The organism is Rhizobium sp. S152 (genome assembly GCF_030380735.1).
In the GTDB taxonomy this organism is placed as follows: domain Bacteria; phylum Pseudomonadota; class Alphaproteobacteria; order Rhizobiales; family Rhizobiaceae; genus Rhizobium.
Window position 1 is genome coordinate 415763 of record NZ_JAUDRZ010000025.1, and the last position, 114659, is coordinate 530421.

Annotated in this window: 107 protein-coding genes, 1 pseudogene, 1 riboswitch and 1 other annotated feature (1 of these 110 cut by a window edge); of the genes and pseudogenes, 36 read left to right on the top strand and 72 right to left on the bottom strand. The window is 61.1% G+C overall.

Going from position 1 to position 114659, the window contains the following annotated elements; all coding sequences use genetic code 11:
• The 4 genes from QTL95_RS28950 to QTL95_RS18625 all read right to left on the bottom strand — a co-directional run.
• On the bottom strand, window positions 1-102 hold a 102-nt coding region (locus tag QTL95_RS28950), incomplete at its 3' end, for an NAD-binding protein (protein ID WP_442981319.1).
• A gap of 152 nt (window positions 103-254) precedes the next feature.
• Window positions 255-2222 (bottom strand): Fe(3+)-hydroxamate ABC transporter permease FhuB, encoded by a 1968-nt coding sequence (gene fhuB, locus QTL95_RS18615; protein WP_289721400.1) that lies wholly within the window; start codon window positions 2220-2222, stop codon window positions 255-257.
• Entirely contained in the window at window positions 2219-3124 is a 906-nt protein-coding gene (locus QTL95_RS18620) for an iron-siderophore ABC transporter substrate-binding protein (RefSeq protein WP_442981313.1), read from the bottom strand. Before QTL95_RS18620 ends, fhuB begins: the two co-directional genes overlap by 4 nt.
• Window positions 3125-3148: 24 nt before the next feature.
• Window positions 3149-5260 (bottom strand): TonB-dependent siderophore receptor, encoded by a 2112-nt coding sequence (locus QTL95_RS18625; protein ID WP_289721523.1) that lies wholly within the window; start codon window positions 5258-5260, stop codon window positions 3149-3151.
• 238 nt (window positions 5261-5498) lie between these two features.
• Here QTL95_RS18625 and QTL95_RS18630 point away from each other — a divergent pair, with 238 nt between their 5' ends.
• Window positions 5499-6416: a LysR substrate-binding domain-containing protein gene (locus QTL95_RS18630; protein ID WP_289721401.1), complete on the top strand. Its 918-nt coding sequence runs from the start codon at window positions 5499-5501 to the stop codon at window positions 6414-6416.
• A 24-nt stretch (window positions 6417-6440) separates the two neighbouring features.
• On the opposite strand, the pseudogene QTL95_RS28955 reads toward QTL95_RS18630, so the two are convergent.
• The 4 genes and pseudogenes from QTL95_RS28955 to msrA (QTL95_RS18645) all read right to left on the bottom strand — a co-directional run.
• Window positions 6441-6836 (bottom strand): annotated as a pseudogene (locus QTL95_RS28955) (DUF6314 family protein); the annotation flags it as partial.
• 12 nt (window positions 6837-6848) lie between these two features.
• Complete coding sequence (msrA, locus tag QTL95_RS18635) at window positions 6849-7376, bottom strand: peptide-methionine (S)-S-oxide reductase MsrA (protein WP_289721402.1); 528 nt, start codon at window positions 7374-7376, stop codon at window positions 6849-6851.
• Entirely contained in the window at window positions 7373-7822 is a 450-nt protein-coding gene (msrB, locus tag QTL95_RS18640) for a peptide-methionine (R)-S-oxide reductase MsrB (protein ID WP_289721403.1), read from the bottom strand. Before msrB ends, msrA (QTL95_RS18635) begins: the two co-directional genes overlap by 4 nt.
• A 31-nt stretch (window positions 7823-7853) precedes the next feature.
• Window positions 7854-8588: a peptide-methionine (S)-S-oxide reductase MsrA gene (msrA, locus tag QTL95_RS18645; protein WP_289721404.1), complete on the bottom strand. Its 735-nt coding sequence runs from the start codon at window positions 8586-8588 to the stop codon at window positions 7854-7856.
• A 162-nt stretch (window positions 8589-8750) separates the two neighbouring features.
• Window positions 8751-8806: a sequence feature (sul1 is cis-regulatory element that is thought to sense ions involved in sulfur or methionine metabolism; They are found in Alphaproteobacteria), on the top strand.
• 72 nt (window positions 8807-8878) lie between these two features.
• On the opposite strand from msrA (QTL95_RS18645), the gene QTL95_RS18650 reads away from it, so the two are divergent.
• Window positions 8879-10339, top strand: coding sequence for a SulP family inorganic anion transporter (locus QTL95_RS18650; RefSeq protein WP_289721405.1), 1461 nt, complete (start codon window positions 8879-8881; stop codon window positions 10337-10339).
• Between the two features lie 90 nt (window positions 10340-10429).
• On the opposite strand, the gene QTL95_RS18655 is transcribed toward QTL95_RS18650, so the two are convergent.
• The gene (locus tag QTL95_RS18655) at window positions 10430-12628 is read right to left on the bottom strand and encodes a TonB-dependent siderophore receptor (protein WP_289721406.1); all 2199 of its coding nucleotides are present in this window, start codon (window positions 12626-12628) and stop codon (window positions 10430-10432) included.
• A 172-nt stretch (window positions 12629-12800) separates the two neighbouring features.
• A complete protein-coding gene (locus QTL95_RS18660; protein WP_289721407.1) occupies window positions 12801-13685 on the bottom strand; it encodes a helix-turn-helix domain-containing protein in 885 nt (294 codons plus the stop codon).
• A gap of 191 nt (window positions 13686-13876) precedes the next feature.
• Between QTL95_RS18660 and QTL95_RS18665 the strand changes: the two genes are divergently transcribed.
• Window positions 13877-14656 carry an ABC transporter ATP-binding protein gene (locus QTL95_RS18665; protein WP_289721408.1) on the top strand — a complete coding sequence of 260 codons (780 nt, stop codon included), beginning with the start codon at window positions 13877-13879 and terminating at the stop codon, window positions 14654-14656.
• Window positions 14657-14713: 57 nt separating this feature from the next.
• On the opposite strand, the gene QTL95_RS18670 is transcribed toward QTL95_RS18665, so the two are convergent.
• From QTL95_RS18670 to QTL95_RS18680, 3 genes are all read right to left on the bottom strand, one after another.
• Complete coding sequence (locus QTL95_RS18670) at window positions 14714-15865, bottom strand: glycosyltransferase (protein ID WP_289721409.1); 1152 nt, start codon at window positions 15863-15865, stop codon at window positions 14714-14716.
• A 299-nt stretch (window positions 15866-16164) separates the two neighbouring features.
• The gene (locus QTL95_RS18675; protein WP_289721410.1) at window positions 16165-16638 is read right to left on the bottom strand and encodes a MarR family winged helix-turn-helix transcriptional regulator; all 474 of its coding nucleotides are present in this window, start codon (window positions 16636-16638) and stop codon (window positions 16165-16167) included.
• Between the two features lie 119 nt (window positions 16639-16757).
• Window positions 16758-17240, bottom strand: coding sequence for an Lrp/AsnC family transcriptional regulator (locus tag QTL95_RS18680; RefSeq protein WP_289721411.1), 483 nt, complete (start codon window positions 17238-17240; stop codon window positions 16758-16760).
• A 62-nt stretch (window positions 17241-17302) separates the two neighbouring features.
• On the opposite strand from QTL95_RS18680, the gene QTL95_RS18685 reads away from it, so the two are divergent.
• Window positions 17303-18826, top strand: a complete 1524-nt coding sequence (locus tag QTL95_RS18685; RefSeq protein WP_289721412.1) for an aminotransferase class V-fold PLP-dependent enzyme — start codon at window positions 17303-17305, stop codon at window positions 18824-18826.
• A 172-nt stretch (window positions 18827-18998) separates the two neighbouring features.
• On the opposite strand, the gene QTL95_RS18690 is transcribed toward QTL95_RS18685, so the two are convergent.
• Complete coding sequence (locus tag QTL95_RS18690) at window positions 18999-19712, bottom strand: hypothetical protein (protein ID WP_442981323.1); 714 nt, start codon at window positions 19710-19712, stop codon at window positions 18999-19001.
• A 148-nt stretch (window positions 19713-19860) separates the two neighbouring features.
• Between QTL95_RS18690 and QTL95_RS18695 the strand changes: the two genes are divergently transcribed.
• Window positions 19861-20103, top strand: a complete 243-nt coding sequence (locus tag QTL95_RS18695; RefSeq protein ID WP_289721413.1) for a DUF6790 family protein — start codon at window positions 19861-19863, stop codon at window positions 20101-20103.
• Between the two features lie 25 nt (window positions 20104-20128).
• On the opposite strand, the gene QTL95_RS18700 is transcribed toward QTL95_RS18695, so the two are convergent.
• The 7 genes from QTL95_RS18700 to QTL95_RS18730 all read right to left on the bottom strand — a co-directional run bounded on the left by QTL95_RS18700 (window position 20129) and on the right by QTL95_RS18730 (window position 27179).
• Complete coding sequence (locus QTL95_RS18700) at window positions 20129-20842, bottom strand: DUF481 domain-containing protein (protein WP_289721414.1); 714 nt, start codon at window positions 20840-20842, stop codon at window positions 20129-20131.
• Window positions 20843-21114: 272 nt separating this feature from the next.
• Window positions 21115-21792: a YoaK family protein gene (locus QTL95_RS18705; RefSeq protein ID WP_289721415.1), complete on the bottom strand. Its 678-nt coding sequence runs from the start codon at window positions 21790-21792 to the stop codon at window positions 21115-21117.
• 79 nt (window positions 21793-21871) lie between these two features.
• Complete coding sequence (locus QTL95_RS18710) at window positions 21872-22708, bottom strand: alpha/beta fold hydrolase (protein ID WP_336622291.1); 837 nt, start codon at window positions 22706-22708, stop codon at window positions 21872-21874.
• Between the two features lie 378 nt (window positions 22709-23086).
• The gene (locus tag QTL95_RS18715) at window positions 23087-24964 is read right to left on the bottom strand and encodes an amidohydrolase (protein WP_289721417.1); all 1878 of its coding nucleotides are present in this window, start codon (window positions 24962-24964) and stop codon (window positions 23087-23089) included.
• Between the two features lie 99 nt (window positions 24965-25063).
• Window positions 25064-25351, bottom strand: a complete 288-nt coding sequence (locus tag QTL95_RS18720) for a XapX domain-containing protein (RefSeq protein ID WP_289721418.1) — start codon at window positions 25349-25351, stop codon at window positions 25064-25066.
• A 69-nt stretch (window positions 25352-25420) separates the two neighbouring features.
• Window positions 25421-26110, bottom strand: a complete 690-nt coding sequence (locus QTL95_RS18725; RefSeq protein ID WP_289721419.1) for a hydrolase — start codon at window positions 26108-26110, stop codon at window positions 25421-25423.
• A gap of 136 nt (window positions 26111-26246) precedes the next feature.
• On the bottom strand, window positions 26247-27179 hold the full coding sequence (locus QTL95_RS18730; RefSeq protein ID WP_289721420.1) for a VOC family protein: 933 nt from the start codon (window positions 27177-27179) through the stop codon (window positions 26247-26249).
• Between the two features lie 120 nt (window positions 27180-27299).
• Between QTL95_RS18730 and QTL95_RS18735 the strand changes: the two genes are divergently transcribed.
• Window positions 27300-28199 (top strand): LysR family transcriptional regulator, encoded by a 900-nt coding sequence (locus QTL95_RS18735; protein ID WP_289721421.1) that lies wholly within the window; start codon window positions 27300-27302, stop codon window positions 28197-28199.
• A 387-nt stretch (window positions 28200-28586) separates the two neighbouring features.
• Here the strand turns inward: QTL95_RS18735 and QTL95_RS18740 are convergent, their stop codons facing one another.
• From QTL95_RS18740 to QTL95_RS18770, 7 genes are all read right to left on the bottom strand, one after another.
• Window positions 28587-29996, bottom strand: a complete 1410-nt coding sequence (locus QTL95_RS18740) for a beta strand repeat-containing protein (RefSeq protein WP_289721422.1) — start codon at window positions 29994-29996, stop codon at window positions 28587-28589.
• 169 nt (window positions 29997-30165) lie between these two features.
• Window positions 30166-30528 (bottom strand): monovalent cation/H(+) antiporter subunit G, encoded by a 363-nt coding sequence (mnhG, locus tag QTL95_RS18745; RefSeq protein WP_289721423.1) that lies wholly within the window; start codon window positions 30526-30528, stop codon window positions 30166-30168.
• On the bottom strand, window positions 30525-30806 hold the full coding sequence (locus QTL95_RS18750; RefSeq protein ID WP_289721424.1) for a K+/H+ antiporter subunit F: 282 nt from the start codon (window positions 30804-30806) through the stop codon (window positions 30525-30527). The genes mnhG and QTL95_RS18750 overlap by 4 nt, the downstream gene beginning before the upstream one ends.
• Window positions 30803-31279: a Na+/H+ antiporter subunit E gene (locus tag QTL95_RS18755; RefSeq protein ID WP_289721425.1), complete on the bottom strand. Its 477-nt coding sequence runs from the start codon at window positions 31277-31279 to the stop codon at window positions 30803-30805. Before QTL95_RS18755 ends, QTL95_RS18750 begins: the two co-directional genes overlap by 4 nt.
• Window positions 31279-32898 carry a monovalent cation/H+ antiporter subunit D gene (locus QTL95_RS18760; protein WP_289721426.1) on the bottom strand — a complete coding sequence of 540 codons (1620 nt, stop codon included), beginning with the start codon at window positions 32896-32898 and terminating at the stop codon, window positions 31279-31281. The genes QTL95_RS18755 and QTL95_RS18760 overlap by 1 nt, the downstream gene beginning before the upstream one ends.
• Complete coding sequence (locus QTL95_RS18765) at window positions 32895-33230, bottom strand: Na+/H+ antiporter subunit C (protein WP_289721427.1); 336 nt, start codon at window positions 33228-33230, stop codon at window positions 32895-32897. The genes QTL95_RS18760 and QTL95_RS18765 overlap by 4 nt, the downstream gene beginning before the upstream one ends.
• Window positions 33230-36151, bottom strand: coding sequence for a monovalent cation/H+ antiporter subunit A (locus QTL95_RS18770; RefSeq protein WP_442981320.1), 2922 nt, complete (start codon window positions 36149-36151; stop codon window positions 33230-33232). The genes QTL95_RS18765 and QTL95_RS18770 overlap by 1 nt, the downstream gene beginning before the upstream one ends.
• Before the next feature lie 127 nt (window positions 36152-36278).
• Between QTL95_RS18770 and QTL95_RS18775 the strand changes: the two genes are divergently transcribed.
• The 5 genes from QTL95_RS18775 to copC all read left to right on the top strand — a co-directional run bounded on the left by QTL95_RS18775 (window position 36279) and on the right by copC (window position 39551).
• On the top strand, window positions 36279-36545 hold the full coding sequence (locus QTL95_RS18775; RefSeq protein WP_289721429.1) for a helix-turn-helix transcriptional regulator: 267 nt from the start codon (window positions 36279-36281) through the stop codon (window positions 36543-36545).
• A 107-nt stretch (window positions 36546-36652) separates the two neighbouring features.
• A complete protein-coding gene (locus QTL95_RS18780; protein WP_289721430.1) occupies window positions 36653-37063 on the top strand; it encodes a hypothetical protein in 411 nt (136 codons plus the stop codon).
• Between the two features lie 78 nt (window positions 37064-37141).
• Window positions 37142-38515 (top strand): PepSY-associated TM helix domain-containing protein, encoded by a 1374-nt coding sequence (locus tag QTL95_RS18785; protein WP_289721431.1) that lies wholly within the window; start codon window positions 37142-37144, stop codon window positions 38513-38515.
• Between the two features lie 11 nt (window positions 38516-38526).
• A complete protein-coding gene (locus QTL95_RS18790; protein WP_289721432.1) occupies window positions 38527-39066 on the top strand; it encodes a copper uptake system-associated protein in 540 nt (179 codons plus the stop codon).
• 119 nt (window positions 39067-39185) lie between these two features.
• Window positions 39186-39551, top strand: coding sequence for a copper homeostasis periplasmic binding protein CopC (copC, locus tag QTL95_RS18795; protein ID WP_289721433.1), 366 nt, complete (start codon window positions 39186-39188; stop codon window positions 39549-39551).
• Between the two features lie 43 nt (window positions 39552-39594).
• Here the strand turns inward: copC and derI are convergent, their stop codons facing one another.
• The 7 genes from derI to QTL95_RS18830 all read right to left on the bottom strand — a co-directional run bounded on the left by derI (window position 39595) and on the right by QTL95_RS18830 (window position 46766).
• Window positions 39595-40050, bottom strand: a complete 456-nt coding sequence (gene derI, locus QTL95_RS18800) for a D-erythrulose-4-phosphate isomerase (protein WP_037185543.1) — start codon at window positions 40048-40050, stop codon at window positions 39595-39597.
• An 11-nt stretch (window positions 40051-40061) separates the two neighbouring features.
• On the bottom strand, window positions 40062-40832 hold the full coding sequence (locus tag QTL95_RS18805) for a triose-phosphate isomerase (protein ID WP_289721434.1): 771 nt from the start codon (window positions 40830-40832) through the stop codon (window positions 40062-40064).
• Window positions 40829-41605 (bottom strand): DeoR/GlpR family DNA-binding transcription regulator, encoded by a 777-nt coding sequence (locus QTL95_RS18810; RefSeq protein WP_289721435.1) that lies wholly within the window; start codon window positions 41603-41605, stop codon window positions 40829-40831. The genes QTL95_RS18805 and QTL95_RS18810 overlap by 4 nt, the downstream gene beginning before the upstream one ends.
• A 96-nt stretch (window positions 41606-41701) precedes the next feature.
• Window positions 41702-42637 (bottom strand): sugar-binding transcriptional regulator, encoded by a 936-nt coding sequence (locus tag QTL95_RS18815; protein ID WP_289721436.1) that lies wholly within the window; start codon window positions 42635-42637, stop codon window positions 41702-41704.
• 67 nt (window positions 42638-42704) lie between these two features.
• Window positions 42705-43637 carry a sugar phosphate isomerase/epimerase family protein gene (locus QTL95_RS18820; protein WP_289721437.1) on the bottom strand — a complete coding sequence of 311 codons (933 nt, stop codon included), beginning with the start codon at window positions 43635-43637 and terminating at the stop codon, window positions 42705-42707.
• 10 nt (window positions 43638-43647) lie between these two features.
• Window positions 43648-45159, bottom strand: coding sequence for a glycerol-3-phosphate dehydrogenase (locus QTL95_RS18825; RefSeq protein WP_289721438.1), 1512 nt, complete (start codon window positions 45157-45159; stop codon window positions 43648-43650).
• 35 nt (window positions 45160-45194) lie between these two features.
• The gene (locus tag QTL95_RS18830; RefSeq protein WP_289721439.1) at window positions 45195-46766 is read right to left on the bottom strand and encodes an FGGY-family carbohydrate kinase; all 1572 of its coding nucleotides are present in this window, start codon (window positions 46764-46766) and stop codon (window positions 45195-45197) included.
• 798 nt (window positions 46767-47564) lie between these two features.
• Here QTL95_RS18830 and QTL95_RS18835 point away from each other — a divergent pair.
• The 8 genes from QTL95_RS18835 to QTL95_RS18870 all read left to right on the top strand — a co-directional run bounded on the left by QTL95_RS18835 (window position 47565) and on the right by QTL95_RS18870 (window position 57371).
• Window positions 47565-48221, top strand: coding sequence for a DUF2291 domain-containing protein (locus QTL95_RS18835; protein WP_289721440.1), 657 nt, complete (start codon window positions 47565-47567; stop codon window positions 48219-48221).
• A complete protein-coding gene (locus QTL95_RS18840) occupies window positions 48218-49762 on the top strand; it encodes a sugar ABC transporter ATP-binding protein (protein ID WP_289721441.1) in 1545 nt (514 codons plus the stop codon). The genes QTL95_RS18835 and QTL95_RS18840 overlap by 4 nt, the downstream gene beginning before the upstream one ends.
• Before the next feature lie 22 nt (window positions 49763-49784).
• Window positions 49785-50837 (top strand): ABC transporter permease, encoded by a 1053-nt coding sequence (locus QTL95_RS18845; RefSeq protein ID WP_289721442.1) that lies wholly within the window; start codon window positions 49785-49787, stop codon window positions 50835-50837.
• Window positions 50838-50933: 96 nt separating this feature from the next.
• A complete protein-coding gene (locus QTL95_RS18850; RefSeq protein ID WP_289721443.1) occupies window positions 50934-51881 on the top strand; it encodes a D-ribose ABC transporter substrate-binding protein in 948 nt (315 codons plus the stop codon).
• Between the two features lie 121 nt (window positions 51882-52002).
• Window positions 52003-52842: a DeoR/GlpR family DNA-binding transcription regulator gene (locus QTL95_RS18855; RefSeq protein ID WP_289721444.1), complete on the top strand. Its 840-nt coding sequence runs from the start codon at window positions 52003-52005 to the stop codon at window positions 52840-52842.
• Window positions 52843-52877: 35 nt separating this feature from the next.
• The gene (locus QTL95_RS18860; protein WP_289721445.1) at window positions 52878-54416 is read left to right on the top strand and encodes an FGGY-family carbohydrate kinase; all 1539 of its coding nucleotides are present in this window, start codon (window positions 52878-52880) and stop codon (window positions 54414-54416) included.
• Window positions 54417-54428: 12 nt separating this feature from the next.
• Window positions 54429-56165, top strand: a complete 1737-nt coding sequence (locus tag QTL95_RS18865) for a glycerol-3-phosphate dehydrogenase/oxidase (protein ID WP_289721446.1) — start codon at window positions 54429-54431, stop codon at window positions 56163-56165.
• A gap of 147 nt (window positions 56166-56312) precedes the next feature.
• A complete protein-coding gene (locus QTL95_RS18870) occupies window positions 56313-57371 on the top strand; it encodes a YihY/virulence factor BrkB family protein (protein ID WP_289721447.1) in 1059 nt (352 codons plus the stop codon).
• 8 nt (window positions 57372-57379) lie between these two features.
• Here QTL95_RS18870 and tehA read toward each other — a convergent pair whose 3' ends face one another.
• From tehA to QTL95_RS18905, 7 genes are all read right to left on the bottom strand, one after another.
• Entirely contained in the window at window positions 57380-58405 is a 1026-nt protein-coding gene (gene tehA / locus QTL95_RS18875; protein ID WP_289721448.1) for a dicarboxylate transporter/tellurite-resistance protein TehA, read from the bottom strand.
• Between the two features lie 110 nt (window positions 58406-58515).
• The gene (locus QTL95_RS18880; protein WP_289721449.1) at window positions 58516-59718 is read right to left on the bottom strand and encodes an MFS transporter; all 1203 of its coding nucleotides are present in this window, start codon (window positions 59716-59718) and stop codon (window positions 58516-58518) included.
• A gap of 107 nt (window positions 59719-59825) precedes the next feature.
• Entirely contained in the window at window positions 59826-61262 is a 1437-nt protein-coding gene (locus QTL95_RS18885) for a M81 family metallopeptidase (protein ID WP_289721450.1), read from the bottom strand.
• A 10-nt stretch (window positions 61263-61272) separates the two neighbouring features.
• Window positions 61273-63192 carry a beta-N-acetylhexosaminidase gene (locus QTL95_RS18890; protein ID WP_289721451.1) on the bottom strand — a complete coding sequence of 640 codons (1920 nt, stop codon included), beginning with the start codon at window positions 63190-63192 and terminating at the stop codon, window positions 61273-61275.
• A gap of 25 nt (window positions 63193-63217) precedes the next feature.
• Entirely contained in the window at window positions 63218-63994 is a 777-nt protein-coding gene (locus QTL95_RS18895; RefSeq protein ID WP_289721452.1) for an SDR family oxidoreductase, read from the bottom strand.
• 33 nt (window positions 63995-64027) lie between these two features.
• Entirely contained in the window at window positions 64028-64891 is an 864-nt protein-coding gene (locus tag QTL95_RS18900) for a MurR/RpiR family transcriptional regulator (RefSeq protein ID WP_289721453.1), read from the bottom strand.
• A gap of 26 nt (window positions 64892-64917) precedes the next feature.
• Complete coding sequence (locus QTL95_RS18905) at window positions 64918-65304, bottom strand: RidA family protein (RefSeq protein WP_289721454.1); 387 nt, start codon at window positions 65302-65304, stop codon at window positions 64918-64920.
• Between the two features lie 112 nt (window positions 65305-65416).
• Between QTL95_RS18905 and QTL95_RS18910 the strand changes: the two genes are divergently transcribed.
• The 4 genes from QTL95_RS18910 (at window position 65417) to QTL95_RS18925 (ending at window position 68936) form a co-directional block, all read left to right on the top strand.
• A complete protein-coding gene (locus QTL95_RS18910) occupies window positions 65417-65902 on the top strand; it encodes a hypothetical protein (RefSeq protein WP_289721455.1) in 486 nt (161 codons plus the stop codon).
• A gap of 20 nt (window positions 65903-65922) precedes the next feature.
• Complete coding sequence (locus tag QTL95_RS18915) at window positions 65923-67398, top strand: M81 family metallopeptidase (RefSeq protein WP_289721456.1); 1476 nt, start codon at window positions 65923-65925, stop codon at window positions 67396-67398.
• Window position 67399: 1 nt separating this feature from the next.
• The gene (locus QTL95_RS18920; protein ID WP_289721457.1) at window positions 67400-68500 is read left to right on the top strand and encodes a D-TA family PLP-dependent enzyme; all 1101 of its coding nucleotides are present in this window, start codon (window positions 67400-67402) and stop codon (window positions 68498-68500) included.
• A 133-nt stretch (window positions 68501-68633) separates the two neighbouring features.
• On the top strand, window positions 68634-68936 hold the full coding sequence (locus QTL95_RS18925; protein ID WP_289721458.1) for a hypothetical protein: 303 nt from the start codon (window positions 68634-68636) through the stop codon (window positions 68934-68936).
• A 1-nt stretch (window position 68937) separates the two neighbouring features.
• Here QTL95_RS18925 and QTL95_RS18930 read toward each other — a convergent pair whose 3' ends face one another.
• The 9 genes from QTL95_RS18930 to QTL95_RS18970 form a co-directional block, all read right to left on the bottom strand.
• Window positions 68938-70074: an ABC transporter ATP-binding protein gene (locus QTL95_RS18930; RefSeq protein ID WP_289721459.1), complete on the bottom strand. Its 1137-nt coding sequence runs from the start codon at window positions 70072-70074 to the stop codon at window positions 68938-68940.
• Window positions 70075-70161: 87 nt separating this feature from the next.
• Entirely contained in the window at window positions 70162-71391 is a 1230-nt protein-coding gene (locus QTL95_RS18935) for an ABC transporter substrate-binding protein (protein ID WP_112535163.1), read from the bottom strand.
• Window positions 71392-71423: 32 nt separating this feature from the next.
• Window positions 71424-72281: a carbohydrate ABC transporter permease gene (locus QTL95_RS18940; protein ID WP_289721460.1), complete on the bottom strand. Its 858-nt coding sequence runs from the start codon at window positions 72279-72281 to the stop codon at window positions 71424-71426.
• Entirely contained in the window at window positions 72278-73162 is an 885-nt protein-coding gene (locus tag QTL95_RS18945) for a carbohydrate ABC transporter permease (RefSeq protein ID WP_289721461.1), read from the bottom strand. The genes QTL95_RS18940 and QTL95_RS18945 overlap by 4 nt, the downstream gene beginning before the upstream one ends.
• Before the next feature lie 13 nt (window positions 73163-73175).
• The gene (locus QTL95_RS18950) at window positions 73176-74333 is read right to left on the bottom strand and encodes a Gfo/Idh/MocA family protein (protein WP_289721462.1); all 1158 of its coding nucleotides are present in this window, start codon (window positions 74331-74333) and stop codon (window positions 73176-73178) included.
• A gap of 203 nt (window positions 74334-74536) precedes the next feature.
• A complete protein-coding gene (gene scpA, locus QTL95_RS18955; protein WP_289721463.1) occupies window positions 74537-76675 on the bottom strand; it encodes a methylmalonyl-CoA mutase in 2139 nt (712 codons plus the stop codon).
• Window positions 76676-76781: 106 nt separating this feature from the next.
• A complete protein-coding gene (msuE, locus tag QTL95_RS18960) occupies window positions 76782-77342 on the bottom strand; it encodes an FMN reductase (protein ID WP_289721464.1) in 561 nt (186 codons plus the stop codon).
• A gap of 126 nt (window positions 77343-77468) precedes the next feature.
• Entirely contained in the window at window positions 77469-78494 is a 1026-nt protein-coding gene (locus QTL95_RS18965) for a hydroxyacid dehydrogenase (RefSeq protein ID WP_289721465.1), read from the bottom strand.
• Between the two features lie 69 nt (window positions 78495-78563).
• Complete coding sequence (locus QTL95_RS18970) at window positions 78564-79019, bottom strand: Lrp/AsnC family transcriptional regulator (protein ID WP_289721466.1); 456 nt, start codon at window positions 79017-79019, stop codon at window positions 78564-78566.
• A 166-nt stretch (window positions 79020-79185) separates the two neighbouring features.
• On the opposite strand from QTL95_RS18970, the gene alr reads away from it, so the two are divergent.
• Window positions 79186-80304 carry an alanine racemase gene (gene alr / locus QTL95_RS18975; RefSeq protein WP_289721467.1) on the top strand — a complete coding sequence of 373 codons (1119 nt, stop codon included), beginning with the start codon at window positions 79186-79188 and terminating at the stop codon, window positions 80302-80304.
• Window positions 80305-80332: 28 nt separating this feature from the next.
• Complete coding sequence (locus QTL95_RS18980; protein ID WP_289721468.1) at window positions 80333-81589, top strand: D-amino acid dehydrogenase; 1257 nt, start codon at window positions 80333-80335, stop codon at window positions 81587-81589.
• A 74-nt stretch (window positions 81590-81663) separates the two neighbouring features.
• Here the strand turns inward: QTL95_RS18980 and QTL95_RS18985 are convergent, their stop codons facing one another.
• From QTL95_RS18985 to QTL95_RS18995, 3 genes are read right to left on the bottom strand one after another with little or no spacing between them, the layout of a single operon-like run.
• A complete protein-coding gene (locus tag QTL95_RS18985) occupies window positions 81664-82305 on the bottom strand; it encodes a ThuA domain-containing protein (protein ID WP_289721469.1) in 642 nt (213 codons plus the stop codon).
• A 16-nt stretch (window positions 82306-82321) separates the two neighbouring features.
• Window positions 82322-83422, bottom strand: coding sequence for a Gfo/Idh/MocA family protein (locus QTL95_RS18990; RefSeq protein ID WP_289721470.1), 1101 nt, complete (start codon window positions 83420-83422; stop codon window positions 82322-82324).
• 33 nt (window positions 83423-83455) lie between these two features.
• Window positions 83456-84655, bottom strand: a complete 1200-nt coding sequence (locus QTL95_RS18995) for an ROK family transcriptional regulator (protein WP_289721471.1) — start codon at window positions 84653-84655, stop codon at window positions 83456-83458.
• A 211-nt stretch (window positions 84656-84866) separates the two neighbouring features.
• Between QTL95_RS18995 and QTL95_RS19000 the strand changes: the two genes are divergently transcribed.
• The 3 genes from QTL95_RS19000 (at window position 84867) to QTL95_RS19010 (ending at window position 88031) form a co-directional block, all read left to right on the top strand.
• Complete coding sequence (locus tag QTL95_RS19000) at window positions 84867-86177, top strand: ABC transporter substrate-binding protein (protein ID WP_289721472.1); 1311 nt, start codon at window positions 84867-84869, stop codon at window positions 86175-86177.
• 107 nt (window positions 86178-86284) lie between these two features.
• Window positions 86285-87190, top strand: coding sequence for a carbohydrate ABC transporter permease (locus QTL95_RS19005; RefSeq protein ID WP_289721525.1), 906 nt, complete (start codon window positions 86285-86287; stop codon window positions 87188-87190).
• Window positions 87183-88031, top strand: coding sequence for a carbohydrate ABC transporter permease (locus QTL95_RS19010; RefSeq protein ID WP_289721473.1), 849 nt, complete (start codon window positions 87183-87185; stop codon window positions 88029-88031). The genes QTL95_RS19005 and QTL95_RS19010 overlap by 8 nt, the downstream gene beginning before the upstream one ends.
• 23 nt (window positions 88032-88054) lie before the next feature.
• Here the strand turns inward: QTL95_RS19010 and QTL95_RS19015 are convergent, their stop codons facing one another.
• The 11 genes from QTL95_RS19015 to QTL95_RS19065 all read right to left on the bottom strand — a co-directional run bounded on the left by QTL95_RS19015 (window position 88055) and on the right by QTL95_RS19065 (window position 97536).
• A complete protein-coding gene (locus QTL95_RS19015; RefSeq protein ID WP_289721474.1) occupies window positions 88055-88819 on the bottom strand; it encodes a 3-oxoacyl-ACP reductase in 765 nt (254 codons plus the stop codon).
• Window positions 88816-89637: a bifunctional hydroxymethylpyrimidine kinase/phosphomethylpyrimidine kinase gene (gene thiD, locus QTL95_RS19020; protein WP_289721475.1), complete on the bottom strand. Its 822-nt coding sequence runs from the start codon at window positions 89635-89637 to the stop codon at window positions 88816-88818. Before thiD ends, QTL95_RS19015 begins: the two co-directional genes overlap by 4 nt.
• A complete protein-coding gene (thiE, locus tag QTL95_RS19025) occupies window positions 89634-90269 on the bottom strand; it encodes a thiamine phosphate synthase (RefSeq protein WP_289721476.1) in 636 nt (211 codons plus the stop codon). The genes thiD and thiE overlap by 4 nt, the downstream gene beginning before the upstream one ends.
• Window positions 90266-91066 carry a hydroxyethylthiazole kinase gene (thiM, locus tag QTL95_RS19030; protein ID WP_289721477.1) on the bottom strand — a complete coding sequence of 267 codons (801 nt, stop codon included), beginning with the start codon at window positions 91064-91066 and terminating at the stop codon, window positions 90266-90268. Before thiM ends, thiE begins: the two co-directional genes overlap by 4 nt.
• 50 nt (window positions 91067-91116) lie before the next feature.
• Window positions 91117-91213: riboswitch (TPP riboswitch) on the bottom strand.
• 55 nt (window positions 91214-91268) lie between these two features.
• Window positions 91269-92243, bottom strand: coding sequence for a sugar kinase (locus QTL95_RS19035; RefSeq protein ID WP_289721478.1), 975 nt, complete (start codon window positions 92241-92243; stop codon window positions 91269-91271).
• Between the two features lie 18 nt (window positions 92244-92261).
• Complete coding sequence (locus tag QTL95_RS19040) at window positions 92262-93077, bottom strand: carbohydrate ABC transporter permease (protein WP_037185405.1); 816 nt, start codon at window positions 93075-93077, stop codon at window positions 92262-92264.
• A complete protein-coding gene (locus QTL95_RS19045; RefSeq protein ID WP_289721479.1) occupies window positions 93077-94018 on the bottom strand; it encodes a carbohydrate ABC transporter permease in 942 nt (313 codons plus the stop codon). Before QTL95_RS19045 ends, QTL95_RS19040 begins: the two co-directional genes overlap by 1 nt.
• Window positions 94018-95346, bottom strand: a complete 1329-nt coding sequence (locus tag QTL95_RS19050; RefSeq protein ID WP_289721480.1) for an ABC transporter substrate-binding protein — start codon at window positions 95344-95346, stop codon at window positions 94018-94020. Before QTL95_RS19050 ends, QTL95_RS19045 begins: the two co-directional genes overlap by 1 nt.
• 54 nt (window positions 95347-95400) lie before the next feature.
• A complete protein-coding gene (locus QTL95_RS19055; RefSeq protein WP_289721481.1) occupies window positions 95401-96078 on the bottom strand; it encodes a GntR family transcriptional regulator in 678 nt (225 codons plus the stop codon).
• A gap of 7 nt (window positions 96079-96085) precedes the next feature.
• Window positions 96086-96970: a dihydrodipicolinate synthase family protein gene (locus QTL95_RS19060; protein ID WP_289721526.1), complete on the bottom strand. Its 885-nt coding sequence runs from the start codon at window positions 96968-96970 to the stop codon at window positions 96086-96088.
• A 122-nt stretch (window positions 96971-97092) separates the two neighbouring features.
• Window positions 97093-97536: an Lrp/AsnC family transcriptional regulator gene (locus QTL95_RS19065; protein WP_442981321.1), complete on the bottom strand. Its 444-nt coding sequence runs from the start codon at window positions 97534-97536 to the stop codon at window positions 97093-97095.
• 180 nt (window positions 97537-97716) lie between these two features.
• On the opposite strand from QTL95_RS19065, the gene putA reads away from it, so the two are divergent.
• Complete coding sequence (gene putA, locus QTL95_RS19070) at window positions 97717-101397, top strand: trifunctional transcriptional regulator/proline dehydrogenase/L-glutamate gamma-semialdehyde dehydrogenase (protein ID WP_289721528.1); 3681 nt, start codon at window positions 97717-97719, stop codon at window positions 101395-101397.
• A 264-nt stretch (window positions 101398-101661) separates the two neighbouring features.
• Here putA and QTL95_RS19075 read toward each other — a convergent pair whose 3' ends face one another.
• The 4 genes from QTL95_RS19075 to repA all read right to left on the bottom strand — a co-directional run bounded on the left by QTL95_RS19075 (window position 101662) and on the right by repA (window position 105720).
• Window positions 101662-101877, bottom strand: coding sequence for a hypothetical protein (locus QTL95_RS19075; protein WP_289721482.1), 216 nt, complete (start codon window positions 101875-101877; stop codon window positions 101662-101664).
• 197 nt (window positions 101878-102074) lie between these two features.
• Entirely contained in the window at window positions 102075-103364 is a 1290-nt protein-coding gene (gene repC, locus QTL95_RS19080) for a plasmid replication protein RepC (RefSeq protein ID WP_289721483.1), read from the bottom strand.
• Window positions 103365-103521: 157 nt separating this feature from the next.
• Window positions 103522-104520: a plasmid partitioning protein RepB gene (gene repB, locus QTL95_RS19085; RefSeq protein ID WP_289721484.1), complete on the bottom strand. Its 999-nt coding sequence runs from the start codon at window positions 104518-104520 to the stop codon at window positions 103522-103524.
• Between the two features lie 3 nt (window positions 104521-104523).
• Window positions 104524-105720, bottom strand: a complete 1197-nt coding sequence (gene repA, locus QTL95_RS19090) for a plasmid partitioning protein RepA (RefSeq protein WP_442981314.1) — start codon at window positions 105718-105720, stop codon at window positions 104524-104526.
• A 1156-nt stretch (window positions 105721-106876) separates the two neighbouring features.
• Here repA and QTL95_RS19095 point away from each other — a divergent pair.
• Together QTL95_RS19095 and QTL95_RS19100 are read left to right on the top strand one after the other, a co-directional pair.
• On the top strand, window positions 106877-107104 hold the full coding sequence (locus QTL95_RS19095; RefSeq protein WP_289721530.1) for a tautomerase family protein: 228 nt from the start codon (window positions 106877-106879) through the stop codon (window positions 107102-107104).
• Window positions 107101-107364, top strand: a complete 264-nt coding sequence (locus QTL95_RS19100) for a YciI family protein (RefSeq protein ID WP_289721485.1) — start codon at window positions 107101-107103, stop codon at window positions 107362-107364. The genes QTL95_RS19095 and QTL95_RS19100 overlap by 4 nt, the downstream gene beginning before the upstream one ends.
• Before the next feature lie 14 nt (window positions 107365-107378).
• On the opposite strand, the gene QTL95_RS28960 is transcribed toward QTL95_RS19100, so the two are convergent.
• Genes QTL95_RS28960 through QTL95_RS19110 form a run of 3 tightly spaced genes read right to left on the bottom strand, consistent with a single transcriptional unit; the run spans window position 107379 to window position 108942 of the window.
• Window positions 107379-107666: an FCD domain-containing protein gene (locus tag QTL95_RS28960; RefSeq protein WP_442981322.1), complete on the bottom strand. Its 288-nt coding sequence runs from the start codon at window positions 107664-107666 to the stop codon at window positions 107379-107381.
• A complete protein-coding gene (locus tag QTL95_RS19105) occupies window positions 107642-107911 on the bottom strand; it encodes a GntR family transcriptional regulator (protein ID WP_289721486.1) in 270 nt (89 codons plus the stop codon). Before QTL95_RS19105 ends, QTL95_RS28960 begins: the two co-directional genes overlap by 25 nt.
• Window positions 107911-108942 carry a LacI family DNA-binding transcriptional regulator gene (locus tag QTL95_RS19110; protein ID WP_289721487.1) on the bottom strand — a complete coding sequence of 344 codons (1032 nt, stop codon included), beginning with the start codon at window positions 108940-108942 and terminating at the stop codon, window positions 107911-107913. Before QTL95_RS19110 ends, QTL95_RS19105 begins: the two co-directional genes overlap by 1 nt.
• Before the next feature lie 243 nt (window positions 108943-109185).
• On the opposite strand from QTL95_RS19110, the gene QTL95_RS19115 reads away from it, so the two are divergent.
• The 5 genes in view from QTL95_RS19115 to QTL95_RS19135 are tightly spaced (at most 59 nt apart) and all read left to right on the top strand, a layout consistent with a single transcriptional unit that may run on beyond the window.
• Complete coding sequence (locus tag QTL95_RS19115; protein ID WP_289721488.1) at window positions 109186-110160, top strand: Bug family tripartite tricarboxylate transporter substrate binding protein; 975 nt, start codon at window positions 109186-109188, stop codon at window positions 110158-110160.
• Between the two features lie 59 nt (window positions 110161-110219).
• Window positions 110220-110693 (top strand): tripartite tricarboxylate transporter TctB family protein, encoded by a 474-nt coding sequence (locus tag QTL95_RS19120; RefSeq protein ID WP_289721489.1) that lies wholly within the window; start codon window positions 110220-110222, stop codon window positions 110691-110693.
• Window positions 110694-110729: 36 nt separating this feature from the next.
• Window positions 110730-112229, top strand: coding sequence for a tripartite tricarboxylate transporter permease (locus QTL95_RS19125; protein ID WP_289721490.1), 1500 nt, complete (start codon window positions 110730-110732; stop codon window positions 112227-112229).
• Window positions 112230-112273: 44 nt separating this feature from the next.
• Window positions 112274-114013, top strand: coding sequence for an L-arabinonate dehydratase (gene araD, locus QTL95_RS19130; protein ID WP_289721491.1), 1740 nt, complete (start codon window positions 112274-112276; stop codon window positions 114011-114013).
• A gap of 17 nt (window positions 114014-114030) precedes the next feature.
• Window positions 114031-114659, top strand: partial view of a dihydrodipicolinate synthase family protein gene (locus tag QTL95_RS19135; protein WP_289721492.1) — the 5' portion only. 274 nt of this gene lie beyond the right edge of the window; 629 of the gene's 903 nt are visible here — the first part of the coding sequence; its start codon is at window positions 114031-114033; its stop codon lies off the right edge, out of view.

Genomic DNA, 114659 nt, shown 5'->3' on the forward strand with positions numbered 1-114659 from the left:
TGCTGCCGACTTGTCGACGCAGGTGACGTGATGGCCGAAATCGGCAAGGCAGGCCCCCGAGACCAGACCGACATAGCCCGAGCCAATCATCACAATACGCATGGATCCATTCCCTGAAACGACAATCGCAGCACCGCCGGACGGCCATGCTGCGACCCGTGTTAAAGCCCAAGGTCTACAAGTTCAAGACAGGAGAGGCTTCCTGCGTCCCGACCAGCGGCCCCGTTAAAAGACAGCGAAAACCTGATCTGTCGCTACTGCCGCTTGCCGATCAGCCAGACGAGATAGGGCGCGCCGACAAGTGCGGCAAAAAGCCCAAGCGGCAATTCGTAGGGGAAAGTCACGGTTCTGGCGCCGAGATCGGCGATCGTCATCAGCACGGCGCCGAGCAGGAAGGATGCGGCGATGTGGTCGCGCGCACGCCAGAAACCCGCCCTCGCCGCGATATGCGGCGCCATCAGCCCGACGAAGCTCAGCGGCCCGACGAGAAGCGAGGCCGCCCCTGTGGCAACGCCGGCGATCAGGATCAGGATGATGCGAGCCCTGCGCACCGGCAAGCCGAGCGCGATCGGGAGGGATTGGCCGAAGGGTAGGATCATCAGCCATCGCGTGCAGACCAGGCTGATAGCCAGCGAAAGCACCGCCATTATCGCCAGGACCGATGCCGACATGGCCGTGGAGGTCGAAGCCGAGCCACCCAGCCAGGCGAGAATCTGCCACGAGCGTTGATCGCCGACGGCAAGCAGGGCTGCGAGGATGGCCGAGCTCAGCGAGCTCACGGCAATGCCCGCCAGAAGCAACCGTTCAGGCGGCAAATGCCGCTTGCTGGCGAAAGCCAGCACCACGAGCATGACGCAGATGGCGCCGCCGCCGGCGCCGACAAGCAGTTCCAGCGGTCCAGCGGCCGGCACGAGGCTGATCGCCACGGCGAAACCGACGCCCGAGCCGCCGCTTACCCCGATAACCTCGGGGCTCGCCATCGGGTTTCCCGTCAGGCGTTGAAGAATTGCGCCGGAGACGGCAAGCAGTGCGCCGGCCGAGGCGGCGGCGAGCAGTCTGGGCCAGCGCAGCGGCAGGACATCGCCGATATCCGCGCCTGAAAGCAGGAACCATCCATCGGTCGAACGGCCAAGTGTGGCCGCCAACGCGAGGATGACGATGAAAACGATGCCGAGCACGAGCAGGCCCGACACGCCACGCTTGCGCCCCGGATCGGCCGAGGCCGATTGAAGCGATTCAGGATGGCGCACGCGCGGCAGCAGCCACAACAAGAGGGGGCCGCCGACCAATGCCGTAACGGCGCCGGTCGGGAAGGTCTCGCTGGTGGCTGCGGCAAACAGTTGCACGAGACTGTCGCAGAGCCATAGAAGCAGGGCACCGGCGATCGGCGCGGCAAGCAGGATCGAGCCGGGGCGGCGGGCGCCGAAGCCGCGCGCGATCGCCGGCGCTGCCAGGCCGATGAAGCTGACGAGGCCCACGGCGGCAGCAACCGCTGCCGCAAGGCCGACCGCCACCACGCCGACCGCAACCCGAATGAAGGTAAGGCCGACGCCGAGCGAGCGGGCGCCGCTGTCGCCCAAGGAGAGAACGATGAGTGGCCGGACAAGAAAGATCGTCAGAATGCCGCCGACCGCCAGCTCCACGGCCAGCGTGCCGGCAACCGACCAGTCCTGCTGGCTGAGCGACCCGCCGTTCCAGGTGACCAGCGACATCAGATACTCGCCCTGCGACAGCGTCAGCGCGGCGGAGAGCGCGCCGGCCGTCATGCCGACCAAAAGGCCGCCGATCACCATCGTCACCGGTTCCAAATCGCGCCGCCAGCCGAGCGCGAAGACCAATATCGCCGCCGCACTGGCGCCGGCCAGCGCCACAAGGCTGCGGTAGCCGTCGAGGAGCGACGGGGAGAACAGCGTGGCCGCGACGATTGCCAGCTGCGCGCCGGCCGAGACGCCCAATGTCGATGGCTCGGCGATCGGATTGCGGAGCAACTGCTGGAACAGCGCGCCGGACAGGCCAAGTGCCGCACCGGCAAGGATCGCCACGAAAGCACGGGGGAAAACCGCATAGGCCAGGATGATCTGGTTCATCGACATGCGCGCGACATCGAACGGCCATGCCGGCCAATCCGCCATCGGCAGGTGCAGCGCCGCGACGTAAAGCGAGAGCGCGGCCATGACGGCGACGCCGGCCAGGGAGAATGTTATGCCCGTTGCCGTTCTCACAGTGCGCCTGCCTGACCAAGAAGACCATCACGCAGCAGGCGCGCGAAGCGCAGCCCGGCCGTGATGCCGCCATAGGGATTGACGTTTCCGATCATGACGACGCGGCCTGCTTTGACCGGTTCCAGCGAACGCCAGATCATGCTGTCGCGCAGCCCGGTACGGGCCTCGACGGGAATGTCGGAGACGACGACGATGCGCGCATCCGGTCGGGCCGCCAGATCCTCGATGGGAACGGGCGCCGCGAAAGTGAAGCGCGACTGGTCTGTCCAGGCATTGGCGAGCCCGAGCCGCGCCAGGATGTCGCCGAACATGCTGTCGGCGCCGAAGGCCCGGAAGTGCCTGGCGTCGCCGATGTTGATGACGTAGGTCGGGCGCACTGCGAAAGGCTGCAACTGCGTGCGCGTGGCTTCAAGCATGGCCGCGGCCTGATCGAGAACCAGCTTCGCCGCATCCGCCCGATCGAGCAGCCGGCCGAGATCGCGGACTGCGGTCAGCGCTTTCTCGAAGGGCGGCTCGCCCTTGACGTAGAAGGGCATGGAAACGACCGGGGCGATGGCTTCCAGAACGGGTTTCTGTCTCGTGTAGAAGGGCGAGCTCAGGATCATGTCCGGCTTCAGCAGGTGCAGCAGCTCGTAGTTCGGCGCGCCGCGAAGGCCGAGGTCGGCGACGCTATCGGGCACTACGGGTTCCCGCGCATCGCTTCTGAACTTGATCAGCTCGGTTGCCGCGATCGGAACCACGCCGAGCGCCATGACGGTTTCCAGCATGGCCCAGTCGATGGCGGCGACACGGCGCGGCGCGGCGGCAAGGGCCGAGCGCGGAAAAACAGAGGCAAGGGCGAGCATCCGCAAAAGATGACGCCGGGCGATGCCCGGCTCCGGTCTGTTGTGCTTCGATGCCACCGCGATCCCTTTGTCTTGCTCGTCCTACCAGGAGAAGCTGAGACGCCCCATAACCGATATTCCGTCGCCATAAAAGCAGCCGAAGGTGCTGCAGGTGGAAAGATATTTCTTGTCCGCCAGGTTGGCGACATTGAGCGAGCCCCGGATGCCATCCTTCTGGTAATGGATGGCGGCGTCGACCAGCGTCACGGGGTCCATGTCGAAGCTGTTCGCGGCATCGCCATAGCGCTGTCCGAGGTAGCGGACGCCGGCACCGACGCCGAAGCCTTCAAGCGCGGTGTCTTCCTTGAAGGTGTAATCGAGCCGAAGGCTGGCGGCGTGTTCCGGCACGTTGTCCAACTGATTTCCGCCGTTCGGACCGCCGATGATGGTCGCGTCGGTAAAGGAATAGGCGGCACGCAGGTCGAGGCCGTCGGCAAGGCTCATGACGCCCTCGAGCTCGAGGCCTTGGACATGCACTTCGCCGATCTGGGCTGGAACAGCGGTGCCACTTGGGCCTGGCACAGTCGTGAGCACATTCTTCTGGCGCAGATCGTAGACCGCGGCCGAGAAGAAGCCGTCCCAGCCTTCGGGTTGGTACTTGACGCCGACTTCGTACTGCTCGCCTGTTGTCGGTACCGTAGGCCCGCTGGTCGCCGTCGGCGCCACGGGCTCGAACGAGGTCGAGTAGCTGATATAAGGCGCGATCCCGTTGTCGAAGACGTAGCTCAGCCCCGCGCGGCCGGTAAGCTTGTGGTCGTTCTGGTCGAGCGACCGCTGAGGCGTGGCAGCGGTAGGTCGGCGGTCGTATGTCGTGCCATCCGTGCGTGCCCAATCCTGGCGCAAACCGAGCGTGGCGCGCCAGTTCTCGTAGCTCAGCTCATCCTGCACATAGATGCCGAGCTGCTGCAGCGTGGTGTCGACGAAGGTATCGGTCGTCGGCGGCTGCGTGAGCACGATCGGAATGCCGTAAACGGGATTGACCGGATCGAGCGGCGTCGCCTGGAAGAACTTGGTGCTCGCATTGTTGTCGAAGTAGCGATAGTCGAGGCCGACGATGACCTTGTGCTGTAGGTCGCCGGTGTCGAATTCGCCGAGAAGATTGTTGTCGATGTTGACGGTGTTCAGGCGCTCGTCCTGGAATGTCGCGTTGCGGCGGATCTGCCCGCCGATAAGGCCGCCGGTGGACGAGGACATGCCGAGCGCCTGGTAATTCCAGTCGAAATTGGAATAGCGGACGTTTTGGCGGAACGTCCAGTCGTTGTCGAAGCGATGCTCGAACTCGTAGCCGAGGTTGGTCAGGTTTCGGTTCGAGTGATCGAAATCCTTGTCGCCGACGAAGAAATCGCGGCCAAGCGGCTTGCCGGTCGCGTTGATGGTGAGCCCCGGCGGCAAGCCGGAGGGCGAGCCCGGATTGTCGTGCTGGAAACTGGTCAGGATGGTGAGCGAAGTATCCTCATCAGGCTTCCATGTGAAAGCAGGCGCGATAAACAGGCGATCATTGTCGAGCTGCTCGACCTGCTGGTTGGCGAGCCTTCCGACACCCGTCAGGCGATAGGCGAAGTCGTCGCTGTCGCCGACCGGGCCGCCGACATCGAAGAAGGTGCCGTAGGTGTCGAAATTACCAACCTGTATGCCGACCTCGCCGAACCGATCGAACGTCGGCCGCTTGCTGATCTGGTTGATCATGCCGCCGGGATTGCCCTGTCCATACATGACGGAGGCCGGCCCCCGCAGGACTTCGACACGCTCCATGCCGTAAAGCTCGAGCGCCGGCGCGCCCGATGTGCGCATGACCTTCAGGCCGTTGAGGAACTGACTCTGGCGACTGTCGAAGCCTCGAATCCTTGGCGAATCGAAGCGCGCGTCGTTGCCGGCCGGCTCGCCGACGACACCAGGCGTGTAACCGAGCGCCTGGCTGAGCGTTCGGGCACCCTGGGCCTTGATCTGATCGGCGGTCATCACGGAGATCGACTGCTGGGTTTCCAGGATCGGCGTTCCGGTTTTCGTCGCGGTCGCGCTCGTCTTCGCGACATAGCCCTTCACCGGCCCCTTGGGGTTCTGTAGCTCGCCACCCTGCACGGTGATCGGCGCGAGGACCGTCGCCGCTCCATTGTCCTGCGCCAGCGTTGTTGTCGACAGGAGCGCCGCCGTCATGCCTGCAAGGGTGAGGGCAAGCGGCACTTGTCCGACTTTAAGAAAACGCACCGAAACTTGCAGCATGGACTGGCCTTATCACGCGAACTGTAATGTTGACTTTTATAGTCACCTATTAACAGCATGGGCTGTGAGGTCCAATAAGCGGGGCCATAAATTTTCATAGGTTTAACTTCTGAAAATTTATGGCTACATAGGCGGCAGTTATTCTTGAACCGATCCTGCGCCGGAGGCCGAATTGTCCGTTCAACGCGCTGCCAGCCTGGAGCTGCGGCATCTGCGCTACTTCGTTGCCCTCGTCGAGGAACGCAACTTCGAGCGCGCGGCGGCGAAGCTCGGTATCGCCCAGCCCGGCCTCAGCCAGCAGATCGCCAATCTCGAAGCGATCGTCGGCACGCCTCTGCTCGACCGGCGCAAGCGCGCCGTGCAACTCACGCCGCCGGGCGAGCTGCTTTTCGAGGAAGCCAGCAAGATTCTCGAACAGACCAACGCGGCGCTCGGTGCCCTGCGCCGCATCGGACGTGGCGAAAGCGGGCGCATCTCGATCGGCTACGTGGCATCAGCCGCCTATTCCGGCATGCTGATCAAGACGATCACAGGCTTCCGGCAATCCCATCCCCATGTCGACCTGCAGCTGGTGGAAATGGAGATGCGGCTGCAAATGCAGCAGATCGCGGAAGGCGCGCTCGACTTCGGCTATATCCGGCCGCCGGTGACAATCCCCGAAGGCATCGCCACGACCGTAGTCTTGAGGGAACCGCTACATGTGGCGCTACCCGAGGTGCACCGGCTGGCATCGAAGAGCCGTGTCGACCTCGCAGAACTCTCGAACGAGACTTTCATCACCCCTCGCCAGCCGTCCGATGTCGGCTTTCACGCCAACACCATAGCCGCATGCAACGAGGCGGGCTTTCAGCCCGACATCAGCCCTCTGGGGCGCGACTTTACGACGATTGCCAGCATGGTGGCGGTGGGGCTGGGCATCGCGCTCGTGCCGAAATCGCTGAACTGCCTGCAACTACCGGCAATTCGCTACATCGCGCTGTTGAACAACCGCGTCACATCCGACTTGGCGATCGCCTACCGGAAGACCGAGACATCGCCCCCCGTTCGCACCTTTATCGCGCATAACATGAAGAAACAGCAGGCCTCCTAAACGGCGACCCGCTTCATAGCGCGCAACGCTGCGATAATTCTTGCGCGGCCCGACGACGACCCAGGTTTCGGCCCAAAGATCGGGACTGCGGAAGATGACGCGGCCGCGATAAAGATCCGCGCCGCAATGATGCACCAGACGCTGCGTCGGCTCCGGCGTCAGGCGCACGAATTCGGAAAGATCGGGAAAGCGGACGACAAGTTCGTTACCGGATGAATCGAAGCGGTAGGTCCGGCTGCTTCTGAGGATCGTATCGCCGCTCGCCAGATCGCCGTGCTCCTCGAACTGCACCGATGTTATAAACGCCTCGCCCTCGAAGCGCATGATCGCCGAATTGAGGCGGTCGATGATCGTCCGCCTCACTCGCCAGGAGCCCTGGAACGCTTTCAGCCTGTCTTCAGCGGTTGCGGCCTGCGGCAACGCCAGTGCGCCTTACGACGCCTGGCGGACCGTATCGGACGCCTGCCGTCTCGGCAGCTTCCAGCCGGGACGAACGAAGTGGCAGGTGTAGCCGTTCGGGATGCGCTCGAGATAGTCCTGATGCTCCGGCTCGGCTTCCCAGAAATCGCTCGCGGGCGTCACCTCGGTCACCACCTTGCCCGGCCACAGGCCGGATGCATCGACATCCGCAATGGTCTCTTCGGCGACGCGCTTCTGCTCGTCGCTGGTGTAGAAGATCGCCGAGCGGTAGCTCGCGCCGAGGTCGTTGCCCTGGCGGTTGAGGGTGCTCGGATCATGGATCTGGAAGAAGAACTCCAAGAGATCGCGATAGCTGATGCGAGAGGGATCGAAGATGATCTCGATCGCCTCCGCATGGTTGCCGTGGTTGCGATAGGTCGCATTGCGCACCTCGCCGCCGGTATAGCCGACGCGGGTCGAGATGACGCCGTCATAGCGACGGATGAGATCCTGCATGCCCCAGAAGCAACCGCCGGCGAGAACTGCCCGTTCCGTTGTCATCGAATTTCCTCCACCTGATCGAGATAGGATCCATAACCCTGCGCCGCCATGTCGTCACGCGCGACGAAGCGCAGGGATGCGGAATTGATGCAATAGCGCAGACCGCCGCGATCGATCGGGCCATCGGGGAACACATGCCCGAGATGGCTGTCGCCGTGGGCCGAGCGCACTTCCGTGCGCACCATGCCATGGGTGCGGTCGTGAAGCTCGTTGATATTGGCGGGCTCGATCGGCTTGGTGAAGCTCGGCCAGCCGCAGCCGGATTCATACTTGTCGGACGAGGCGAACAGCGGCTCGCCCGAAACGATGTCGACGTAGATGCCGGGCTTCTTGTTGTTGAGGTATTCGCCGGTGCCCGGGCGTTCCGTGCCGGACTCTTGCGTGACGCGATACTGTTCCGGCGACAGCTTGGAAATGGCGTCGGGGTTCTTGCTGTAAGACTGCATTTGGTTCTCCTAGCAATGATCTGCCGGTTCGTTACCTGTTCGCGGCAGCCGCGACCAGAACGGGCTTTTCCCTGTAATCGGCAGGAAACATCCGCTTCAGGCTTTCGATCTTGGGCAGGTCGTTGATCACTATATAGGGATAGCTCGGGTTGTTTGTCAGGAAGTCCTGATGATAATTTTCAGCGGGATAGAAGGCCTTGCCGGGTTCTATGCGGGTCGCGATCGCCGCATCGAACACATGCGCCTTGTTCAGCTGATCGATATACGCCTTGGCAAGCCTGGCTTGTTCATCGTTGGCCGGGAAGATCGCAGAGCGATACTGGGTGCCGGTGTCGGGACCCTGCCGGTTCAGTTGCGTCGGATCGTGCGCTACCGAGAAATAGATCTGCAGCAGGTGGCCATAGCTGACCTTCCGGGGGTCGAAGGTCACCTGAACCGACTCGGCATGCCCGGTATCGCCGCCACTCACCGTCTCGTATTGCGCCGTACCCTTTCCACCGCCGGCATATCCCGACTTGGCGCTGATCACGCCTTTTACATGCTGGAAGACACCCTGAACGCCCCAGAAGCAGCCACCGGCGAAGGTAGTGGTCTCGGTCGCCGCGTTGGCATGCTCGTCGAGTGCCGGCGGCGGGATGACACGCGCCTCTTCCGCAAGGGATGGCGTCAATTGCAGCGCCAGTCCGCCTACGAGTGCAACCGCACCGGCACAGAGAGCGGCGCGCAACGGACGGCGGCCGATGATCGAGGCTTTAAGCACACTCATGATGATCTCCGTTCTGAAGAAGCGGGGCGAGTAGGAATGTAGGGAACTGCCCCATGCAAGCAACTACGGAAGGCGAAGGCGCTTTGTTACATGCTGGCAAACAGCTCTTGCGAGATTCGCTGTTGAATATGAAACGAAGCTTTGCTTTAAGGGTTTCATTCGACAGGACCCGGTGAAATTCCGGGTGGCTATTCCGGCCGCCGATCCGCCGGACCACGCAAAACGCTGATGCGACCTCCCCAAACGCCTTCCCAAGCGCGTTTTGCTATGCTTTGCGAGTTTTCAAATTCATGCCGTTTCCATCCATTCCTCGTGACTGGTCGTCCAATCCCGCGCGCGAAATGCTTGCCGGTGCCGTCGCTACCTTCGCGCTGATCCCGGAGGTCATCGCGTTCTCCTTCGTCGCCGGCGTCGATCCTGAAGTCGGCCTCTTCGCCTCCTTCGTCATCGGCATCGTCATTGCCTTCACCGGTGGCCGGCCGGCAATGATTTCGGCGGCGGCCGGATCGGTGGCGCTCGTCGTTGCCCCGCTTGTCCACGCGCATGGCCTGCCCTATCTGCTGGCCGCCGGGCTGCTCGCCGGGGTCATCCAGATCGTCTTCGGGCTTCTGCGCCTCGGCGTGCTGATGCGGTTCGTATCGAAATCGGTTCGCACCGGCTTCGTCAACGCGCTTGCGATCCTGATCTTCTGGGCGCAGATGCCGCATGTGATCGGCGGCGACTGGACCGCCTATGCGGTGCTGGCGGCTGGCCTTGCCATCATCTATCTCGCCCCGCGCATAACAACCGCCGTTCCCTCGCCACTCATCTGCATCCTCATCCTGACGATCGCTGCGGTGACACTGCACCTACCTGTCATGACGGTAGCTGATCTAGGTCGCCTGCCCGATTCGCTTCCGATCTTCGCCTGGCCCGATGTTCCCCTGACGCTCGATACGCTGAAGATCATCGCCGGCCCGGCCTTTGCGATCGCCATGGTCGGCCTGCTGGAATCGATGATGACCGCCAGCGTCGTCGACGATCTCACCGCCACGACAAGTTCCAAGAACCGGGAATGCACCGGCCTTGGCCTCGCAAACGCGGCATCCAGCCTGTTCGGCGGCATCGCCGGCTGCGGCATGATCGGCCAGACCGTCAGCAACGTGAAATATGGCGGCCGCGGGCGTCTCTCGACCCTGTTTGCGGGCGCCTTCCTGTTGATCCTTATGGTGCTGCTGAAGCCCTGGGTTTCGCAGGTTCCGGTGGCAGCGCTGGTGGCGATCATGATCATGGTGTCGATCGACACCTTCGACTGGTCCTCGCTGCGCACGCTCGTCGTCCATCCGAAGATGTCGAGCTTCGTCATGCTGGCCACTGTTATCGTGACAGTCTTCAGCTCGAATCTCGCGCTCGGCGTTACTGTCGGCGTGCTCCTGAGCGGGATCTTCTTCACCTTCAAGGTCGCGCGCCTGATGAAGGTGGAACTGGATAGCACCCCGGAGCGTCTGGTCTACCGCGTGTCCGGCCACGTCTTCTTCGCGTCCGCCGACGCCTTCGTCGAGGCTTTCGATATCGCAAGTGCCGAAGGCATGCAGGTGCGGATCGACGTTTCGCACGCGCATTTCTGGGACATCACCGCCGTCGCGGCGTTGGAGAAGGTCGTCGAGCGCTTCAGGGCGCATGCCGTCGCAACGGACGTGGTCGGCCTCAACGAGGCAAGCTCGACCCTGATCGAGCGTCTCGACAGCGATCTCAAGCTCAAGGAAATCTGAGCTTGGAAAATGCGACGTGGCGAACCATGGTTCGCCACGTCAACGCCGAGCGACTGCGCGCGGGTGTCTTCAAAGCTGGTGGAGATCAGCTCACCACTTCTTGCTGAGCTTGAACGTCACGGTGCGGGCATCGCCATAGCCGCAGACCGTCAGGCCGCCGCAACTCGCGACATATTCCTTGTCGAACAGGTTGGCGACGTTGAGCGAAGCCTGCCAGTTTTCCTTCTCGTACCGAATTGCCGCGTCGAAGACCGTTGCTGCAGGAACCTTGTTCGTATTCTCGTTGTTGGCCCAACTCGTGCCTTGATAACGGACGCCTGCTCCGAAGCTCAGTCCCTCCAAGGCTTCGTTCGTAACGGCGTAGTCGAGCCACAGCGATGCCTGATGCGCTGGAACGATAAAGGGCGTGTTGCCTACCAGTGCCGGGTTCGGATCGTCCGTGATCTCAAGATGGGTGTAGCTGTAGGAACCGAGGACCTTCCAGTTCTGATCGAGGTTGATCTTGGCTTCGAGTTCGAAGCCCTTGGATGTCACTTCGCCCAGCTGTTCGGTCAAATTGAAGTTGGACGGATTGGGGACGGCAGCATTTTCCTTGACGATCTGGAACACCGAGGCTGTCACGGAACCATCGATGAAGGTCGGCTCGTACTTCACACCTGCTTCGACTTGGTAGCCCTCTTCCGGAACGAGAGGCGCAACTTTCGTCGTGTCGACGGGGTCGGTCTGTCGGGTGCCAATTATCGGATTGAAGAACGTCGCGACGCTTGCGTAAGGCGTGATGCCGTTATCGAACTCGTAGGCCAGTCCCGCACGACCGCTCGCAGCATTGTCGTTGGAGTGATAGCTCGCACCGGCAACCGCATCCGACTTCGCATCGACAAAGTCGTACCGACCGTTGAGTGTCAGCAGCCAGCCATCCCCGAAATGGATCTGATCCTGCGCATAAAGGCCGAGCTGCTGCTGCCTGATCTGCGCGTTGGCGTAGACGAAGTTTGCACCTTGCGGCACGCCGTAAACAGGATCGGTGGTGCTAATCGGCGTAGCGCCGCAGCAGGCCTGCCAATCATCGATAAGATAGTACTTGTAATCCAGGCCGAGCATCAGGTTATGCGAGACGCCGCCGAACTCGAACTCATTCTCCGCGCGGTTATCAATGGCAAAGGTGTCCACCTTCGAACGCCCTTCGAAGCCGATACGTGCGAATTGCGTTTGGGTGGCGTCCGTATAGCCGTTTAGGTAAGGCCCCTCCTCGTGCTTGTAGAGATGTCCGTAACGGAAATTCTGCGAGAGCTTCCAGCCATTGTCGAGCTCATGTTCGAACTCATAGCCCAACATCTGCTGCGAGTAGACACCCTTGTCGATATCGGGCTCGCCAAAAAATGCATCGCGCTTGATCTTGCCGAACGAAGCATTCTCCACCGTGCCATAGTAGGGGAAAAAGCCGTTTCCAGTGTGTACCTGGTCGAGCCCACCGGCATAGCCCCACAGCGTCAGGCTGGTGGTATCATCCGGTGAAATCGTCAGCTGCGGCATGATGAAGCCGCGCAGATCGTGGGAGAAATCGGAATAATTATCACCGCCGGCAATCTTGCCGGTAAAGCGGTAGGTCATGGTATCGCTGGAACCGACCTTGTCGGAAATGTCGATGCCGGTAAATGCGTTGCCGTTCGAATTGATGCCGATGTCGGTATAGAACAACGGCTCGTCCGTGGGCCGCTTGCGGACAAGATTGATCACGCCACCGGGATTGGAACCACCCAGCAGCACGGATGCCGGGCCCTTCAGCACTTCCACGCGCTCCAGCATGAACGGATCGATCTGGAAGCCACCGAAACCGTAGCTGAAGAGCGTCAGATTGTCGAAGAAGACGCCTGTCTGCGTGGCGTTGAAGCCACGGATATAAAACCAGTCCGTGTCGGGGTCGTTGCCGTAGGGTTGCGCCATGACGCCGGGGGTATAGAGAAGCGCCTCGTCGACCTTGTTGGTGATGCCGCGATCATCCAGTTCCTGGCGGCCGATGACCGATACCGACTGTGGCACCTCGTTGAGCGGAGTGGCGGTTTTCGATCCGGTCGTGGTCGTCTTGGCGACATAGCCCCTTATGGGGCTCGTACCTGTCGCATCGGGTCCACCATCATCGGTCGCGTTGCCCGCGCCCTGCCCCTGAATGACGACGGGCTTCAGCTCCGTCGCCTCCTGCGCGAATGCCCCGGTCGCAACCAGTGCCGACATCGCAGCGCCGGCCAACAGATCCGTCCTCATGCTAAGACGATTAGCCTTGATGCCCATATTGTATAGTCCCCACTCACAATTGCCGTCGTCACGACGGGACGGTCCATGACCTTCGATAAGATGAGTGATTAACTCAATTTTTAAGCCGAGCCTTGTTTCGATCCCGTCGAAATTGAACGATTTTGGGCAATTTTTTGCGAGGTGGATAAACGCTCGAAACCCGTTGCAATCAGGTCACGCGCGCTTTCTTCCACAGCGCCGGCGTTGTTCCGACATGCTTGCGAAACGCACGCGTGAAATGCGCCTGATCGGAGAAACCGGTTTCCATGGCAACGGCCATCAGCGGCTGCGAACTCTCGATCAGCATCTGCTTGGCCTTGTCCAGCCTTGCGTTCATCTGCCATTGATGCGGGGCAACGCCGGTCGATGCCTTGAATGCGTGGCTGAAATGGGATTGCGACAGGCCCGCCAGTGTTGCCAGTTCCTCCAGGCGGATGTTTCGCAAGCAGTGCTCCTGGATGAATTCCGTCGCCTTGCGCAACTGCCAGGGCGCAAGCTTGCTCCGCTTGCGCGGCTCGGTCTTGGCAAGCTTCATCACGTCGATGATCAGCGACAGCGACAGACCGTCGCCATAGAGATCATGCAGCGGTTCCGGATTGAGGCATTCGGCGGCGATCAGCTTTGCCAGCGCCAGCATACGTTTATCGGCGAAAAGCAGGCGGGGATCCATCAGTCGCGAGGAGTCGAGTTCCTCCATCAGACGGCGCGCCACAAGCTCTGCGTCAAAATGCAGGTCGAGGTGGCGGACATAACGAACGTCAGCCAGATCGACCCAAAGCTCCATTCCTGCGGGAACGTAGGAAATCGGCCGTGCGAGCCGATCCTGTACCGCGCAGCTGCCTTTCGGCCTCAGCTTTACCCGCGATTCGCCCGGCCCCTCCAAATCAAGCAGAATGAAAAGCCTGGGATCAGCGGCCACATAGTGACCGCCGGCATAAGGTGCACATTCCACGTCCCAGACATCGGCGACAATACCGTTCCAGTTCCGGCGATGCATGCCGCCGATCACCGAAAATCCTTCAATGGTATTCTGCATGCGGGGCTGAAACGTCATATGGGTCGCCAATTATACCTTCTCATTTTACTCAACTTTATAGAACGATGCTGGCGAACGCAATGCATGCCATCGACCAGTGCCGCAGATATCCGATATAAGTTGACAAGCCTAGTGAAGTTTTGCAGGAGCAATAGTCCTGCCATCGGCCTGCCAAGTGGAGGCCGATATCCAAGACCGGAGATTGTCTGATGTCCACGCCTTTCTTGTCCATGTCGCAGATCCAATACGGCGTGATCTCGCGCACGATTCTCTCGGGCGTTGATCTGACACTGGAAAAAGGCAAGGTCCATGGCCTTATCGGGCCAAACGGATCGGGCAAGAGCACGCTGCTCAAAGTCATTGCTCGCCAAATTCATCCGAGTTCTGGCAGTCTCACCGTCGCCGGCGAAGATGCTCGCAAGTGGGGAGCACGAGCCTTCGCTCGCCAGGTTGCCTATATGCCGCAATTCACGCCGGCGACAGACGGAATGACCGTTCGAGAACTGGTGGCTCTTGGACGCTTTCCTTGGCACGGTACGCTTGGCCGTTTCGGTAAAGCTGACAGCGATATGGTCGAAGAGGCGATAGACCGCACCGACCTCAGGCCTTTCGCTGACCGCTTGGTAGCGAACATGTCGGGCGGCGAGCGTCAACGCGCCTGGATTGCCATGATGCTGGCCCAAAACGCGCAATGCCTGCTCCTCGACGAGCCGACGTCAGCGCTCGACCTCGCGCATCAGGCTTCGGTCCTGTCTCTCCTCCGCGAACTCAGCCATGAGCGTGGTTTGACGATCGTGGTGGTGCTCCACGACGTCAATCTTGCATCCCGCTACTGCGATGAAATGATCGCCTTGAACAATGGCAAGATCACAGCCCGCGGCACGCCCGCAACCATGATGCAGTCGGAGGTGCTTAAATCGGTTTTTGGCGTGGATATGGGCGTTTTCGCACACCCCGTCAGCCACGAGCCAGTGAGCTATCTGCTTTGACGCGGCCACAACCGGCGATGCACTACCATGGCTACCCCGGGGGTGGAGCTTTCTCACTTACTTGTATTCGATCAGTTTCTGGTTTCGCTTGCGAATATGGTTCACGCAAAACTTTACGATACCCCGGAATTCGGCGAACTTTCCGATAAGATCGAAGATCGAGCTTTGCCAAGCCAACCGCTTGGATATCCCTCCCCGTAACGCCAACCGGACCAGCTGAAATGGATAGAGTGCGAACAGGAGAGCAAGCGCAGGGTGAACAAATAGGGCACCCGAGATCGCCAGGAGCGGCAGGGCGAATGCCCAGAAAATTGAGCGAATGATGCTGCGGCGCCACGGAGAAAGTGCTGATCCGCGATGGATGTAGGACACCTCCGCAAAGGCATAGCCGGTCCGCACGCAGCGTCGCCACCACTGGCCAAAGTGCATCATGTTCGAATCGTGCCGAACCATATCCGCGTCAAGCTGCCAGACCGTTCCGCCAGCTTGGCGCAATCGAACACAAAGCTCAGGCTCTTCGCCGGCAATCAGCGAGCTTCTATAGCCCCCGCAGTGTTGGAACGGCTGCACCCGCATGAGGCTGTTGCCGCCGCAAATCGTGGTCTGCCCGGCCACGCCGCCTTGCCAGTCATTATCGTTCAACGCATTGAAAACCGAGCGCTCGGGAAACCGCTCTCGCAAGTGGCCGCTGACCACAGAGGCATTCCGGTTCGCGGCAAGAAACGCAACTCCAGTCACGATCCAGTTTTCGTCCACCAGGCAATCGCCATCGACAAACTGGACAAAGCATATATCCGGCCAAGCTTCGATCGCCGCCGCAACGCCTTCATTGCGCGCTCGTGCGGCAGTAAAGGGGATCGACATATCAAGCGCCACAACCTTCGCGCCCGCCCTAGCCGCCATCGCCACGCTGTCGTCGGTGGAGCCGGAATCGACATAGACGGTTCGGTGAATAAATGGCCTCAGCGACTGCAGGCAATCAACCAGGCGCTGCCCCTCGTTGCGACCGATAACGACCACGCCGACTTCGCCAGGCGCTTCGACATCCGGAGCGATGATTTCTCCGAGTTGATCCGAGGCGACCTTCCCGGAGGGGGCGGATCGCCTGGCCTTGATAGTAGAGTACCAACGCCTCACGACGGCCACCTCGTCCTTGGATACCGCGCCCGCTTTCTTCAGCGAATGGACGGATGGCCAAAACAAAATCACTGCTTACCTCATCATTGAGATCCTGGCCGATCTGCCGCGGATACTTAATCAGCCACTGACGATACCACGTTTCCGACACACAATAATCGAGAACAAACGAAGGACAACGTTACACAATTCGCAGTATATTTCACTATTCTCGACGCTATATACCAAAACAATATTACAAACCGTCAATGTGAAAACAAGGCGATTTTGATGTTTAGGTAAACGTTAACGATGAGAGAAGTGCTCGAGCCGCCGCGCATATGAGGCGGCGAGGCGAAGTGAAGGCTTCCAGCTGACCGAACGATGTTAGTCTAGGTCTCTCCCACGCGAGGCGAGCGCTGCATCTCCTGAAGTCGGTTATCGATCTTCTTGAAGACCTTCACTAGGCCGAGGATGTCTTGGTCGTCGACATCGGCTAGCACCTTGGCATCAACCGCGTCCCGAGCGTACTGAAGATCACTGAGGACTTTGCGGCCAGCGGTCGTCAGATAAATCTTGCGAGCCCGCCGATCATCGGCATCGGCTGTGCGCTTGATCAGTCCGCGCTCGCTCAAAATGTCCAAGACGCGCACGAGTGTCGATGCATCAATGCCGACTCGAAAGGCAAGCTCCTTCTGGGTGACGCCCTCGCCGTATTCGTTGAGATGCAGAAGCGGTGCCCAAGTCGCATCGGTCAGGCCGAGATCCGAGAGGGCGCAGTCTATAGCGCGCCGCCACGCGCGGGCTAGCAGCGCGAGCTTTATGCCGAGACGCTTGCGTAGCGCTTCCATTTCTTCGCATGACATGCGCGTTCATTCACTCCCGTTCCCCGTCCCAGGGTTCGTCCCCAGATACGAGAACAGCTGTCGCCTATTAAACGAGAAGATGCAATACGCTCTGGTTGTTTGCGGGGCACGCACAGCTTTTATCGCAGCCGAACGATATCGACCGGGCGATTATTGATGATCGCTTCCATCGAAAAAAAGCCGGTGACCGTTGCGAGGTCAAAATTGGTGATCAGCTTCTGGTAGAAAGCATCATAACCGGACATACCCTTGGTCACCACCTTGATCAGATAATCCCAATCTCCGCCAATGCGATAGAAGTCGATGACTTCAGGCAGGCGGCTTACATGCGTGCGGAAGCCGTCACTCCATTCCTTGGAATGGTGACGCGTGCGGATCATCACGAAGACAGTCAGGTCAAGGCCAAGGGCCTGAAGATCGATATCCGTGTGCGACCCGCGAATCAGCCCAAGCGATTGAAGTCGCTGAAGCCGCCGCCAGCAGGCATTTTGCGATAGACCAACCTTCTCGGCCAAATCACGTTGCGACAGGCCGGCATCGAGTTGAACGACCGACAGGATCTTCATATCGAATGCATCTATTTTTGTGAGATCGCCGCTCATTTGACCCGCTTTGTGAGTTTATTCTCAAAATATAGGTGGGTTTTTCGAGTTTTGGCTAGGATATGATCGATGTCAATATCCGAGCCAAGGAGATCATCGTGGATAACGCGCTTGCGTCGGCGAGACAGGTCACATCGCCCCTCGCCCAGTTCCGTCAACACCTGCCGAAAGGCTGCGTTGCCGATCTCGGAAACGGGCTCATCGGATCACACGCGACGATCGCCGGTCCCTATGGCGAGCACCCTCTCGTCTATGCCGATTATGTCGCCTCCGGCAGGGCACTCCGCCAGATCGAAGATTTCGTGCTGGAGGAAGTGCTTCCCTATTACGCCAACAGCCATACCGAGGCCTCGCACTGTGGCGGCTTCATGACGAGGCTGCGCCGAGAAGCACGCGCCGTCATCGCCTCCGCCTGCGGCGCCACAGACAGGCACGCGGTTATCTTCACCGGTTCCGGCGCAACTTCCGCCATCAACCGGCTGGTGAAGCTCTATGGCGTCACCGACGCCGTCGCGGCCGACAAGCATGTGAGAGTGATCATCGGGCCTTACGAACACCATTCCAATATTTTGCCCTGGCGTGAGAGTGGCGCGCAAATCGTGGAAATTCCCGAAGATCCAGATGGAGGCCCCGACCTGCGCGCATTGAAGGCAACGCTCGAGGACGGCTCACCGGATCTCCTCATTTGTACGATGTCCGCCGCATCCAACATAACGGGCATAACAAGCGATATTGCCGCCATCACCCGCATGGCGAACGCGGCCGGCGCGAAAATGATCTGGGACTATGCAGGCGCCGGACCCTATGTCCCTATCTCGATGTCGCCTGCCACCGGTGCCGAGATCGACGCCATCGTCGTGTCGCCGCACAAATTCATCGGCGGACCCGGCGCATCCGGAATTTTGATCCTTCGCCGTGATAGCGTCACGACGCGCGCACCGTCGTGGCCGGGTGGCGGCACCGTGAAGTTTGTCTCGGCGCTGGCGCATGACTACAGCGACAATATCGAAGCGCGCGAGGAAGCCGGGACGCCGAATGTCGTTGGCGATATTCGCGCGGCGCTCGCCTTTATCGTCAAGGACGCGATCGGGTTGGAAACGATGGCCGCTCGCAACCGCGAACTGACGCTGCGCGCGTTCAGCGCCTGGAAAGCTGTGCCACAACTCGAGATCCTCGGCCTTTCCGAGCCCGATCGCTTGCCGATCTTTTCCTTCAGGGTGAAAAACGGAAAGGGCGGCTTTGTTCATCAGCAATTGATTACTCGCATGCTGAGCGACCGGTTCGGCATCCAGGCGCGCGGCGGCTGTGCTTGCGCAGGGCCCTACGTCCACCGACTGCTGTCGATCGACGACGAGCAGTCAGAAGCGATCAGAGAAGCCATTCTCTCCGGCGACGAGCTTCGGAAGCCGGGATTTATCAGGCTGAACTTCAGCGTTCTGCTGACGGATGAAAAGGTGCAGTTCATCCTCGATTCCGTGGCACGGCTGGCAGCCGACGCAACAGATTTCGAAGCTCAATACGACGTTGACCCGAAGCGGGCGATTTTCTTCCCCCGGATGCCGGGAGGCGGGGAGAGCCTATACTGAAGCCTGATGTCATCGGTTTCCGGTATGCGCGGAGCGGCAGCGTCCATATGTCGTCGCCTGCCCCGAATGTGCGCTTGCGTCGTCATCACCAGATGCCGGGATTCGACAGAAGTCGGCCCGGTGGCAACGACGTTGCGGTGTTGCGTGGCGCGTCCTGACGTAGGCGCCGTCCCTACTGCCAGGTGCCGTTGGGAAGGCGGCCATGATACGGCGTGTCGCGGCAATGCCCCCATGGGCCGAGCCAATAGCCGGGAGGGCAAGGATCCGCGGCAATCGGCGGGTAATAGGCAGGCGGATAGTAGGGTGCAACGTAACGCGGCGCCGCCAGGCTTGCTCCGATCGCCGCACCTGAAGCCGCGCCAAGTGCATACCACCCGGCATTGTTCCAGCCGCGCCAGTGGTCGATGAAGACCGCAGCCGGTCCGGTTGTACCCGCGAGATTGCCCTCCAGCACCGTAACATCGAAGGTCAGCGTCGCGCCGTCGAGTTTGGGAGCCCTCAGGGTTACGACCGCATCACTCACATCCGATCCCCCGCCGAGGACCGAAACGGTGGCGTTTGGCGGATCTTTCTCGAAACTGTCAGGTCCGCTGTTCCACTGCTTGACGATCTCGTCGGTCGCAAGATGACCCGCGGCTCGAACGGGCCGGTCGGAGAAAACGATCGCGTTCGCGGAAACGCCAGTGAGAACCAGCTTGTCACCTTCCAGCTTGGCGCCATCAGCGTTCAGCACCAGAAGCGCTGCCGCCGGCGCCTGTTGAGTGACCTGGCCGATCGTCTTTTCGAGCGGAACATGCGGCTTCCTGGCTTCCTGTGCAGCGGCGATGCCACTCATCAAGGTCAGTGAGCCCGCGAGCGCCAATCCAAAAGCATATATGTGTGTCATTGCGATCCTCCTCCAATGTTACATTTCGGCTTCCTTCAAAACGAAAATCAGCCGCCACGTTAAGAAGCGGACTTAGTCAATGCCTGCCTGTGCCTCGGCCATCGACTGCGCGATCAGCGCGACATCTGCCCTGCGGGAGCGCTGCGATATGAAGCCCGACGATCAGACATACTCTTCTTCCTTTTCATTGCAGCTGAGCCCGCGACAACTGCTCAGGCCGCCCTGCGTCGCGGTCGGCCATGTCCGCGAGGCGTTGGTCAGAGCGGACTACTCACCCGACAATTTCGGCCTGCTGCTACTCCTGATGGTCATCAAGATCCCACTCCTCATAGGCTTGCTCTGGGCCGCGCGGCGAGAGATGGCTGGCTACGGTCGGCGCATCTCCGCCTGACACACCGCATTTCGTCGGTCGCGTCCTAGAAACGGAATACGACCCCGACGATCGGCCCATGTTCAACAATATCGTTGGTAAGGCTGCCGTTGGAATAATCGACACCAAGCGCACGGTAGCCAACGACCGCGGAGATGCTGTCTTTGAAATTGTAACCGAGCCCCGCCATGACGTCCCAGTCGATATCCGCGCCACCCGCGCCGATCATGCCCCAACCGGTGAGATAGAACTGTTGGGTAAGTGAATAGACGCCTCTGACGCCGACCACACCGTCGACCCATACGGCATCATCACGCCCGGAAATGCCGCCGAGTGGACCGCCATGAAACGCAATGGTCGTTTCCGTCCACCACAGCTTGGCTCCCGCCGTTACATCGAGACGGCCCCGCTGGTCCTCAAGGACCGTGTAGCCGACACCCAGCATCGTCGTAAATGTCTCTTGCTTGAGACCGACGCTATCGGCAAGGACGCCACGCGGTGTGGCGGAGCCGCTGGTAATGCGCGCATAGGAAATGTCCGTCAGAATGGAGAAATCGCCGTATCTCGCCTCACCGGCGCCGGCGAAGCCGAAGTCGATATCTTTCAGAATATCGCCGAAGCTCTCATCGACATGGACTGTCGGCAATCCGAAGACGCCTGTGTCGCCCGTTATGCCGGAGAGCCAGAGATAGGGAGCGAAGGAAAATGTCCAATGATCCGGCTGCTGTTCGCTCGGCTGCGGCGCCAAGGCTGGCATCATGTCCGAGGCCTGCGTTGACATGGGCGCCGCGAGACCCAGTATGGTTGCGGCGAAAGTTGCAAGCCAGACACCGCGTCTACGGCACCTTGCTGCGCTTTGCATGCACAAAAATATGCTGTTGCTGTTCCTCATTCCGCGCATCCCCCGATACGACTACAGCCCCAACGATATCGATACTCCATGAATAGTTGAATGTCGAATCGATCAATAAACCTACGAGAAGTGGCCGTAGCCGCCGTTTCGCAGGCGGAACGGCGACTGATGAAATGTAGTCAGGCTTCGGATCCTTCCGGGTCGCGGAACAGTTCGAGCGCTGCGACCACCGCAGGGACCACGAAGGCGCCGGCCGGTGCGAGAATGAAACCAAGGGCACCAAGGCCACAGCCGACGGCGAAGGCCACGACGGCAACGATCATTCGCTTGATGCGTGCGGCCGCCGCTTCCGTCTGCTCACCCTTCACGCCGGCAAGCAGGTCGGCGAGATCGAGCATGATCTGGGTGGTCGTTCCCGTCATGAGTGTCGAGGGGGGCGCCTTTGGCAGATGTGCCCGGTGAACAGCGTTCTGAATCGCCATTGCGGAAACGAGGATCATGCCGACGACGCACATGACGAGGCCTTCGCTCGAAACGAACGGACCGTGATAGAGTGCGTAAGCGCCAACTATGGTGAGCAACACGAATTTGGCAAACAACAGCGGCTTCACGACAGGCAGGTTGCGACGCTGCAGGCAAAGCCCGCTCAAACGCGTAAGGAAGACCACCACGCAGAACACGGGAAGTGCCAGAAGCTTCGGAAGGGCACCCGCTGTGCCCAGCGCCACCGTGGAGCCGAAAGTTACGAAGTTGCCGGTCACATGGGCAGTGAAAAGCCCGGAAAGTGCAAGGAAGCCAAGTGTGTCGACGTAGCCGCCGTTGAAGCTCAAGAGAAGCGGGAGCGAGGGAAACTTCATAATATTATCCAATCTGTTTTATGGGGTCGCTGAAGATGCTGGCCCGCCGACGGTTGGTCGGCGGCGGGCCGGGATCGGATCAAGCCTTGGCGAAAGCCAAGAGATCGGCATTGAGCACATCGGCATTGACTGTCAGCATGCCGTGCGAGAAGCCGGGATAGGTCTTCAGCGAACCGTTTTTCAGCAGCTTGGCGGACTTCAGCGCGGAGTCGGCAATCGGCACGATCTGGTCGTCCTCACCGTGAAGGACGAGCGTTGGAACAGTGATCGCCTTCAGGTCTTCGGTCTGGTCCGTTTCAGAGAAGGCCTTGATGCCATCGTAGTGCGCCTTGGCACCGCCCATCATGCCCTGGCGCCACCAATTCTGGATCACGCCTTCTTGAACCTTCGCACCCTCGCGGTTGAAGCCGTAAAACGGACCGGCCGGTACATCGCGAAAGAATTGAGCGCGGTTGGCGGCCAGCGCCGAGCGGAAACCGTCGAATACTTCAATCGGCAGTCCTTCTGGATTGCTCTCCGTCTTCAGCATCAGCGGCGGCACTGCGGAAACCAGAACAGCCTTGGCAACGCGGCCGGAGGGCTGGCCAAACTTCGCGACATAGCGGGCAACCTCGCCTCCGCCGGTGGAATGGCCGATATGGATGACGTTCTTCAGGTCCAGTGCCTCGACGACGGCGAAGGCGTCGGCTGCGTAGTGGTCCATATCGTGACCATCGGCGACCTGCTGAGAACGGCCGTGGCCGCGGCGGTCATGAGCAACGACGCGGTAACCCTTGGAGAGGAAAAACAGCATCTGGGCGTCCCAGTCGTCCGAAGACAGCGGCCAGCCATGGTGGAACATGATCGGCTGAGCGTCCCTGGAGCCCCAGTCCTTGTAGAAGATCTCGGTGCCGTCTTTGGTGGTGATAAAGCCCATGGTCGTATTTCCTTCAGTTGGGTTGGAGATGGGTGCAGCATTTGCTGCGACGTTGAACGTGTTGGGAAGGGTCATTGCGGCGACGACAGTGGCGCCTGCCAGGAGCGCATCGCGGCGGGTGATGGGGAAATTGTGGTTGCTCATGTCTACTCCTGCGATATCCGCCGTCTCGTTTCGAGTGGCGCTGTGTTCGTCTGATGGAGAGATATTGCCCTGAGTTATTGCCCACAACAATTGCATCAATTGTTTCGATTTAATTGCATTTTCCGCAATTATAAGAAACTGCTGCAGACATGATCCGCAAGCATCGAGAGACAACAAAAAAACGGGCAGCGGTAACCGCTGCCCGAGAAAAGCGTTAGTAATGACTTACATAAATCAAACAGCCCAGCAAGAGCAGCCGAGTGCGCCGAAGAATCCCTTGAGATCAGCGATCGGCAGTTTCGAGGTCCACGCGCCGGCGTGATCATGGCCGTGAACGCCGCAATCGCTGGCGCATCCGCAGGATGCGATTGCCGTTCGGCGTAGGGAATTGCGGCCGGCACCTTCAGGTTCGCCCCAAGCCGCGTAGCCGCCGAACTTGCGCACCGGCGACCAGTCGGGCATGGCCGGCGGAATGTTGCTTTCGTCAAGCACCTTGAAATCCCCGGCGCCGTAGACGATCTTGCCGCCAACCATCGTGAGGTCGGACGTCAGGAACGAAATCTCGTCTTCCGCGCAGGCGAAGAAGTCCTTGCTGGGTACGACGAGGTCGGCGAACTGGCCCTTCTCGATCCTGCCCTTCTTGCCTTCCTCGTTGGAGAACCATGTGACCTTTTCGGTCCACATGCGAAGTGCCGTTTCGCGATCGAGGCAGTTGGCGCGCGGATAAAGCTGCATGCCGCCAACGGTCTTCCCGGTCACCATCCAGGAGAGCGAGACCCAAGGATTATAGGACGCAACGCGCGTGGCGTCAGTGCCAGCGGAGACGTTGACGCCCTTTTCGAGCATGCGCTTGATCGGCGGCGTCGCCTCGGCGACGCCATGACCGTAGCGCTCGACGAAGTATTCACCCTGATAGGCCATGCGGTGCTGGGTGGCGATGCCGCCACCAAGCGCCGCGATGCGGTCGATCGAGCGTTCGGAAATGGTCTCGGCGTGGTCGAAGAACCAGTTGAGGCCTTCGAGCGGGATATCCTTGTCGACCTTCTCGAAGACGTCGAGCGCACGCGAGATGGTTTCGTCATAGGTGGCGTGCAGACGCCAGGGCCAGCGATTTTCGGCAAGCACACGTACGACCTCCTCGAGCTCGCCCTCCATTTCCGGCGCCATTTCGGGACGCGGCTGGCGGAAGTCCTCGAAGTCGGCGGCGGAGAACACCAGCATCTCGCCGGCACCGTTGTGGCGGAAGTAGTCGTTGCCCTGCTTGTATTTGACCGACGAGGTCCAGTTGAGGAAGTCTTCCTTTTCCTGTTTCGGCTTCTGCGTGAACAGGTTGTAGGCCAGACGAACCGTCATCTGGTTTTCGTCCGATAGCTTCTGGATGACCTCGTAATCGTCCGGATAATTCTGGAAGCCGCCGCCGGCATCGATGACACCGGTGACGCCGAGGCGATTGAGTTCGCGCATGAAATGCCGCGTCGAATTGACCTGGTAATCGAGGGGCAGCTTCGGTCCCTTGGCGAGCGTCGAATAGAGAATGCCGGCATTCGGCTTGGCGAGCAGCATGCCCGTCGGATTGCCGTTGGCATCTCGCGTGATCTCGCCGCCGGGAGGGTTGGGCGTATCCCTGGTATAGCCGACGGCGCGAAGTGCTGCGCCATTGAGCAGCGCCCGGTCATAGAGGTGCAGGAGGAAGACCGGCGTATCTGGTGCGATCGCGTTGATCTCTTCGATCGTCGGAAGTCGCTTTTCAACGAACTGATGCTCGGTGAAGCCGCCGACGACGCGCACCCATTGCGGTGCCGGCGTGATCGCCACCTGGCGCTTCAGCATGTCCATCGCGTCGGCCAGCGACCGCACGCCGTCCCAGCGCAGTTCCATGTTGAAGTTCAGGCCGCCGCGGACGACGTGGGTGTGGTTGTCGATCAAACCGGGAAGAACCCGCTTGCCTTTGAGATCGATAATCTTCGTATCGGGGCCGGCATGCGCCATGATCTCGCTGTCGTTGCCGACGGCGAGAAATGTTCCGTCCTTGATGGCAACGGCGCTGGCCGTCGGATTGCTGCGATCGAGCGTGGTGAACAGACCGTGGTGGAGGATGAGGTCGGCGAACATGTGATATGCTCCTGGCTTCATTATTGCGATTGAATTCAAAGCTTTGCGCCGGATTGACAGATGCCCTCTCCGCCGCAATGCGAATCTCCCCTTGCGGCGTCAGCTATCAGATTTCAGCTGAGCTTGGCGAGACACGACAACGTCATTGCGGCCTTCCCCTTTCGGCAGATGGCCGAACATGTGGGGCTTGATCTGGCCGATCCAGGAGGTAACCGCCGGCTCCTTGCTCCAAAGGTCCTTCGCGAGAGGAATAATCTGCTCGCCGACCAGAATTCCTAGGAGGCCGATGAGCGCGATGACCGGCGGCGCCGGCGAGCGCACATTGAGGAGGCTATAGACCAGGCCGACAAGCAGTCCGGCGCCGAGTGACATGAGATAGAGCTTCATGACGTGTTTCCTGATGAGAGACGGCTACCGCCCCGACGGCATTTCCATCGAGGCGGTCAGGTGGCAGGATTACTTCGCCGGGTTCGGCCCGATGCGCTTGCCGTGGGCGACACGCTCGGCGGCCGAGTGGACCATGGTGTAGGCATAGTCGATGCCCATGCCATAGGCGCCTGAATGCTCCTTCACCATCGAGGTGACAGCATCATAGGTTTCGCGGCGAGCCCAATCGCGCTGCCACTCGAGCAGGACCTGCTGCCAGGTAACCGGAATGACACCGGCCTGAACCATGCGGTCCATGGCGTATTTGTGTGCGTCCGTGGAAGTGCCGCCGGAGGCGTCGGCAACCATGTAGATCTCATACTCAGGTACATCGTGCATGGCGGAAAGCGCGAAGGTCGTGTTGCAGACCTCCGTCCAGAGACCGGAGACGACGATCTTCTTGCGGCCGTCGGCGGCGTTCTTGGCCAGGACATCCCGTACATTCTGGTCATCCCAGGAGTTCATCGAGGTGCGCTCGAGGATGTCGTTCTCCGGGTAGACGGCCAGCAGTTCCGGGAAGGTGTGGCCGGAGAAGGATTCGGTCTCGACACTCGTGATCGTCGTTGGAATGTTGAAGATCTTGGCGGCCTTGGCGAGACCGACGACGTTGTTCTTCAGCGTCTGGCGGTCGATCGATTGCACGCCGAAGGCCATCTGCGGTTGCTGGTCGATGAAGATAAGCTGGCTGTTTGCCGGGGTGAGAACTTCGAGCTTGGACATTTTATGACTCCTGTTTGACTGATGCCGGCGCGCGGCGGTTGGAAATCGGTAAGCCTTCGGCGGTCGGCTGCCTGCTCAGGCAGCCGCTTGAAGGTGAAATTGATTGTCGATAAGCGAGCTTGGTGGAGGCCGCGGTTTAGGCTGCAAGCGGTACGAGGCCAGACTCGATCTTGTTGCGGAAAGGCTCGTAGCGGCTCGGCAGCTTCAGTGCTTCGCCAAGATGCGCCGTGTCCTCGTCGCGATCGAAGCCCGGTTCGTTGGTGGCAATCTCGAACAGGATGCCGCCGGGAGTGCGGAAGTAGATCGCCCAGAAGTAATCCCTGTCGATGACGGGGGTCACCTGATAGCCGGTATCCATCAGCGCCTTGCGCACCTCCAACTGCTTTTCGCGGTTCTCGACGGCGAAGGCAATGTGATGCACGGAGCCGGCGCCCTGCCGAGCGAACGGCGTCTGCGGAAGAGCGACGAGGTCGATCGTATCGGCGCCGTTGCCCCCCGGAATGATGAAGCGGGTCACGTCACCTTCAGTCTCAGCGCGTTGATATCCCATGAAGCCCAACAGTTCCGCGGTAGATGCCGTATCATGCAAGTTGAAGCGAGCGCCGGCAAAGCCTCGGATCGCGTTGTCGGCGGAAATTCCTGCGGCGATCCACGGCGTGCGTGCGTCATCGGTTGCTTCAACGAGAGCCAGTGCATCACCGTCGGGACCCGTGAAGCGCAGGCGACCGGCACCGAAGACGGCATCCGTCGCGAGACCCCCAACGCCTTGTGCGGTAAGGCGGTCCTTCCAGAAACCAAGTGATCCCTTGGGAATCGAGAACTGGGTTTCGCCAACCTCGCCGACGCCGGGGCGACCGGCCATCATGTGGGAGAAAGGAAAGTATGTCATGACGGTGCCCGGCGTGCCCTGTTCATCGCCATAGTAGAGGTGATAAACGCTTGGGTCGTCGAAGTTGACGGTCTTCTTGACCCGGCGCAGGCCGAGCGTGTCGGTGAAGAATGCGTTGTTCTGCTGCGCGTTCGACGCCATTGAGGTGACGTGGTGCAGTCCCTTGATGTCCTTGATCATGGCCGGTGCCTTTCTTCGTTGGCGTTGTCCGTTTCGTTGAGGACAGTTCTACCGGGGTTGATTACCTCGCGGAATTGCAATATTTTTTTCGAATGAATTGCGATTTTTGAAATAATTGAGATGAATGACTATAAAGTCCTGAAGACCTTCCTGCTCGCCGCCGAGAAGCGCAATTTCGCCCAGGTGGCTCGCGAACTGGACATGACGCCGGCGGCCGTCACCCGCGCGATCGCCGCGCTGGAGGAGGATCTCGGCGTACAGTTGTTTGTGCGCACGACCCGCCAGGTGTCGCTCACGACGGATGGCGCGGTGTTTGCCGCGCAGATCCAGCCGGCCGTGGCAGCACTTGAAAGCGCCCGCCGCGATGTCAGGAATGCGCACAAGGCCGATCAGGGACGCCTGAGGATCAGCGCGCCGACCTGGCTGGGGAAGACCGTGCTGCCTCCGATCCTGTCGGGTTTCCGGCAACTCTATCCGAAGATGTCTTTCGAGATTTCGCTGTCCGACGGGCTAGTGAACATCGTCGATGACGACTACGACCTCGCGATCCGCATCTCTTCGGCGCCCTCGGACAAGTTCACGATCTGGCGCAAGATACGCGCGGTTCCGAGAATCCTGGTGGCGGCACCGGGTAGCCGGTTTACGGAGATGGAGCATCCGAGCGAGCTCACTCCGGACGACTGCCTGGCGTATAGCGGCGAGAGTCGCCGGGAAAACTGGATCTTGTCTGACGGCGGCTCAAGCCTGACAATTACGGCGGGGCGAGCGTTCAGCGCCAACGACGGCGAGGTTCTCGCCGACATGGCGGCCGACGGCGCCGGCGTAGCGCTGCTGCCCGGCTTCAATATCGCCGAGCATATCCATGGTGGGCGTCTCGTGCACATCTTGCGCGGCTGGTCGCCGCCGGAACTCTGGCTGACGCTCTATTACCCACCTTACCAGGCACTGCCGCCGCGCATCGCAACGTTCTCGAAGTTCTTTGAAGAACAATTGCCTGCGCACATGGTCATGCTCGACTAGGGCTGAAGACGTCACCCGCGTGACTGTTGCGGCCGTCATATTGGTGAATCAAAACTGAACTAAACGGCACGGCACGCAGCGCACAGGATCAGAGCATGCCGAGAAGTGGCCGAATGAGTTTATACGGGACGACGCTTTCAGGGTCGTGCATTTTCACGATCAGCGCCGGCGGCGGCAAGCTACGCGGGTGTCCCCGATTTTTGTCGCTCGTCGCCGGCAAGGGCAGTCTCCAGCTTTCGGAACCGTCAAGCGGCCTCTCCGCTGCTATTTCCTTGCACGACCTCGACCGGCGAGGCAGAGCCTCTTTCAAGTGGCTTTGATTGACCGAAGGTGAGCTCGCACGCGAACAGGGCGCCCGTCTCGGCGCCCTGAATGTCATTGAAGCCGTCAACGGGTGGCGATCACCATTTTGCACAGGCTGACCAGGCTGGCCTCGAAACCGCCGGAACTCACAACGTCCTTGCAACGTGTCTTCGCCTTTGCGCGATCCTGGGCGGACATATCGTTGATCATCGCGAGGCTGCGGCCACGATCGACACCTTGGTTGGCATTGCCGGGATTGCTGCCGGTACCAGGAGTTCCCGGATCCACGGTACCCGGTCCAACGGAACCGGTACCCGGAATATCGACGCTGATTTCGGCGAGTGTATTATCACCCGCGCCGACATTGGCCATGGCATCCACGCTCGCGAGGCCCGAGCCGCCAACGTTGGCACCGACATCGGCGCTCACGCCATCAGAACCGCCGACGTTGGCATTGACACCAACGTCGACAAGGCTGCCGCTTGTCGAGCCACCGCTTACGGAACCAGTGGAGCCTCCTCCAACGGCAATATTGGCATTGACGTCGGCGAGCGTGTTATCGCCGGCCCCGACATTGGCCATCGCGTCCACCGTCGCGAGATTTGAACCGCCAACGGTGGCGCCGACATCGGCATTCACGCCGTTCTCTCCGCCAATACTGGCCGTCGTACCGAGATCAACAACTCCCGTCGGATTGCTGGCTGCGGAACCGGCAGAGCCGCCGCCGATAGCAATATTCGCATTGACGTCGGCGAGTGTATTGTCTCCGCCTCCGACATTGACCATGGCATCCACCGTGGCAAGGTTTGAGCCGCCGACGGTCGCGCCAACATCTGCGTTCACGCCGTTCGCGCCGCCGATTGTGGCGTTCGTGCCGAGATCGAGAATACTGTTCGAGCTGCCCGTGCCGGAACCTGCGGAGCCGCCACCGACTGCGAGGTTGGCATTGATATCGGCCAGCGTGTTGTCGCCCGCCCCTACATTTGCAATGGCACCGACTGTCGCGAGGTTAGATCCTCCAACCACCGCGTCCACATCAGCATTGATGCCGTTTGATCCACCGACGGTGGCGGTCGTGCCAACGCCCAGGCCTCCTGTGGTATTACTGCCGCCGACCGATGTAACGCTGTTGATTCCGCCCGAGCCGCCAACCGATGCGTTGACACCGAGGCCCCCGGTCGAGTTTCCGCCGACATCGGCGTTGATGCCGCTGGCGCCGCCGACAGACACATTTGCGAGATTGGAGCCACCACCCACCGTGGCGTTCACGCCATTCGTGCCACCAATAGACACGTTCAGCCCGCCACCACTCCCGTTGACGCTGACACCGTTCGAACCACCAATATCAAATGCGGCGGCTTGCAATGGAATGAGCGCGCAGGCGCAGCTGGCAGCCAACGCGGCGATAGCCGGTTTCAAGTACATCATTTTTTCCTCCGTTATGTCCTGACGGGCTTTTTTGCCCATGGTCAAAAGCGGAAGTGCGCACTTCAAGGCTGTTCCGACGAGACCAAGCGTGGCCTACAACCGTCCAACCATCGTGTAGGGATAAAGTTCCGAAGTCTCAGTAGGTTCCTGAAACCGAAACAGCGCTGACCAAGCTGACTAACGAATGCTTAACGCGTGTTGACGGTTGTATGCCCGAGCGCTCGAATGCCGACGGCTATTCCGCTTCGGTGCCATGCTTTTGCGGCACGTTGGCTTTCTTCTCGACCCTGTCGCGATGCAACGCCGCGCGGGCGAGCATCATCAAAGTCACCGGTGTCGTCACCGTCACGAAAATCCCGATGAGAACTTCATGGATGGCCAGGCGCTGCGATGCGATGGAAAAGAAGATCATCGATCCGAGCATGATGCCGCCGATGCCCCAGCTTGTTCCCAGCGTAGGGGCATGGATACGCTCGTAGAAGGTCGGAAGGCGCAGGAATCCGACGGCGCCGATGAGCGCGAGCAACGCGCCGAGAACGAGAAAGAAGGCAACGATTACCGCCACCCAGACAGGAAGGTCGCTAGCTGAATACATCATTCGATCACCTCGCCGCGCATGAGGAATTTCGCCAGGGCGACGCTCGCGACGAAACCGATCATGCCGATCACCAGTGCGGCTTCGAAATAGACGACGCGCCCGGTTCCGACGCCGAAGGTTACCAGCAGCAGCATCGCGTTGATGTAGAAGGTATCGAGGCCGATGATGCGATCCTGCGCGCGCGGGCCTACGAACATCCGCACCGACACGATCGCCATCGCGGCTATCAGCATGACCTGGGCAATCGATACCGCGGTAAAGAGAATGATCGCGCTCATGCAAAAATCTCCAACAGCAATCGCTCGTATCGGTTCTTGATCATATCACGCCAGACGCCCTCATTGTCGATGTCGAGGACATGCAGAAGCACGGAATGGTCGTTGGAATCATATTCCAGCCAGGCTGATCCCGGTGTGCTGGTCAGGATCACCGCCAGAACAGCCAGCGCGAACTGGCTTCGAATATCCAGGTGGATCGTGAGGAAGCCGGGGCGGTGCCGACGTCTACCGCTGCGAAGGATGATCCAGGCCACGGCGATATTGGATTTCACGATATCGTAGAGAACGATGCCAACGAGCTTCGGCAGAAGATACCATTTCTTGAGGCGCGTGCGTTCGGGCCGCAGCGATGCCATCGCCCAGCTCGCGAATACCGCAACGACAAGGCCCAGCAGCAGATGGCCTGCCGTAAAGCCATTGAGCAGCAGCCACATCAGCAGCAGGCCAAGGGTGAGGATCGGATAGGGCAGCATCAGTGGCTCTCCGCTCCTGATTTGACGCCTTCGATCGGCAACGCGCCCGTAACCGCATCGATATAGAGCGCCGGCTTGCTAAGGGTGCGAATGGTCGTATCCATGTATTGCATGGCGGGACCTGCCTGAACCGTTAGTGCAAGCGTCAGGCCGAGAAGGAAGAGCACGGGGACGATCTCGATGACCAGCACCCGTGGCACCGCTCCCTCGATCGAGCTCCAGAAAGTGCGAATGCCCGCACGCGTCATCGAGATCAGCGCGGCAATGCCGGAAAGGATGACAAGCACGACGAGCGACCAGATTGCCGCGGTCGGCGGCACACCGATCGCACCCGTTCCCATCATCGCCGACAGCATGGCAAACTTGGCAATGAAGCCAGACAGCGGCGGTAGGCCGGACAACAGGATACCGCAAGCAGCGAAGCAGATCCCAAGCACCGCCATCGTGCCCGGCATGGTCACGCCTTCCTCTTCGTTGGCCGGCTCGTCATCGGCATCGCCATAGGCTTCCATGGTCACGGCCAGCACGTTCGCGCCGGCGTCCTGGCCGCGCTCCACCAGCTCGATAAGCATGAAGAAGGCGCTGATCGTCAGCGTCGAGCTGACGAGATAGAGCAGCGCCCCGGAGGATACCGCCCCGTCACTGATACCCAGAACCATCAACAGGGTGCCAGAGGAGACGAGTACCGAAAAGCCCGCCACTCGGCCAAGCGCCTGGGACGCCAGAACGCCGACGATCCCGAAGATCAGCGTCGCAGCGCCGCCATAAAGAAGCACTGGCGCACCGAAGCCTGCCGAAGGGCCTTCGCCGAAAAGAAGCATCGTCAAGCGGAGGATCACATAGATGCCGAGCTTGCTCATGATGGCGAAAATCCCGGCAACGGGCGCGGACGCGGCACTGTAGGCCGTCGGCAGCCAGAAGCAGAGCGGCCACATACCGGCTTTGATCAGGAAGACGATACCGAGAATGCCCGCGCCTGCCTCCATCAGCATGCGTCGGTCGGGCTCGATTTCGGGTATGCGCGCGGCCAGATCCGCCATGTTGAGCGTGCCCGCCGTCCCATAAATGAGGCTGACGCCAATCAGGAACAGAAGCGCCGCGACAAGGTTGACGGCAATGTAGTGCATGCCCGCCTTTACGCGCAGCGGTCCCGATCCATGCAGCAGCAATCCATAGGATGCTGCCAGCATCACCTCGAAGAAGACGAAGAGATTGAACAGATCGCCGGTAAGGAAGGCCCCGTTCACGCCCATCAGCAACAGTTGGAACATGCTGTGAAAATGCGCGCCTACCGCATGCCAGCGTGCGAGCGAGAAAACCAGTGCGGAGACAGCGAGAACCGCTGTCAGCAACAGCATCAGGGCCGACAGGCCGTCGAGCACGAGGACGATCCCGAAGGGTGCCGCCCAATTGCCGACGAGGTAGACACCCTCGAAGCCGTTCGGTCCGCTCTCGATCTGGAAAAGCACGAGCGCGACCAGCGTCAGCAAGACCGCGGCAGCCAGGCTGACCATTGCCTTTGCCACGCGTCGGCGTTCGTCGATCGCGAGAAGGATGGCACAGGCGATCAACGGGATCAGAACCGGCGCAATGATAAGATGATGCGACCAACCGTTCATTTCGGCTCATTTCTCCCATCGACATGGTCGCTTCCGGTGAGCCCGCGAGAGGCTAGAAGCACCACCAGAAACAAGGCCGTGGTCGCGAAGCCGATAACAATAGCCGTCAAGACCAGAGCCTGCGGCACGGGATCGGCCAGCACTGCTGGGTTATCATTGCCGAGAATCGGCGGAACATTTGCCTTCACCCCGCCGACACCGAAAATAAAGAGGTTCACAGCATAGGAGAGCAAGGAAAGGCCAACGATAACCTGATAGGTACGCGGACGCAGGATTAGCCACACGCCGCAGCTTGTCATGATGCCGATGGCGATCGAAAGAACCAGTTCCATCAGCGCTCCTCCGATTTGGCGGCTTCGATCGCCCGCAGACGGTTGATGCGAAGAGACTGGTGCGCCAGCGCCACGAGGATCAGCACGGTCGATCCGACCACCAGCGAGAAAACGCCAAGGTCAAACAATAGCGCCGTGGCTGCCGGCACTTTTCCCACCAGAGGGATGTCGAGATAGCGGGAGTGCGACGTGAGGAACGGATAGCCCATGAACCAGGCGCCAATCCCGGTCAGCACGGCTGTCATCAGGCCTGCCCCCATCCAGCGCAACGGCAGGATACGGATGCGATCCTCGGCCCAGCGCGTGCCTCCTGCCAGATATTGCAGCAAGAACGCGATGGAGAGGGTCAGCCCCGCCGAGAACCCGCCGCCCGGCAAATCATGCCCGCGCATGAAGAGGTAGATCGCGAATGTGATGATAACAGGAAAGAGCCACTGCATGATGACTGACGGAACCAAGAGGTAGTCGCGGACAGTGTCGCCGGCGGAGCGTTCGGGCCGTTCCTCGTCGAAGCGATTTTGAACCCGCTGCTGCTCCGGCATTTCCATGCTGTCGGCGGCCGGCCGGAAACGACGCAACAAGGCGTAGACGGTGAGCGAAACGACCCCAAGCACGGCGATTTCGCCGAGCGTGTCGAAGCCACGGAAATCAACGAGAATGACGTTCACCACGTTCTTTCCGCCGCCGAGCGTATAGGCATGCTCCAGGAAGTAATTGGCGATCGCGTCCGGCACCGGCATCGTCATGACGGAATAGGCGATCGCCGACATGGCAACGCCGCAGATCACCGCGAGCGCGAAATCCCGGAAACGGCGAAAGCGGGCTCTGATGGTCATGGATTCGCTGATGTCTTCCGAACGTTTCGGAAGCCACCGAAGACCAAGCAGGATCAGAACGGTGGTCACGATCTCCACCAGCAACTGGGTGATGGCGAGATCCGGCGCCGAAAGCCAGATGAAAGTGACGCACACGATCAAGCCGACACCACCAAGCATGATCAACGCCGCCAAGCGATGATACTTGGCCATGTAAGCCGTTCCGATTGCAAGCGATGCGCCGATCAGCCACAGCGCCGCAAATACGGGATCCATACCGCCATAAGCGAATGGGCGATGCTCGAAACCGCGCAGATAGAGAGGAAGTACTCCAGCCGCGAGTCCCGCGAGTACGAGCCACCTCAACTGCGGTTGAAGCTTGCGCGTCCCTAGCCGCCGTTCCGCAACACGCGCCCACCGCCAAGACACCTCTACGATGACGCGCTCGAAAATGCGTTGTCCCTTGAGCCTGCGCAACACTGGCGGTCCATCTTCGCAACGGGAGAGATAGTCCTTCAGGATCATATAGATCGCCACGCCGCCGACGAGTGCGATGGCGCTCATGATCAACGGCAGGTTAATTCCATGCCAGATGGAGAGGCTGTACTCGGGCGTATCAGCTCCCAGCACGCTGACGACGGCGCTATGGAGAAATGGGCCGATCGAGAACGCGGGAATGATACCAACAACAAGGCACAGCACCACGAGAAATTCGACCGGAAAGCGCATCCACCGAGGAGGTTCATGCGGATGGGCGATCGGCAAGTCTGTCGGCGGTGGGCCGAAAAACGCCGTGTGGATGAAGCGTAGCGAGTATGCAACGCTGAAGGCGCCGGCAAGGGTGGCGACGTAAGGCAGTATCCTATCGAGGATAGAATCCGCGTGCGTTTCGACCGCTTCTGCGAAAAACATCTCTTTCGACAGGAACCCGTTCAACAACGGCACGCCGGCCATGGCGGCGCTCGCGACGATTGCCAGCGTTGCCGTGAACGGCATGAACCTGAACAATCCGCTCAGTTTGCGCATGTCGCGCGTTCCGGTCTCATGATCGATGATGCCGGCCGCCATGAACAGCGATGCCTTGAAAGTCGCGTGGTTGAGCATGTGGAAGATTGCCGCCACAGTGGCCAACGGGCTGCCTAGGCTGAGCAGCGTCGTGATCAGACCGAGGTGGCTGATGGTGGAATAGGCAAGCAAGCCCTTCAGATCACGTTGGAACATGGCGAAATAAGCGCCGAGCAACAATGTCGTGATGCCTGCCGCTCCGACGAGCCAGAACCACTCGTAGGTGCCCGACAACACAGGCCAGAAACGGACGAGGAGGAACACGCCAGCCTTGACCATCGTGGCCGAGTGCAGGAAAGCCGACACCGGGGTCGGAGCTGCCATCGCATTCGGAAGCCAGAAGTGAAACGGGAATTGCGCGCTCTTCGTCAATGCGCCGAGCAGGATGAAGATCAATGCCGGCAGATAGAGCGAATGACTGCGGATCGCGTCGCCCGACGCAAGGATCTTGTCGAGATCGTAGCTGCCGACGATGTTGCCGAGCAAAATGAGCCCGATCAACAGGCAGAACCCGCCAATACCGGTGATGGTCAGCGCCATTCTGGCGCCATCGCGCGCTGCGGGATTGTTGTGCCAGTAACTGATCAGCAGGAAAGAGAAGATGCTCGTCAGCTCCCAGAACACAGAGAGCAGGATCACATTACCGGAAATGACGATCCCCAGCATCGCCCCCATGAAGGCAAGCAGGAAAGAGAAGAACCTCGGTACCGGATCTTCCTGCGACATGTAGTATCGGGCATAGAGAACGACCAGCAGCCCGATTGACGTGATGAGCATGGCGAAAATCCATGCGAAACCATCAAGCCTCAAGGTGAAGTCGAGCCCGAGCTGGGGCAGCCACGGGAGGTCGAAGCGAATGACCTTTCCGCCCGACACCTGCGGATAGAGGCTGGCTGTCAGCAACAGGGAAAGCAGAATGACCGCGCCGGCCATTCCCGCCGGAAGGCGGCGCGATGCCGTCCTTAGCGACAGCACCGATAGAAGACTGCCGAGAAAAGGCAGAAGCAACAGGAAAACGAGCAAGTGCGGTCCGGCTGTTATCCCAATGCTTTCATCCTTTCAAATCATGGTAGAATGCCACTCGAAGGGGTTCCTGATACCCCATCTAGCAATCTGTCCCATATTGCCCTATATGATACATATCAACCAATATGGGCGACTGTGACAGATGGGTCAAGCTCAAGACTGCAAGATTTTGACACCAGCCCTATGTCGGGCAGCCCGCGCCTTCCTCGACTGGACCCAGGTGGACCTGTCCGAGCGGGCAGGAGTGTCTCGCAGCACTGTCAGAGACTATGAAGGCGGCCGCCACGATGTGCACCGCGCGACCGCTGCTCAGCTCAAACTTGCCCTTGAGACGGGCGGAATCGCCTTTGTAACCGTCGACGACGGAAAGATTGCCGTCTGTCAGCGAGACGACGCTCCGAGCCACTAACGAAACCTCGCCGCACCACGGGCGCCGCATCTCGGGCAACAATGTCGCATTGCAGTTTGCGAGTGACGACTCTATCAACGATCCGCGCCTGAGTGGCGGGGGAAAACATGCAGCGTGGTTTGGACAAACTGGAGCAGTGGCTGGTGCGCATCATTTGCGCCGTCGCGCTTCTGTTCGTCGGCTTTGCCCATCAGGTACCGGCGCTGGCGAGTGATCCAACTGATCCCGCACACTATGCCGCCTATACCCTTCCGGACGGAACACTTCCCTCTCTCTGCATCACCCTTAAGGACGACGACGGGAAGGCGACCCCGGATCACAAAGCATCCGGTCAGGGCTGCGAGGCCTGCCGGATCGGTGCGGCCGTGCTCTTGCCAACGCCGACCGATATCATTGGCACGGCTGTCTCCTTCCTGGCCCAAGCGGCCCCGGCACGCGGCACCGAAGCGTTTCGCCGGCAGATTTATCCGCCGAATACCGGCCCCAGAGCCCCACCTGCCGACCCGATCATCAGTTGAACCGCGCGTCAGCCGTGGCTGAGGCGTGCCTCTTTCTCGGCTGCGTTCTGAGCGCCGTCACGGATTCGGAATTTGATCATGTCTACCATTGCGTCCGCCACACCGGCGGAGAACACCGCATCGGGTGCTTCACTTTACCGCGCCATCTGGCGCTGGCATTTCTTCGCCGGACTTCTGGTTATCCCGTTCATGCTCAATCTGGCGATCACCGGTTCGATCTATCTTTTCAAGGATGAGATCAACGACACCTTCTTTGCCTATCGCTACAACGTCGCTGCAACCGATCAGCCGCTGGCGCCGGAAGCAATCACAGCAATCGCTGCGGCAGCCGTTCCCGGCTCAACCGTCACAACCTATAAGGACCCGGCGACGCCCGAGCGTTCGGCGATCGTGACGGTTTCCGATGACAAGGGCTCCACCCTTGTTTTCGTCAACCCCTATGACGGCAAGGTGCTCGACACCGTCGGCTCGACCGAGGAGTTCAACTATGTCGTCAAGCGCATCCATAGTCTGGCGCTCTTTGGGGACTTGCCGAACAAGCTGATAGAAGTGACCGGCGGCTTCGCCATGGTGCTTGTCGTCACCGGCATCTATCTCTGGTGGCCGCGTCGGCAGACGGGCGGCGTCGTCACGGTTCGTGGCACTCCGGCTCGCCGGGTCTTCTGGCGCGACATGCACGCCGTGACCGGCGCCTTCGCCGGTATCTTGATACTCTTCCTGGCAGTCACTGGCATGCCTTGGTCGGGATATTGGGGATCGAACGTTCAGGCATGGCTCGGCAACCACGGTCTTGGCTACCCCGCCCAACTTTGGGACGACGTACCGAAGTCGCAGAAGGTGGCCCAGGATATCCTGCCGGTGGTGGGATGGACGGTGGAGCAAGCCCCGGTGCCGCTATCGGACATCGCTGCCGCCCAATCGAAAAAGCCGATCGGCTTGAACAAGGCAGTCGAAGTCGCCAAGGCAGCAGGCCTGACACCGGGCTTCGACGTCGCGATTCCCACCGATGAAACCGGCGTCTATTCGGCGGCGATCTATCCCGACGACCTCTCCAGGGAACGGATGATCCATATCGATCAATATTCCGGCAGGCCGCTGGTCGACATCGACTATGATCAGTACCCGGCGTTCGGGAAAGCGATCGAATGGGGCATAAACGTTCACCAAGGCCAGGAATTCGGCCGCGCCAATCAGCTCCTGATGCTCGCCACTTGCCTGACGATCATCCTCTCCTGCGTCACGGGTGTCGTCATGTGGTGGAAACGCCGGCCTGCCGGGCGGCTCGGGGTGCCGCCACAGCCGCCGCAACGGCCGATCTATATAGGCCTCTGGTCAATCGCACTGGTCTTCTCCCTGGCTTTTCCGCTGACCGGTATTGCCATCCTCGCCATGGTTGCGATCGATCAGGCGATTATTCGTACGATCCCACCGCTCCGGCGCGCATTCTCGTGAGGTGGCTGGCGATGAAAAAGGCGATCCAACTCGCAATATGCGCCTCGGCCATGCTGGCGGGCTTCGTTTCGGTAGGAAACGCGCAGACGCACCAGATGAACATGAGCGACAGCTCTATGGCCATGCCGATGGACATGGAGCCGAACGTGCCAGCGGAAGATCCCTTACAGGCGATTCCGGCAACGTTGAAAACGATGTTCGACCGCCCCGACAAGCCGCTGACAGTCGGCCCGGTTGTCGTTCAGGGCAACTGGGCGATCGCGGGCTGGCGACAGGACGAGCGAGGCGGCCGCGCTCTGCTCAAGAGGGGACCGCGCGGATGGCGGCTGCATCTTTGCAGTGGCGACGGGATAAAGGATGCCGCATCGCTGGAAAAGATCGGCCTATCGGCTGACGACGCCAAGGCGCTTTCCGTTTCTCTTCACGACGCGGAAGCCGAGCTCGATGCGGCCACCATCAGCCTGTTCGCGAGCTTTGAAGGCACTGTAGTTATGCGCGAAGAAGCCGAAAGCGAAAACGGCCATGCCGGACACGCTGGTCATGCGCAATGAACAGACACACAGCAAACATCGCGCGACCTGTTCGCGCGCTCTGTCGCTCGCCTTCGATCATTTCCGGCGAGCGATCCCTCGGCACACAACAAAGCTAAAATCAAAAGAGTGAGCTCATCATGAAAAGACTATCACGCATCACATCAGCAGCGCTTGTCATCACCGCATTGGCAGCCGGTCAGGCCTTCGCCCATGCACATCTGAAATCGGCCGTTCCGGCAGACAAGGCGTCAGTATCGGCACCGGCAGAACTCGACCTGACCTTCACCGAGGAACTCAATCTGAAGTTCAGCGGGATCAAGGTATCCGGCCCCGACAAGGCGGACGTAAGCCTTGGCGACGCTTCATTGAAGGATGAAGGGAAGGTTTTGGCGGTTCCCGTTTCCGCAACGCTTGCGCCTGGCGAATACACGGTCGACTGGCACGTTCTCTCGACGGACGGGCACAAGACGAACGGTAGCTACACCTTCACGGTAAAGCCATGATCGAAAAGGTGGCCGGCGCATGCCGGCCACCTGTCTTGCGCTCTTACCGAGCGTTGTACTTCGCGTCGAGCTCGTCCATGGCGGTCACGTTACCGGCCGAGCGACCGTTCTGATCGAAGGTCTGGGCGAGGAACGCGTCGGCGATCGACTTTGCAAGCTCGGGACCGATGACGCGCGCACCCATGGTGATGATCTGCGCGTTGTTGGACAGAGCGGCGCGTTCGGCCGAGTAGGTGTCGTGCGTCTGCGCGGCGCGGATTCCCGGAACCTTGTTGGCCGAGATGCAGACGCCGATGCCGGTGCCGCAGACCAGGATGGCCTTGTCATAGGTGCCATCGATCACGCCGGATGCGACGCGCTCGGAAAGGTTGGCGTAGAAGGGGTCGAGACCGTCATTGGTGCGCGAGACCTCATGCACCTCGAAGCGGTCCTTGAGGTGATCGGCCAATACCTTGGCAAGACCTTCACCGGCACTGTCTCCTGCAATCGCAAGCTTCATCATCGTTCTCCTTAGAGTTTGGCGGCGCATTTCGCCAGGATGTCGAGGTAGCCCTCGACGTTCCAGGCGGAACGGCCGATGAAGAGCCCGTCGATATGAGGGCTCGAAATCAGTTCTTCGCAGTTCTGCGGATTGACCGACCCGCCATAGAGGCAGGGGATCTTGCGGCCGAGTGCGGCTTCCGCGACCGCGATGATTTCCGCCTGGCGCGCATCAGCATAGTCGGCGGTGGCAGGAATGCCGTTTTCGCCGATTGCCCAGACCGGTTCGTAGGCCAGGAGGATTTCCGCCGACTTTTGGGTGTCGGACAGCTTGGAGAGCGCGCCGCGTACCTGCACGGCCAGGATTTCGGCCGCCTTGCCGCTCTCGCGGTCGGCAAGGGTCTCGCCGATGCAGATGAGCGGGATCAGCCCATGGCGCACGGCCGCTTCGGTCTTCAGCCCGACGGTCTCATCCGTCTCGCCGAAAAACTCGCGGCGTTCGGAATGGCCGAGCTCGACGATATCCAGGCCGCAATCCTTCAGCATGACCGGCGAAACCTCGCCCGTCCAGGCGCCCTGATCCGCCCAATGCATGTTCTGCGCACCGACCTTGACCGATGTGTTGGCCAGCATGCGCTTGACTTCACGCACGGCAGTGAAGGGCGGGATGACGAAACGCTGGATGCGCGCGTCGCGGGCCGCATCGGCCGCTTCCAGGCCACGTGCGAAATGCTCGGCTTCCGCGAGCGTCTTGTTCATTTTCCAGCTGGTGCCAATCCAGATGCTTGGTTTATCGGTCATACCCGTTCCTGTGTTGCAGCGACGGTGAGCGCGATGCCCGCCCGGTCGAATTCGTCGAGAACAGCGGCCACCGGCGCGCTGTCAGTGATTACGCTGTCGAAATCCGCAAGGTCCGCCATGACATGCAAAGCGGTCTGCCCGAAACGCTGGTGATTAACCAGCAGGCAAGTTCGTGCAGACGAAGAGATCATTGCCCGCTTGGCGCGGACGACATTGTCATCCATGTGATAGGCCCGACCGGCACTGACCGCCGGCGTCGAAATGAAGGCTATATCCGCTCTGAGGCGCGCCAGCGCCTCTTCGGTCACAACGCCAAGATAGGCGTTGAACTTTGCGGAATAGATGCCGCCAAGCGCGATCAGCGTGATCCCGTGTTCACCCTTCAGCCGCTCCATGATCGCGGCGTTGTTGGTGATGACGGTCAGCGGTCGCTTCTGCAACAGCATCTCACCGAGCACGGCGGCCATGGATCCATCATTGACCATCACGGTCATGCCGGGCTCCACCATGGCAAGCGCCTGCTGTGCCATCGCGACCTTGGCATCCCCGCCCTGGCGTTCACGAATACGGAAGTCGCTTTCGAACTGCATGCCGGCGTCGATCGTCGCCCCGCCGCGTACCTTGCGCAGAACGCCCGCCTGTTCCAGATCGTCGAGATCGCGGTGAATGGTCATTTTGGAAACGCTGAAGCGTTCGGCAAGAGCGTCGACATCGACGGTCTTGTCTTCAACAAGCAGATTGACGATCAGCTGCTGTCGCTCTTCGCGCTTCATGGCCATAACCTTTATCACCGCAAACGTAACATTGATTGCGTGAAAAGCAACATTTTTCTATGTTATTATGTGACATAAATATGTTGCATTGCGGAATTATGTGAGAAGAGTTCGCGCTGTCCGTTCGTCGGTGATCAGCCCATGCAGGCGGCGGCTTCGCAGAATGGCGCGGATGGCCGGCACCTTCGCGTGCCCGCCCGCCAGAGCAACGAGGCGCTCCTTGTGCGTCGTGGGAAAGGATGCCGAAAGCGTGCGTGCCGTCAGCGCCGTATCCAGAATCTGGCCATCGTCATTGAAGAAGTGCCCGAGGATTTCGCCGACACCGCCGGCCGCCGCGATATCGTCGATTTCGCCGGGCTCGACCATGCCAGACAGAACCAGCTGGGCCTCCGCATCGACCGTGCCGAGGCCGACGAGCTTCAGGTCGGCCTCGTTGGCGAGGTCGAACACTTCCTTGACGCCGCGCTGCGCGCGCAGCACCTCGCGATCCTCCGCGGTATTGGCGAAGAAGGGAACGGGCATGACATAGGCATGCGTTCCCGTCTTTTCCGCGATCCGATGCATAACGTCGTAGGGGTTGGCCCCGTAGTTTCTGGTGAGCCCGCCGAGCAGCGATACGAAGCGCAGCTCCCTGGTATTGACACGCGGCATGTATTGCACGGCAGCAGAGAGGGTACGTCCATGCCCCAGGCCGATGACCGCGTGGTCGCCATGCTCTATCTCGCGCTTCAGATAACCGGCACCGGCGTGACCCAGCGCGCGAAGCGGCAAGCCTTCCTCGCCAAGATCCGGCGCGACTTCGCAATATTGCAGGCCGAAGCGCTCGGCTAGGCGCGTTTCCAGCTCGACGCATTCGACGATATCGCCGTCGATCGTGACCTTAACGACACCCTCCGCGACGGCCCGCGCGATCAGGCGATGCGCCTTCACGGACGGAATGCCGAGGCGGCGAGCAACGTCCGACTGTGTCAGCCCGCCCGCATAGTGAAGCCACGCCGCCCGCACGGCGAGCGTATCATCGGCATCCGTCATCACCGCTCCCTTCAGATCATGAACGGCGATTCCGCCGGTCCGCAGCCAGCCGTTGTAGATGGCCGCGTCATATCTTCAAGTCTGCCGAACCCGTATCGATATGCGGCGCCCAGAAGGCGACGCTTTCGGCGATCTGCGAAATGACCTCGCGGTCATTCGGCTCGCGCTCCTTGAAGGAAAGCTCGAGGCAGATTTCGTTGTCTTCCGCCCCGCCCTTCGCGAAAGCCTCCAGCAGCGGCGCAGGTTGGATGCGGCCCTTGGCGTTGAACGCAGCCGTGAACGGCCGGTGGCCGCCCTTGTCCATCAGGCTCTGCTTGATGTGGATGATCGGTGAGACCTTGGGCACTGCGCGAGCCCAGGCATAGGGATCGAAGTCGTCGGGATTGGCCGAAGTGACGTCGCCGTGATCGATATCGGCCATCATCCACATCGGCACGGCCATGTCGGCTGCCGTGAGACGCGACTGCAGCGACAGACAGGCCTCGATCGTTTCGCCGAACTCACGCCCGACGCTCATCGGCTCCCAGAAAATGTAGGAAAGGCCGGCGTCCTTCGCATGCTCGGCGACTTCACTCCAGCAGTCGATGGCGATCTTGATCAGTTCCTCGCGCCGGGCGGCGTCGTCGAAGTCCTTGTAGGTGAAGATCGCGAACTGCGTGCCGACGGAATGCCCCCCGAGATCGGCGGTGATGTCGGCGAATGTCTTGAACCAGTCGACGTAGTAGCGGCGCACATCCGCATCCGGGTGGCCGAAATGGTTCAGCCGCCCGTAAGGCCCCGTCATGCCCGACGTCACGCGAACGCCCGTCCGGTTCAATGCCGCGCTCATCTGGCGCGTCAGCCGGCGAATGACCGGTGCCTGCCAGCTCGGATTGATGAACTCATGCGTCAGCTGCAGGTCGCGGATGCGCAGGTCCCGCGCCACGGTTTCGATGAGGTCGTCGGGATCGGCGAAGCGGTTCACCAGCGGATTGGTGTTCAGCGAAAGCGTCAATGGCATCGATACGTCCTCAGGCGGCGGCAAGACGGGACGAGGCGAACCATTCGGCGAAAGCCGCCCGCTCCGCTTCGCTCAGGTGGAGGTAATGCTTTGTGCGGCGGTAGAGAATGTCTTCGGCCGTCTCCGCCCACTCGCTGGCCACGAGATAGCGCGCCTCGGCCTCGTACAGCTGACCGCCGAAGTAGCGTCCGAGCCCCTGCACATCCGTTGCGCCGGCAACGATGTTCTTCGCGCGGGTGCCGTAGAGCCGTCCGTAGTGATGCACGAGCTTGCGGGGCATCCATGGATAGCTGTCGCGCAAGCTGTTTGCGAATGTCTCGTAATCGGCATTCGGCATGTCCCCGCCCGGCAGCGGAACCTTCTCGGTCCAGTCGCCGCCCATGTTCGGGAAGATGTGCTTCAGGCGCTGCATGCCGCGTTCGGCGAGTTCGCGGAAGGTCGTGATCTTGCCACCGAAGACATTGAGCAGCGGCGCCCCGCCGGTTTCGTCGAGATCGAACACGTAGTCGCGGGTGACGGCGGACGGATTGCCCTTGCCATCATCGAACAGCGGGCGGACGCCGGAGAAGCTGTGCAGCACGTCCTGGCGGCGAAGCTTTTCCTTGAAGTAGCGGTTCACGGCCTTCAGCAGATAGTCGATCTCGGCCTCGTCGGCGGCCACATCCTCGGCCCGGCCTTCATAGGCGATGTCGGTCGTGCCGATCAGCGCCTTGTCGCCCTCGTAGGGATTGATGAAGATGACGCGTTTGTCGTGGTTCTGAACGAGATAGGCGTTCGAACCGGCCCAGAACTTCGGAACGATGATATGGCTGCCCTTGACCAGGCGCACGTTGCGGCTGGAGTTGGAGCCCGCGACGCGATTGATGATATCGCTCACCCATGGACCGGCGCAGTTGACCAGACATTTGGCGCGGAATGTCCGCGTCTCGCCACTGGTGCTGCTTTTCGTGGTGATCAGCCATTGCCCGCCTTCGCGGCGCGCGGAGACCGCCGGCGAGCGGGTCAAGATAAGCGCGCCCTTCTCGGCTGCGCCGACGGCATTCAAGGTTACAAGACGCGCATCGTCGACCCAGCAGTCCGAATATTCGAAACCGCGGGGATATTGATCGAGGATAGGCGTCCCCTCGGGATCGCGCAGCAGGTTGAGTGTACGGGTGCCCGGCAGCTTCTTGCGGCCGCCGAGATGGTCGTACAGAAACAGGCCGAGACGGACCAGCCAGGCAGGACGATCTTCCGGGCTATGCGGCAGCACGAAGCGCATCGGCCAGATGATATGCGGCGCGGCGTTGAGAAGCACCTCGCGCTCGATCAGCGCTTCGCGAACGAGGCGGAACTCGTAATATTCAAGATAGCGCAGACCGCCATGCACCAGCTTGCCGGAGCGTGAGGATGTTCCCTGCGCCAGATCGTCCTTTTCGCAGAGCGCGACTTTGAGGCCGCGGCCGGCCGCGTCGCGGGCGATGCCCGCGCCGTTGATGCCGCCGCCGATGACGAAGAGATCGAGGATTTCGGGTTCAGTCATATCATGCTCCCTCGGATGCGCGTCGCATCCACGAACTAGTTTACCGGCGATGTCGCCGCGGCTTTGGCCATCGTCTCCCAGACAGAGGGCATGGCCTTTCGAATATCGGTGTAGGCGGAGAACAGCAGATCGAAGCGCGCGGCTTCCTCGGCGACCGGCGTTTCCGCCTCGCCGAGCAGAGGCGTCACCCAGTCGGCAATGCAGTCGTCCATCGTGCTGTAGGCGCCGATGGCCACGGCAGCCATCATTGCAGCACCTGCGGCACCGGTTTCCTCGCGGCGCGAGAGCCGGATCGGCGCATTGATCGAGGCCGCAAGCGAGCGACGTAGCGCGGCAGAGCGCACCGCGCCGCCGGTAATCCGCAGCTCTTCCGGCATGTCGCCCATGGCGGCGTAGCAGTCGCGTGTCGCCAGCGCCAGGCCTTCGACCACGGCGCGAACGAGATCCGGATAACCGTGGCGGACAGACAGACCGGAGAAACCGGCGCGCGCCTGCGCATTCACGAAGGGACCGCGTTCGCCTGCCTCCGAGATATAGGGATGATAGACGACGGACCCCGGCTGGCTCTCGGAGAACCAGCGGTCGATACGGGCCACAAGCTCTCCGTGGGTCGTGGGCTTGCCTGCCTCCGCCATCAGATAGGCCGCCATCTCGAGCAGCCAGTCGATATTGATGGTCGAGCCCATGTTGGTCTGAACCTGGGTGACCGTGTCGGGGATCGGCAGGGCAATGACATAACCCGTGCCTTCGTGGTTCAGGTGAACATCCGCGACCGACTTTGCGCGCAGATGCACGCCGGTCGAGCCAATGGTGGAGCAGGCGGCGTTGCGGCCGCCGCTTCGAACGCCGGCGCCAAGCGCCGTCATCACCATATCGACATAGCCAAGGCTGACGGGCGTGCTGGCCAGAAGCCCGCAAGCACTCGCCGCCTCAGCCGTGAGGGGATGGGTAGTCCGGGTGCCGTCGATGATTTCAGGGAGCAGGCCGCGGCGACGGGTCAGCCCCAGCGCCTCGATGGCGACAGGCGAATAACGTCGCGTCCTGAAATCGCCGAAGGTGAAGCTTGCCTCGGAAGGATCCGTTGCGCGCACGCCGGTGAAATTGAGGTAGAGCCAGTCCTTGCAGTGAAGCGCAGTCTCGGCCCGATCGAGAAGTTCGGGCTGCACCCGATCCATATGCGCGAGCTGGGCGCCCTGCTGGCAGGTATTGAGGCCGGTGCCCGTCTGCTCGAAGCGGGCCCTATCGGCCGCGCTGCCGGCAAGTGAAACGACAGTCGGCGCGGCGCGCGCATCAAGCCACAGCCACGCATCGCCGACAGGCTGGTTTCCGGAGCCGACAAGCCAGGTCCCATCGCCCTGCCCGGTTACTGAAATCGCTGCGGTCCGCGACGCGAGATCATCGACCTTTTCTCCGAGACCGCGGATCGCTGCCACGCAATCCTGCCAGGTCTGGCTTAGCGATTGCGTAGCCGAACCATCGCTGCCGCTCGAATATTTGTTGCGAACCGATGCTGCAGCAATCTGATTGCCGGAAAGATCGAAGGCGACTGCCTTGATAACGGACGTTCCCGCATCGATACCGATGATGACCTGGCGGCTGGTATCCATGACAGACTACCCAATCACCGTATCAAGCGTCGCCAACGGCCGAACGCGTGTCGATTTCATCTTTTAATCCTCCCGATCAGCGAATGGCCGATGACGCTCCGGATTCACCGATCGCACAGGCGATGAGCTCGCCAGTCGCAGCGAGCCGGGAATTCGGCATCTTTGGAAACCTCCCACAGGCCTCGTCAAAAACATAACACAGAGATATCATTATTCCAGTAAGATTTTTCTAGCAATGAAATTTTTTTCAGGTAAAATTACGGACATGGGAGACGAGAGCGCTTGGCACGACAGCGACCGCCTCATGCGTCTCCATCGGCAATCCAAAATCGGCGCATTGCAATTTTTCTTTTAAAATCATACTATTAATAGTGTTTATCGCGGCCACTTCTTTTCCGTCTTCGGGCTCGATGAGTAAAGGGCGGCGTCTGCAAATGAAACGTTCTGCAGCATTTCAGGAAGACCCGACATAAAATTCCGACCCATAACCAGTTGACAGATACGAAATTTGATAACATGATTTTTGGCATAAATACCACTTACCTATCATGCAGGCATCCCTGCTGAGAGGAGAATGGGAATCGTATCGCTGGAGGAAATAGGCGACGGTTCTTTACGGAGGAGGTTCGGATGCGCATTTTTCTCGCTTATAACCACGCCGCCGGCACAGATCGGCGCTGCCCGCTTCGGCGCTCCGCCACGGCTTCGAGCACTCGCCGTCTTCGATGACGCCGCGAGGCTTTCGCCGGCACTCTCCTCACTCGACTTAATTCCGACCAGCTACAGGGGTCGTCCACAATGACTACGCAGTCCGCCCACGCAGTATCCGCGCCTGGCAAAGGCAATCTGAAAATCGTCATCGGCGCCGTCGTCGCTGTCGCCGTCATCGGCGCGATCGCCTTCGATACGAAGGTCGTCAAGATCGGCTCCGACGGCGACGTGAGGCAGCAGGCGTTCTCGCCGGAATCCTTCGGCGCCGAGAAGTTCCCAGCCATCCAGGCCGATGTCGTGAAAAGAGCCGTGCCCGCGGCGGAACTGGCAACCGCCATAGCCGCCGACAAGAAGGCGGCGGGCGAGAAATACGGTGTTGCCACCACCACCGGCCCAGTCATTCCGGTAACGCTGACCGGTACCTTCAGCACGCGCAAATCCAATACCAACGAAATGAAGATCGACGGATTGCCTCCCGAGACGGTGGTCCGTGTCCAGACCGGCCCTGCGGTCAACGGCACGGACCTCCGCGATGCCACCGGCACCATCGAATTCGGCCAGTTCACCAACCAGATCCAGTATCAGGACGCGGGTTCGGCCATCAACAACGAGATGAAGAAGACCGTCTTCGGTGGCATCGATCCGGAGCAACTCGACGGCAAGACGGCAACCGTCGTCGGTGTCTTCAAGCTCATCAATCCGAAGAACTGGCTCGTCACTCCCGTCAAGGTCGACGTCAAATGAGCGAGCCGATGCGCACATCCGAAGACCACCGCGGCGAAGTCGTCCTCGCCGCCCGCAACATCGCCAAATCCTACGGCAGCGTGCACGCTCTGAAGGGCGTGAACTTCGACATCCATCGCGGCCAGGTGACGACGCTGTTCGGCGAAAACGGTGCCGGCAAGTCGACGCTGATGAAGATCCTTTCCGGCGTCGTGCAGCCAACCTCGGGTGAAATCGTTCTCGATGGCGAGCCGATCAGCTTCAGCTCGTCCACGCATGCCCGCGAAAACGGCATTTCGATCATCCACCAGGAACTCAGCCTCGCGCCGAACCTCAGCGTGCGCGACAACATCTTCATGGGCCGCGAGATCATCACGGGCGGCATGGTCGATTTCACCGAGGAAGAACGCCAGACGCGTCTTCTGATGGAGGAGTTGGAAGAGGAAATCGATCCGCTGACGAAGGTCGAGGACCTGCGTCTCGGCCAGCAGCAGATCGTCGAGATCGCACGCGCGCTCTCGGTAAACTCGCGCATCCTCATCATGGACGAGCCCACTTCGGCGCTGAGCGCCACCGAAGTCGAAGTGCTGTTCAAGGTCATTCACGATCTTACCAGCCGCGGTGTCTCGATCGTCTATATCTCGCACCACCTCGAAGAGGCGCTGCAGATCACCAATCACGCCGTCGTCCTGCGCGATGGAACGATGACCGCCTATGCCGAGCGCAAGGATATCGATCTCGAGTGGATCGTCCGCAACATGGTGGGCGACAATTTCGATCTCGGCAGCCCGCCTGACGGCTACGAGTTCGGCAAGGCTGCGCTTTCGATCGACGGGTTGACCGTTCCCGGCCCGTCCGGTTCCACCTACAACTCCGTCGACCGCCTGTCGCTTGATGTCCGCGCCGGCGAAGTCGTCTGCATCTACGGCCTGATGGGTGCGGGACGCACCGAACTTCTGGAGTGCGTGGCCGGAAGGCTGCGGTCCAGCGGTGGCGCCATCCGCCTCGAGGGCCGCGACGTCGGCCATCTGAGCATTGCCGGACGCATCGCGAGCGGCCTGGTACTCGTGCCGGAAGATCGCCAGCGTGACGGCCTTGTGCAAACCATGACGGTTGGATCCAACCTCTCGCTTGCCAGCATCGGCGCCTTCACCAAGGGGCTCTTCACATCCAGCCGGCGCGAACGCGCGCTGGTCGATGAATCCATCCGCAAGGTGCACGTCAAGACCGACGGCGGCGAGGCGGCCATCGGCTCGCTGTCGGGCGGCAACCAGCAGAAGGTGGTCATCGGCAAGATGCTGGCAACCGAACCGAAGGTCATCCTCCTCGACGAACCGAGCCGCGGCATCGACATTGGAGCCAAGGCGGAGGTGTTCAAGCTGCTCGCCGAACGCGCGAAACAGGGTCTCGCCGTCATTTACTCGACCTCGGAAGTCAACGAATGCCTGAGTATCGCGCACCGCATCATCGTCATGCACCGCGGCAAGATCACGGCTGAATTCGGTGCCGAAGTCACCAAGGAAAAGATCATGGCTGCCTCCGGCGAAGCCGTGGTGCACTAGCCCGAACTATGGAGCACTGATCATGTCAGTCACAAACATCACGGAAAAGAAGTCAGTGTCGAACGGGCAGAAGCGCAATACCAATATCGTTCGCCTCATCCTTGAAGGTCGCGCATTCTTCGCGCTGATCGTCATCATCGCGGTCTTCTCGTTCCTGTCGCCTTACTACTTCAGCCTGAACAACTTCCTCACCATGGCCTCGCATGTCGCGATCTTCGGCATTCTTGCGATCGGCATGCTCCTGGTCATCCTGAACGGCGGCATCGACCTTTCGGTCGGCTCGACGCTCGGTCTGGCGGGCTGCATCGCGGGCTTCCTGATGCAGGGCGTTACGCTCAATGCCTTTGGCGTCATTCTCTATCCGCCCGTCTGGGCGGTCGTCGTCCTCACCTGTGCTGTCGGCGCCATCGTCGGCGCCGTCAACGGCGTGCTGGTGGCATACTTGAAGGTCCCGGCCTTCGTCGCATCGCTCGGCGTTCTCTACGTCGCCCGCGGCATCGCGCTGCTGATGACCAACGGTCTTACCTACAACAACCTCGGTGGACGCCCCGAGCTCGGCAACACCGGCTTCGACTGGCTCGGTTTCAACCGTCTGGCAGGCATTCCGATCGGCGTCATCGTGCTGGCCGCGCTCGCAATCATCTGCGGCATCGTGCTCAGCCGCACCGCTTTCGGCCGCTGGCTCTACGCATCGGGCGGCAATGAACGCGCCGCCGATCTGTCGGGCGTCCCGGTCAAGCGCGTCAAGGTTATCGTTTATGTTCTCTCGGGTATCTGCGCCGCCATCGCAGGCCTGGTTCTTTCGTCGCAGCTGACATCGGCTGGCCCGACTGCCGGCACGACCTATGAACTGACGGCAATCGCCGCGGTCGTGATCGGCGGCGCCGCGCTGACGGGTGGTCGCGGTACGGTTCGCGGCACGATGCTCGGCGCCTTCGTCATCGGCTTCCTGTCGGACGGTCTCGTCATCATCGGCGTCTCCGCCTACTGGCAGACCGTCTTCACCGGCGCGGTCATCGTGCTCGCCGTCCTCATGAACAGCATCCAATACGGGCGCCGGGCCAAATCGTCCTGACGCTTGCAGCAGAACTTGTCCGCAACGGCAGGCGCCGATTGGGGAAAGCACCGCCGGTCATCGGCAACAACAGAGCTCACAAATGGGAGAGAGACTATGTTTAAGAAGGGCATGCGCATTCTACTGGCCGCAGCGGCTGTAGCACCGATCCTCGTCAGCACCGCATGGGCAGCCGGCCAGATGACGATCATCGTCAACGACCCGTCCAACCCCTACTGGTTGACGGAAGGCAATGTTGCCAAGGCAACGGCTGAAAAGCTCGGCTACACCGCTTCGGTTAGCGCGCACAAGGGCGACACCAACACCGAGAGCAACCTGATCGACACCGCCATCACCAACAAGTCGGTCGCGATCATTCTCGACCCGGCAAACGCCGATGGCTCGGTCGGCGCGGTGAAGAAGGCTGTTGCCGCCGGCATCCCGGTCATTCTCGTCAATGCCGAGATCAACCAGGAAGGCCTCGCCAAGGCGCAGCTCGTCTCCAACAACGCCCAGGGCGCCGCCATCGGTGCTCAGCAGTGGGTCGAAGCCGTCGGCGACAAGGGCAAGTATGCAGAGCTGTTCGGCTCTCCGTCGGACAACAACGCCGCTACGCGCTCGAACGGTTACGAGACGGTTCTGACCCAGTACCCGGATCTGCAGAAGGTCGCCAAGGAAGTCGCCAACTGGGACCGTACGCAGGGCCACAACAAGATGCAGTCCATGCTGCAGGCAAACCCCGATATCATCGGCGTGATCTCCGGCAACGATGAAATGGCTCTCGGCGCCATTGCCGCGCTGAAGGAAGCCGGCAAGCTCGCCAACGTCAAGGTTGGCGGTTTCGACGGTTCGCCGGACGCGGTTGCCGCCATCAAGGCCGGCGAACTGCAGTACACCGTCCTGCAGCCGGTCGCCGTCTTCTCGGAAGAAGCCGTCAAGCAGGCCGACAACGTCATCAAGAACGGCAGCACCGGCGCCAAGAGCGAAAAGCAGCTCTTTGATTGCCTGCTGATCACTAAGGACAATGTCGACAAGTACACGGCTCCCTTCGTCCTGGAGCAATAATAGCCTGGAGGGCGCCCTCGCGGACGCCCTCTTCGACCTTCCAACCGCTTTCCGCCTTCTTTGCCTTGGCATGGCAATCACTATACGAAGCTGGGGTCTTGAATTCAGCGAAGGGTGACCCGTGACACAGAAGAGAGATCAGGGTGATGAACTGTTGGATCAACTGACCAGCGACAGCCGCCAGACGCGCCAGGTTGCGCGCCGCCGCATGATCGCCGAGGCCGTGATGAGCGAAGGTTCGATGCGGATCGAGGATCTCACTGATCGCTTCGGCATCAGCCTGATGACCGCCCACCGCGACGTCGACGAACTCGTCAGCCGCGGCATCTTTCGGAAAACTCGCGGCATCGTCACGGCGGCAGCCACCAACCTGATCGAATCCAGCGACGTCTATCGCTCAAGCCGCCAATCGGCCGAGAAGAAGATCATCGCCGAGGCGGCCATGCAGTTCGTCGAACCGGGTCAGGCAATCTTCTTCGACGATTCCACCACCGTCCTGCAGATGGCGCCGCATCTCTCCTCGAAGGTGCCGATCACGGCCATTACAAATTCGCTGACGTTGATGAATGCCTTGACCGGCATGCACGACGTGACCCTGATCGGGCTCGGCGGCCAGTATTACAACTGGTGCAACGCCTTCATGGGACGCATGACGATCAGCGAAATCAAGGCGCTTCGCGCCGATGTCGCGTTCATTTCGATGTCGGCGATCAACGACGGCATCGTCCTGCATCAATCGCCGGAAACCGTCGATACCAAGCGCGCCATGTTCGACTGTTCGGTCAAGCGGATCCTGCTTTCCGATCATACCAAGTTCGAGCGCCGGGCACTCCACAGCTTCGCGGCGCTCGACGAATTCGACGTCGTCATCGTCGATGACAAAACTCTTCCCGTCCACATCGACCGGATGCGATCGAGAGATATCAATGTTGTCGTAGCCAAGGCCGGCGGCGGACGCTGACCAGACGCGGCACGACAGGAGAAAGGTGAATACGCATGCCGAGTCTTCTCGGAATCGATAGCGGTCTGACCGTGACCAAAGCCGTCATCTTCGATATCGACGGCACACCCATCGCCGTTGCCCGGCGACGCGTCACGCAGATCATACCGAAACCGAGACATGTCGAACGTGACATGCACGAATTGTGGTCGGCAACGGCAGAGGCGATCCGCGAGGCCATCGCGCTCAGCGGCCGTCCGGCAACCGACATCAAGGCAATCGCCGCCACCGCGCACGGCGACGGCATCTACCTTCTCGACAGTGAGCAGCAGCCGCTTGGCCACGGCATCCTGTCGCTCGACAGCCGGGCCGGCACGATCGTCGACCATTGGGCGCGCACCGGCGTTGCCGATGAGGCGATCAAGGTGACCGGCCAGGTTCCTCACGTCTCCGCACCATCAGCACTTCTTGCCTGGATCCGCGACAACGAGCCCGAACGCTTCGCGCGGATCGGCCACATCATGAGCTGCAAGGATTGGCTGCGCTTTTGCCTCACAGGCGTAGTCGGCACCGACCGTACCGAGGCCAGCACCTCTTTTACCGACGTTCAGACGCAGGACTACAGCGAAACGGCATTGCGTCTCTTCGTCCTGCAGGACCTCTCCCCGGCCCTCCCACCCACATCTCGCTCCGACGAGATCATCGGCGGTGTTACAGCCGAGGTCGCGCGCCTCACGGGCCTCGCGGAAGGCACGCCCGTCGCGGCCGGGCTGCATGACGTGACGGCGTCGGCGCTCGGCGCGGGAGGCTATGGCGAGGGCATCGTCGCCGTGATCGCCGGAACCTATTCGATCAACGAGACGCTGTCGGCCGAACCGCGCGTCGATCGCCGCTGGTTCTGCCGCAACGGCATTGCGCCCGGCGTCTGGAACTCGATGTCGATCTCGCCGGCTTCGAGCGCAAACTACGAATGGTTCATCGAGAAGCTGTGCGCCAGCGAGTGGGCCAGCTGCGAGGCAGCAGGCAGCTCGATCCATGCCCTGCTGGCAAAGGAGATCGATGCCGCCTTCGCCCGCCCATCCACGGCGCTTTTCCATCCCTATCTCTTCGGCTCGCCCTATGGCGCCTCGGCAAGCGCAAGCTTCTTCGGGCTCAGCGGCTGGCACGATCGTGGCGACATGCTGCGGGCCGTGCTTGAGGGTATAGCCTTCAACCATCGCATCCATGTGGATGCGCTACGCGAAGGGTTCTCGTTCGGTGAAGCCAGGCTTGCCGGCGGCGTTTCCCGCAATCCGGCTGTGGTTCAGATGTTCGCCGATGTGCTTAACATGCCCGTCACCATCACAGGCACGGATGAGGCAGCGGCCTGGGGAGCGGCCCTTTGCGCCGGTTCGGCGGTCGATATCTACGCTGATCCTCAAAGCGCCGCTGCCGGGCGCAAGCACGGCGCAACCTGCCTGCCGGACCCGGCCCGTAGCGCCGAATACGAAAAGCGCTACCGGGTCTTCCTGGAGATTGCCGAAGCGATGGCGCCGGTCTGGCCGAAGATCACCGGCCTGGCACAGGAAGGCGCGGCCAATGCCGCAGCAATATAGGACGACAGTATCATGACATCAGACACGCTTGAGCGCGGCTCGGACACTCGCGGCAACGATATCGACGTCGTCATCCTCGGAGCCGGCATCAACGGCGCCGGCCTCTTCCGCGATCTTGCCCTGCAGGGCATCAACTGCATGATCATCGACAAGGCGGACTTCGGGTCCGGGACGAGTGCTGCACCGTCACGCCTCATCCATGGCGGCCTGAAGTACCTGGAAACAGGAGAGTTCGGGCTCGTCGCGCAATCGACGCTCGAGCGCAATCTTCTCTTGAAGAACGCGCCGCATTGCGTCGAAGCTTTGCCGACCTTCATCCCGGTGTTCTCCTGGACACGCGGCATAGGAGCGGCGATCCGCACCCTGTTCGGCTCGAAGACGGCACCACGCAGCCGCGGCGCCGTTCTTATCAAGATCGGGCTGGCGCTCTACGATTTTTTCGGCTCGCGCGATCGCGTCATGCCGAAGCACCGGCTGATATTGAAGAGAAAAGCCAAGCGCGAGATGCCGCATGTCACCTCTGCGATCGTCGCGGGCGGCATTTATTACGACGCCAAGATCAGCCGGCCGGAGCGACTGGTCTATGAACTCGTGAGAGACGGGCTGGAAGCGAACCCCGGATGCGGCGCGGAGAATTTCACCAGCCTCGTCTCGCGCTCCGGCGGCGAGCTGCGCTTCCGGCGCGACAACGGCACGGAATTCTCGGTGCGGCCGAAACTTGTCGTCAACGCCGCCGGCCCATGGATCGACCATGTCAATGAAGCGCTCGGCGCACCGTCGCGTCTCATCGGCGGGACGAAGGGCTCCCATATACTGATCGATCACCCCGAGCTGGTGCGCAGTCTGAATGGTCACATGATCTACTTCGAGGCCGATGACGGGCGCATCTGCCTGGTCTATGGCTATCTCGGCCTCGCGCTGGTCGGGTCGACGGATATCCCGAGCAAGGATCCCGACAACGTGAACTGCGAAGATCCCGAGATCGATTATTTCCTGCAGAGCCTTCGTTCGCTGCTGCCAACCTTGCGCTTCGATCGCGACCAGATCGTTTACACCTATAGCGGCATCCGTCCCCTCCCCGCCTCCGACGGTACCGCGCCGGGCCTGATCAGCCGCGACCATTCGGCTCCCGTCATCGAAGCCGGCGGCGATCGACCGTTTGCGATCATGTCGCTGGTGGGCGGCAAGTGGACGACGTTCCGCGGCTTTGCCGAGGAAGTCGCCGACAGCGTTCTGTCCCGTCTCGGACAGCCGCGCCGGCAATCCACGCGCTACCTCGCGATCGGCGGCGGCAGAGGATTTCCAGCGGATGCCTCGACACGCCGGCGGTTCCTCGACAAGCTCGCGACCGGACTGACACCCGCGCGCGCCGAAGAGCTTCTTGCGCGCTATGGAACGACTTCCGAGGCAATCGCAGCCTTTCCCTCGGAACATTCGGATGAAAAGCGGATAGCGGGAACTGCAGACTACAGTTTCAAGGAAATCGACTGGATCGTCCGCAACGAACTTGTCACACGTCTTTCCGATATCGTCCTGCGCCGCACGACGATCGCGATCGAGGGCAAGTTGACACTCGACGGCTTGCGGGACATCGCCGGTATCGCCGCAGTGGCACTTGGCTGGGATGCGGCGCGTCGTGAAGCGGAGATTGACGACGTCGTCTTGCTGCTTCAAAAATTCCACGGTCAGAGACTGACAAGCGGCGTAGCCGAACGCGAGATTGGGAAGAACGCGCTTCCGGGCGGCTGAGCGCCTTCGAATTGCAGCCTCCGCGTGGCGCCCCAACGGCGCCATTCGATACCAGCCGCGCAAAGTCGCACTCCTGTTTTGCATCTTTTTGCTTCAAGCGGCGTTATTGCCAACGAAGTCAATCGGTTGCAACCAGGTGCGCCACCCATGAAAAGTCAGAAAGCAGCTCCACTGATCATTGCCTCGCTGGGATTTCTCGGCCTTATTGCAATCCTGCGAAGTGGCGACAGTCATGCTCGGCTTGCCGAAGCCGCCGGGGACCACGCGCGAGGTAGAGATGCAGCGGTTCCCGAGGCCATTCCAGCAAAAGGGCTTCGCGATGTGCTGTGGCGCGTGGTCCACGAGATATCGAAAGACCGCGTGACGCTGATTGCGGGCGGTGTGACATTCTATCTGTTGCTGGCGCTCTTCCCGGCACTCGCCGCGCTCGTCTCGATATACGGACTGGTTGCCGACCCGGCGACGATGGCCGATCACCTGCGCGAACTGGCTGGCCTGTTGCCGCCGGGTGCCTTCGACCTGATTGCCGACCGAATACAGAAGCTCGTCGAGACCCGCAGTTCAACGCTTGGCATGACGTTCTTCGTCGGTCTCGCGGTCGCACTCTGGAGCAGCCACAGCGCAACACTTGCCATCTTCGACGCCATGAATATCGCATATGAAGAGACGGAGAAGCGCGGATTGATCCGGCTCAATCTACTGGCGCTCTGCTTTACCGTCTGCGCCATGCTGGCGGCAGCCCTGGTGATCGGCCTCGTGGCTGTGATGCCCGTGGCGCTCTCCTTCCTGTGGCTGGATCAGGTAAAGGAACATCTGGCACTCTTCCTGCGCTGGCCGCTGCTTCTCTTGGTTACCGTGGCATCGACCACTGCCGTCTACCGTTTCGGTCCGAGCCGGGAACCTGCCAAGCTTCGCTGGATGACCTGGGGCGCCGTCCTCGTCTCGGTCCTCTGGTTTGCGATGTCGATGGGCTTTTCCTTCTACCTCGACCACTTCGCCAACTACAGCGCGACCTACGGCACTTTGGGCGCGCTGATCGGCTTTTTGGTCTGGGCATGGCTTTCGATCGTCATCCTGATCGTTGGCGGAGAGCTGAACGCGGAGCTCGAGCATCAGACGGCCATGGACACGACGACGGGTTCGCCAAGGCCCATGGGACTGCGGGGCGCTTATGTGGCGGACACGCTCGGGAAGGAAGCGGACTAACTCGTCTGCTATGCGGCTTTCGGAGGGACCACGGCAGCGGGCGCTGGCAGAAGCTTGCCGCGGACCAGAAGTACGATCGTCCCGACGGCAACCCCGATGACGACGATATTGGCGATCGCGAATAACAGCGGCGCCAGCAGCTCCGCAGGACCCGTATCGCCGCGCGCCACCATGCGCGACGCCGCCGTGGACAGCGCGGTGATGCCGAAGGTGAAGGCCCAGTAGGAAGCAGCGAAGGGTTGCTTCGCGATCCAAGGAAGCATGCGGCAGAGAAGCATCGTTTGCAGGATCGCATAGCCCAGCATGGCATGAACAAGCATATCCGGCACACCGCTGGTGACGCTGAGATAGGCGACCGCGCCGACGGCCGGTGGAGCAAGCTGGATGCCGAGCGTGGGCCGCAGCGGCGCGGCAAGCGCCGGCCCCGTCAGCAGCCGGTTCATCAGAACGGATTCGATCGCCAGCCAGGAAAAGAAGCCTGCGCCGAAGGCGAGCTGACCCCAATCCGCATGGCCCATGGCTCCCGCGACGATCGCGGTGACGAAGGAACCGGCAACGGTCGGCAGGTAGAGCACCGCCGTTGTTGTTGCGGGATCACGCTCGCCGCGCCACAGAATTCCCGTGCGCCACAAGGCGAAGAGTACCGTGAAGAGCATGCCTGCTATAAGGAGAAGCGTGGCAGCCTTCCGCGAATAGGGCAGCACCGCGAGTGCGATCAGCATGGTCGACACACCGGCAAGGCCGATGAAACAGCATTGAACAGGATTTTCGGCTTCCGCCAGCGCGGCAGGCCGCGCGACAACCCACTTGGCAGCGTAGAGCACGACGAGAACCAGCCAGACGATAACCGCCAAAGCGTTGATTGCCTCGCCAATCGTCGCCGGCAGCGGCCAAATCGCGGCAGCCGCGCGCCAGCTGTTTCCGAGCCCGGCAAGGCCGAGCACGATGCCGAAAAAGGCTGCCGGAACGGGAGGAACGCGGCTCGCGCGGTTAGGCGGCGCACCTGTGTTGGGCAACGACACATCCACCGCCATCCTGCAACCTCCGCTCCGGCCTCGTACGCGAACGCTGCGGTCGGCAGATGGTCGCGACATTGCTGGAGCGAACCATTGCACCAGGGCGTGCGCGGTGCAAGGGGGGCAACTCAGCGACGGCGCTTGCGCCTGTCGAAAAACAGGAGAAGTCCCAGGCCGACGATACCGGCCGCCGCACCGATCAACGCGGTGCCGGAGTAGCTGCTGAGACCGGTGCCGATGGCAAACAACAAGGCGCTGAGGCCGGCGCCGAGGAAGATGTTGACCGAGATCAGCGCGCTGCCGAGGCCCGGGCGCTCGGCGATCAGGTCCTGAAGGTAGGTGATCGGAATGCTGATCAGCGCTGCAGCGCCGATGCCGCTGATCAGGGTCAGCGCGTAGACGTGCCAGGGCTGCGAGGCGAGGCCGAGCAGGACGAGGTAGACGATATAGATGCTGGTGCCGATGGCGAGCGCGGTGACGTTGCTCATCACCCGCTGCGCGCGGCCCCAGACGACGATGAAGACCACCTCGAGGAAGGCGACGATGCCGACCAGGATGCCAACATCGGCGACCGTACCATGCGCCGCGTCGGTGACGATCAGCGGCAGGATGGCCCCGTTGACGTGTAAGGTACTGCTGATCAGCGCCACCGCAACGACCCGGATGAGCACAGGCGGCGAAACGACCTCTCCCAGGGCCGCAAGGTAGGACAGATGGTGTGTGGCCGCATGGTCGGTGCCGCGCTGGCGCGGCAGATAGGCCGCGATGAGAACGAGACAAATGACGCAGGCTATCCCGGCGAAGAGATAGGCCGGAAGCATGCTTGTCGACCGCGACAGCAGGATGCCGGTGACGCCGGGCACGAGCACCCAGGACAGCGAGATCATGGCGCGGACGCCGGAATTGACGGTCGCGACCTCGTTGCGCGGCATGCCGCGCGTCGCCGCGCGGACATTGGCGAAAAGCAGCGAATTGAGCGAGCCGTAGATTGGCAGCAACAGCAGCGCGCTGACGATGAAGGTAGCCTGCATCGGCAGGATATAGATCGAGCCGTACCCGAGGACACCGAAGACGGCCGCCGACACCATCATCGTGCGGTATTCACCGAGTCGGTCGGCGAGATTGCCGAGCAGGATGCTGACGATGACATTGACTGCGGCGGCGGAGAAGATCAGCACGGAATAAAGGCCATTGCTGAGCCCAAGTTCGCGAATGCCGACGACGGATTGGTAGGGCGAGGTTGCGGCGCCGGCTATGCCGAAGGCGAAGATCGCAAACATGCTGACCCGGATCGTCGGGTCGCGGAAGACATCGGGAAGAAAGCGGCTCATGTCGGATATCGGGGCGGGTGCAAATCACCCGGAGTTTCGGATGACGGCGCCTTAGCAGGTTCGGCGCGCCGCCGAAACCTGCCAAGGCGAAATGTCGCTAAGAGATGTCAATCCTGCCAGCGCGCCGAGAAGCGCGCTTGCGGCTGGTAATAGAAATCGCGGTCGAACGGGAAGGCCGGCCGAGCCCGGCGCTTGCTGACGAGGCTCTTGATATCCTGGTTTACAACGCCCTCGGTCAGCGCCATCAGGTTCGGATTGGCGATCGGCGCAAGCTCCGGCGACAGATAACCGGACTTGACGACGAGCAGCCGTACCGCCTTCGGATCGAGGCCAAGGCGCGTGAAATCGGCGATGTTGTGATAGGGTCGGCGCCGGGCCGCCAGCACGACCGTGATCTCGCTGACCCTGACCACCGCCTCGCGCTCAGCCTCAGCCCCTGGATCAACCAGCGTGACGACTTCGGCCTCCACCTTGGCCGGCTTGCTTGATGGATCGAGCGTGCCGCCGATCGAAAGCGCGATCGTAGCGCCCTTCCCTGCGGCAAAGCAGGCCTCCACCGCCGGTCGATCCGTGATGCCCGCGAGCAATGCTCCTTCGAAGTTTCTGGCGATCAGTGCATTCAGCACATCGGCGCGATCGCCGACGCCACCACCGGTCGGATTGTCGGCGGAATCGGCAAGAATGACGGGTTTTGTCTGGGCCTTCTCGGCAATGTCGAGCATATCAGGCAGAGGACCGGTGACCGGGCCGAAACGGAACTCGTCGCGGGCATCCCAATAGGACCGGGCGATCTCTTCCGCCGTCTTCGCCGCCGCCGTCTTGTGCGACCCGGTGACTACGGCGCAGGCCGTTGCCCGCGGTTCGTCCGCCCAGACATAGCCGATCATCAGGTTGGCATCGAGTATGCCTTCGCGGCGATCGAGATCGGGCAGGACATCGTAGAGGCCCTTGGTCGGCTCGTCCTCCGTCGAGGTGCGCTCGCCGGGCCATAGCACTGGAACCGGCGCCCATGCGACGCCCGGCCGCTTACCCGATTTCAGGGCATCGACCAGCATCGACCAAGCGCGCACCATGGTCTCCCGAACGTCGATATGAGGTGCCGTACGGTAGGCGGCGAAGATATCCAGCTGATCGACGATCCTCTGGGTAACATTCCCGTGCAGGTCATAGCTCGATGCGACGATGCAATCCGGACCGACCACCGCGCGGGCGGCCGAGATCCAATCGCCCTCGGCATCGTCCATGCCCTCGACGTTCATGGCGCCATGCATCGCGAGATAGAGCCCTTCGACGGGCAGTGCCGCCTTGAGGCGATCCAGGAACTCGGCCTTGAATGCTTCGTAGGCGACCCGTGAAACGGGACCGCCGGGCACGGCGCGGGCATGTAGAAGCGGAATGTGTTCGACACCCTCCGCCTCCAGAAAGTTGAAATACTCGGCTTCGAGAAGATCCGCGCCGCGCAGGACGCGAAAATCCTCGACCGCCATCAGCACCGGGGAATAGGTGCTGCATTCCGTGTGAATTCCGCCAACGGCGATGCGCATGGTCAGCACCTCACAGCTTCGGGCTCAGCGGCACGATGGCGCAGAAGCGAAGCCAGTCCTTGGCGGCCTTCGGCGTCCATGCCGCCTCGGCAATAGCCGGCAGGCGGGGGAAGACGAGATGGTTGAAATAGCCGCGCGACAGGAAGTGCTCCGACCAGATGCAGGCCTGCACTCCCTTCATCTTGCTCCTCAGTTCTTCCGGGAAATCGCCTTCGGCCTCATAGCCGTAGGTATGCGCCGGCGGCACGGTTCCCGCCCAGCTTGCGCCCGGCTCCTGGAAGGCTTCGTCCTGTACCATGTCGAGATAATAGGCCTGGCCGGGCGTGATCACGACCTCGTAGCCTTCCCTCGCCAGATCGATGCCGACCTGCGGGTTTTCCCAGGCCATCAGCAGCGTGTCTGCAGCCGCAACACCGCCGCCATGGGCGACCTCGTTCCAGCCGGCCAGCTTGCGGCCGCGCGCCGTGAGCATGTCCTTGACGCGTTTCAGGAAATAGGACTGCAGCGCGAAGGTGCCCTCGATGCCTTCCTGCTCCATCAGCTTCCTGGCGAGCGGCGAGGCGAGCCAGGAGCCGTTCGCCACTTCGTCGCCGCCGATATGGATATAGGAGGACGGGAAAAGCTCGACCATTTCGTCGAAGACCTTCTCCAGGAATTCGTAGGTGAGCGGAATGGCCGGGTTGAGCGCGTTGTTGGGATAGCCTTGAACGGAATGATAGCTTTCCGGCGCTTCCTGACCGTCGGTGAGGTCTGGCAGGGCAGCAAGTGTTGCCGCGTTGTGGCCGGGGATGTCGATCTCGGGAACGACCTCGACGCTCAGCGATGCCGCATGGGCGACAATCTCGCGCACCTCGTCCTGCGAATAGAAGCCGCCGACCGGTTCGGCGCTGTTGCCGAGCTGCGGCAGAAGCGGCTCGTCCGGCCCGCGCAGGACGCCCGTGGTCGTCAGCTGCGGATAGGCCTTGATCTCTAGGCGCCACGCCTCGTCGTCGGTGAGGTGCCAGTGGAAGATGTTGAGCTTGAGCCAGGCCAGGATGTCGATCAGGCGCTTGACGTCGGCGCTCGGGTAGAACTGGCGGGAAACGTCGAGGTGGCAGCCGCGCCAGCCATAGCGCGGCTGGTCGGCAATGGTGCCCGAGATCGGGAAGCGGAAGGTGTTCGGGTTGCTGCGGGCGCCGTGCAGCAGCTGGGCGAGCGATGTAAGGCCGTACTGACGACCGGCGGCATCGGCATGGGAAAGGGTGATCTCGTCGGCGCCGAAGACGAGCTTGTAGCCTTCCGCGGCAAGCGATATATCCTTGACGAAGCGCAGCGCGCGGCCCTGGGGCGATGCAGCCAGGTTGAACGGGGCATGGCCGCTTTCGAAGAGGCGGCGGAAGAGCGAGAGCACCGTGGAGATCGCGCGCAGGTCGTCGGAGGACGAACCTTCGGCCGGATAAAGCACAACCGGAAAACCTTCACCCGGCTTGGCATCGATGGACGCCGGCCAGGGCTGCAGGGCGAAGGGCAGGTCGAGCTTGCCCTCAGGCAGCAGCACAGGCGGCGGCTCGCTGACAGCGTTTTCGAGCAGCAGGTCGGAAACCAGAACCGTGACATGCTTTCCATCGGCGAGAGTCACATAGGCGGACTTGGCACCATCGGTGCAATGCTTGGCCGGCCGGTGCAGGCCGCTGACGGTGAAGGTCCAGTTGTTGCCGGGCTCGATCGCCACGCCTTCAGGCGGCGCGAATTCGTGGAAGTTCGCGTTGCGGCGCAGGAAGACCGCGTTCTCGCAGGCCGCCCGGTCGATCACGCGGGTGAGCGACGTGTAGACGAGCTTGAAGCCTGAAAGCGGCGCGTCGGAGAGATTGAAAAGTGTGAAGGTAAAGCGGCCGTTCGGCCCGCCATCCGGTTGCCAGGTGCTTTCCAGGCGATAGGAAGCCGTTTCCATATCTGTTCCTCTCTTATTATGATTGTCAGTAGTGTTCGGACTGCGAGAACGTGCGCGCGAGCTCCGCCTGGCCGGCGGTTAGGCCGCAATCGACGGGAAGGCAGACGCCCGTGATGGCCGATGCGAGCGGGCCGGCGAGGAAGCCGACGGCATTGGCGACATCCTTGGGATCGACGACGCGCTGCAGCGGATACCAGCGCCGCGCCTCCTCGAAAACATTGGGATTTGCCGCAGCCCGCGCTTCCCAGGCCTGGGTGCGGACGGTGCCGGGGGCGATGGCGTTGGAGCGGATACCGAACTTGCCGTATTCGACGGCGATCAGCTTGGTGAGATGGAGCAGCCCGGCCTTGGCGGCGCTGTAGGCGGGGTGGCCGAAGACATTCATGCCGTTGACCGAGGCGATGTTGATCACCGATCCGCGCGACGCCTTGAGCATGTCCTCGACCGCGCGGAAGCACAGGAACGCCGCTTCCAGATTGAGCGCGTTGTCCATGCGCCAGATCTCCGGCGTGGTGTCGTGCAGGCTGACGGCGCGGGCGGCACCCGCATTGTTGACAAGCGTGGCGACGGTACCGAGCGCCGCGGCGCGGCTAGCCATCTCGGCGACACTTGCGGCATCGGTCACATCGCAGGCGAGAGCGACGAAACGATCCGCCGGGCCGAGTGCCGAAGCCGCCTTTTCCGCGGCGGCGAGATCGATATCGACAAGCAGGACCACATCGTAATCGTCGGCAAGCCGTGCTGCGATGGCGCGGCCGATATCGCCTGCGGCGCCGGTTACGATCGCTACCGATTTCGTCATTCTATGTTCCCTTTATAGTACCGCATGGAATTGTCAGTCCCCGAGCAGCTGGCGGTCGTCGCCATCGCGGTGGGCGACCAGCTGTTGCTTGATGCGGCGCAGCGCTACCGCCGCCTTCGGCTGGATCGCATAGGCGACGAGGCTGGCGAGGATATCGATGGCAGCTATGTAGGCAATGCGGGTCGAGGTCGGCCGGAAGATGTTGTTGCCTTCCTGCAGATCGATCGGAATGACGATTTCCGCCGCCTGCGCGACCGCGCTGCCGCTTTGTGTGAGCGCGATCGTCGTCACCCGTGTCTCGCGCGCCAGCGCGAAGGCGCGGACCAGCTCGTTGTTGCGCCCCGAAAACGACGAGCCGATCAGCACATCCGTCGGCTTGGCGGCGGCCGCCATCATCAGCTGCATGCTGTGGTCGGAAGTGGCGGTGACGTGCAGACCGAAACGGAACAGGCGGTTCTGCAGTTCGCTGGCGACCATCGACGAATTGCCGCCCGACCCGAAGGCATAGATCATGTCGGCGCGCGACAGCCGCTCCGCCGCCAGCTCGATGGCGGCCAGATCGAGCGATCTATGCAGCAGGAACAGCGCATTCTGCGCCTTGGTGACGATATCCTGCGCCACGTCGGCCGGATTGCTGCTCTTAGGCTCAGGCTTGAGATAGCGCATGCCGACATAGGCGGTGCGGGCAAGCTGGACCTTGAAGTCGGCGAAGCTCTCGCAGCCAAGCCTGCGGCAGAAGCGGGTCACCGTCGGCGGCGAGACATCGGCCTTCTCGGCAAGCTCGATGATCGAGGCATTCACAGCGAATTCGAAATCATTCAGAAGGATATCGGCGATGCGGGTTTCCGATGGCGAAAGCCTGGCCTTTTCTTCCTGAAGTGTCGAAAAAATATCCATGCTCAGCCCCCCGCAGATTCGATTGATCAATCATTGGGTTTATAGGCGACGCAGTCGATTTCAACCTTGCAATCGACCATCATCGACGATTGCACGCAGGCGCGCGCCGGCGGGTGCTCGCCGAAATATTCCTGATAGATGCTGTTGAACGTCCAGAAGTCGCGCGGGTCGTCGAGCCAGACGCCGCAGCGAACGACGTGCTCGAGCCCGTAGCCGGCTTCCTCAAGAATGGCGATGACGTTCTGGATGGTCTTGTGCGTCTGCGCGACGATATTGCCGTCGATGATCTCGCCATTTTCCATGGCGACCTGACCCGAGACATAGAGCCAGCCGTCCGCTTCCACGGCGCGTGCGAACGGCAGCGGCTTGCCGCCTGCACCCTTTTGAACCGTACCGTAGCGCTTGATGGACATTGACGGATCCTTGCAAATTATTTTCGTGATAAGTTGACAAGTGACCATAGAAAGCGGAATTTGACCAGCGAAAAACGCCAATCATGAAAAGAATTTCAATACGAGGGAGTTTATGCGCGATCCTTTCCAAAATCCCTTCCCCGCTTCCGACACAGCCAGACACGCTATCTGGGAGATGCTGGTTCCGCGCGATATCGATGCCTTCCTGGCGGCCGACTGGTCGATGGTGGAGCATGATTTCGTAGAGGAAGGCTTCATCGGCATCGACGGGCGTAAGGAAACCAGTCCTGACAAATGGCGCCTCGCGTTCCCGGCTCTTTCCGCCTATCGCGACGAGTGGCTGCGCCAGGCACAGGACTTCGCGACCCAATCCTTCGCCGAAGACACCCGCGCCGCCATCTTCACGACGACCACGCTCGAAGACATCGAGATCGAGGGCGACATGGCGCTGGTGCGCAAGAAGTTCAACGGCGGCATCAAGAAAGCCGATGGCAGCCTTGATGTCATGCAGTGGCAGACACTTTACTACTGCCGCAAGCATGAGGGCCGCTGGAAGATCTGCGGCTTCACAGGCTATCTGCCGAACCCGATGGGCTGATCAACAAGAAGGCCGAACCCTTGCGCATTTTCACGGCGGCGCTCGCAACCGAGACCAATACTTTCTCTCCGATCTGCGTTGACCGACGCGCCTTCGAAGCCTCGCTCTACGCGCCGCCCGGCGAGCATCCCGATACGCCGACGCTCTGCACTGCACCGATCACCGTCGGCCGGCGCGTCTGCGCGGAAAAAGGCTGGGATCTGATCGAGGGCACGGCCACCTGGGCAGACCCGGCAGGCCTCGTCAACCGCTCGACCTATGAGAGCCTGCGCGACGAGGTTTTGACACAGCTGACCGCAGCGATGCCGGTGGATGCCGTCGTGCTCGGGCTTCATGGCGCGATGGTCGCGGCGGGCTATGACGATACGGAAGGCGATATACTGACGCGCGTGCGCGAGATCGTCGGGCCCGACATTCTCGTCTGCGCCGAGCTCGACCCGCACAGCCATCTGACGGTGAAGCGGTTCAAGGCGGCCGATGTCTTCGTCTATTTCAAGGAATTTCCGCATACCGATTTTGTCGATCGCGCCGAGGACCTGTGGCGAATTACGATCGATACGCTGGAGGGCAGGGTCAAGCCCGTCATGTCGGTCTTCGATTGCCGGATGATCGACGTCTACCCGACGTCGCGCGAGCCGATGCGCTCCTTCGTCGACAAGATCATGGGGATCGAGCAATCGGACCCGGATATTCTCTCCATCTCGGTCATTCACGGCTTCATGGCCGGCGACGTGCCCGAAATGGGCACCAAGATGCTTGTTGTTACCAACGGTAAGCCGGACAAGGGCGACGCGATGGCGCGCGAACTTGGCCTTGAGCTGTTCTCCAAGCGCGGCACTTTCATCATGCCGCAGATCGACGAGACGCAGGCGGTCACGCAAGCGATGTCAGCCACCGCATGGCCTGTCGTCATCGCCGACGTATGGGACAACCCGGGCGGCGGTACCGCCGGCGATGCGACCGTGCTGCTTGAGGAACTGCGCGCTCGCGGCGCCAAGGATACCGCGATCGGCACGATCTGGGACCCGATGGCCGTGCAGATCTGCATGGCCGCCGGCGAAGGCGCGGAAATTCCGCTGCGCTTCGGCGCAAAGTCGGCGCCCGGCACCGGCAACCCGGTGGACGGCACCGTGAAAGTGGTAAAGCTGGTCGCCAATGCCGAAATGCGCTTCGGCGAGAGCTTCGCTCCATTCGGCGACGCCGCGCATATCGTGCTCGACGGTATCGACATCATCCTCAACTCGACGCGCGCGCAGAGCTTCGATCCGAGCCTCTTCTCGGTAATGGGAATCGATCCCACATCGAAGAAGATCCTGGTCATCAAGTCGACGAACCATTTCTACGCTTCCTTTTCGAAGATCGCCTCGGAAATCATTTACTGCTCGGCCGGCACGCCTTATCCAAACAATCCGGCCAAGACGGCCTATCGTCATGCGCCGAAGACCATATGGCCGATGATCGCGGATCCCCACGGCACAGAACGCGGAGCAGCGTGACATGCAGAATAATCCTTTTGCCGTCGTGGCCAAGGCCGGCGACAACGTCGCCGATCTCTCGACCCCACGCCCCATCATCGATGAAGATCGCCTGGCGGCGAACATAGCGCGCACGCAAAGCTATATGGACCAACACGGGCTGAACTTCCGCCCGCACATCAAGACGCACAAGATCCCGGCGCTGGCGAGCGCGCAGGTGGCGGCCGGCGCCAAGGGCATCAACTGCCAGAAGATCACCGAGGCCGAGGTTTTCGCAGCCGCAGGTTTCGACGACATCCTCATCACCTTCAACATTCTCGGCCCTGAGAAGCTCGGTCGCCTGGCCGACCTCAACGAGCGTATCGGCGGCCTCAAGGTCGTCGCCGACAGCACGGTGACCATCGACGGCCTCTCGGCGCAGTTTGCCGCCCGCAAGCCGCTGGTCGTGCTGGTGGAGTGCGATACCGGCGGCGGCCGCTGCGGCGTGCAGACGCCGGCAGAGGCGTTTGCGCTCGCCAAGCGTATTCATGACGCAAAGGGACTGACTTTCGGCGGGCTGCTGAACTACCCGAAACCGGGCGCTGCGGCCGAAGTGCAGGCGTTTCTCAGCGAGACGCTGGCGCTGCTGAAGGCAGAGGGCATCGGCTGCCCGATCGTCAGCAATGGTGGCACGCCGAGTCTCTTCGAAGCGCATCTCGTGACCGCCGCGACCGAGCATCGCGCCGGCACCTACATCTACAACGACCGTTCGATGGTACGCGCCGGCCATTGCGGCGAGGACGATTGCGCCATGCACGTGCTGACAACGGTGGTTTCCCGCCCGACCGCCGACCGTGCGGTTATCGACGCCGGCTCCAAGGCACTGACATCCGATCTGCTCGGCTTTTCCGATTATGGCACCGTAATTGGCTATCCCGAAGCGGTGATCACCGGGCTCTCCGAGGAACACGGCGTTATCGATTTCAGCAAGTGCGGCGCCAAGCGCCCCGAGATCGGCGAGAAAATCCGCATCATCCCGAACCACACATGTGTCGTCTCGAACCTTTTCGACACCATGGTTTTCCACCGCGAAGGTCTCGTGACACGTGTCGAGGATGTGGCGGCGCGCGGATTGGTCTGGTAGCCGATCCTCCCCGCCCTCAACTCTTGTTTTCGCTGTCGAAAAAGCTGCTTCTGACGGGGCTTGACGTTACGCGTTTCGGACGCATCTCTTTCGTCAGCAGCGCGCGATGGACGCGCGCAAGGGAGGTGGTTCAATGCGAATTCTGGTAGCAATGGGAATAGCGGCAAGTCTGGCGTTAATCTCGGCAGCCGAGGCGCCGCGCGAATGGCAGGTCGCCGGCGGCGTGAGGGTCGATTCCGATCCCATCCTGCTTGCCCGCTACGATCATGCCCTGCGCTATTGCGAGCCGGAGGCCGAGTATCGCGGCTCCATCAACACCGCCAGCCTGCTCTATGTAACGGCGCTACGCAGTTGTTTGAGCCGCCAGGGTTTCACTGACCGCGGCTCGTTCGCCTATCCGGCGAACAATCTTTTCTGGCACTTCCTCGATCGGTAGATCAGGCCGCCGTCGGCGAGCCGAGCAGATTGAGATCGATATCGGTAAGTTCGACTCGGCGCTCGAAGGCGAGACCCGCATCATCGAAAAGATGGCAGTCGGCGGCATTTATGCCGGCAACCAGCGGCTGCTCAGCGCGGACGCCGGCACGACCCGGCAGCGTCGCGCAGAAATTCTCACCTTCGCCATCCAGCGAAGCATAGGCTACCGTCTGCGCTCCGAGGCGCTCGATGACGGTCGGTGTGACGTTGATCGTGATATCGCCCGACCCGATATGAATATGCTCGGGACGAACGCCGAGCGACAGCGTCGCGCCGACCGCTACATCGCGGGGAACGACGGGAATCGTCAGCTTCTGCCCCTTGTAATCGACGCTCACACCGGCATCGCCGACGCCGGTACAGGTGACGGGCAGGATATTCATCTTCGGATTGCCGATGAAGCCGGCGACGAAGAGATTGGCGGGCTTGTGATAGAGTTCGAGCGGCGCGCCGGTCTGGGCGATATCGCCGGCGTTGAGGACGACAATGCGATCGGCCATCGTCATCGCCTCGACCTGATCGTGCGTGACGTAGATCATGGTCGCTTTCAGCTGACGGTGGAGCTTGGCGAGTTCGATGCGCATGTCGGCGCGCAGGGCCGCGTCAAGGTTCGAAAGCGGCTCGTCGAACAAGAAGATCTTCGGTTCGCGCACAATGGCGCGGCCGATCGCCACGCGCTGGCGCTGCCCGCCCGACAGCATACCGGGCTTCTGCTGCAATCGCTGGTCGAGGTGGAGAATGCGCGCGGCGTTCTCGACCTTGGCCTTCAGCTTTTCTTCTTCCATCTTCTCGACGCGTAGCGGGAAGGCGATGTTCTCGAACACCGTCATGTGCGGATAAAGCGCGTAGGACTGGAACACCATCGCGATGCCGCGCTTGACCGGCGGCAGCTCGTTGACCCTGACCCCATCGATGACGATATCGCCGGCGCTGGTTTCATCAAGGCCCGCGATCATGCGCAGCAGCGTGGACTTGCCACAACCGGAGGGTCCTACGAAGACCACGAATTCCCCGTTCTTAACTTCGAGCTGAACGCTCTTGAGAACCTCGAAGTCGCCGTAGAACTTCTGAACCTTGTTGAGAAAAAGCTGTCCCAAAACCTGTCTCCGGTCGCCGCGTCACCCGGCGCTAATACGTAATAGATAAAGGATCGCGGGTGTTGCGCCCGCGATCCCAACAAAGGCTTACTTGAACGCTTCGATTTCGCCGGCAGCCTTCTTCAGGGCGTCGGCCGGTTCGGCCTTGCCCGTCACGACGGACTGAACCATCTCGATGATCGAGTTCTGGAAACCCTTGTAGTCGGTGAAGAGCGGCTCCGGACCACCGAACTGGATACCGTCGATGAACGGCTTCCACGACGGATCGGCCTTGACGAATTCGTCAACCTTCGCCGACGGACGCAGCGGCGTCAGGCCGGCGCCGCCCTGGAGCTCGTATTCGCCCTGCGGACCCGGAGAGGTGATGTACTTGGCGAATTCGATCGCCTTGTCTTCCACGCCGGAGCCCTTGAAGACGGCAAGGCTGTCGGTGATGAGCAGTGTGCCTTCGCCCTTGGCCGACGGTCCGAGCGGAAGTGCCGCGACACCCCAGTTGATCTTGGTGTCCTTGAGGCGGGCAGCAGCGCCCGAACCGGCCTGGATCATGCCGACCTTGCCATCGAGGAAGATGGCGCGGATTTCGTTCTGTTCGTAGGCGGTGGCGCCTTCGACGGAATAGGGCGTGATGTCCTTGTAGGCCTGGAGCGCAGCCAGAACCTCGGGGCTGTCGATGACGATCTTGTCGCCATCGATGACCTTGCCGTTATTGGTGTAAACCCAATGCATGAACTGGTGCATGGTGTTGTCGAAGGTCTTGGCCGGAAGGCCGTAGCCCGCGATGCCGGTCTTTTCCTTGATCTGCTTGGCGTCGGCGATTTCTTCAGCCCAGGTTGTCGGCGGCTTCTCGGGATCAAGGCCAGCCTGCTTGAAGATATCCTTGTTCCAGTAGAGAGCCTTGGTCGAGAAGGCGACCGGAACGCCCCACTGATTGCCGTCGAAGGTCACGGTATCGACGATGTTCGGATAGTAGCTCTTCTTCTCTTCGTCGGTCATCGGCACCGGAACGATCAGGTCGTTCTGGGCGAATTCCTTGAGCGTGCGCGAGCCTACATAGGCCATGGCGACGGGTGTGCCGGCGGCAGCCAGCGTCGTTGCCTTGTCCTGGCACTGCTCCCAGCCGACGACTTCGGGCTTGACGCTCCAGCCCGGATTCTTGCCTTCCCACTCCTTGATGTACTTCTCATGGATCGGGTCGATCTTGTCGCCGCAGTAAATCCAGCTGATTTCCTGATCGGCGGCCTGGGCGGTCATGGCACCGAGCGCGGTCGAGCCGAGCAAGGCAAGGGCCATGAGCCCGGTCTTGAATTGAATCGTCATTCTTATGCTCCCGTTTTTTCTCTGGTTGTGGCTTACTGTTTCACCGCGCCGGCGGTCAGACCGCTGACGAGATACCTTTGAAGGAAGAAGATAACGATCATGGCGGGTGCGATGCCGACGAAGCTCGCAGCCATGAGTTCGTTCCAGACGACTTCCTGGCGGCCGAAATAGGCGAAGAGCCCGACAGGCAGCGGCGCATATTCGGTCTTGGAGTTGAAGGTCAGCGCAAAGATGAACTGCTGCGCATAGGAGCCGATGAAGGTGGTGATCGCGACCACGGTGATCCCGGGCATGGCGATCGGCAGAATGACGCGGCGCAGCGTGTAGAAATGGCTGGCACCATCGACGAAGGCGGCTTCGTCCAGTTCCCTGGGGATACGCATCATGTAGGTCCGCAGCAGCCAGATCGCCGACGGGATGAGGAAGGCGACGCCCGGCACCATGATCGCAAAATAGGTGTTGAGCAGGCCAAGCGAGCGCATCAGCCTGAAGAGCGGGATGAGAAGCACGGCACCCGAGAACATGTTGACCGCCAGGAACGCGCCGAGCAGCACTCCAGCGCCCTTGAACTCGAAGCGGGCGAAGGCGTAGGCCGCCGGGACCACCAGCACCAGCACAACCGCGGTCACGATGGTCGAGATGAAGAACGAGTTGAAGATGTAGCGGGCGAAGCCGGGAACGCTGACCCACATCGTCCTGTAGGCTTCGAAGGAACCGTTTTCGGGAATGAAGCGGTAGGGCGATGAGAACAGCTGACTGAGCGGCTTCAACGATACCAGGAAACCCTCGACGAACGGCGCCAGCACGAAGGTCAGGAACACCAGGATGCCGGCATAGATGCCGACGATCTCGTACCACTTGTAACGGTTGATCAGTTGCGAGCGGTTCATCGCTTGTCTCCCGAGGCAAGGCGGCTGGTCAGGCGGAAATAGCAGACGCAGAAGATCGACAGGAAGATGCAGATCAGCACGGCGCGTGCGGCACCCTCGCCGTACTTGTTCGACCCGATCGCCGTCTTGTAGGTGTCGATGATCATCGTCGTCGTCTCGCCGCTAGGCCCGCCGCGCGTGAGAATCCAGATGATGTCGAAGGAATTGAAGGTCGAGATGAGCGACAGCATCGACATGGTGATCATCGATGGGACGATCAGCGGCAGGGTGATGCGGCGGAAGCGATAGAAGCGCCCGGCGCCGTCCGTCCAGGCGGCCTCATAGAGATCCTGCGGGATCGCCTGCATGGCGGCGAGCATGTAGAGCGTCACCATGGGAACGCCGATCCACACGTCGGTGATGACGGTCGCCCAGAAGGCGGTCGAGCCCTCGGCCAGGAACGCCACCGGTCCGGAAACCAGCCCGAAGCGCTGCAGCATGCCAGAAATCATGCCGAACTGGCCGTTGTACATCCAGCCCCACATGAAGATGCCGATCGCCATGGGAACGATCCATGGCGGCATGGTCAGCACGCGAAACAGCGCCCTGCCCGGCACCGCCGAGTTCAGCATCGTTGCGCCGAAGACGCCGATGATCATCTTGATCGACACCGAGAAAAACGTCCAGATGAAGGTCCGGATGATGACCTCGGCGAAGGTCGAGTTGAAGATTTTCGCGTAGTTGATCCAGCCGACCCAGTTGGTCGTGCGTTTCAGCGACGCGTCCGTGAAGGACAGGATGAATGTATCGACCAGCGGATAGGCGACGATAACCGTGACATAAAGGACAGCCGGGAGAAGCAGGATCCAGGCGAAGATGACGGTGCTTCTTTGAACACTCATCCTGCCGCCCTCCTCAAGCCGCTCTTGCGTGAAGCGCCTCGTCGAAACGATCCCATAGCGGGCGCAGATCGACGACTGTCTTCTTCATACGGGCCTCATCCATGGAAAGTGCGAGAATGCCGGCTTCGAGCGCGTTGAGCGTCGAAACGGGAAGTTCGGTGCCGTTGCGCACGCTGTCGAGCAGGTCGGCCGCCATCTGTTCGTCGGCGCCGTAGTGCTGCGAAAGCTCGGTCGCTGCGTACTTGTTCTCCACCACCTTCTTGCCGGTCAGCTGCTCGTGGACATCGAGATAGCCGCGCACGAAATCGCCCTCGGCCATGCCGCGCGAGCCCATGATAGCGAAGCGGCGGAACTGGTCGGGCACGTTGAGATTGGTGTGGAAATTCATGCCGACGCCATTGGCGTATTCAACGATGGCGACCTGGTAGTCGATGATGTCCGCATCGCTGTCGAACACCTTGTCGGACCCCATCCAGCCGCTTGGCTTGCGATGGAACATCTCCAGATCGTTGATGCCCTCACGGGCTGGATCGTTAGCCGGCGTAAAGCTCTTGCGGCCGCCGAAGCTTGCAACGCGCTCGGGACGGGCACCGACGACGCCGTTATAGAGGTCGAGGTCGTGGCAGCACTTTTCCAGCATGAAACTGCCGGAATAACGCTCGTAGCGGCGCCAGTCGCGCATGAAGAAGGCGCCATGATAGGGCTCGATATGCTCGGAAGCCTCGATCGAGACGATCTGGCCGAGCTTGCCGGTGGTCTGGATGGCGCGCAGGTCCTTGTAGAGCGGCGAATAGCGCAGCACCAGACCGACCATCAGCCGCTCATGGCCGAACTTCGCCATCAGGTGCGCGAGTTCGATGCTCTCGGCGATCGTGGTGACGATGGGCTTCTCGCAGAACACCTTGAGACCGGCCTCGAGACCGAGCCTGATGTGATCGAGATGCAGGTGATTGGGGGAACCGATCATCAAGAGATCGAGCTTTTCATTGGCAAGCAGCTCTTGCGGCGTGGCGTAGGCCTTGCCGACCGAAATGCCCTTTTCGACAAGTCCGGGAAGGCCCGCGGGATCGGGATCGACGTAGCCCACGAACTCTATGCTCGGGTCGATGGCGCTGAAGACATGTCCAAGATAGCCGAGCCGAAATCCGAGCCCGATAATTCCCACTTTCATGCTATTCCCGTTCCCAATTACGTAATTTATTTTCGTCAGGTTGTGACAAAAATTCGAACGCGTCAACACGAATCCCGCAAAAAGTTCGATGCATGAAATTAATTTTCATGATCGGCTATTTTAGAGCGATCTATGAAAATGATCCTCCGGCCGACGCCGGAACTGGAAACGGCCTCATCGCCGGCAAGCACGACACGGAGCCCCTACTGGTTTCGCCGCTTGCCTTCCAGGAGATCAAGCACCGAGTTGGCGGCGTCGAGCACGTTGGTGCCCGGGCCGAAGACGGCGGCAACGCCGTGATCCATCAGGAACTGATAGTCCTGCCGGGGAATAACCCCGCCGATCACCACGATGATATCCTCGGCACCTTTCGCCTTCAACGCATCGATCAGTTGCGGTGCCAGCGTCTTGTGGCCGGCTGCGAGCGACGACATCCCGACGATCTGGACCTTGTTCGCGACGGCAAGATCCGCTGCTTCGCCAGGGCTTTGAAACAATGGGCCTGCGAGCACGTCGAAGCCGATATCCCCGAAAGCCGAGGCGATGACCTTGGCGCCGCGGTCATGGCCGTCCTGCCCGAGCTTTGCAACCATCACCTTCGGCCGATGCCCGATCGTTTCACTGATCTCAGTCATTCTACGTCGAAGCACGACAAGTTCCGGCTCGTCGCGATAGGCCTCGCCGTAGACATCCTTGACGACTTCGGGCGTCGCGGCATGATCGCCGAAGGCGGCACGCATCGCATCCGATATCTCGCCGACCGTTGCGCGGGCGCGCGCCGCATCCACCGCCGCCGCCAGAAGATTGCCGCGGCCACTTTTCGCCACTTCGGTCAGCGCCGCCAGCGTTCCGCCTACTTCCGTCGCATCCCGGCGACGCCTGGTCTCCTCCAGCCGCCGGATCTGTGCGGCGCGCACTGCGCTGTTGTCGATATCGCGAATGTCGATCGGCTCCTCGTTGTCGAGGCGATATTTGTTAACCCCGACGATGATCTCCTCGGCCTTGTCGACGGCCGCCTGGCGGCGCGTTGCGGCTTCCTCGATCAGCCGCTTCGGCAATCCTTCGTTCACCGCCCTCGTCATCCCGCCAAGCGCCTCGACCTCTTCGATCAACGCCCAGGCCTTGTCAGCGAGTTCCTTGGTCAGGCTCTCGACATAGTAGGAGCCGGCCAGCGGATCGACCACCTTGGTCACGCCGGTCTCGTGCTGGAGGATAAGTTGGGTATTGCGGGCGATGCGTGCCGAAAACTCCGTCGGCAGCGCGATCGCCTCGTCGAACGAATTGGTGTGCAGCGACTGCGTGCCGCCGAGCACCGCGGACATTGCCTCGAAGGCGGTGCGCACGATATTGTTGTACGGATCCTGCTCCTGGAGCGAGACGCCCGATGTCTGGCAATGTGTGCGCAGCATCAGCGAGGACGGCTTTACCGGTTTGAACTCCTGCATGATCCGCGTCCATAGCAAGCGCGCCGCCCTGAGCTTCGCCGCCTCCATGAAGAAATTCATGCCGATCGCGAAGAAAAAGGAAAGGCGGCCGGCGAACGCATCAACATCGAGGCCCTTGGCGATCGCGGCACGGACATATTCGCGGCCGTCGGCAAGCGTGAAAGCCAGCTCCTGCACCAGCGTCGCCCCGGCCTCCTGCATGTGGTAGCCGGAGATGGAGATCGAGTTGAACTTCGGCATCTCCTTCGCCGTGTACTCGATGATATCGGCGACGATCCGCATCGAGGGTTCGGGCGGATAGATATAGGTGTTGCGGACCATGAACTCCTTGAGGATGTCGTTCTGGATGGTCCCGGAGAGTTCGGCGCGCGATACGCCCTGCTCCTCGCCGGCGACGATGAACGACGCAAGGATCGGGATGACCGCGCCGTTCATGGTCATGGAGACGGAGATTTTCTCGAGCGGGATGCCATCGAAGAGGATTTTCATGTCCTCGACGCTGTCGATCGCCACACCGGCCTTGCCGACATCGCCTTCGACACGCGGATGGTCGCTATCGTAGCCACGATGGGTAGCAAGGTCGAATGCGACGGAAACGCCCTGCTGACCCGCGGCGAGCGCCTTGCGATAGAACGCATTGGAGGCCTCCGCGGTCGAGAAGCCGGCATATTGCCGGATCGTCCAGGGCCGCCCCGCGTACATCGTCGCGCGGGGACCGCGCGTGAATGGCGAGATGCCAGGAAGCGAACCGAGATGCGGCAATCCTTCGATATCGTCCTCGGTGTAGACCGGCTTGACGTCGATGCCCTCGGGGGTTTTCCAGACGAGCGTCTCGGCTGGAGCGCGAAGCTCCTTCTCTGCGAGAGCCTGCCAATCTCCAACGGTCTTCTTCGTCATTACGTCCTCCGGCATTCTTATTTGCCGCAGGCTAGCACTTTACAGACGCGGGATGCGAGAGACCCGTTGATGATTTGTCGAGGACGATCGCTCGCCGGGTTTCCCCTCATTCGGCAGCGGCGAGCGCCGGATTGCTGTGACGGAAGAAGGCGGAGAGTTCCCCCACGACCTCGGCGATGCGCGCCGAGAGCGGCTCCGAGACTATCTTGTAATCGGTGAAGTCTCGATCCGAGGCGTAAACAGCGGTCGGCAGCGTGTGCGCCATGAAGAAGCCGAACAACGGACGAAGCTGGTGCTCGACCATCAACGCATGCCGGTCGCCGCCGCCGGTCGCGGAGATGATGATCGGCTTGGCGCGCAGTTCATGCGGATCGATGAGATCGATCAGGTGCTTGAACAGGCCGGGATAGGAGCCCTTGTAGGTCGGCGAGCCGATAATCAGCACGTCGGCATTCACGATTTCATCGACAATGCGTCTAGCAGTTTCATCCAGTTCCCTGCGCCACTGCGCTTGGCCGAGCGAAGGGCCGACATCCGTCAGATCGTAGATCGTGGCGTCGAAGCCGTACCTGTCGGTGGCGCGGCCAGCCAAATCCTCCACCAGCGCACGCGTCTTCGATGGCCGATTGAAACTTCCTGCGAGGCCGACGAGTTTGGGAGCGGACATGCGATACCTTTCCAGCACACGAAATGTTGGAACCAATATTGTCTATCAATATTGTAGATTAAAGAAATGACTGTTCGTGTTTTGCCGTTCCGGTGAAAAATCGCTGTCGTTATAGCGCATGGCGGATCAGGAAACGCTGACAGGCTTTGAGCGAAGCCGGCTTGCCGTTGCCGGGTCGGCGCGGCGGCATAGCTGCGGCGGCAGACCGCGCATGATCAGCTCCGCATCCGCAACGGCCATCGAGCCGAGCGCATAGAACGCATCGCGCGTGCCGCCCGTTCGGTGCGCGGAAAGCAACAGTCCCTCGACCTTGCGAACGGGATCATCCGCGGCGACCGGCTCTTCCGGAAACACGTCGGTCGCGGCGCGGATGTGGCCGGAACGGACCGCCTCGAGCATCGCGGGGAAATCCACCACTGCGGCCCGGCTCATCAACAGGAAGGCGGAGCCCGGCTGCATCAGCGCGAACTCGCGCCGGCCGATAAAGCCTTCGTTTTCGCTGGTAACGCTCGCGAAGACGAAGACGACACGGCTCTCGCTGAAGACTTCGTCCAGAGAGGCGGGCGTGCAGTCGTGCCGCTCGACGATCTCGTTGGGCAGCCAGGGATCGAAAACCCGCACCGTGTTGCGGAACGGACGGATCAGGTCACGAAGCTGGCGACCGAGATCGCCGAAGCCGACAAGGCCGACCGGCGCGCCGGCAAACCGGAAGGTGCCGTCATTGCCGGCAAGACCATATTGCTCGGTGCCGGCTCGGAAAGCCCTGTCCGCCGTCGTCAGTCCGCGCGCGAGATCGAGCGCCATGCCGAGCGCTGCTTCCGCGACCGGAGAGGCGAAGGCGGATGCCGGCGTGATGACCCAGATGCCGCGCTCCACGCAGGCCTGGTAATCGATATTGGGCAGAAAGTTGGACTCGACGTTGATGATCGCCTTGAGCTTCGGTGCACGATCGAGCCTCTCCTTCGGCATATCGGTCTGGCCAAAGATCAGCACCGTATCGGCAAGCAGCGCCTCGACCTGCTCGGCCGGCATCTGCCGATCTTCGCAGACGACGACTTCTCCCAGCTGCTCCAGGCGGTGGCGCACATCCGCCGTCATGATAAGATCGAGCGTCCGCGGCAACGGATCGACGAGAATGATATTCCTGCTCATGTTGTCTCCTCTTCCCGCAGACAACATGGAAATACGACCGCATCTACGCAAGCGTTTTTATGGTGGTCGCTACTTTTGCCGCGTGGAGAGAACGTTGCGGATCGAGAAGCTGGAATTGATCCTTAGCACCCCCGGCATGACCGAAAGAATCTCCTTATGTATCCTTTCGAAGGCACCGGCGCTTTCGACATCCACCCGGAGTAGATAGTCGGACCCACCCGTCATCAGGAAGCATTCACGGATTTCGGGAAACTTGCGAACAGCGGATTCGAAACGGTTGAGATATTCTTCGGTCTGGCGCTCCAAAGTGATCTGGATGATCACGGCGATCGGCTGCTCCCCTGCAGCCATGTCGACCAGTGCCGTGTAGCCGGTAATGATTCCGGCCTTTTCCATCAGCGTGATACGCCGCAGACAGGCTGAAGGAGACAGGCCGACTTCCCTGCCGAGATCGACATTGGAAATACGTGCGTTAAGCCGAAGCTGCCGGATGATCTTCCTGTCGATCGCATCGGTTTCGTACATGTCACTCCTTATGCGAAATGCCCGAGGCCTCAACGCGCACAAAACATTGAAAATATCGAATAAACTTGCTGAAACTAAGCATCGAACGCACGTTTCTGCAAGTGATTGCACGGATAATTCGATGAATCGTGGATAATCTCTTGACATCGCATATCGAGGCACGGCCATGAACAGCAGCTCTATCAATCTCACGCTCGCCAACGATGGCTGCGGAGTGTTGACGATCGATCTCGGCTCCATCGCCGAGAACTATCGCAGGCTGTCGGCCGAGGTCAGCCCCGCCACGGCGGCAGCGGTCGTCAAGGCCGACGCCTATGGTCTGGGCGCCGTCCCTGTCAGCCAGCGGCTCTATCAGGAGGGCTGCCGGTCCTTCTTCGTGGCCCACTTCCTCGAAGCCGTGCAGCTGCGACCGTCGCTGCCTCAGGATGCTTCGATCTACGTGCTGAACGGCCTGCAGCCGGGTCATGAGGAACGCGCCGCGATCCTCGACATCGTGCCGCTTCTGAACGGCATGGAGCAGGTCATGGCGTGGGCGCGAGCTGCCGTGAGCCAGGGACGACGGCTGAAGGCGGCGCTGCAGGTCGACAGCGGCATGTCCCGCCTTGGCCTCTCGGGCGAGGAAATCGCCGGCCTGCTCGCCGAACCTGCCATTATGGCAGGCATCGACCTCTCGCTGCTGGTAAGCCACCTTGCCTGCGCCGACGAACCCGAGAACCCGGCCAATGCGGAACAACTCGAAGCACTGCACGAGGTCTCGAAACGCTTTCCGGACCTGCCGATTTCCTTCGCCAATTCCGGGGGCGTGTTTCTGGGCGGCGCCTTCCACGGCTCACTAGCGCGGCCGGGCATTGCGCTTTACGGCGGCGCGCCGCACGCGGGTGGAGAAAACCCGATGCGGCCGGTCGTGCGGCTGCACATTCCCGTCATTCAGACGCGAACCGTTCCTGCCGGCGCGCGGGTCGGCTATGGCGGTAGGTTGGTGGCCGACCGCACGATGCGGCTCGCAACGCTCGCTGCAGGCTATGCAGACGGCATCCCGCGTAGTCTCGGCGATCGCGGCGCGGTCTATTTTGGCGGCCAGCGTCTGCCGATCGCCGGTCGAGTTTCGATGGACAGTATGACGGTCGACATCAGCGACCTGCCGGAGGGTACGCTTACACTCGGCATGCTGGTCGAAGTGATCGGCGACAACCAGACCTTGGAAGTGATCGCAGACGATGCCGATACCATTTCCTACGAAATTCTGACACGGTTGGGGCGACGCTATCAGCGCCGCTACATCTGATCGGGCCCTTTCTCATTCGGAGTGCATAATGAAGATCACTGTGCTTGGTGCCGGCGTCATCGGCGTAACGACCGCCTACTATCTCGCGAAATCGGGACATGAGGTCACGGTCCTTGAACGACTGGCAAGCCCGGCGCTGGAAACGAGCTTTGCCAATGCCGGCGAGATTTCGCCCGGCTACGCCTCGCCCTGGGCCGCCCCCGGCATTCCGCAGAAGGCCCTGAAGTGGCTCTTCATGAAGCACGCGCCACTGATCATCCGCCCGACGCTCGACGCCGCGACATGGGCGTGGGTCATCGCCATGCTCAGAAACTGCACATCGGCCCGCTACGCGATCAACAAGAGCCGGATGGTTCGGCTCGCCGAATACAGCCGCGACTGCCTTATCGATCTGCGCGCCGAGACCGGCATTGCCTATGACGAGCGCACGCAGGGCACGCTGCAGCTGTTCCGCACGCAGAAGCAGCTGGATTCGATCGCCAAGGACATCGCAGTGCTCGCCGCCGATGGTGTTCCCTTCGAGGTGCTGGATCCCGCTCAATGCGTGGCCGCCGAGCCCGGTCTCGGTCCCGTGCGCCAGAAGATTGTCGGCGGCCTTCGCCTGCCCAACGACGAAACCGGCGACTGCTACAAGTTCACCAACGAGCTGGCCGCGCGGGCCGAAGCGCTGGGTGTGCGCTTCGTCTATGGTGTCGAGGTCAAATCGCTGCGCACCGAAAGCCGGCGCATCGCCGCCGTCGAAACCAGCCAAGGCACCTTCGAGGGCGACGCCGTGATCGCGGCTTTCGGCAGCTTCACGCCAGCGTTGCTGAAGCCGCTCGGCCTGAAGATCCCGATCTATCCGGTCAAGGGCTATTCGATCACCGTTCCGATAGTCGACGAGACAAGGGCGCCCGTTTCGACAATCATGGACGAGACCTTCAAGATCGCCATTACCCGCCTTGGCGATCGCATCCGCGTCGGTGGCATGGCCGAGATCGCCCGCTTCAACAAGGATCTGCCGGAAGCGCGCAAAGCGACGCTGGTGCATTCGGTGGAAGACCTGTTCGGTGGGGCTGGCGACCAGAGCAAGGCGCAATTCTGGTGCGGCCTGCGCCCGATGACGCCGGATGGTACGCCCATCATCGGCAAGACTGTCTACGACAATCTCTACCTGAATTCGGGCCACGGCACACTCGGTTGGACCATGGCCTGCGGATCAGGTCGCCTGCTCGCCGACCTGATCAACCGGGAAAAGCCGGCGATCTCCGCAGATGGCTTCGATATGACCCGCTACGCGGCCTGACCGCATCGGGTGGTGCAGCAATAGAAAACGCCGGCGCGAGAGATCGCGCCGGCGTTTTCCTTATCAGCAATGTCTCAGCGCGCCGCCCAGTTGGCGCCGCGACGAAAGATCGTGCGCATCTCCGGCACCGAGAACTCCTTCGCCTGATGGCCGAGCGAAGAATAGAACACGCGCCCCTTGCCGTATTTCCGCTTCCAGGCAACCGGCATCACCACGCCATCGATCCAATAGGCGTGGTCGCCGGTGAAGGTCGTGGTCGCCAGCACCTCGTTGGAAGGGTCGACGTGCATGTAGTATTGCTCGGAGGTGTAGGGGAAATCGCTGATCCCCTGCATGATCGGGTCATCCGGCCTGGTGATGTTGACCTTATAGTCGATGATATTGCCGGGATGGGCGACCCACTGGCCGCCGACGATGAACTGATACTCCACGCATTCGCGGAAGCTGTCGCCGGCGCCGCCGTGATAGCCGGCAAGCCCGACGCCGCCCTCGATCGCCTCGGCGAGATTCTTGATCTCTTCCTTCTCGATCTTCGACATCGTCACGATCGGCACCACCAGCGAGAGGTCATGCACGGACGGGTCCGCGAAAGCCTCGGTGGTATGCTCGACATAGACCTTGAAACCGTCTTCCTCCAAGATGTCCTTGACGATGGCGGCGCATTCCTGCGGCTCGTGACCGCTCCATCCACCCCAGACAATCAGTGCTTCACGCATAGTCTTCCTCCTGAAATTACTTGGCCAGCCTGCCGTCGACCAGCGATTCCGACAGCGGCGCCGGCCGCTCGGTCTGCGTCGAGATGGCGATTGTTCGCCCCGTCTCCGAGGCCGTGTGGAAGGCCTCCATGATCTCCAGCACGTGCAGCGCCAGGCTGCCGTTAGCCCTGTGCGGCCGGTTGGACCGGATGGCATGTGCGAGATCCGCGACGCCGATCGAGCGGTAGTTGCCGTCGGCGTAGGGCGCCGTCAGCGGCTGCGCCTCAAAGGCGCCGCCCTTCTTCAACAACTCCACCTCGCCGCCGAAATGATTCGGATCCGGCACGATCAACGTGCCCTCGGTGCCGTAGACCTCGAGCGGGACATGCTTGTGGCCGGCGACATCGAAGCTCATGCCGATCTGCACGACCGCACCGTTGACAAAAGCCATCAGGCCGGACACGTGCGTCGGCACATGCACCGGAATGTGCTCGCCGTTGCGTGGCTCGCTGGTGATGATCCGCTCCCTGCGCGGCGTCACGGCGAAGCCCGCGATCTGGGCAACCGGACCGAACAGGTTGACGAGATCGGTGATGTAGTAAGGCCCCATGTCAAGCATCGGACCGCCGCCGACTTCGTAGTAGAAGGCCGGATTGGGATGCCAGCGCTCGTGGCCCGGGCACATGAAGGTGGCGGTGCCGCCCACCGGCTGGCCGATCACGCCCTTGTCGATCAGCGTCCTCGCGGTCTGGTGCCCTCCGCCGAGGAAGGTATCGGGTGCCGCGCCGATGCGCAGGCCCTTGGCCTTGGCGGCCTCCGCCAATTGCTTGCCCTCGGCGAAATTGATGCCGAGCGGCTTTTCCGAATAGGTGTGCTTGCCGGCGGCCAGCGCCTGCAGGCCGACGGCGACGTGCGCCTTCGGGATCGTCAGGTTGACGATGATCTCGATGGACGGATCGGAGAAAAGCGCATCGACGCTCTTTGCAGGCACGTTGAACTCGGCCGCCTTCGCCTGCGCGAGATCGCTGTTGAGATCCGCCACGCCCTTGATATCGAGAATGGGGAACGAGGCCATGGCTTTAAGGTAGGCTCCGGAAATATTGCCGCATCCGATGATGCCTATGCCGACTCGATCCATGATTTCCTCCCAATGGATTCCTGATTGAAAGTGTCAGAGCGCCGGGCCCGTCGTGTTCCAGGGCGACTCGTAGAGTTCGTAGAGGGCGACGGCGGCCGCGCCCTGAGCCCAGAAGTCGTCGGTCGAATCGTCGAAGACGAGTTCCGCCACGCCCTTGAGCGATGGCGGAATAGCCAGCGCATAGGCGTTGCGCAGGCTTTCCAGGAATGGCTCGCCAAGCGCCAGACTGGATCCGACCAGAATGACCCGCGGCGGCGCGAAGATGGTGACGATATTGGCGACCGCGACGCCAACTGCCTCCCCTGCCCGGATCGCGGCGCCGATCAGCGTGCTGTCTTCCGCCTTGATCAGCGTCTGCGCGTGGGTCATGCCGCGGCCGAGACGGATCGCCTCTGCAAAACGTCCGCCGGCCGGCTGCTCACCGAGGATCTCGTTTTCACCCGCCTGGCTTGACAGCCGCACGATGCCGCGCGGCCCCATGCCGAGCACGAGATCGCCGAGATTGTGGCTGAGACCACCAGCGCCGCGAAAGAGCTGGTTGCCGTGAAGCACGCCGAGACCAAGCGTCTGTTCCAGCGAAATGAGTACCATATCCTCGAGATCACGCGCCTTGCCGAACCAGTGATGCGCCAGCGTGATGGCATGGGCATCGCTTTCAACGATGGTCGACGTGTTCAGCCGCGCGGTCATCTCGCCGGCGAAATCGACATTGGTGTCGCGCAGGATCGGGCTGCTACGGATATGCCCCGTCCGGTGCTCGATCACGCCGGGAAGGCTCAGGCAGACGGTGTCGACATCCTCAAGCGACAGGCCGGCGTCCACCACGCAACGCCGCACGCCATCCTCCACGAGATCGGCGATCACGCCGATCGGCTGGCGATCGATACGGATCGGCAGTTCCAGTTTCGACAGCACGTCGCCACGGAAATCGGCAACGACGAAGACAAGTCGGTTGGCGGCGATCTTGGCGCCGACGACGCGCGCCGCATCGGGGTTGAGCTCCAGCATGACACGCGGCCGGCCGCGCGCCGCCTCGTTGCGGATATCGCCTTCATGGCGCGGCAGGATGAGGCCGTCGTCGAGCAGCGACGCGGTGATGGCCGAAACCGTGGTCGTCGACAGCTGCGTACGCTCGCTGATCTCGACACGGGAGATCGGACCGTGCCGGCGGACCGTATCCAGCACGTTCAAGCGATTGATCGCGCGCATCAATTCCGGATCTGCGGTCTTCATGAAATCTTGCGAGGCTCTTATGTGGCGCCCGTCTGGTGGGCGGTTATTTTCATCGGTATGCGAATTAAATAGGGTTCGCTTTCAGCCTCCTGTCAAGCCAAATCTAGCAAATTAGCACTAGGGAGTTGACATTCTGGCAAACCTGCCGATCATTTAATCCGCATAAGGGAAAAATTGTAGAGGACGATTTCACCCTTGAGGAGGAGAACCCATGCTTGATCATAAAAGGGCGACAGCCCTGCTTAGAAGCCGTGCCTTCGCCCGCTCCGCCGCCACCGGATTGGCGCTTTTGATTGCCGCCGGCAGCGCTGCGGCCGATACAACCATCAAGTGGATGCATCTGGAAATCGATCCGACCTATCTCGGCGTCTGGCAGCAGATCGTCAAGAATTACGAGGCTGAGCATCCGGGCACTAAGGTGGAGATGCAGTTTCTCGAAAACGAAGCCTTCAAGGCCAAGCTGCCGACACTGCTGCAATCCGACGATGCACCGGACCTTTTCTACAGCTGGGGCGGCGGCGTCTTGAAGCAACAGCTGGCAACAGGCGCCCTGCTTGATCTCAGCGAGGCAATGAACGCCAAGGATGGCGCGTGGGTCAAGACCTACAACCCCGCCTCCGTCAAGGGCCTGAGCTATGACGGCAAGATCGGCGCTGTCCCCTATGCGGTCGGCACCGTATCCTTCTTCTACAATAAGGAGTTGTTCGCGAAGGCTGGCGTCGATGCGACCACCATCAAGACCTGGGACGATTATCTCGCCGCGGTCAAGAAAATCAAGGACGCCGGCATCGTGCCGATTGCCGGCGGCGGTGGCGAGAAATGGCCGATCCATTTCTATTGGAGCTATCTCGTCATGCGCGACGGCGGCCAGAAGGTCTTCGACGCCGCCAAGAATGGCGAGGGCGAAGGCTTCAACGATCCGGCGATGATCAAGGCGGGCGAGCAACTGGCCGAGCTCGGCAAGCTCGAGCCCTTCCAGCCAGGTTATCTCGGTGCCACATGGCCGCAGACGCTCGGCGTCTTCGGCGACGGGAAGGCGGCGATGATCCTTGGCTTCCAGAACACCGAGGCCAACCAGCGCACCAATGCCGGGGACAAGAAGGGCCTGAACCCGGACAATATCGGCCGCTTCGCCTTCCCGGCGGTTACAGGCGGCGCCGGCGCGGTCACCGACACGCTGGGCGGGCTGAACGGTTGGGCCGTCACCAAGAAGGCGCCACCGGAAACGCTCGACTTCCTCGCCTACCTCACCAACGCCGAGAACGAGCGCACGATGGCCAAGGCCGGGATGATCATTCCGGTGGCTGTCGGCGCCGAAGATGGCGTGACCAACCCGCTGCTGCATGAATCGGCCGAGCAACTGGCGCATTCGACCTGGCACCAGAACTTCTTCGACCAGGATCTCGGCCCATCGGTCGGCCGCGTCGTCAATGACGTCTCCGTCGCGATCGTTTCGGGACAGATGAGTCCCGAGGATGGCGCCCAGCAAATCCAGGACGCTTTCCAGCAGGATCAGTTCTGATCGACGTCGGTGGCGCAGATCGAGAGCTCCGCGCCACTATTTGCCATTGCTATTGCGAATGTGAGGTCATCATGGCCAATGTCAGCGCCGCCCCCGCCATTCGACCAATGCGCGTGCCTGCGACGGCATCCGCCCGGCGCAAGCATCCGGCGGTGTCGGGACGCCTGCCTGTGCTGCTACTGTTCCTACCGCCGGCGCTGCTTCTGTTTTCGATCTTCGTCATCCTGCCGATGGGCGAGGCGGCGTGGTACAGTCTTTACAAATGGGACGGCTACGGCCTGCCGACGCAATATGTCGGCCTTCGCAATTTCGAGCTGCTGTTCAAGAACGGCGCCTTCCTGACGGCGCTGAAGAACAATGCGATGATCATGGTCATCTCGATCGTGATCCAGATCCCGCTGGCGATCTGGCTTGCCATGATGCTCGCGCACCGGCTTGCCGGCGTCGTGCTGTTCCGGCTGATCTTCTTCCTGCCCTATGTGCTAGCCGATGTCGCAGCCGGCCTGATCTGGCGCTTCGTCTATGACGGCGACTACGGCCTCTTCGCATCGATCGCCCACCTGCTCGGCGTGGAAACGCCCTATGTGCTGGCCGACAAGGACCTCGCGATGTACGCGGTGCTTGCCGTGATCGTCTGGAAATATTTCGGCTTCCACATGATGCTGTTCATCGCCGGCCTGCAGTCGCTCGACAAGAGCGTGCTCGAGGCGGCCGAGATCGACGGCGCGAACGGGTGGCAGCGCTTCCGCTACATCACCCTACCGCTGCTCGGCTCGACGGTGCGCCTATCGGTGTTCTTCGCCGTCGTCGGCTCGTTGCAGCTCTTCGACATGATCATGCCGCTCACTGGCGGCGGACCGTTCAACGCGACGCAGACGATGGTCACTTTCCTGTTCAACTTCGGTGTTGCGCGTATGCAGGTGGGGCTCGGCAGCGCTGTCGGCGTCGTCCTGTTCCTGATCTGCGTCACCCTCGCCTTCGGCTACAAACGGATATTCATGCGCCATGACTGATGTGGTTTCATCCGAACGGCTCAGCGCCGGCACGAAAGCCTATCTCTACACCTCGCTGGTGATCATTTCGGCCATCGTGCTCATCCCGCTCGTTACAACCGCGCTCGGCGGCTTCAAGGATCTGGCGGATCTGCGTACCAACCCATTCGGTCTTCCGGTCGAGTGGCATGCGGAGAACTATACCGATATCTTCTTCGGCGACCGCTATTGGCGGCAGATGGTCAACTCGCTGATCATCGCGGCGCTGACCGTGTTTCTCACTGTTTCGGTGTCAGCTATGGCCGCCTTCAGCTTCGCTCATGTCCGGTTCTTCGGCTCCGAGTTGCTGCTGAACTATTTCCTGATCGGGCTAATGTTCCCGGCGGCGACCGCCATCCTTCCGCTCTTCATCCGTATCCGCGATCTCGGCTTGCTCAACAGCTACTGGGGCGTGGTGCTGCCGCAGGTCGCCTTCGGGCTGGGAATGAGCATTCTCCTCTTCAGGAACTATTTCAAGAACCTGCCTGAGGAGCTGTTCCAGGCAGCCGTCGTCGATGGCTGCGGCTACATGCGCTTTTTCTGGCACATCTGCCTGCCGCTTTCACGCCCGATCATTGCGACGGTCAGCATCATCTCCTTCGTGGGCAGCTGGAATAGCTACATCCTCCCGCTCATCATGCTGAACTCCGAGAAGATGTACCCCTGGCCGCTCGGCATCATGGTCTATCGCGGTGAGTTCGGCACCGCCTGGCAGCTGGTGCTCGCCTTCATCACGCTGACAATCATGCCGACGATCATCGTGTTCTTCCTGGCGCAGAAGCATATCATCGCCGGCCTGACGGCAGGCGCCGTCAAGTCGTAGCGTGATCGACGGGCGGCCAAGCCTTAGCCGAATACGAGACCGCCGTCGACGATGAGGTTCTGGCCGGTAACGGCCCGTGCCCAGGGGCTGGCGAAGAAGAGCACGGCACCGGCCGCCTCTTCCGGCGTGGTGACGCGGCGCAGCGGTGTGTTGGCGGCAATCAGGTCGAACACCGCTTCCGGCGTCGCGCGGCTCGCCGCCGTGGTCCGCAGCAGGCCGCCCGAGACCATGTTCACGGTGATGCCATCAGGCCCGAGTTCGGCCGCGGCGGTGCGCGTCAGCGACAGGAGAGCGGCCTTCGCGGCGGTATAGTCGTGATAGGGCACCACGGGATTCTGGAACAGGTTGGTGCCGATCGTCACCACCCGCCCGAAGCCGGATGCCGCCATGCCGGGACGCACCGCCTGGATCAGGTTGAGCGCCCCCTTCAGCGCGGTATCGAGCTGCCCCGTCATATCCTGCCACGAGAGATCACCGAGCTTCGGCCGCGCATCCCCGTTGAAGCTGAAGTCGGTCAGGGCATTATGCACGACCGTTGTCGGCGCGCCGAATGCTTCGGTGACCTCGGCGACCAGCCGGTTGACGGCGTCCGCGTCCCTGATGTCTGCCTGGAAGGCGCGGGTGCGATCGCCGAGCCGCTTAGCCAGCGCCTCGGCCTCCGCTCGGCTGGCGCGATAGTTGATGGCCACCTTCGCTCCCTCACGGGCGAAAGCTTCGGCGATCGCCGCTCCAAGTCCGCGTCCTGCGCCGGTCACGATGACCGTCTGCTTGCTGATGTCGAGTGTCATGCCTGTCGTCCTTCCTGATCGCGCCAAAGCGCATGAAAATGCTGCACGGGCCCGTGGCCGGAGCCGACGTCGAGCGTATCGGCCTGCGCCACCGCCTCGGCGAGGTATGCCTTGGCGTTTGCCACCGCCTGGCTGAGCGGCGCGCCCTTGGCGAGTTCAGCGGCGAGCGCACTCGACAGCGTGCAGCCGGTGCCGTGTGTGTTGGCTGTCGGAATTCTGGCTGCCTCGAACCAGACCGGTCCCTCGGCCGTCACCAGCACGTCGGGGCTTTCGGGACCGGCGAGGTGTCCGCCCTTCACGAGCACTGCCTTGGCTCCAATGGCCCGCAGGCGTTCCCCCTGCTCCGCCATCTGCGCCCTGGTCGTGGCGACCGGCGAGGCAAGCAGTGCTGCGGCCTCTGGAAGGTTCGGGGTTATAAGGGTGGCGAGCGGCAGAAGACGTCGCGTCAAGACCTCGATGGCGACATGATCCAGCAGCTCCGCGCCCCCCTTGGCGACCATGACCGGATCGAGCACGATCGGGATCGCCTGGTGCGCACTGAGGCTGTCGGCAACCGCCACGGCGATCTCGGCATTGGCGATCATGCCGATCTTGACCGCATCCACCCTGACATCGGCGAAGACGGCGCGGATTTGGTCCGCGACGAAAGCGGGCAGGACGAGATGGACGCCCGAGACACCTTGGGTGTTCTGCGCCGTCAGCGCCGTCAATGCCGCCATGCCATAGACGCCGCGCGCCGAAAAGGCTTTCAGATCGGCCTGGATGCCTGCGCCACCAGAGGGATCGGAGCCGGCGATGGAAAGAACGTTGCGGATCATCCTCTGACCTTTCTGATCTGTTCGGCGATGAAGGCGGCCTCCCCGCGCGGATCGGGCCTACCGCAGATAGCCGAGACGACCGCCAGCCCTTCGGCGCCCGCCGCAAGGACGTCGCCGACATTCCCGGCCTTCAGACCGCCGATCGCGACCGACGGGACCGGGCAGATCGAAACCAGCCGCGCCAATCCGTCGAAACCGATGGGTTGCTTGTGATCCTGCTTGGTCGGCGTCGCGAAGACGGGCCCGATGCCGGCGTAATCGACGACATCGGCCTCCACGGCAGCGACCAACTCTTCCGTCTCGACGGAGAGGCCGAGGATCATGGAAGGGCCGATCAGCCGGCGGGCGCTGCGCGCATCCATGTCTTCCTGACCGATGTGCAGTCCGTCGGCGCCGATGGCGATCGCCGCCTCGACGTCATCGTTGACGACGAGCAGGGCGCCGCTGCCCGCCAGCGCCGCCTTCAGCGCGCGGCCGGTTTCTATCATAGAAGCCGTGCCGGCATGCTTGTCGCGCAATTGCACGATGGTCGCGCCACCGGCGACGGCGGCGCGGGCCGTCTCGACCATGCCGGCTTCGGCGCAAAGATCGGGATCGAGGACGAGATAGAGCGAGAGGTCGAAGGTTTTCATGCCGCGCGAATCCTTGCCTGCCGGTCGAGCGACGGGCCATCGAGCGCGGCAAGCGCGTCGAGGAAACGCCAAGCAAAGGAGCCCGGGCCATCCGCCTGGCGCGCCGCGTTCTCGCCCGCGACCGCGAAGGTGGCGAGCGCCGCGACCGTTGCCGCAAGTGGATCGGTCGGACTAACCGCCGCGAAAGCGCCGACTAGGCAGGTGAGCGAGCAGCCGAGCGCGGTGACCGCAGGCATGAAACGCGAGCCACCTTCGATGATGAACGCTCGATCGCCGTCGGTGACGAAATCGATCTCGCCGGTGGCCGCGACAACGGCCCCGTGCGCTTTCGCGACAATGCGGGCCGAAGCCTGCGCCTGTTCGACCGGATCTCGGCTATCGACGCCCTGCCCGCGACTGGTCCCGCCAGCCAGGGCGATGATCTCGGAGGCATTGCCGCGAATGATGGTCGGGCGATGGAGCAGAAGCGCATCGACCGCTTGCCGCCGGAAACTTGTTGCGTAATGCGCCACGGGATCGAGCACCCAGGGTTTTCCAGCCCGGTTGGCCGCATCCGCGGCGCTCACCATGCCCTTCATCCAGCCTGCGGACAGCGTGCCGATGTTGATGGTCAAGGCGCCGGCGATGCATGCGAACTCGCCCGCCTCTTCCTCGGCATGGACCATGGCGGGCGAAGCGCCGGCGGCGAGCAGCACATTGGCCGCGATATTCATCGCCACAAAGTTGGTGATGTTCTGGACGAGCGGCGGATCGGCGCGAAGCGCCGTCAGAAGGATTCCCGGCGAGGTCTCTTGCATGTTGCTCCTTTCGAACGGAGCAAGACGCGGGAGCGGAACGCAAAAGCCTGCGAAGGTCCCGAGCGACTCCCTCCGCCAGCATTATCCGGTTCAGGTTCCAAGGGTACTTCTCAGCCCGCCTTTCGGCGAACGCCCCTGTCTCTCAATGTGTTTCTTGTCGCAGAGAACGGACCTGATGTCACTTCAAAAAAGCGGCAACGCATCATCGGCAGGCGACGACGGTCACTTCGGCGTGCCAGTGCGAAAGGGCCTTTAGCACCGTCGCACGATCCGGGGCGCCGATGCGCCCGCCGAAAACCTGGCACTTCAAGGCGGCCGCCATCGACGACAAGCGCATTGTTTCCTCGATCGGCATTCCCTCGACGACGCCAAGGGCAAAGGCGCCATGAAAGATATCGCCCGCCGCCAACGTATCGACGGCTTTCACCACGGGCGCGGGAAGATGGCGAACGACGTGATCCGCATCGTCGTACCAATAGGAACCCTTCTCGCCGGCGGTGACGCTTATGAAAGCCTGCGGGAATTTCTTCTTCAGCAAGACGACGACTTCGACGAGATCGAGGCTCTCCGCCAGCCGCTCGGCGGCCGGCTGCGAGAAAACGATGTGGCTGGCAGCGGGCGCCAGCATCTCTATAATGCCGTCGGGGGAGACGTCGCCATCGAGAATGGCGGGCTTGCCGGCCGCTCTCGCCGCAAGCAACGTTTTCAGCGCCAGCGCCGGCCAGCGGACGTCCACCAGCACGGCATCGATATCGTCCATGTCGGCCGCCGTTACTGGCCTGACCGTTTCGTGCAGGCGCTGATCGTAGAAAGGGACGATCAGCCGCTCGCCCTCGTCATCGACAAGGATCGTCGAGACCGCCGAGCGCGCACCTTTCGCCCTCACCATGCCCGTCGTGTCTATGCCGCTCTCGCTAAGATCGGCAATGATCCGTTCTCCGATATCGTCGTCACCCACCGCACTCCAAAGGCTGGCGACACCGCCCAGCCGAGCGACCGAAAAGGCGGCGCTGGACGCCATGCCTTCCGCGATCTGCAGCATGTCATAGGGCAGCACCTTGCCCTGGCCAGATGGCATCGCGCGAACGCGAAACAGCGTGTCCAGCACGGCCGCGCCGACACAGAGCACGCAGCGCGCCGGACCCGGCGGGAGACTATAGGCGGAAAGGTCGCTCACGATTGCCGGGTCACCCGATCACTTCACGGCACCTGCCGTCAGGCCCGCCACGATCTGCCTTTGCGCGAAGACCGTCAACACCAGCACCGGCAGCGTCACGATCAGCGCCGCCGCGGCGAGCGGTCCCCAGCTCACCTGCTCGAAGGAGAGCATGTTGTAGACCGCCACTGGCAGCGTGCGCGTCTCGCGGCTGGCAAGCACGATGCCGAAGACGAAGTTGTTCCAGGAAAAGATCACCGACAGGATGAAGGCGACCACGATGCCCGGCCTCGCGATCGGCAGCGCGACAAGGCGGAACACCTGCCAGGGTGTGGCGCCATCGATGCTGGCGGCCTCCTCCAGCTCCATCGGCGTCGTCTCGAAATAGCCGATCATGATCCACACGACGATCGGCACCGTGACGACGAGGTGGATGATGATCTGTGGCATCAGCGTGCCGAGCAGGTTCAGCCACTGGAACAGTAGGAAGAGCGGGATCAGGAAGGAAAGGCCGGGCGTCATGCGGGCGATCATGATGACCATAGCCGACTTCTCGGCCTTCAGCCGTGCGATGCCATAACCCGCGGGAACTCCGATCAAGAGCGCCAGCAGCGTTGCGGAGCCGGTGACCAGCACCGAATTCCAGAGATAGAGGAAGAAGTTGTTCTCCTCGAAAACCTTCAGGTAGTTCGACCAGGCAAAGCGCTCGGGAATGAAGATCGGTGGATAGGCGCCGTTGTCGATCTCGTACTTCAGCGACAGCGAGATCATCCAGAGGAAGAACAGGATGACCGGCGAGATCATCACCAGGGCGACGAACAGCAATCCGATGCGATCGAGTGTCTTGCGCTTCATCAGCGTGCCTCCCCGTCCGACCAGTTCGCACGCGCCCGCACCATCAGGAGTACGAAGGACAAAAGCACGATAAGGATGAAGAAGACCACCGCCATGGCCGAGCCATAGCCGATGTCGTAATAGGAGAAGGCGGTGTTGTAGAGATAGATGTTGATCGTCTCGGACGCCGTGCCGGGTCCGCCCTGGGTCATGGCATAGATGATGTCGAAGCTCTTTACCGCATCGATGCTGCGGATGATGACGGCGATCATCAGGAACGGGGCGATCATCGGCAGCGTCAGGTAGCGGAACTTCTGCCACACATTGGCACCGTCGATCTCGGCGCTCTCATAGGGTTCGCGCGGAACGGCGGCAAGCCCGCCGAGCACGATCAGCATGACAAGCGGCGTCCATTGCCAGGTCTCGACCATGACGAGCGAGGGGATGACGCTGCTCTGGTTGTAGATCCACTCCTGCGGGCCGATGCCGATGAAGGACAGCAGATAGTTAAGCACGCCGAGCTGCGGATGGAACATCATGGTCCAAACGAGTGCGATGGCGACCGGGGTTGCCATCATCGGCATCACGAAGATACCGCGCAGAAGCCCGCGCAGCGGAAACTGCGCATCGAAGATCAGCGCCGCCAGCGTCCCCAGGAACAGCGGCGCCAACACTGAAAGCGACGTGTAGAGCACCGTGTGCCACAGAGAGTCCCAGAAGCGCATGTCGCCGGCGAGACGGACATAATTTTCCAATCCGGCGAAGACCTGCGTCTGGCCGAGCGTCCAGCTGTTCACGCTCATCCAGAGTGTAAACACCCAGGGGAAAACGATCACGGCTGCGATGACGATCAGCGCGGGGATGACGAAAGGCCAGTAGTTGGGAGCAAACCGTCCCGGTTTGCTCCTTCCCTTTGACACGGCCTTGGTCACTGCGGTCGTTTCGATGCTCACCGACGCCATTATCCCTCGCTTCTGGCCAGGACGGGTTCGAACTGGGCCGTTGCCGTTTTCAGCTCGGCCGCCGGATCCGCGCCGCCGATCATGTTGGTGAGACCGACGCCGTAGATATCGCGGAATTCCGTGACCGGAATGATGACCGGCAGGGTGAGCTGCGAGACCTTGCCGGAACCGACGACGGCATCCAGCCACGCGCCTGGCATCTTCACACCTTCACGGACCTTCGCATCCTCGAGGATCGACTGGCGGAACGGAACACCTGCACCGGCCTGCAGCAGGCGGGCGCCCATTTCATGCGAGATTGCCCACTGGCAGAAGAGATAGGCCGCTTCCTTGTTCTTGCTGGCGGCAACGACGCCAAGGCCATCACCCGTGGTGGCGGCTGCCTGCGCCTTTGGTCCCTTCGGCATGATGCCGTAGCCGACCTGGCCGACGACGCGCGACTTTTCCGGATTTTCGATCGGCGGCGCAAAGCCGACGCCATCGAGCCACATACCGATCTTGCCCTGCAGGAAGGCCGACTGCGCTTCCGCCCAGTTGAAGCCGGAGACGCCGGGAGGGGCGGTCTTGGTCATCAGCTTCTGATATAGCTTGGCGGCTTCGACCGCTTCATCGGAGGTGGTCCGCAGCTTGCCGTCGGGCCCGAGCGGGCTCGAGCCATAGCCGAGCATGAGCGTTGTCCAGACGGGCGTATTGGCATTCTTGAGACCGCGGGCGACGAAACCGTAAGTGTTGGTCGAGGGATCGGTCAGCGCTTCGGCGGCACTTGCCAGCTCCTCGAAGGTCGTCGGATAGGAGAGACCCTTCTTTTCGAAGAGCGCCTTGTTCCAGTAGATGATCCAGTAATCCACCGAGAAGGGAAGCGAGCGCAGCACGCCGTCCTGATCCTTGGCGAACGTCATGCCGGCTTCGGCAAAATCGCTTTCCACCAGTGATGGGTCGGTGAGCGAGGGGTCCTTGAGGAAGCCGCCGATGTCTGCGAGCCAGCCACCCTTTTCGAACTGTCGCTTCTGGACGTGATAGCTCATGTGCACCACGTCGAAGCTCGGCTTGCCGGAGCTCAGTTCGATGGTCGTCTTCTGGCGCTGCTGCTGTTCGGGCGTCGCCTCGGCATTGACCTTGATGCCCGTCAATTCCTCGAACTCGGAGAGATATTTGATCAGCGTCTCGCTACGCGGGCTCTTGACCAGATTGACTTCGAGGGTAGTGCCGGCATAGCGCTTCCAGTCGACCGCGGCCGATGCCGAGCGCACACCGAGCAGGCTGCCGGCGCCAAGCGCCGCGGTGCCGGCGAGAAAACCGCGCCGTGTCGGATTCAACAATGATGTCATGTTATTCCTCCTCCTTGTGCCGGCGATCTCCTCACCTCCGGCTGTTATTGTCTGCTATATCCTGAGCGCCCGATCCCTTGCGTGGTTGATGTGAGCGACAAGACTGTTGACGGCGTCCTCCGCCGATCGTCGCTCGATCGCCTCGAGCACCTTGAGGTGCTCGCCCATGACGGGCCCGACGCGACCGTCGATGCGAAAGCGCTCCTGGCTGATCAGGCGCATCTTGATCGAGTTCACGCGGTAGGCGTTCGAGATAATCGTATTTCCGAGCGCATCGATAAAGGCGTCGTGCATGCCCCAATCAACCGCCTGCGCCCGCACTTCCAGTTCGTGCGAACCGTCGCCGTTCTGAATGGCGTCGGCGATGTCGCGATGCTGCTTCACAAGCCTCGCAATGGCCTCGTCCGACGCGGAACGGGTAAACAGAGCGACGGCCTCCTTCTCCAGAAAGACGCGCAGCTGGAAAGCCTCGCGAATGAGGTTGAGGTCGATATGAGCGATCTGCAGCCCGCGTTGCGGCACGGTCTTGATGAGGCCCTCGGCCTCGAGCCTGGGAATGAGCTCTCGGATCGCACCGAGCGTCAGTCCGGTGAGTTCCACCAGACGGCGCTGAGACACGAACTGGCCGGGGCGCACGTCACGCGCGAGAAGGTGGCGCGTGAAGCTTTCATACGCCTTTTCCCGCAGTGTCGGTTGCTCGTCGGTTGCGTCCATCGCCTCCCCCAGGAACATTCTTCGTCTATGCCGCCTTCGAGCGGAACAGCGAATCGAAAGCAAGGGCCAGCTGGTTCTGCCCTTCGCCGGATATTGAAACCAGCGGCGGACGAACCGCAAGCCAGATTTCGTCTCCCGTCAGCCGCGCCACCATCACCTTGACGGCGGCGGTCACCGGATATTTGAGAAGCTCAGCGACGAAATCCTCGATCCTGGAATCGTCCCTCCCCTCTTCCGCCATCAGCTTCACCTCATCAGGCACGAAGTTGGCCATGCCGGAAATGGCGCCCTGTCCGCCGAGCCGAACGCCTTTCGCCAGATGCCGCTCGTCGCCGACGAGGATGATGAGATCGCCATGTGCCTTGAGCAGGCTTTCCGTGTAGGGCCAGTCACCGGAGGAATCCTTGACGCCGACGACGACCTTGGGAAAGGCCGTGCGCAGCCGCCCGATCAACGATACCGTCAGCGGCACCATCGTGACCGACGGGATATTGTAGACGATGATATCGCGCGCGTTATCGCCCAGAATGGCGAAAACGGCGGAGAACCACTTGAGCAGGCCGTCGTCGCTGACGTTCTTGAAGTAGGACGGCGGCGCGAGCAGGATATTGTGGACCCCCTTGGAAAGCGCGTGGCCGGCTTGGGCGGCCGCATCCTCCGCGGAATCGACCAGAACGCCGACGACGATGCTTGTCGCGGAAATCCCTGAGGCAAGCAGGGCAGTGAGAACGCGCTCGCGCTCCTGCGTCCCGATGGACGAACCCTCACCGGTCGTTCCGAAAAGCGTTACGCTCGAGCATCCGGCCGCAAGGCTTCGGCGCGCCTGCGCGACCATGGCGTCGATCGCAATATTGCCGGCGTCATCGAACGGCGTGGCGAGCGCGACGGAAAGCCCGAACTTCTGTGTCAACATCATTCCTCCCAGTTAACACGTCAGGCGTATCAGACTAACATGTTAGATGTAAAGAGGTGATTGCATGGCGTGGCCATAGGGTGCGACGTACGCGCCGTCATACGCCGATCAGCGCTGTATCAGCCGCCGTTTTCCTTGATCGATTCCATGGCGACGAAGGTTGACGTGCTGGCAACAAAGGGAAGGCTGGAAATCTTTTCGCCGAGGACGTGCCGGTAGTTGGCGATGTCGGATGTGCGGATCTTCATCAGATAATCGAACGCGCCCGCGATCATGTGACACTCCTCGACTTCCTGTAGCTTTCGCGCGGCAACGTTGAAAGCGCGCAAGGCGTGCTCGCGTGTATCGGAGAGCTTTACCTCGGTGAAGGCTACGTGGTTACGTCCCAGCTTGTTGACATTGACGATAGCGCGGAAGCCGAGAATATAGCCTTCTTCGATCAACCGCTTGAGACGAACCTGACAAGGCGTGTTCGACAGCCCGACCTTTTTGGCAAGATCGGTAATCGACATTCGACCGTCGGCCGTAAGAGCTTCAATGATTTTGTGATCGAACTGGTCGATTTCCCTATTCGAAATTACGGATGACACAAAATACTCCACGAGCTGATCAATTATCGGATAAATACTTTTCAGATATCCGTAAATCAAGTGAAATCCACCCATATCGATCTGCTAGATTTCGACATATTGGGCTCGGGAGTAAAAACGATGACGATCGTCAAAGGTACGTTGGCAACGAATATGGCGGACAACGAGAAAAGCGACACCTCAAATCCCTTCAAAGGCTTCGCACCGGCGATACGATTACGGAGCGATCTGCGCCGGAAGATCACCGAGGCTTACCGCACCCCGGAAAAGATTTGCGTTCCGCGCCTCGTCGAGGCGGCGACGCTTCCCGAGAAGGTCAAGCAGGACGCCGCGGCAACTGCCCGCAAGCTGATCGAAGCGCTGCGCGCCAAGCACAAGGGAAGCGGGGTCGAGGGACTGGTTCACGAATATTCGCTGTCCAGCCAGGAAGGCGTAGCGCTAATGTGCCTGGCCGAGGCGCTGCTGCGCATCCCAGACACCGCCACGCGCGATGCGCTGATCCGCGACAAGATCTCGGAAGGCGATTGGAAGGCCCATCTCGGCGGCGGCCGTTCGCTCTTCGTCAACGCCGCGACCTGGGGCCTCGTCGTCACCGGCAAGCTGACTTCGACCGTCAACGACCGCAGCCTCTCCGCCGCGCTGACGCGGCTGATCGCCCGCTGCGGCGAGCCCGTCATTCGGCGCGGCGTCGATATGGCGATGCGCATGATGGGCGAGCAGTTCGTGACCGGCGAGACGATCGACGAGGCGTTGCAGCGCGCCCGGCCGCTCGAACAGCGCGGCTTCCGCTACTCCTACGACATGCTCGGCGAGGCCGCGACGACGGCTGCCGACGCGCAACGCTATTATCGCGACTATGAGGTCGCGATCCACGCGATCGGCAAGGCCTCCGACCGCCGCGGCATCTACGAAGGTCCCGGAATCTCGATCAAGCTGTCGGCGCTGCACCCGCGCTATTCGCGCGCTCAGAGCGCGCGCGTCATGGCAGAGCTGCTGCCGAAGGTGAAATCGCTGGCGTTGATCTCGAAGTCCTACGATATCGGTCTCAACATCGACGCGGAGGAAGCCGACCGGCTGGATCTCTCGCTCGACATCCTGGAATCGCTCTGCCTCGACACGGACCTGGCCGGCTGGAACGGCATGGGTTTCGTGGTCCAGGCCTACGGCAAGCGCTGCCCCTTCGTTCTCGACTACATCATCGACCTCGCCCGCCGCGCCGAGCGCCGCATCATGGTACGGCTGGTCAAGGGTGCCTACTGGGATGCCGAGATCAAGCGCGCGCAGGTCGATGGCCTACCGGATTTCCCGGTCTTTACCCGGAAAATCCATACCGACGTCTCTTACATCGCCTGTGCACGCAAGCTGTTGGCGGCAACCGACGCGGTCTTTCCGCAGTTCGCCACCCATAACGCGCAGACGCTGTCGACGATCTACCACATGGCCGGCTCCGATTACTATGTCGGCAAATACGAGTTCCAGTGCCTGCACGGCATGGGCGAACCGCTCTACGACGAAGTCGTCGGGCGACAGAACCTCAATCGACCGTGCCGCATTTACGCGCCCGTCGGTACACACGAGACGCTGCTTGCCTATCTCGTGCGTCGCTTGCTGGAAAACGGCGCAAACTCCTCCTTCGTCAACCGCATCGCCGACCCCAATGTCTCCATCGATGAACTGGTTGCCGATCCCGTCGACACGATCGCGCGGATGACCATTCCCGGGCAGAAGCACGACAAGATCGCCCTGCCAGCCGACCTCTACGGCGCGCGACGCAATTCCGCCGGGCTGGACCTTTCCGACGAAGACGCGCTTCGTAAGCTGACGGAAGCGCTGGAAAGCAGCGCCGACAGGACCTGGACCGCGGAGCCCACCTGCGAGAGCGCCGTGAATACTCCTGCCCGCCCGGTGGTTAATCCTGCTGACCGCCGCGATGTCGTCGGCAGCGTTCTGGACGCAAGCCCCGCCGACGTGAGAGCGGCGGTCGAAAGAGCATCGCGGGCCGCGCCGGCCTGGATGGCGGTTCCGCCCGCTGACAGGGCAGCGCTTCTTGAGCACGCCGCCGATATCATGCAGCAGCGCATGGAAGTTCTCCTCGGATTGATCATTCGCGAGGCGGGAAAATCGGTCTCCAACGCGATCGCCGAAGTGCGCGAGGCAATCGACTTCCTACGCTATTATGCAGAGCAGGCGCGCCGCACTCTGGGGCCCTCGCATGCGCCGCTCGGTCCCGTCGTTTGCATCAGTCCATGGAATTTTCCGCTTGCGATCTTTTCCGGCCAAGTTGCGGCAGCACTTGTCGCCGGCAATCCGGTTCTCGCGAAGCCCGCCGAGGAAACGCCGCTTATCGCCGCGGAAGCAATCCGCATTCTTCATCAGGCTGGCGTTCCTACCGACGTGGCTCAGCTCGTACCCGGTGACGGTCGCGCCGGCGCAGCACTTGTTGCCGCACCGGAAACGGCGGCGGTGATGTTCACCGGCTCGACGGAGGTGGCGCGGCTCATCCAGGCCGAGCTGGCAAAACGCCTCTCGGCCGCGGGCAAGCCGATCCCGCTTATTGCCGAAACCGGTGGACAGAACGCGATGATCGTCGATTCGTCGGCGCTGGCAGAACAGGTTGTCGGCGACGTCATTGCCTCGGCCTTCGACAGCGCCGGCCAGCGATGCTCGGCTCTGCGTATTCTTTGCCTGCAGGAAGACATAGCCGATCGAACACTAGCAATGTTGAAAGGCGCGCTACGCGAGCTGACGATCGCCAACACCAATCGCCTTTCCTCCGACATCGGCCCGGTTATCACCGAGGAAGCGCAGGCAATCATCGAGGCGCATGTTGAAGCGATGCGCAAACTCGGCCGCGCCGTCGAGCGTGTGGAACTGCCGGAAGCGACGGAACATGGAACGTTCGTCGCGCCGACGATCATCGAGATCGACAAGATCGCCGACTTGAAACGCGAGGTCTTCGGTCCTGTGCTGCACGTCATCCGCTGGCGTCGGCAGGATCTCGATCGCCTGATCGACGACATCAACGGCACCGGCTATGGCCTGACATTTGGCTTGCATACCCGTCTCGACGAGACGATCGCGCATGTCACCTCCCGCGTGAAGGCGGGCAATCTTTACGTGAACCGCAATGTTATCGGTGCTGTGGTCGGCGTCCAGCCTTTTGGCGGGCGTGGACTTTCCGGAACCGGCCCCAAGGCCGGCGGGCCGCTTTACCTCGGTCGCCTCGTCACCACGCCGCCGATCCCCCCGCAGCACAGTTCGGTTTATAGCGATCCGGCGCTATCGGATTTCGCCAAATGGCTCGATCACCAGGGACTTGCTTTCGAAGCCGATATGGCGCGCAATCTCGGCAGCCAGTCGGCGCTTGGTCTTGAGACCGAACTTGTCGGCCCGGTCGGCGAGCGCAATATTTATGCGCTGCATCCGCGCGGCAATATTCTCTGCCTTCCGCAAACCCCGACGGGCCTCTATCGGCAGCTCTTTTCCATACTCGCGACCGGCAACACGGCTGTGATCGGTTGTGAAGGGGCATTCCGCGATGGTCTGGAGAATCTTCCGGCAACCGTTGCGCGACGGATATCCTGGAAATCGGAAACAGAAGCGGACGCCGTTCTATCGGGAGCCCTTATAGAGGGTGAGGGCGAACATATCTCCGCCAAGATCGCCGAGATCGCGGCAATGCCTGGCCCTCTGTTGCTCACGCAGGCCGCCTCCACCGAAGAACTCGCCCGTGATCCAGAAGCCTATTGCCTGAACTGGTTGCTCGAAGAAGTGTCAACGTCGGTCAACACGGCTGCCGCCGGTGGCAATGCCAGCCTTATGTCGATTGGCTAGAAAGTTCACTGAACACGTGACCTCGCTAGACGCTGCGGATCAGTTAGGTCCGTGGCGTCTCTTGCATTCGTCGTTCATCTCAATCGCCCTCCCCGCGAATGATGAAGATACTCGCAAAGCCGACCAGTACGATGCACTGGAGTATGAAAAGCGGCCATTCCTGCGACATTGGCTTTTCCTCCCGATCCAAGAATATAGGGCGGAGTTGGAAGGAGTCCTGCACATGGCCTGTATCTGAGGATCGTGATCACGCAGATATGTAGGTCACTCCAGGCCTTCCGTCAGACCGTCGAAAACGTCGAGCAATGCGTCGGCGATCGCCTGGCCCAGAGCATTACCCGCCTCGCCGATCGAAGCTTCATTCATGTCCCGTGCCGCCAAGGCCAGTGCTGTGCCTTCCTGTGCGACGATCGCTCGCGCGCGCTCTATGGCCCACTGCGCAAAATCGGCACGATTGTCGATGGTTACGCTCTCTTCCATGTCTGTCTCCTCATAACAAAATTGCGTGCAGACCTCTTACGCTATTCCGACGGGATGTCGAAGCGCTGCTAAAGCCCCGCTCACATATTTTACGACGAATATACTCTTTTCCAGGCAACAGTTCTCCTTGCGACTTTTTCCCTTTGAAGAAGTTAAGTCGCCATTCTTTTCCTCTAGATTGTATCCTACCTTCCGAGCTACCCGTCAGCCAATGCGGTGTAGCTGTGGGCCTGATCTGAATGGTGCGCCTGCATATGCTGCCTGACGAGCGCCATCAGCATCGGCCCAAGCGAAAATTCACCTCTTCTAGCCCTTGCAGTCAGATCGCGAAGGTAACCGCCGGCAGAGTTGATGCTGGCACCACGTTCAAGAATGCACGCCACAGCGACCGCAGCGCCTTCAGCGCCCATGGCCGCACAGGCGTCCTGATAGGCACTTGGACTAATTCCCAGCATGGTTCTGACAGTGACCGCTGTAATCATAAGATCCCGCCAATTCTCGATCCTACCCACTCGATGATAAGCGGATATGTCGGGGCACGCCTGAAGAACGAGGCTCAGTGGAAAGGATTTCACATCTGGCTGCTGTGCCTGTGTGCACTCGGCAAGAGAGCTTGAAGTCTCCAAGCATTCTTCACGCTTGATGGTCATCATTGCGGGCTTGGTTGCAACAATTTCAAGCCGTTCAGATTCAGAAATAGATTCGGATTCTGTATTCTGTATGTGCCGCTCATTTTGATAGGGATTGGCGCTCGTTTCTTCAGTTTTAATGCGCGTTTCCAATTGCTTGACGATTTTCTCGCGGAGAACGGTCAGCTTATCGAGTGCCGACTGAAGGTGCAGGCTGGTTGGCGAGCGCGGGATGCCATCGATCATGCTACGAAAATGGTCGTGAACCTGCTCCCAGCGGTCATCGGCGTCCTCCTGGCGGGCGAAGTCGATAAGCTTTGTGATGTCACGCCGGCAAAGGCTGATGCGTTCCCGAAGGCTCTGGATATGAAGTTTGCGGGCGACGACCTCGGCAGCGAGATGCTCGATCTCATCAGCACGTGCGAGGAGCGGCGCGAGGGAGAAGCCAAAAGCTTCGTTTATGTCGCCGCTTCGGTCACGCCGTGCATAGCGTTTGCCATTCGGGCTGTCCTTACGGATCAGCAGGCCAGCGTCCACCAGTGTCGCGATGTGGCGACGAATGGTCTGTTCTGCCATGCCATGCGAACGCAGGGACAGTTGATGATTGGAAGGAAACACGACAAGGCCATGCTCCTCCGCTAGCTCATTCTTCGGATAGAAGCTGAGCAGCGCATTGAGCACGGCAAGCGCACGGTCATTGATCGCAAGCATCGGCTTTGCCTCGCAGAGCGCGCGGTAAAGCTTCCACTTGTCGACGGTCTTATTCGTCTTGATATTCTTCGATGATACCTGACTTGCGAGCATGCCAAGCGTCACCGGCCGCCGCCCAAAGGGCGTCGTCACTAATCCACTCTCCATTTTCTTTCACCTTTTTTCAGGCAAAAGAAATCCGCTCACCAAAAACGGTGCCAAGACTCTTGACTGTGATTCGTGAAAGTGCGATTCTCGATCTTGCTAGAAATACGAGGAAGGCTTCCACGACTTGGTCGTTTGGGGGCCTTTTTCTTTTGCGGTGCTAATCTCCTGATTGTTGACGGTATTCGGCATAGAGGTCGGCAAGCTTCCTCTCTACGAATTGATCGAAGCCCGGCGCGGCCTTGGTGTTGAACACGAAAGTTGCGCCCGTGGCCGTGTGTTTCATCTTCACCGGCAGTGTGTCGTGCGCGACCCATGCCGTGGCAGGACGTGCTTTGGGTGTGATGAGAAATGCGACCAGGGCGTCGAAACGCTCGTCGCTTGGTAGTTTGCTTGTCGACGGCTTGGTCGCGAACTCGAGGACGGCCGCGCTATCGCCATATGCCAGCAGACTATCGGCCAGTTCCATCCAACGCCGGCGACCGACAGCGGGAGCTGCGCCGATTGCCACGATCACTGGCTCGGGAATCTGCCTGACAACGCTGATCATGCGCGATAGAGCCGCCTTGTCGACACCCAACGCCGCCATGATCACATCCCTGGCGAAGCCGCGATCTTCCAGACGGGTGGCGAAGAGACCACGCTCGATGTAGGAAAGGTCTGTGCGGGAATTGTTTTCCTGGCCTTGGCTGACGACAAGCTGTTCATCCGACAGCTGCCGCACGACGGCTTTGATCTTTATGCCGAGCTGGCGGGCCGCTGCCAGACGCCGGTGACCATAAGCGACCTGAAAGCGTTCTCGCTGGTCCGGATGCGGGCGGACCAGAATTGGAACCTGCTGTCCGTAATCGCGGATCTGTTCGACGAGCTGGGAAAGCTCCAACGCGTCGATGCTGAGGCGGTCATTGACGAAAGACGCATCGATCTGAACCGGGTCGAGCTCGACGACTGTCTGGCCTTCGGCAAGCTGACGTTCGAGGGTCTGCGCGCGTTCGACCTTCTCAGTGATGTTGCCAAGTGTGCGGGTGATGCCTCCAACGGGGGAAGATGGACGCGCGGCGGGAATGAACCCGGCGATCGGTCGATCATTGCGAGTGGTAGATGGGGCAGGAGCCTGGTTTGGTGTCTCGGAGATGCCGATCAGGTTTTTTCGTGCCATATCTTACTTCCTTCCCCACGTGGATCGAAGGAGTCCTTCGATTTCCGCGTTTACGAGATTAAGGGACTCCATCGCGCGGTCATACGTACCGCGGGTAAACTGCGAGCGTTCGACCTCATAGAGGGTCTGTTTGGTGACGCCGGCATCGGAGACCGCGGTGGACTTCAGCATCGGGTTCTGCAGCATGCGGTTGCCGAAGATTGCGCGCATAAAGCCGGTCATCTGGCTTTGTGGACCATCGTTCGGCTCAAAACGCGTCACGAGGTAGCGCATCCAGTCGTAGCTCGTGCGCCCGCCAGCCTGCTCCACGACGCTCATCAGCTCGCTTGTCATCGACAGGAACTGCGACATGGACATCACGTCGAGCATCTGCGGATGGACAGTGATGAGGCACGAAGTGGCGGCGCAAAGCGCAGACATGGTGAGGAAGCCGAGCTGCGGCGGGCAGTCGATGACGACAATATCGTAAAAGCTCTCGATATCGGTCAGCACTTCGCCGATGCGGGCGAAGAACATGCTGGCGGCAGTTCCCGACATCATTGCCTTGGGCGTCTCGTGCTCGAACTCCATCAGTTCGAGATTGCCCGGAATGATGTGCAGGTTCGGCGTGTAGGTGGCCCGGACGATCTCGGAAATCGGGCGAGGGCTATCATAGCGAATGGCGCCGTAAAGTGTTTCCCCTTCCCCGACGTCGAGTTCCGGCTGATGGCCGAACAAGGCCGACAGCGATGCCTGGGGGTCGAGGTCCAGTGCAAGCACGCGATAGCCGCGCAAAGCGAGAAACTGCGCGAGATGCGCGGATGTCGTCGTTTTGCCGCTTCCGCCCTTGAAGTTCATCACTGAAACAACCTGAAGCTTTTCGCCCGGTCGGCGGATCGGATTGTATTTTGCGGCGCCGTTGCGTTCGTCGAGAACGTCACGGATGCGGCGCATGTCATCGGCCGTATAGAGGCGCCTGCCGTTCGACATCGGCTCGGGGCCGTGACCGTCGGAAGCGACCTGTCGGAGATAGCCTTCACCGATGCCAATGAAGGACGCGGCCTCCGCGGGCGAAAAGCTTCGGATTGACTTCAAGGCGGTTGGCGGGAATATTTTCTTCTGATGTTGCTGGAGCTGATGAGCGAGCTCGTTCGCATCTTCGGCGAGAAGTGACGGCAAATGCTCCTGCTCGTCGTGATGCGTTGGATTGGGCTGCAACATTCAAATCTCCTGGCAACTGCGCAAATTCCGAAAAACACGACTTAACTGCGCAGTTCATTATGCAGCGATTCGGATAGGAATGACAGGCTAGACACTTAGGTGGGAAACTCTCCAGTTGTCCGCGGACAACTGGAGAGTTTTGAGTAGTGGTTGTCCGCGGACAACCCACCAGGAATCGGTCTCATTGCGCGGGCCTAAGGCCCCTCCCCATCGCATCATCGGGTTGCCACCGACGGCAGTGTGCGTGCAGCCCGTGGAACGGCATCGCCAATTCCTAGAAAACGACAAGCCGTGCTCTCCGACTGTTTCAAATGGATCGTACTGGAGCCGTGCAAAGCGCGTCTCCATCTAGATGTTATGCCGCCGTTGGCGATCATGCATGAAGGGGTGTTTGCGCTACTGCCGCGCCTATCCTCGTTGTACGTGAGCCCTAAGCTGGGATACCCAACCAAATGTTATTCCAGCATCTGTTCGTACGTTACCAGAGTCCGCACTTATAGAGCGGCGTCAGCAGAAACGGAACATGGCTCTTGAGCGGGAAGTCGATTACGGATATATTCCCCCATATCCGAGCCGGTTAACACGGCTGACCTGATTCCCCTTGAAATCGGGCATATAGCTTGCTCCCGCTAGCGGAAGCTAAGCCCGATCTTCATTCGCTTTTATTCGAAAAAATCATAAATTTTAGATATTTGCGAGCAGCTTAATTCCGTTTGGATAAGCTACGTATTTGGCATTTCCGTCGTTCGTCTAAGCCGGTCAGACAATGTGGGTTCAGGACAGGTGATAAAAGCAACATAGGCTGGCCCCGGATGAGTTGAACAAGCCCCATTTCCGGGCTTAACGCCAAGATCAAGCGACATGGATGACCGCCGCGGCAAGTTCGAGTGGCCCGTCGTAATCGGCAGATACACCACGACCGATCTCAAAGCCGAAAAAAGGCAGGATAACCGGCGCACTTGTTCTGGGGTGTGTTAGAGATTGATGTTGGGCCTTCGATAAAAGGACGCACGGGCCTTTTCCGGATCGACGATGGTTGCGACCCCTTTTTTCCTCAAGAGACGGCCCAGAGTTTGAAATGAATTCCGTCTCTTCGGAGAGACGGTCGACCAGAGGCGCCGATGAAGGCAGACGACCGCAGGCTTGGCCGTCGCCAATGTGTTGGTTAGAGTACCGTCGCCAACATTGGAGAGACGTGGTGCCGGAAGTTCATGTGTTTTGCGCGGCAGGTCGATCGCGCGACCAGAAAGTAAGATTGATGAAGAAGATTACGGACGCAGTAGTCGAGGAGTTCGGCGCAGCTCCGGGAGCGGTGACTGTCCAGATAATTGAGGCTCCTCCCGCTGATAAGATGAAGGGCGGCGTACCTTTCGACGAGCGTTGATAACGTGTTTCCGGAGACCGGAGAATGATCACCTCCGCGCCGCATTCCTCGATGCACACAAAGCCCATCTTCGCAGCGGCGTCGTGGATGTTGTGATGGCAGGCTCGCTGAAGGGCGGACAGGGTGGATCGATGATCGTCGCGAACGTCACTGATCTGCACGAGTTGGCCGCCTTCAACGAGGACGATCCGTTTGTCCGCGAAGGCATCTATCAACGGTCTGAGATATACGAATGGACGATAACGCTCGACAAGTGGTGACGCCGTTGCAAGTGTCAGCTAGCAGGGGACCACTTCGCGCCGACGCCCGTCTCATAGTTTAAACTCGTGTGACCAATGTGCTTTGCGAGAAGCGTCGTCGCCGCGTTAACGTCTGCCGACCGGACGGCCACGAGAATGGCTTCGTGCTCCTTTAGGGAGTGCATGGCACGTTGCGGTATGCTGGCCAGATAAGTGCGCAGAGCGGCAAGTCTCCCGGAATAGAGTGAGTAGCCCCCTTCGAGATTCCGCTCTATCGCAAGACGTAGAGCTGAGGTCTCTATGACCGTTCGGAGCCGGTACAGTCCCGTGTCTTGGCAGCGTTCATATCGAAAACCCGCACGCCAGCGCTCGGCGAAAGCGTAACAAGACCTTGGGTCTGAGGCTTCGAAAACGCCTCCCTGACCGGCGTCGTCGATACGTCCAAACTGGCCGCCATCTCACGCTCGGTCAGCCAGGTTCCGAGAGCAAGGTCTCCGTTTATGATCAGCTTCCGAATATGGTCGGCGACCACGGACGTCAGGGATTTTGGCCGCTTGAAATCGTTCATCAAGTGGTGCTGCGCCTCATAATCTCGAAGCCAACCTCGATCATGCCGTTTTGAGAATGGTCGCCGGCCAGCCTGGCGAGCATCGCCTGCGCCGCTATGGTTCCGATTGCTCTTCGATCGACACGTACCGTGGTCAGCGGCGGAAAAGTGGATGCCGCGAACTCGAAGTCGCCGAACCCGACTACGGCGACGTCTTCGGGAATCCTGCAGCCACGAGAGTGAGCCTCTGCCAGAGCGCCGTGCGCGACTACGTCCGAGCTGCAGAAGACGGCAATCCGACCGCTGCCCTTGTCCAGCAGCTCTGCCATCGCGCGACGACCGTCGCTGAAAGAAGCTGGCGTATTGGTGGGCGTCGCGGGCAGTTCCACTTCGGCGACGCCATGAAGGCCTTCGGCAAAACCGCTCCGGCGATCCGTCGCGCGGGGATCGTTGGCGCCGATCTGGGCGTAGCGGTCGTATCCCTTCTGCAAAAGATGGGCGGCGACAAGCCTTCCGACTGCGGCATGCGAGAAGCCGACCGCGGTGTCGAGCGGACTAGGGGTCGAATCCCAAATTTCGACGATAGGCATTCCCGCCCCCATCAGCATCGCCCGGCTCTGCTTAAGATGTGAAATACCTGTGAGAATGATACCGTCGGGACGCCGAGCAAGGATGGTCCGGATAAGTTCCAGCTCTCGGCCGGGCTCGTATCCCGAAAGCCCGAGGAGCAACTGATAGTCTGATGCTACGAGCTCGGCGTTGAGACCTTCGATAGTCTCCGCGAACATGGTGCTTGCGACGGAAGGGACGATGGCGGCGACCAGCTTCGTCTTTTTGGATGCCAGCCCCCCTGCAAGCAGATTGGGTACGTATCCGGTCCGTTCGATAACCTGTCGGACGGCCTCGAGCGTCTTCGGTTTGACCAGGTCTGGCGTGTTGATTACGCGGGAGACTGTGACGGGAGATACGCCCGAGAGCTTTGCTACGTCTGCAAGTGTGACGGGCCCCGAAGACCATGTGCCGGCCTGCTTGTCAGTGGTTCGTCGCGCCATCATCAACTCCTTTCGTTGAAATGATATACGCTTTCATTTGTTCGGAAATGCAAGAAGTTTATCGTTTGTGGCGCACAAAAAAGCACCGTATGCACGCGAATATCTGCGGAACATGCTTATTTTGACTCATCTTCTTGCGTTTTCCAAAATCGGGTCTATTAATGGAAGCGCTTTCATTTCTGCCGGAGGAGGTTTGGCGATTTGAATCGGGGCGGCAGGAGGCCGCGGGAGAGGAGAAGAATCATGAAATTGAGAACTGGCATACGGCATGCGAGTATTGCGGCCGTCATCGGACTCGCCTCAAGTTCCGCATACGCGGACGCATACCCGGTCAAGACCGTGACGGTGATCGTACCGTTCGCAGCCGGCGGGAATACGGACACGTTCGCGCGCCTCGTCGCCGAGGAGCTCGACAAGCGTCTTGGACAGCGTTTTATCGTCGAGAATAAGCCGGGGGCCGGCGGCAACATCGGCCTCGGCGAGCTGTCGAGAGCCAAGCCGGACGGCTATACGATCAGCATGGGAACCGTCAGTTCCAACGCAATCAATCCTACTCTGTACAAGACCCTGCCTTACGACAAGGACAGGGGCTTTGCGCCGGTCTCGCTAATCGCGACCCTGCCGAACGTCCTCGTCGTCAGCCCGGAGATCAAGGCGAACACCGTGCAGGAGCTGGTGGAGCTGCTCAAGAGGGAGCCGGGCAAGCATACCTTCGCTTCATCCGGAGTAGGCACTTCTCAGCATCTCGCAGGTGAGCTGTTCGCCACCAAGTCCGACGTAAAGATTACTCACGTTCCCTATAAGGGGAGCAGCCAGGCGATCCTCGACGTCGTTGCAGGGCATGTCGACATGGTCTTCGACAACATTCCGACCGCTGCGCAGCAGGCGAAGGCGGGCAAGGTTCGCGCGCTCGCGGTCACCAGCGCGGAAACTGCACCGCTGCTCCCGGACGTCCCGCCCATGGCCAAGGTGATCCCCGGCTTCGAGGCCACCTCCTGGCACGGTCTGGTCGCTCCGGCCGGCACTCCGAAGGAGATCGTCGACAAGCTGAGCAAGAAAGTACAGGAGATCCTCCACGAGCCGGCGATGAAGGCGAAGATCGAAGGAATGGGCGCGACGGCGGTCGGCAACACGCCGGAAGAATTCGCAAAGTTCATCGACGTAGAGAAGGTCAAGTGGGCGAAGGTGATCGCCGACGCGAAGGTGCCTCAGCAGTAAGCCCGACGGCCGGCCCCGCAGTCGGGCCGGCCTCCACGTTTTCCTTGAGAGCAAAGCGCATGTTCAACATCAAAAACAGCCAGGACTTCGTCGGCGGCCTGACAATGATCGTCGCCGGAGCGCTATTCATCTGGTTCGGATGGGATCTCGAATTCGGCACTTCATTCCAGATGGGGCCGGGATACTTTCCGATCGCCCTGAGCATCATCCTCATCCTTATCGGCGTCGGAATGCTTGGACAGTCCGTCGTCATGTCCAACGATTTTGACGAAGAGGCGTCCGCACCGAACTGGAAGGCCTGCGTCCTCGTCGTTCTAGGACCCGTCTTCTTCGGTCTCGCACTCTTCGGTCTCGGGCTCGCTCCGACGGTTTTCATCATGACGGTCGTCGTGGCCACCGCAAGTCGCTATGCTCGCTGGACCCACTCCATTGCCCTTGGACTTTTCCTCGCGCTCTGTTCGGTCGTGCTCTTCACCCGGCTGTTGTCGCTTCCCATTGACGCGTTCGGACCTTGGATCCCCTTCTCTTCGTGAGGCCGGTCTGAACGGCGCTTCCAGTCAGGATTGACCATGCAATTATTCTCGGACTTGTGGCTGGGCGCCACCACGGCGTTCCTGCCCTACAATCTTCTCTATTGTTTCATCGGCTGTCTGCTCGGGACAGCGATTGGCGTCCTGCCGGGACTTGGGCCGACCGCCACGATCGCGATGCTCCTGCCGATCACCTTCGGTCTGCCGCCGGAGTCCGCGTTGATCATGCTCGCCGGGATTTTCTATGGCGCGCAATACGGCGGCTCTACAACTGCCATCCTGATCAACCTTCCGGGCGAGAGCTCTTCGGTGGTAACCGCCATCGATGGCTACCAGATGGCGCGACAGGGAAGGGCGGGTGCCGCACTTGCGACCGCCGCGTTAGGATCGTTCTTCGCGGGAACCGTGGCGACCGTTCTTCTCGCAGTTGCTGCGCCGCCGCTCGCGGCCATAGCGCTGAACTTCGGACCGGCGGAGTATTTTTCGCTAATGGTGCTGGGGCTTGTGGCTTCGGTTGCGCTCGCCAGCGGTTCGCTTCTGAAGGCGTTCGCCATGATCGTGCTCGGGCTCCTGCTCGGTGCCGTTGGGACGGACGTCGAGAGCGGAATCGGCCGCTACACTTTCGAAGTCCCGGAACTCTTCGACGGGTTGAACTTCGTCGCGGTCAGCATGGGCATCTTCGGCATTTGCGAAATCCTGCGCAATCTCGAAGGCGAGCACGAGCGGTCTGTGGGCGTAAAGCGCGTGACCGGCCTTATGCTGAGCAAGGAAGATTTCAAGCGGGCTATCGGCCCGGTCCTCAGAGGCACGGCTCTCGGATCTGTCCTTGGCGTTCTGCCAGGCGGCGGCGCGATGCTGGCATCGTTCGCTTCCTACGCCGTCGAGAAGCGAATCTCGCCGAACAAGGCGGAGTTCGGCAAGGGCGCGATCGAAGGCGTCGCAGCGCCGGAGTCGGCGAACAATGCAGGAGCGCAAACCTCCTTCATCCCGATGCTAACCCTGGGCATTCCGGGCAATCCGGTCATGGCCCTCATGGTGGGCGCGATGATCATCCAGGGCATTACTCCAGGTCCCAACGTCATCTCCGAGCAGCCCGCGCTCTTCTGGGGCATGATCGTCTCGATGTGGGCCGGCAACCTGATGCTCGTCATCCTTAACCTACCTCTGATCGGTCTATGGGTGCGGATGCTCGCGATCCCCTACCACATCCTCTTTCCTGCGATCATCGCGCTTTGCTGCATCGGGGCATACAGCATCAACAATAGCGTCTTCGACGTCTACGTGATGGCCGGCTTCAGCGTCGTCGGCTTCGCCTTGAGCAAGATGAGGTTCGAACCCGCGCCTCTGCTCCTCGGCTTCATCCTGGGCCCGATGCTCGAAGAGAACCTTCGCAGGGCCATGCTGATCAGTCATGGCGATCCCTCCGTCTTCGTCCGCAGCCCGCTCAGCCTCGGCCTCCTGCTGGTCGCCGTCGCCGTTCTCGGCCTCGTCCTGTCCCCCAGCATCAGCAGGAAGCGCGAAGAGGCATTCACCGAGTAGAGGTTTCCCCGACCGCTACCCGATTTCACAAGAGAGACCACAGCATGACAGACACGAGAAAGAAACCCGACGAATTGAGAAGCGCTCGGTGGTTCGGGCCAGACGACCTCAGAAGTTTCGGTCACCGCTCTCGCATGATGCAGATGGGCTATTCGGCCGAGGACTATATCGGCAAGCCCATAATCGGCATCTTGAACACTTGGTCGGACCTCAATCCCTGCCACCAGCACTTCAAGGACCGCGTCCACGACGTCAAACGAGGCGTCGCGCAGGCGGGTGGGTTCGCAGTGGAACTGCCTTCCATCTCCGTGGACGAGACTTTTACCAAGCCAACCTCGATGCTGTACCGCAATCTTCTTGCGATGGAAACGGAGGAGCAGATCCGGTGTCATCCGCTCGACGGCGTCGTCCTGATGGGCGGCTGCGACAAGTCGACACCGGCTCTCGTCATGGGCGCTCTCACAGCCGGCATCCCGATGATCTACCTCCCGGCCGGTCCCATGCTACGCGGACACTACGCCGGTAAGATCCTCGGTTCCGGCTCCGACGCCTGGAAATACTGGGATGAGCGGCGCGCCGGCAACATCTCCGACACGGAGTGGCTCGGCATCGAAGGTGGCATCGCGCGTTCCTATGGCACCTGCATGACCATGGGGACGGCTTCGACCATGACCGCGATCGCCGATGCAATGGGTCTGACTATGCCCGGGGCTTCGAGCATCCCGGCAGCGGACTCCGGGCACACGCGGATGTCTGCGGATTGCGGACGTCGTATCGTTGACATGGTCTGGGAAGACCTCGTTCCTTCGAAGATCGTCACGGAAGCGTCCATCCGCAACGCCGCCGTCGTCGCGATGGCCACCGGCTGTTCCACGAACGCCGTGATCCACTTGCTTGCAATGGCGCGGCGGGCAGGCATCGAACTCGACCTTGACGATCTCGACGCTCTTGGACGCACGACCCCGCTAATCGCCAACGTCCGTCCGTCTGGCAAGGACTATCTGATGGAGGACTTCTTCTATGCGGGCGGTCTTCGCGCGCTGATGCTGCAACTCGAGGACAAGCTCGACAGGTCCGCGCTAACGGTTACCGGCAAGACCCTCGGCGAAACGCTCGAGGGCGCGGCCGTATACAACGACGACGTCATCCGTCCGCTGTCGAACCCGGTCTATCCCGAAGGGTCTCTGGCGGTGCTGCGAGGCAACCTGTGCCCCGATGGCGCCGTCATCAAACCCGCCGCCTGCGATCCGAAGTACTGGGAGCATCAGGGCCCGGCGCTGGTCTTCGACAGCTATCCGGAGATGAAGAAGGCCATCGACGACGAGAACCTCGAAGTTACGCCGGACACTGTGCTGGTGCTTCGGAATGCAGGTCCCCAGGGCGGCCCCGGCATGCCGGAATGGGGCATGCTTCCCATTCCGAAGGCGTTGATCAAGCAGGGCCACCGCGACATGCTTCGCATTTCCGACGCCCGCATGTCCGGAACGTCCTACGGCGCATGCGTGCTGCACGTCGCCCCTGAAAGCTATGTCGGCGGGCCGCTGGCTTTGCTCCGCACGGGAGACATCGTGAAGATGGACTTGCCCAACCGCCGCTTGGACATGGTGGTTTCCGACGAGGAATTGCAGGCTCGACGCGCAGCGCTTCCCGCTCCGGAGCCAAAATTCGGTCGCGGCTACGGTTGGATGTTCTCCAAGCACGTCATGCAGGCCGACAAGGGCTGCGACTTCGACTACCTCGAGCGGTCGCTCGGCCCCGGCGCGGGCGAGCCCGAAATCTTTTGAATACGAAAGGAACATTCATGCCACACGATATCAGGAAATCTTTGACGGGCATCTCCGGCATTCTCGTCACGCCCTACGACGCCGCGGGTGAGATCGACCCCGCTCGACAAAAGGGAATCGTAGATAAGGCGATCGCCGCCGGGGTACATATCCTTGTCGCCAACGGGAACACGGGCGAGTTCTACGCTCTGACCGTCGAAGAAGCGGAGACGATGGTGAAGGCGTCGGCCGAACACATCGCCGGCCGCATCCCGCTGCTTGGCGGCGTCGGACGCGGCGTCCGCGACGCTTGCCGCCTCGCGAAGGTGTCTCGTGAGGCAGGCGCCTCGGCCTTGATGATCCATCAGCCGCCGGATCCGTTCTCTTCGCCTCGCGGCCTCGTAGACTATGTCCGCGCTGTCGGCGATGCCGCCGAGGGCCTCCCGCTCGTCCTTTACCTCCGCAACGACGCCATCGGCATCAAGACGATCCGCGAACTCTGTGAACTGCCGGCCGTTGTCGGCGTGAAATGGGCGACCCCAAATGCGATGAGGCTCGCCGAAGCCATCTCGGCCACCAGTTCGGACATCGTGTGGGTTGGCGGCCTCGCCGAAACCTGGGCCCCGGTCTTCTACTCCGTCGGTGCACGCGGCTTCACCTCCGGCCT

Excerpts from the sequence above, each read along its gene's own strand:
- QTL95_RS18705 (WP_289721415.1), bottom strand. The coding sequence starts at position 21,792 with ATGAAGTTTCCCTCGCTCCCGCTTCTCTTGAGCTTCAACGGCGGCTAC.
- QTL95_RS18885 (WP_289721450.1), bottom strand. The coding sequence starts at position 61,262 with ATGCGCATCGCCGTTGGCGGAATTCACACGGAATGCAGCACCTATTCC.
- QTL95_RS19105 (WP_289721486.1), bottom strand. The coding sequence starts at position 107,911 with ATGAACGATTTCAAGCGGCCAAAATCCCTGACGTCCGTGGTCGCCGAC.
- QTL95_RS18650 (WP_289721405.1), top strand. The coding sequence starts at position 8,879 with ATGCCGTTTCCATCCATTCCTCGTGACTGGTCGTCCAATCCCGCGCGC.
- thiM (WP_289721477.1), bottom strand. The coding sequence starts at position 91,066 with ATGCAAGAGACCTCGCCGGGAATCCTTCTGACGGCGCTTCGCGCCGAT.
- QTL95_RS18715 (WP_289721417.1), bottom strand. The coding sequence starts at position 24,964 with ATGTTCGCCGACCTCATCCTCCACCACGGTCTGTTCACCACGCTCGAT.
- QTL95_RS18995 (WP_289721471.1), bottom strand. The coding sequence starts at position 84,655 with ATGAAGACCGCAGATCCGGAATTGATGCGCGCGATCAATCGCTTGAAC.
- QTL95_RS19075 (WP_289721482.1), bottom strand. The coding sequence starts at position 101,877 with ATGGAAGAGAGCGTAACCATCGACAATCGTGCCGATTTTGCGCAGTGG.
- QTL95_RS19015 (WP_289721474.1), bottom strand. The coding sequence starts at position 88,819 with ATGACACTCGACATCAGCAAGCAGACGGTCATCGTGACCGGCGCAGGA.
- QTL95_RS18945 (WP_289721461.1), bottom strand. The coding sequence starts at position 73,162 with ATGAGTGTTCAAAGAAGCACCGTCATCTTCGCCTGGATCCTGCTTCTC.
- QTL95_RS18900 (WP_289721453.1), bottom strand. The coding sequence starts at position 64,891 with ATGGATATTTTTTCGACACTTCAGGAAGAAAAGGCCAGGCTTTCGCCA.
- QTL95_RS19055 (WP_289721481.1), bottom strand. The coding sequence starts at position 96,078 with ATGTTCCTGGGGGAGGCGATGGACGCAACCGACGAGCAACCGACACTG.
- QTL95_RS18935 (WP_112535163.1), bottom strand. The coding sequence starts at position 71,391 with ATGACGATTCAATTCAAGACCGGGCTCATGGCCCTTGCCTTGCTCGGC.
- QTL95_RS18755 (WP_289721425.1), bottom strand. The coding sequence starts at position 31,279 with ATGCTGCCCTATCCGATCCTCACCCTTGGCCTGCTGCTGATGTGGCTG.
- msrA (WP_289721404.1), bottom strand. The coding sequence starts at position 8,588 with ATGAGTGTGCTTAAAGCCTCGATCATCGGCCGCCGTCCGTTGCGCGCC.
- QTL95_RS18835 (WP_289721440.1), top strand. The coding sequence starts at position 47,565 with ATGACTACGCAGTCCGCCCACGCAGTATCCGCGCCTGGCAAAGGCAAT.
- QTL95_RS18665 (WP_289721408.1), top strand. The coding sequence starts at position 13,877 with ATGTCCACGCCTTTCTTGTCCATGTCGCAGATCCAATACGGCGTGATC.
- QTL95_RS19005 (WP_289721525.1), top strand. The coding sequence starts at position 86,285 with ATGCGCGTGCCTGCGACGGCATCCGCCCGGCGCAAGCATCCGGCGGTG.
- QTL95_RS18980 (WP_289721468.1), top strand. The coding sequence starts at position 80,333 with ATGAAGATCACTGTGCTTGGTGCCGGCGTCATCGGCGTAACGACCGCC.
- QTL95_RS18870 (WP_289721447.1), top strand. The coding sequence starts at position 56,313 with ATGAAAAGTCAGAAAGCAGCTCCACTGATCATTGCCTCGCTGGGATTT.
- QTL95_RS18905 (WP_289721454.1), bottom strand. The coding sequence starts at position 65,304 with ATGTCCATCAAGCGCTACGGTACGGTTCAAAAGGGTGCAGGCGGCAAG.
- msrB (WP_289721403.1), bottom strand. The coding sequence starts at position 7,822 with ATGCAGTCTTACAGCAAGAACCCCGACGCCATTTCCAAGCTGTCGCCG.
- QTL95_RS18765 (WP_289721427.1), bottom strand. The coding sequence starts at position 33,230 with ATGGAACTGGTTCTTTCGATCGCCATCGGCATCATGACAAGCTGCGGC.
- QTL95_RS18785 (WP_289721431.1), top strand. The coding sequence starts at position 37,142 with ATGTCTACCATTGCGTCCGCCACACCGGCGGAGAACACCGCATCGGGT.
- QTL95_RS19010 (WP_289721473.1), top strand. The coding sequence starts at position 87,183 with ATGACTGATGTGGTTTCATCCGAACGGCTCAGCGCCGGCACGAAAGCC.
- thiD (WP_289721475.1), bottom strand. The coding sequence starts at position 89,637 with ATGATCCGCAACGTTCTTTCCATCGCCGGCTCCGATCCCTCTGGTGGC.
- araD (WP_289721491.1), top strand. The coding sequence starts at position 112,274 with ATGACAGACACGAGAAAGAAACCCGACGAATTGAGAAGCGCTCGGTGG.
- tehA (WP_289721448.1), bottom strand. The coding sequence starts at position 58,405 with ATGGCGGTGGATGTGTCGTTGCCCAACACAGGTGCGCCGCCTAACCGC.
- QTL95_RS18685 (WP_289721412.1), top strand. The coding sequence starts at position 17,303 with ATGATCGATGTCAATATCCGAGCCAAGGAGATCATCGTGGATAACGCG.
- QTL95_RS18860 (WP_289721445.1), top strand. The coding sequence starts at position 52,878 with ATGCCGAGTCTTCTCGGAATCGATAGCGGTCTGACCGTGACCAAAGCC.
- repC (WP_289721483.1), bottom strand. The coding sequence starts at position 103,364 with ATGGAGAGTGGATTAGTGACGACGCCCTTTGGGCGGCGGCCGGTGACG.
- QTL95_RS19000 (WP_289721472.1), top strand. The coding sequence starts at position 84,867 with ATGCTTGATCATAAAAGGGCGACAGCCCTGCTTAGAAGCCGTGCCTTC.
- QTL95_RS18655 (WP_289721406.1), bottom strand. The coding sequence starts at position 12,628 with ATGGGCATCAAGGCTAATCGTCTTAGCATGAGGACGGATCTGTTGGCC.
- QTL95_RS19115 (WP_289721488.1), top strand. The coding sequence starts at position 109,186 with ATGAAATTGAGAACTGGCATACGGCATGCGAGTATTGCGGCCGTCATC.
- QTL95_RS18735 (WP_289721421.1), top strand. The coding sequence starts at position 27,300 with ATGAATGACTATAAAGTCCTGAAGACCTTCCTGCTCGCCGCCGAGAAG.
- QTL95_RS19120 (WP_289721489.1), top strand. The coding sequence starts at position 110,220 with ATGTTCAACATCAAAAACAGCCAGGACTTCGTCGGCGGCCTGACAATG.
- QTL95_RS18970 (WP_289721466.1), bottom strand. The coding sequence starts at position 79,019 with ATGTACGAAACCGATGCGATCGACAGGAAGATCATCCGGCAGCTTCGG.
- repA (WP_442981314.1), bottom strand. The coding sequence starts at position 105,720 with ATGTTGCAGCCCAATCCAACGCATCACGACGAGCAGGAGCATTTGCCG.
- QTL95_RS18625 (WP_289721523.1), bottom strand. The coding sequence starts at position 5,260 with ATGACGGCGGCGCTCCTGTCGACAACAACGCTGGCGCAGGACAATGGA.
- QTL95_RS18925 (WP_289721458.1), top strand. The coding sequence starts at position 68,634 with ATGCGAATTCTGGTAGCAATGGGAATAGCGGCAAGTCTGGCGTTAATC.
- QTL95_RS18725 (WP_289721419.1), bottom strand. The coding sequence starts at position 26,110 with ATGTCCAAGCTCGAAGTTCTCACCCCGGCAAACAGCCAGCTTATCTTC.
- QTL95_RS18660 (WP_289721407.1), bottom strand. The coding sequence starts at position 13,685 with ATGACGTTTCAGCCCCGCATGCAGAATACCATTGAAGGATTTTCGGTG.
- msuE (WP_289721464.1), bottom strand. The coding sequence starts at position 77,342 with ATGTCCGCTCCCAAACTCGTCGGCCTCGCAGGAAGTTTCAATCGGCCA.
- mnhG (WP_289721423.1), bottom strand. The coding sequence starts at position 30,528 with ATGATGTATTCAGCTAGCGACCTTCCTGTCTGGGTGGCGGTAATCGTT.
- QTL95_RS18965 (WP_289721465.1), bottom strand. The coding sequence starts at position 78,494 with ATGAGCAGGAATATCATTCTCGTCGATCCGTTGCCGCGGACGCTCGAT.
- QTL95_RS18865 (WP_289721446.1), top strand. The coding sequence starts at position 54,429 with ATGACATCAGACACGCTTGAGCGCGGCTCGGACACTCGCGGCAACGAT.
- QTL95_RS18680 (WP_289721411.1), bottom strand. The coding sequence starts at position 17,240 with ATGAGCGGCGATCTCACAAAAATAGATGCATTCGATATGAAGATCCTG.
- QTL95_RS18920 (WP_289721457.1), top strand. The coding sequence starts at position 67,400 with ATGCAGAATAATCCTTTTGCCGTCGTGGCCAAGGCCGGCGACAACGTC.
- QTL95_RS18950 (WP_289721462.1), bottom strand. The coding sequence starts at position 74,333 with ATGAAAGTGGGAATTATCGGGCTCGGATTTCGGCTCGGCTATCTTGGA.
- QTL95_RS18815 (WP_289721436.1), bottom strand. The coding sequence starts at position 42,637 with ATGACGGATGCCGATGATACGCTCGCCGTGCGGGCGGCGTGGCTTCAC.
- QTL95_RS18775 (WP_289721429.1), top strand. The coding sequence starts at position 36,279 with ATGGGTCAAGCTCAAGACTGCAAGATTTTGACACCAGCCCTATGTCGG.
- QTL95_RS18985 (WP_289721469.1), bottom strand. The coding sequence starts at position 82,305 with ATGCGTGAAGCACTGATTGTCTGGGGTGGATGGAGCGGTCACGAGCCG.
- QTL95_RS18710 (WP_336622291.1), bottom strand. The coding sequence starts at position 22,708 with ATGGGCTTTATCACCACCAAAGACGGCACCGAGATCTTCTACAAGGAC.
- QTL95_RS18675 (WP_289721410.1), bottom strand. The coding sequence starts at position 16,638 with ATGTCATGCGAAGAAATGGAAGCGCTACGCAAGCGTCTCGGCATAAAG.
- QTL95_RS18825 (WP_289721438.1), bottom strand. The coding sequence starts at position 45,159 with ATGACTGAACCCGAAATCCTCGATCTCTTCGTCATCGGCGGCGGCATC.
- QTL95_RS18780 (WP_289721430.1), top strand. The coding sequence starts at position 36,653 with ATGCAGCGTGGTTTGGACAAACTGGAGCAGTGGCTGGTGCGCATCATT.
- QTL95_RS19045 (WP_289721479.1), bottom strand. The coding sequence starts at position 94,018 with ATGGCGTCGGTGAGCATCGAAACGACCGCAGTGACCAAGGCCGTGTCA.
- scpA (WP_289721463.1), bottom strand. The coding sequence starts at position 76,675 with ATGACGAAGAAGACCGTTGGAGATTGGCAGGCTCTCGCAGAGAAGGAG.
- QTL95_RS18840 (WP_289721441.1), top strand. The coding sequence starts at position 48,218 with ATGAGCGAGCCGATGCGCACATCCGAAGACCACCGCGGCGAAGTCGTC.
- QTL95_RS19125 (WP_289721490.1), top strand. The coding sequence starts at position 110,730 with ATGCAATTATTCTCGGACTTGTGGCTGGGCGCCACCACGGCGTTCCTG.
- msrA (WP_289721402.1), bottom strand. The coding sequence starts at position 7,376 with ATGACAACGGAACGGGCAGTTCTCGCCGGCGGTTGCTTCTGGGGCATG.
- repB (WP_289721484.1), bottom strand. The coding sequence starts at position 104,520 with ATGGCACGAAAAAACCTGATCGGCATCTCCGAGACACCAAACCAGGCT.
- QTL95_RS18805 (WP_289721434.1), bottom strand. The coding sequence starts at position 40,832 with ATGACCGATAAACCAAGCATCTGGATTGGCACCAGCTGGAAAATGAAC.
- QTL95_RS18810 (WP_289721435.1), bottom strand. The coding sequence starts at position 41,605 with ATGAAGCGCGAAGAGCGACAGCAGCTGATCGTCAATCTGCTTGTTGAA.
- QTL95_RS19095 (WP_289721530.1), top strand. The coding sequence starts at position 106,877 with ATGTGTTGGTTAGAGTACCGTCGCCAACATTGGAGAGACGTGGTGCCG.
- QTL95_RS18880 (WP_289721449.1), bottom strand. The coding sequence starts at position 59,718 with ATGAGCCGCTTTCTTCCCGATGTCTTCCGCGACCCGACGATCCGGGTC.
- derI (WP_037185543.1), bottom strand. The coding sequence starts at position 40,050 with ATGAAGCTTGCGATTGCAGGAGACAGTGCCGGTGAAGGTCTTGCCAAG.
- QTL95_RS18845 (WP_289721442.1), top strand. The coding sequence starts at position 49,785 with ATGTCAGTCACAAACATCACGGAAAAGAAGTCAGTGTCGAACGGGCAG.
- QTL95_RS18940 (WP_289721460.1), bottom strand. The coding sequence starts at position 72,281 with ATGAACCGCTCGCAACTGATCAACCGTTACAAGTGGTACGAGATCGTC.
- copC (WP_289721433.1), top strand. The coding sequence starts at position 39,186 with ATGAAAAGACTATCACGCATCACATCAGCAGCGCTTGTCATCACCGCA.
- QTL95_RS19040 (WP_037185405.1), bottom strand. The coding sequence starts at position 93,077 with ATGAAGCGCAAGACACTCGATCGCATCGGATTGCTGTTCGTCGCCCTG.
- QTL95_RS18990 (WP_289721470.1), bottom strand. The coding sequence starts at position 83,422 with ATGGATCGAGTCGGCATAGGCATCATCGGATGCGGCAATATTTCCGGA.
- QTL95_RS18890 (WP_289721451.1), bottom strand. The coding sequence starts at position 63,192 with ATGGAAACGGCTTCCTATCGCCTGGAAAGCACCTGGCAACCGGATGGC.
- QTL95_RS18790 (WP_289721432.1), top strand. The coding sequence starts at position 38,527 with ATGAAAAAGGCGATCCAACTCGCAATATGCGCCTCGGCCATGCTGGCG.
- QTL95_RS18690 (WP_442981323.1), bottom strand. The coding sequence starts at position 19,712 with ATGACACACATATATGCTTTTGGATTGGCGCTCGCGGGCTCACTGACC.
- QTL95_RS19050 (WP_289721480.1), bottom strand. The coding sequence starts at position 95,346 with ATGACATCATTGTTGAATCCGACACGGCGCGGTTTTCTCGCCGGCACC.
- QTL95_RS18695 (WP_289721413.1), top strand. The coding sequence starts at position 19,861 with ATGAAGCCCGACGATCAGACATACTCTTCTTCCTTTTCATTGCAGCTG.
- thiE (WP_289721476.1), bottom strand. The coding sequence starts at position 90,269 with ATGAAAACCTTCGACCTCTCGCTCTATCTCGTCCTCGATCCCGATCTT.
- QTL95_RS18700 (WP_289721414.1), bottom strand. The coding sequence starts at position 20,842 with ATGATGCCAGCCTTGGCGCCGCAGCCGAGCGAACAGCAGCCGGATCAT.
- QTL95_RS18720 (WP_289721418.1), bottom strand. The coding sequence starts at position 25,351 with ATGAAGCTCTATCTCATGTCACTCGGCGCCGGACTGCTTGTCGGCCTG.
- QTL95_RS18910 (WP_289721455.1), top strand. The coding sequence starts at position 65,417 with ATGCGCGATCCTTTCCAAAATCCCTTCCCCGCTTCCGACACAGCCAGA.
- QTL95_RS18820 (WP_289721437.1), bottom strand. The coding sequence starts at position 43,637 with ATGCCATTGACGCTTTCGCTGAACACCAATCCGCTGGTGAACCGCTTC.
- QTL95_RS18730 (WP_289721420.1), bottom strand. The coding sequence starts at position 27,179 with ATGATCAAGGACATCAAGGGACTGCACCACGTCACCTCAATGGCGTCG.
- QTL95_RS18895 (WP_289721452.1), bottom strand. The coding sequence starts at position 63,994 with ATGACGAAATCGGTAGCGATCGTAACCGGCGCCGCAGGCGATATCGGC.
- putA (WP_289721528.1), top strand. The coding sequence starts at position 97,717 with ATGGCGGACAACGAGAAAAGCGACACCTCAAATCCCTTCAAAGGCTTC.
- alr (WP_289721467.1), top strand. The coding sequence starts at position 79,186 with ATGAACAGCAGCTCTATCAATCTCACGCTCGCCAACGATGGCTGCGGA.
- QTL95_RS18850 (WP_289721443.1), top strand. The coding sequence starts at position 50,934 with ATGTTTAAGAAGGGCATGCGCATTCTACTGGCCGCAGCGGCTGTAGCA.
- QTL95_RS19110 (WP_289721487.1), bottom strand. The coding sequence starts at position 108,942 with ATGGCGCGACGAACCACTGACAAGCAGGCCGGCACATGGTCTTCGGGG.
- QTL95_RS18750 (WP_289721424.1), bottom strand. The coding sequence starts at position 30,806 with ATGAGCGCGATCATTCTCTTTACCGCGGTATCGATTGCCCAGGTCATG.
- QTL95_RS18830 (WP_289721439.1), bottom strand. The coding sequence starts at position 46,766 with ATGGATACCAGCCGCCAGGTCATCATCGGTATCGATGCGGGAACGTCC.
- QTL95_RS18760 (WP_289721426.1), bottom strand. The coding sequence starts at position 32,898 with ATGAACGGTTGGTCGCATCATCTTATCATTGCGCCGGTTCTGATCCCG.